Source organism: Wenzhouxiangella sediminis (genome assembly GCF_003410055.1).
In the GTDB taxonomy this organism is placed as follows: domain Bacteria; phylum Pseudomonadota; class Gammaproteobacteria; order Xanthomonadales; family Wenzhouxiangellaceae; genus Wenzhouxiangella; species Wenzhouxiangella sediminis.
In genome coordinates, this window is record NZ_QUZK01000042.1 from 1 (window position 1) to 115343 (window position 115343).

The window sequence follows — 115343 nt, forward strand, 5'->3', positions numbered from 1 at the left end:
CTCAAGAACGTTCCGGCCCTTCGGGCTTCACCGGACGCGGCTAAACCCGCGCGGCTTAGCTCAAACGTTAGCTGTACTGGGAGATCAAATTGTACGAGGGAGTGAAAAACGGTTGGGGGCTTATTAAGGAGTCTTTGAGTGCGCTCGGTCGATATCCGAGGATGCTGCTGCCCCTTCTTATGTGCTGGATGGTCTATGCCCCGTTGCTCATCGTCCTCAAGTTCTATATTCCCTGGGAGCAGTATGATTTTGCCGAGAGTTCGGTCATCGTTTTCTGCGCGATTCTCGTTCTTTCAATAATTTTTTCCTGGTCTGCATTTGTTCTGCTGGAGTTGATTCGGCAGATCGAGAGTGGCGAGCGGCCTCGAATCGCCCTAGCAATCGCCAAGAGTATCAAGAATACGATACTGGCCCTACCGATTGCCGTAGCATGGGCCGTCATCTGGTTTCTGCTCAGTCTTCTGGAAGCCCTGTTCAGCCGTGCTAGTCATGATGAGGGTGAAGAGCTCACTGCGGAGAGTGCAGCAAGAACCGTAGCTGGGTATGAGTCGTTTTCCTTGTCCGGCGCTTTCTTCCAAGCGCTCAAAAAAGGCGTTCGGATGGCGGCCTTTTTGATTTACCCTGCCGTTGCATGGGAGGGGCTGGGTACGTCGAAGTCGATCAAGAAGGGCCTGGGCGTCGCAAAGACGCACAAAGCGGAATTTGCGACGGGCTTTGTGTTGACCGAACTGGCAGCGCTGGTCGTCTTCCTGCCTCCGGCGGTACTGTTTTTGCTGTCAGGCAAGTTCGGTATCAGCTTTCCGGACTGGGTCTGGTTTTCCACCATGGTCTACTGCGCCTTCGCGTGGAGCTTTTCGCTTTTCCTGGAGCAGATGTTCGTCGCGGAACTGTATCTATGGCACATGATCTGGGAGAAGGAATCGTGCCTGGCCAAGCGTGAGGGCAGGCCGGAGCCCGCGCTTGGGGATGTGAAGCGCCCATCCGTAAGAGATGACGTGGACGATTTGTTGCTTGCCGGATCCTCAAATTCAGCTGACAAGCCCGGCAAAAAGTGACGCATCCCAGGCCGCGCTCCTGCCCGTCGCGTCATTGAGTCAAGGAGAAAAGTAATCGGCGTCGGCGTAGTGCTCGAAGGGCTCGTCTGGTTCCGTCTTTTTCGGAAAAGCTCGACTAGCCAGGGTCAACCAGCTGAGATCGACACCTTTGAAGTGCTTAATCTGAAACGGCTTGATGTTCTCGACATCGGGTGCATCATCGACTTTGGCTAGTGGTTGCGTCGTTGCGCGCCGAAGCCCCACCTCTCAAAACTCCGGCATATGCAGGCGCGCGGGCCGCTGGTCGGGGTCGGCTGCTTCCACTAGTGCATTGGTCACTGCCCTGATCGCCGCCAGGCGGGCGTATCGCTTTTCGTTGGCATTGATGATGCTCCATGGGCCGTGGTTCGTGTCGGTTTGTTCGAACATGTCTTCGGCGGCCTGGATGTAGTCGTCCCAGCGTGATCGGTTGCGCCAGTCTTCGTCGGTCATCTTCCAGGCCTTGAAGGGGTCGGCGAGGCGGCTTTCAAAGCGGCGGAGCTGTTCGTCCGGGTTGATGTGGAACCACAGCGATTTCAGGATCACGCCGTCGTCGACGAGCATGCGTTCGAATTCGTTGATTTCGCGGTAGGCGCGCTGCCATTCCTCTTTGCTGGCGAAGCCCTCGACGCGCTCGACCAGGACGCGTCCGTACCAGGAGCGGTCGAAGATGACCAACTCGCCCGGGCGCGGCAGGCGCGTCCAGAATCGGTAGAGGTAGTGACGCTCGTCTTCCCAGGGCTCGGGGGCGCCGATGCGGTAGACCTTGTAGCCCCTCGGGTCCAGGCGGGCCACCATGCGCCGGATGGCGCCGCCCTTGCCGGCGGCGTCCATGCCCTCGATGTTGACGATCATGCGCGCGCCGGCGCGCAGGGCGGTCTGCTGCAGGCTCAGCAGGTCGTGCTGCCATTGGCGCAGGAGCTGCTTGTACTCGGCGTGTTCGAGCTTCGGGGCGGGCTCGAGGTCCTGGAGTCTTGGCATGATGTCGTCCTGCGCTCCTGTTGCCGCGCCCGCCGGGGTCGCGTCAGAGCTCGCGGGGCGATGCCTCGCGGTCGAACAGCCAGTGCTTGGCCGCGGCCAGGATGTGGAGGCCGACCAGGATGGGCAGCAGATACTGCCCCGAGAATTTGTGGACCGTCTCCGCGGCCTCGTGCACGCCTTCGCCGAGCGGGGCCGGGATGTAGAACGTGAACCAGCCGAAGACGTTCATGCCCTCGCCCTCGGTGAAGAGATAGAGCGGGCCGGTCAGCACCATGGCCAGCAGCACCAGGAGCATCAGGCGGTGCACGAGGCTGGCGGCCATGCTCTCGAACCGGTTGGCCGCGGCCGGCTCCGGAAAGCCCTCGTAGAGCCGGAAGCCGATCCGCCAGAGGACGAATAGCAGGACGAAGAAACCCAGCCCGATGTGGATGGACATGATGTAGCCCTCCGCCGCCTCGGGCGCGCTGCCGCCGGCCAGGCCCAGCGTCCACATCACGAAGGCGAGGATGGCGGTGATCCAGTGGTTCAGGGTCGAAATTCCGGAATAGCGGGCGGATTCACTCATGGCTGTACTCCTTGCGTGCTTGAAAGGCGGGATTTTGCCTTCCGGTTTCGGTACGCTCAATTGCATTCTACAACGAGATCAGTTGGCCGTATCCTGACGGGGCTGGACGTCGGGGAAAACGGTTGGAAAGGTATTTGCCGTGGCACTGGATACAGTTGCGGGTCATCGAGTCGAAAATCGTGCGTTGTCATTGGGAGTCTTTATTTCGCCCAGCCCAGATCCTCGAGAATGGCATAGAGTGCCGGCAGCGCGAGCAGGATTACAAACGTGGATACGATCAGTCCGAAGACCACTGAGATGACCAGGGGGATGACCGCCATGGCCTGGGTGCTCGTTTCGGTAAGCAGGGGCAGCAGGCCGGCTACCGTGGTGCTGGTTGTGATGAGGATGGCGCGAAAGCGTGCTCGGCTGGCCGCGCCGGCGGCTTCCTGCGCATTCATGCCCTGTTCCCGATAGTGCTTGATGAACTGCACCAGCAAGATGGCGTTATTGACCACGATGCCGGCCAGTGATGCGGCGCCGATCAAGGACGGCATGGACAGGTTGTAGCCCATCAGCAGGTGCCCCCAGACGGCGCCCATGAAGGCCACCGGGATGGACAGCATGACAATGGTTGGTTCCAGGTAGCTGCGGAACTGGAAAGACAGGATGAGGAAGATCCCGAGCAGGCCGATCAGCAATCCCCGGGCGATGGACTGGCCGGTTTCCCGCGATCGTGCGGTCTGGCCTTCCACCTGGATGTCGATGTCGGGCCATTGTTCGCGCAGTTCGGGAAAGACGCGTTTCGCGACGTCCGCGACGATGGCGTCGGCGTTGGCTTTCCGTGTGTCGACGTCGGCCGAGACGGTGACCGTGCGGCGGCCGTCGATGCGCGTGACCTGGGCCCACTGCCGGTCCTCAATGATGGAGGCGACTTCGCCCAGGGGGACCATCTGGCCGTTGGCCGTAGTGATGACGGTGTCTTCCAGAAACTGGCGCGTGTTGCGTTCTGCGCTGGACTGCCGCACCAGGATTTCGATGTGCTGGTCGCCGATCTGTACGGTGTCCACGATATCGCCGAGCAAGCCGCTGCGGATCTGGCTGGCCACTTCCGCGGCGTTCAGGCCCAGGGACAGGGCGCTTTCCTGCAGTGCGAGTATTCGCTGGGGCTTGCCGGGGCGAAGGTCATCGAGGACGTTGAAGGTGCCGTCGTATTCGGAGATTGCTTCGCCGAGATAGCGTGAAGCGGCTTTCAGTTCGTCCAGATCCGAGCCCTGGAGTCGGGTTTCGATGGGGATGCCGGCCGGGCCGAAGCCCGGCTCCTGAATGTTGAGGGCGATCAGGCCGGGAATCTCGCCGACTTCCTCGTACCAGCGATGGGTGAGCGTGGTCAGGTCCACCGTTCGCGTCTCGGCCGTCAGCAGGTCCGTTTTCACCGTCGCGACATGGGCCCCTTTCTCGCCGGCCCCGGCGTGTTCGTTAAAGCGGGTCTGGATGTTTCGCACCAGGGCTTGCCGGCCCGGCTGTCGCGGGCTGTATTCCTCGTCGAGCCGGTGCATGGCGTCTATTATGCGCTCGGTGATGGCTTGCGTTTGATGCAGCGGCGTGCCCTGCGGCATCAATAGCCGGGCTTCCAGCACGTCGCCCTCGATTTCCGGCATGGCCTCCATGCGCACATAACCACCGGCCATCAGGCCCACGGAACCGAGAATGACTAGCAGCATGGCCGCTAATACCCCGTAGCGCAGGCGGATGGCATAGTCGGCCACTTGCCCGGCTTTCTCCCGGGCTTTCTCGAAGCCGTTGTTGAAGGCGGTGCGAAAGCGCGATGCTGGCTCTTGTTGCTTGTCTGCGAGGCCGCTCTTGAGGTGGTGCGGCAGTATCCAGAACGCTTCGATGAGCGAAGCGGCCAGCGCGGCAATCAATACCACCGGCAGCACTTCCAGTACCGAGCCGAGCTCGCCCGAAAGGAAGGCCAGGGGAATGAACACCGAGACCGTGGTCAGGAACGACGAGAGAACGCCCGGAAGGATCTGCCTGGTTCCCTCGGTTGCGGCCTCCAGCGGACTGCAGCCCTCGGATGCCCGCTTTGCGATGTTGTCGGTGATCACCACGGAGTCGTCCATGACGATGCCGATGGCCATCAGCAGGGCCACCAGGGTGATCATGTTCAGCGAAAGGCCGGTCAGGGCCATCATCACGAACGCACCGGCAAAAGCGGCCGGCAGGCCGAACAGTGCCCAGAAGGCGAGCCTCGGGCGAAAGAACAGGGACATGACCAGCCCCACCAGAATCAGCCCGGTAATCCCGTTGCCTACCAGCATTTGCAGGCGGTCCTCGACGATGGAGGTCATGTCCTGGGTGATTCTCAGTTCGACGGTGTCGTTCTGGCGGGCTTTCTCCTCCTCGACGAAGGCCTGTAGCGCGTCCATGACCCGCAGGGCATCGTCGTGGCGGTTCTTGTGCACCTGGAGAACGACGGCGCGATGGCCGTTGAAATCGACGCGTTCTTCTTCCCGTTCATGAATTCGGGTCAGGGTGGCGATATCGCCCAGTTTCAGTACGGTGCCGCTTTGCGTTCCGAGCACCGGCAGGTCGGCCACGGCCTGCAGCGATCGTCTTTCGTCGACAAAGCGCAGCTGGATGTCGCGACTGTCGGTCTCCAGGGTGCCCAGCGGCATGTCGACGTTCTGGCCGGTGATGGCGCGTGCGATGTCCTGGACGCCGAGGCCGTACTGACGCAGCCGATCGCGGGATGCCTCGACTTGCCACTGGCGCTGCGACAGGCCGTCGACGATGACATTGGCGACGCCTTCCAGGGCAAAGAGGCGGTCTTCCAGTTCGTTGGCATAGCTTTCCAGGTGACCGAAGCTCATTGGGCCGTACGCGGCGACGGCGGCGACCAGGTCGGTCCGGTAAAGCTCCCGGATGATCGGATCTTCGGCGCTTTCGGGTAGGTCGGTCAGGGCTTCGATTTCGGTGCGGATGTCATCGAGAAACCGGCCGATGTCACCCTCGGGGGCCATGCTCGCTATGGTCTGGGCCTGATTGTCCCGGGCGGTGCAGGAGATTTCTTCCATGTAGTCCACGCGCTGCAGGGCTTCGCCGAGGCGCTGGCAGATGGCTTCCTCCACGTCGGCGGCGGTGGCACCGCGGTATTCCATGGTGATGCTGACTTCCGGCGGCAGGTAGTCCGGGAAGGTTTCCCTCGTAAGGTTGGGCGCGGCAAACAGGCCCGCGGCCAGAATGAGTATGAGCAGCAGGTTGCCTGCGGTGGGGTGACCGGCAAACCAGCGGATCATCGGCTTTCTCCGGCGGTCATGGTTCGCAGCTTGTTCATGGCTTCATCATCGCGCCGCGGGCTCAGGGGCATGCCTTCGATGGCGGGCACCAGGTCGTCGAGTATCACGCGATCACCCGCTTGCAGGCCCGAGTCGATCACGGCCAGTTCGCCCTGCTGCCAGGCCACTGTTACCGGCTGGCGCTTGAGGCGGTCATCGGCATCGACTAGATAAGTTGTTCCCTGATGAACGGCGCTGGCGGGTATGGCGATGACCGGATCCGGTGTGGGGGCGCTGATGCTGGCCTGAACGAACATGTTGCGAACCAGGGGAGGCCGGGCCGGCGGGTTGGCCCGGCGGTAAGGCTCTTCAACGGTGACGACCGCTTGGACGGTGCGCGTGGCCGGGTCGAGGCTGCTGGTGATCCGGGTCAGCTTGCCGGGCCATCGACTGTCGGGCGCACTGGTCGCTTCTACCCATGCCGTCAGCAACTCGAGCGGCAGTTGCTCGTGAAGGTCGGTAAATCCCTGGGGGTTCTCGACGCTGTTTGTCGAGTCGGGATTGGCCGATATCTGCGCAAGGACCTTTCGAAGCTCCGAAACCTGCAGCTGGATTGTGGCTTCTGCCGCGGCAATGTCGTCTGCGACGAACAGCGTCTGGCGGGGACTGACTTGCTGCCCGGTTTCGATTTCGGACTGGTGAACCCGCAGGTCCCAAGGCGCTTCGAAGTGTGTGTCGGCGAGATCCTCCCGGGCACCGGCCAGGGCAGACTGGCTCCGGGCGAGTCGGGCATCGAGCGCCTCGCGCCTTGCCGGAATCAGGTTGAGTTGATTCTTCAGCGACTGCACTGCCTGCTCTTGCTGCAAGGTGGCCCGCTGTTGTTCATCGCGTCGAGTCTCTGATAGGGAACCGCGATCTGCCAGGGTTTGCGCCCGCTCCAGTTCCCGCTGAGCCAGGGTCAGGCGACGTTCCTCGAGTTCCAGTAGCGCTCGGGTGTTCTGCGCTTCCTGATCCAGGCGTCGCAGCTCGGCCTCCAGGCCCGCGATATCGGCATTGGCCGAGGCTTCCGCCAGTTCGTAGCGGGTTGGATCAATCTGCAGCAGGCGGGTGCCTTTCGGGATCAGGTTGCCGCTTTCCAGGTCCGGATGCCGCCAGACGATCCGGCCGCCCACATTGGCCACGGCTTCCCAGCTTCGTGAGGGCAGCACCTGACCAAAGCCCCGTGCTTCAGTGCGAACGGTAAGCGAGGTCACTTCGATGAATCTGGCGGGGGGTGCGGCGGTTTGTCCGGCCTCGCGCTCGGGCGGCTGCTTCAGTGCCACCATCAGCAGCACGAAGGCGATGCCGGCAACCAGCGTCAGAAGGAGGACGAGTCTATTCTTACGAGTCATTGGGGGGCTCCTGGAAACTGGCGCTGAACAGGCGGAATATGCGGGGGGCGGCTTTTTCGAGGGCCTTGATGTCACCGTCCACCAAGCCCTGAACCACCAGGCCCTGAATGGCCCCCAGGTAGAGAATGGCGGCGGCCTGCGTATCGATGGTCGGCGTAATGACCTGCTGTTCGATGCCGCGATCGAGCAAGGCCACGACCTTCTTTCGGTAGGTCGCCAGGGTCCGGCGAACAATGCGTTTTGCCGGCTGGTTGCCGGGCTTCTGGAGCTCGCCCAGCATCAGTCGTGGAATGCCCGGACGGCGGGCAATGAACCCGACGTGCGCCAGGAACATGGCTTCCAGCGCCTGATCGGCGCGCTCATGTTGATCGGCGGCACTGAATACTTTTCGAGTCAGCTGTTCCGCCACCCAGCCGGCCACCGACTCCCACAGGCTGCTCTTGTTGGGAAAGTGCTTGAACAGGGCACCCTGGGACAGCCCGATTTCCTCGGCGATGCGAGCCGTGGTCAGGGTAGAAGGGTCCTGCTCGCCGCACAGGTGGACCACGGCTTCAACGGTGGCGGACTGGCGTTGCTCGGTGCTTTGATAGCTGCGCTTGGCGGGAGATCGGTTGGTTGGCATGGCCGCACGAAAGAAAGTGAGCAATTACTTTATTCTGGGCCATGTTCTTCTAATGTGCAAGCCCGGAGTCAGTCATGCGGGTGGCTGTCCCCGCCCGTGCAACAGCCTGAGAGATGGTTGCTAACGAGAGACCGGGGAGCGCTTTATGACGCCATCAAAACGCTCGCGCAGCGTTTCGAGCTCCTCGCTGCCGGCCTGGAGCCAGCTTTCGATGTTTCGGGCAAGCATCTCGGCTTGCTGGGTCTCGCCCTTCTCGCGATACAGTTCGAGCAGCCGGATGGCTGACTCCACGCCGTCTGAACCGGGTGCGTCATCCATCTGGACGAGTTGGTCGACTTCTTCTTGTCGATGGGCCGCTTCGGCTTGCCGGTTACCGGCCTGTTGGTGGATGTCGGCGGCGAGGCGCAACGTTTCCAGCCACGCGGGATCATTCGGTTCGAGGCTGTCGCGGCGGATGTCGAGCGCTGGCTGGAGAAGTTCCAGGGCCTTGTCGGGCTGGTCGGCTGCCAGGGCGGCCTCGGCGGCCATGTAGCGGGCGTTGAGTACGTCGCCGTGTTCCTCGCCGAGCAGGCGTTCGCGCCAGACGACGACCGGCTCCAGTTGCTCGAGCGCCTGTTGCGGCCGGTCGGTGCGCAGGTACAGGTCGGCCAGGTTCTGCATGGAGCTCAGGGTGAGCGGGCTGTGCGGTCCCCAGGCCTCGCGGGTGAAGCGCAGGATGTCTTGCATCATGGCGGTGGCTTCGTCGAAGCGTTCGACGTCCATGAGCGTGACGGCCATGTTGTTCATGACCTTGAGCGTTGAATCGTGGCGGCGGCCGTAGTGGCCGGCGAGGATGTCGTAGACCTCGCGCTGGACTTCCAGGGCTTCTTCCGAGCGGCCCAGGTAGCTCAGCGCCGCGCCGACGTTGAGCTGGGCGCTGTAGTAGGAGTCTTCCCAGGGTTCGAAGTGGCCGCGGGCGCGTTCGACGGCGGCGCGGAAGTGGGGCAGGGATTCCTCGATGCGCCCGGACAGGGCGTGGACGTAGCCCAGGGTGTTGATGGCGCGCACGGTGTCGGCGTGGTGCGGGCCCAGTTCTTCTTCGGCGCGCTCGATGTTCTCTTGCGCGATTTCGAGTGCGCGCTCGTTCTCGCCGGTTCGCACCAGGTGGTTGGCCAGGCTGTCGAAGGCGGCGTGGCGTACGCGCAGCTGGTCGGGGTTGTCGGGGTCGAGGTTGTCCAGGATGGCGTCGAGCTGGGCGCGGGCGGCCTCGTTTTCGGCCTGGCGCGAGAGCAGGCGGTAGTACTGGCGGCGTGCTTCCAGCGTGTCGGTGGCGCCGGGGCCCAAGGCCTCGACGCGCAGGTCGACGACGCGCTCGGCCAGGGGCAGGGCGTTTTCGACCATGCCGGCGTTGAAGTAGATGTCGCGCAGGGTCTCGAACAGGGCGGCCTGCAGGCGCGGCTCGTCGGCAAAGTCGGCTTCGATGTTGTCGATGGCGCGCTGCATCATGAATTCGTCGAGCAGGTCCTGCGCCAGGTCGGTGGGGTTGATCTGGCCGACGGCGACTTCGAAGGCCTCGATACCGGCTTCGACCGTTGCCTCGTCGGCATCGTGGGCGAAGGACTGCGCGTGCTGCTCCCGCAGGCGGTCGACGAAGCTCTGGCCGAGCTCGCGCGGCTGCAGGTCGCCGAGCATGGATTGCTGGAAATCGACCATACGTTCGAGTTGGGCCGACCGGGCCTCGGCAATCTGTTGTTGTTCGCGCGCTTCAGTCATGCCCCGGATGGCCAGGGTGAGCCCGGCGGCCAGGGAGACGGCGACCAGGCTGGCGGCGGTGACCGTCAGGGCGTTGCGCTGGACGAAACGGTGCGCAAAGTACCAACGCCCGCCTTCGACCGCGCGCACCGGCTGGCGGTCGAGATGGCGACGCACGTCGTCGGCCAGTTCCGGCACGCTCGCGTAGCGCTGGTCGGGATCATGGGCCACGGCCCGGGCCGTGATGGCATCGAGGTCGCCCTTGAGCCGGCGCAGCAGCTGTGCCGGGGTGGTGCGGCGTCGCTCGGCCGCGCGCTCGAGATCGGCCCGGTCGGACTCGAGCAGCCGCGAGGGGACGGGCGCGGGGTGCAATTGAGCCAGCTGCTCGCGGATGACGCGGGTGTCGGTCTTGTCGAACAGGCGCGATGGATAGGGCCGGCAGTCGGTGAGCAGTTCGCACAGGATCACGCCCAGGGAGTAGACGTCAGCGCGCATGTCGATGCCGGCGGTCTCGTCGAACAGCTCGGGGCTCATGTAGTGCGGCGTGCCGGTGGTGCCCTGGTGGCGGCGCTCGCTGGCCGAGCTCTCGGTCACTGCAATACCGAAATCGATGATTTTCGGCCGCGGCACGTCGTCGACCAGCGAGACGAGGATGTTGGCCGGTTTGAGGTCGCGGTGGACCAGGCCCTTCTGATGGGCGTGCGACACGCCCCGGCAGATGCGCACGAACAGTTCGAGGCGTTCGCGCAGGTCCAGGCGGTGCTTGGTGCAGAACTCGGTCAGCGTTTCCCCGGGCACGTACTCCATGGCGAAGTAGGGATAGCCGTCGGGGTTGGTGCCGGCCTCGAAGATCTGCGCGATGGCGGGGTGGTTCATCTGCGCCATGGCCTGGCGCTCGACCAGGAAGCGGACCTCGCTCGTCGCGCTGCGGATCTTCTGCTGGATCAGCTTGACGGCGACCATTCGCTCGACCGGCTCGAGCTGCTGGGCGAGGAAGACCTGGCCCATGCCGCCGCTGCCGAGTTTCTCGACCACGCGATAGCCGGGCAGCTTCAGTTCGTCGTCGGGGGCGACGGATCGGGACGAGTGGGGTGACTTCTCGTCGAGGGCGCGCGTGGCGTCGTCGTCGACCCGGGTACGATCATCGTTGCGTCGATCTTCGCTCATCGCGATGCCTTGTTCGGGGCGCTGTCGGTCGTCGTGCGTGCGACCATTATGCAACAGCGGCTTGCCACGGCCGAAGCCCCGAGAATCCCGCGACGCCGGGTTCGACGCGGCCACTGTCGCATTGCTGTCTGGTGCCAGGATTGCGTCATGGCGGCTTTCTGACGTCGCGGGAGCGCCTGCGCGGCGTTTCAATGGGCCTCGTTGTCAATCATGGAATGAGAGGCAGAACATGAGCCAGCAAGACACCGACACCGACGCGCCCAACGGCGGCGAGCGAATCGAGACCGGATTGCGCAAGGGCATCCGCGCGTACTTCGATGTCGACGACATCACGATCGGCTTCTGGGGCTCGACCTGGAGCGGCCGGGAAATCGTCACGGTCGAAGACCGCGAGGTCTCGCGCAGTCGCAACATGCGCTTCGTGTCCGAACACGAATTCAGCCATGCGGGCGTCGATTACCGAATCGTCTTTCGCGTGCTGTCGTTGTGGCGCGGGGAAGTGCGCATCGAGCTCTACCGCAACGGTGAGCTGATCGACAGCGACCAGGCCAGCAACAGCCAGCTGGGCATCGACCCGAAGACGGGGGAGTTCAGCTGGCGGCGCCTGGCGTGGAAGCTCGCGCCCTTCTTCTTGGTTGGTATGGTCGCCGGTGCGGCGGGCGCCTTCCTGATCGACCTGCTCACGGGGGGCTGAGATGGAGATCAACGCCGATACCGTCCGCCACGAGCGCCAGCGGCGCGGCTGGACCCAGCAGCACCTGGCCGACGCGGCCGGCTGCAGCCTGCGCACGGTGCAGCGCATTGAAAAGCAGGGCCTGGCGTCGAACGAAAGCGTCAGCGCCCTGTGCGCGGTCTTCGAGATCGAGCGCGAGCGCTTGCTGGCCGGCGCCGGTCGGTCTTCGTCGAGCGGCGGCGAGCGCCGGGTGGGCCCGCTGATCGCCGCGGCGGCCGCCGCCGGCGCCGGGATCGGCGCGGCGATCACCTGGCTGGCCATGAGCCTGGGCGGTGCCGCATGATGGGTCCGGACAACGGAGTTGTATCGGGAGGTATTCGAATGGTAGCCATTCATCGCGCTTTGGGCATCGGATTGATCGGCTGCGCCCTGGTCGTGGGCCTGCTGGCCGCCCCGGCCGTGCTGGGCCACGAATCCGGGCCGGAGTTCATCGACTCGTTCGACACGACGCTCGAGGTTCGCGAGGGCGGCGCGCTGGCGGTGAACCATGTCATCGACGTGCATCCGCACGGCGAGGAGATTCGCCGCGGCGTGTTCTTCGAGTTGCCGGAGGATGTCGGCCCCCTGACGGAGTTTTCGGCGACGCTCGGCGGCGAGCCCATCGAGCTCGAGTTCGACGACGGCGCGGTCATCGTGGCTGCCGCCGAGCCGCTGGCGACCCATCAATCCCATCGCTTCGTGCTGCGCTACCGGGCCGACGCGCCCTGGTGGCGCCAATCCTCCGGCACGGCGCGTTTGCGCTGGGAGCCGGTGATCGAGCAGTTCGAGCTGGCCTGGCGCGATGCGGAGGTGCGCATCGCATGGGCCGAGAGCCTCGGCGAGCCGCAGTGGCCGGCCGGCGGTGCGGTCGACGGCGGGACCTGGACGCGCACGCTGCGCGGCCCGCTCCACGGCGAAGACGCCGATGCCGCCATCGAGCGCATCGAGCTGCGCGCACAGGCTTCTGAGATTGAGTCCGGGGCGCTGCGCTACTACGGCACGGACTGGCCCTGGCGGCTGCTGCTGGCGGTCGGCATCCTGGGCCTGCTGGGCTTCCTGCACACGGCCTGGCGGGCGGTCGGCCGCGATCCCGATCTGGGCACGATCGCCTCGCGCAACGCCGCGCCGGAAGGCCTTTCGCCGGCGGCGGCGCGCTTCGTCGAGCGCATGGGTTTCGACGAAACAAATTTCGTCGCCGCGCTGGTTTCCCTGCGCGTCAAGCAGGCGGTCGAGCTGACCGTCGACGAGGACAACGATCGCCTGCTGCTGGACAAGCGGCCCCGTCCTGCTTCCGATCTGTCGCCCGGCGAGCGCGCCATGATGGCGGCCTTGTTCGAGGGCGAGGAGCACGTCGAATTCGGCCCCGGCGACAAGCGCGCCATGCAGGCCTCGTCCGCCCTGAAGAAGACCCTGGGCGAGGAGCATCGCGGCCGGCACTTCGTGACCAACGCTTCCCAGCGGGCCTGGGGCATCGCGCTGGGGGTGATGCTGCTCTGCTTCGCCGTCGTGGCGGTCGTGGTTCAGGCAAGCGACGCGATCACGCCCGATCCCTGGGTGATTGCCCTGGGCATTGCCGCGGCGGCGGCCGGCCTGTTTGCGCCGCTGATCTACTTCGAGCTGTTCAAGGCACCGACGAGAGCGGGCGCCGAGGCCAAGCGCCAGATCGCCGGTCTCAAGCGCTATTTCGAAGACGACCGCGCGCCGGTGAGCGACGCCAGGCATTTCATTGCCTTGTTGCCCTACGCCGTCGCCCTCGACTGCGAGGAAGCCTGGCGCGATCGCTTCGAAGGCGAGGACGAGTCCGGCCTGGATGCCGACACCGCCGAGGTGCTGGCCTGGTACCGCGAGTTCCAGCGCCGCCACGAGCAGATCGGCGCCATCATTCCGATCATCGCCGGGGCGACGGCGGCCAACACGGCCGCCACCGCGAGTGCCGGCGGGGCCTCGGCCGGCGGCGTCTGATCGCTGCGCTCAGTCGCGGCTTTCCGGTCGCCTGGGATCGGGAATCACGGCGAGCATCAGCGCCATCGCGAGGATGGCGAAAACCAGCACGGCTCTGCCGACGGCGTTCATGGTGGGCACGGCAACCGGCGAGACGCTGCCGCGAATGCAGGCCGCGGCGCTGGCTGCCTGATCCAGGAAACCCGTAAAGTCCACCGATCCCGCGCCGCCGTTGGCCGAGTCGATCACCGCATCGCCGGTTCCGCCGCTGTTGCCGGGATGCGTCGGGCCGGAGGCATCGCCCCAGTAATTGTTCCGGGCCGACAGGGCCGTGCCCTGCGCGAGCTCCGCACCGGTCGTGGTGTTGCCGGTGAAGTCGGAGCAGGTCAGTCGCGCCTGCGCGCCGCTTTCGACGATGAATCGCGCTCCGGTGCCGTTGCCGTCGAACCGGGCGGTCTCGACCACGAGCTGGTTGACGACCGTGGGCGCCAGGCCGACCGGGCTGCCGCTGACTTCCAGGTCCCGAAACGTGCCGAAGCCGAGCTGCGGCAGCGCGAGCCCGGTGCCGGTGTTGTTGGTCACGAAGGCTTCGTTGATGTCCAGGTCGACCGGGCTGGCGGCGTCGATGCGGATGCCGTCGAGGTTGCCGTCGAACTGGCTGCCGATCAGCTCATACTGGCTGGCGCCGCCGTTCTGAGCGTTGGTCAGCAGCAGCCCCGCCGCCGGATTGTCGTCGGCCTGCAGGTCGTCGAGCACGGCCGCGTTGGCGCTTACCAGGATGCCCGAGCCCTGCAGGGGAGGATTCGGCGGAATGGGCAGGCTCTGGCTTCCGACCACGCGTTGCAGGTCGGCGGTATCGGCGATGACGATCACCCCGTTGAGGTTGTCGAGGGCCTCGGCGTCGTCGAGATCGACGGAGACGGCCTGGAGCACGATGCCGGGGCCGGCGTTGTCGTAGGCGTTCACGCCGTCGAGCTGCGCACTGCCGGTCGACGAGGCAACGCCGATACCGGCCAGGCCGTTGTTGATGGCCTCGAGATTCTGCGCGAACAGCGTCCCGACGGCGCCGCCTCGCGGCGAGGGCGGCGGGAGTTCTTCGAACGGTGAGGTCGCCTGCCATGCCAGTCCTTCGAGCCCGAACCGGCGGGTGACCAGCATGCAGTCGTCGGGGCCGAAAAAGATCGTCAGGCCGTTGGAGAAATTGTTGACGGCGGATGCATTGCGAACGTCGGCGTGGGTGCAGGCGTAGAGCTGCGCGCCGGTGTCGTTGTTCGGTGCCGACAGGCCGTCGAGCGTCAGCTCACCGGTGACGTAGAGTGCGACGCCGACGTCGTTGTTTCGGAGTCCGGTCAGGTCGATCCCCACGAGGTTGCCGTCCACGGCCAGCGAGATCCCCGAGGCGTCGTTGGTGACCGCCTCGACGCGCGCCAGGTCGGCATCGCCCGTCACTTGCCCGACCAGGCCAGACGAGGCCGCGCCGCTCGCCCTGATGTCCTCGGTAATGAGGTCTCCGACGATCGACACGCCGACGGCGGCGCTGTCGGGGGACGTGACGGTCAGGCCGCGCAGCGCCACGTCGCCGGTGAACGGACCCATCAGGCCGCTGTTGATTCCCGTGCCGGTGCCCGGGCCGCCGGATGCGGCCGGGTCGATGTTCACGCCCGAAGTGGCCGGCTGGCCCGCCGCGTCGACGGCCTGCAGCGCGATGTCGCCCGGACTGCCGGCGATGGCCGAGCCCATGGTGCCCAGGGTGACGCTTTCGGCATACAGGCCCGGGAAGATCAGCACCTCGGCGGGTGCCGGACCGGCGTTGTCGACGGCTTCCTGGATGGTGGCGAAGCAGGGCGAGTTGCCGGCGCAGTTGAGGTTGGGGTCGGCGTGGACGGGGCTTGCCGCGAGGCTGCTCGCCGCCGGCCAGGCCGAAAGAACCAGCATGGCGGCGGCGGAAATCGAGCGAATACGGGGCATGAGTTCGGGCATGATGGCAGGCAATCGTGTGTCGACTACTGCATCAATGCCGAAGGACGGCACGAGCGCACACTGCAGCGGGATCGCCCGCGGCGATGTCTCGATTCCGGCCCGAAACACGTTAGATCAACAGAAAAACCTGCCGAGTATCCACGCAACCCGACTACGGAGCTGACATGTCGTTTTCAATTCGCAACAAGGGCTGGCTCGCCGGCCTGTTCGCGCTGGCCGGTCTGTGCTCGAACGCGAGCGCCGACACGGTCATCGTCTACGACGCCTCGAACTCGATGTGGGGCCAGATCGAGGGTGAGGCCAAGGTCACCATCGCGCGGCGGGTGCTGGGCGACCTGGTGCGCGACTGGGACGAGTCCGAGCCGCTGGGCCTGGTTGCCTACGGGCATCGGCGCGAGGGCGACTGCAACGACATCGAGACGGTCGTCGCCCCGGGGCCGATCGACCGCGATGCGCTGCTCGCGCAGATCGAGGCTATCTCGCCCAAGGGCAAGACGCCGTTGACCGCCGCCGTTCGCCACGCCGCCGAAGAACTGAAGTACCGCGACGCGCCGGCCAACGTGATCCTGATTTCCGACGGCATCGAGACCTGCAACGCCGATCCCTGCGCGGCGGCCAGCGAACTCAGCGAGGCGGGCATCAATTTCACCGCGCACGTCATCGGCTTCGACGTGGGCGACGCCGACCAGGCGCAGCTGGCCTGCATCGCCGAGAACACCGGCGGGCAGTTCTTCGCCGCGCGCGATGCCGAAGGACTCCAGGCCGCACTGGACGAGGCCAGCCAGATGGCCACCGAGGAGGTACCCGAGCCCGAGGTGACGATCACTGCGCCCGAAACGGCGGTGGCGGGCTCGAACGTCGAAGTCAGCTGGCAGGGCGAGAAGATCCAGCCGCGCGACCTGGTCACGATCGTGCCCGCCGACGCCGAGCCGGACGCGCGCGGCCACTACCAGCGCGTGGGCGAGGAAAGCTCGGCGGTGCTGCGGGCGCCGGGCGAGCCGGGTCCGTACGAGGCGCGCTACGTCGCCAGCGCGACGGGCCAGGCGGTGGCCCGCGCACCGATCGAACTGACCGAGCCGCAGGTCACCGTCACGGCGCCGGAGACGGCGGCCGCCGGATCGGATTTCGACGTCGAGTGGACGGGTACCGTGCATCCGCGAGACAAGGTCACCATCGTCAAGGCCGACGCAGCCGACGACGCCTACGGTGACTACCTGCGCACCGGAAATGCCGAGTCGGGCACCCTGCAGGCGCCTTCCGACCCGGGTGCCTACGAGGTGCGCTACCTGCTCGAGACCGACGGTCTGGCCGTGGCTCGCACGCCGATCGAGATCGTCGAGAAGGCGGTGAGCGTGTCGGGGCCGGAGTCGGTGACGGCCGGCTCGGATTTCTCGGTGGAATGGAGCGACGTAGTCCATCCGCGCGACAAGGTCACCATCGTCGCGGCCGGTTCGGCCGAGGACGCCTACGGCGAGTATCTCCGGGTGGGTGAGGCGCGTAGCGGCACCCTGCAGGCGCCTTCCGAAGCCGGCGATTACGAGATCAGATACCTGCTGGAAGAAAACGGCCGATCGGTTGCTGCCGCGCCGGTGACGGTCACCGGGGCGGAAACCAGCGTTTCGGGGCCCGAGTCGGTAGTGGCCGGCAGCAATTTCACGGTCGAGTGGACGAACACGATCCATCCGCGCGACAAGGTCACCGTCGTCGGCGCCGGGGCGCCGGGCGACGCCTACGGCGAATACCTGCGCACCGGCAACGCGGCCTCGGGCAGCCTGCAGGCGCCGTCCGAGGCGGGTGACTACGAGATCCGCTACCTGCTCGAGGAAGACGGGCGCGCCATCGCCTCGGCGCCGCTGACCGTGACCGCCGCCGAGACGAGCGTTTCGGGCCCCGACAGCGCGGTCGCCGGCAGCACCGTGACCGTGTCGTGGACGAACACCATCCACCCCCGCGACAAGGTCACCATCGTGCGAGCAGGTGCTCCGGCGGATAACTACGGCGAGTACCTGCGCACCGGCAACGCTTCGGAAGGCAGGCTGCAGGTGCCGGCCGAACCGGGCGATTACGAAGTGCGCTACCTGCTGGAGAAGGACGGCCGGTCGATCGCTTCGGCGCCGATCGCGATCACGGCGCCGGAAACGAGCGTGTCCGGGCCGCAGAGTGCCGTGGCCGGCAGCAAGGTTTCGGTTTCCTGGACCGAGACCATTCATTCGCGCGACAAGGTCACCATCGTTGCCGCCGGTGCGCCAGCCGACAGCTATTCGGATTACCTGCGAACCGGCGGCGGCAGCTCGGGCACGCTGGACACGCCGGCCGAACCCGGCGAGTACGAGATCCGCTACCTGCTGGAGGCCAACGGCCGCTCGATCGCCAGCGCGCCGATCACCCTGACCGAGCCGGACGTCACGGTCTCGGCGCCGGAGTCCGTTGCGGCGGGCACGCGCTTCGAAGTGAGCTGGACCAACACGGTGCACCCGCGCGACAAGGTGGCCATCGTGCCGGCCGACGCGCCGGCGGATGCCGACGACGAGTACACCCGAACGGGCAATGCCACCTCGGGCACGCTGGATGCGCCCGACTCGCCCGGCGACTACGAAGTGCGCTACCTGCTCAATGCCAGCGGCCGCGCGATCGCGAGTTCGCCGATCCGGGTCGAATGAGGGAGGGAATCGAACCTGCCCGGCGGTGCCGGGCAGGCTCGATGACAAGCGGTCTTACTTGAAGACCGTCAGTTCGAAGTCGCCCGTGCTGTCGCCCAGGGCGGTGACGTAGATCGTGTAGGTGCCGGTTTCCGGCAAGGTGGTCACGGCCATGCTGTTGGTGCCGTCGCCGCCGTCGTCGTCGCTGACCAGGTTGCTGCCGTCGGGGTTGGAGACGTGCAGCATCGCATCGAATGCGCTGGAGTTGAGCTGGATGGTCAGCGTCTCGCCGGCCTGTCCCTCGATTTCGAAGCTTTCATAGCGCTTGCCGTTGTAGGCGCGCGGCGAGTCGCTGCCCACGCTGCCGCTGTGCTGGGCGGCCGCTTCGCTCGACAGTTCGGTGACGCTCAGCTCGTAGCGGCCGGTGCTCGACGACAGGCTGCTCGCCGTGATGGTCACCGTCTCGCCGTCTTCCCCGAACTGGTGGTACATGCGGCTGTTGAAGCCCTGGTCGCCGCCGTCGTCGTCGGTCTTTTCGTTGCCGTCGGCATCGACCAGGGTCAGGAAGGCGTCGAAGTCGTAGGACTTCAGGTCGATGACCACGCGCTGGTCCGCCGAGCCGGTCAGCTGGTAGCGGTCGCCGGCGCTGGAACCATCGGAAATCTGTCCCTCGACGGTCTGGCCGATTTCGATGCCGTCGGGCGAGGGCAGGCTGCGCGCGACCACGCGGTAGGTGCCGGAGCCGCCCATCAGCGGCGAGGCCACGACTTCCAGGTTGCCGCCCTGGTCGAGCGTGCGCACGAAACCGGCGTTGATTTCCTGGTAGTCGTCGTTGGTGATCGTCTCGCCGCCGGGCAGCGTGGCGTTGACGACGGTATCCACGCCCTCGCCGATGATGATCACCTCGACCGTCATGCCGGCCTCGACCGGGATCGTGTGACGGTTGGCAGACGGGTCACCGCCTTCGGTGAACTCGCCCGACTCGGAGAAGATTTCTTCCTGGGCGGCCAGCCCGCTGCTCAGCAGCAGGGCGGAAACCAGGGTGATTGCCTTGTTCATGATTGGGGATCCCTCTGAAATGTGAAGACCGACCGATTATACGGCGACGGTCAAACCACATTGGACTGTTTCCGGACGTGGCTGGGGAAGCCAGGCTCGGCCCAGGCTCCAGTCAATGGCTGCTTGCATTCGCGCTGTCTCGTCAATCAGGATGATTCAGCGCAACTTTCATGCGCTTGCAGCCAGGTTCTTGCCGCATCCAGCGCGGTGTCGGCCGGGACCTCCTCGTCGGGCTGAACGCCCGGGAAGTGAACCTGGCCATGGCGGTCGGCCATGTAGCCGATGGGGAGCACGATGCGCGTGCCATCCGACAGCGCATAGCCGTTGTTGGCGGTGGCGAGGCCACCGGTTTCCGATCCGAACAGGCGGGTGTTGTCGCGACCGATGAACGCGATGGCGGTCGCCTCGCCGGAGCTCGACGTGTTTGTGGAGATCAGCACGGCCACGGGCAGGTCGGGATTCGTCGGACGGAACGGCTCGACGGACACTGCGATGCGCTCGGATTTGTCCGAGTCGCCCGAAACCCATGCCGCACCCTCGCGGTATCCCCAATCGGTGACTTCGCCACCTTCGGGGCCGACGAACCGGCCGAGGATGCCGGGGCCGGCGATGGGTCCGATTGCCGCGAGCATCGGCCACATATTGCCGCCGGTGTTGTCGCGCAAGTCGACGACCCAGCCGCACAGGTCGGGTGAGTCGATCGATTTCATTGTCCGGTGCGCGTTCTCCGCGAACTTCACTTGCGCTTGTTCTGGTGTGCCGCCCGATACTCGGGGAACCCGGATGAGCCCGATTCGCCCACCGATTAGCTCGGCAGACAAGGGCTCGGCGGATAAGGGTTCGGCAGACTCGGCTTCTTGTTGATTCGAAGGCTCGGCTTCGCGAGGCATGGCCAGCATGGTGTGCGGGTCGTCCAGCTGTTGGACCATCATGGAGACCGCCGCACGAGCCTGTTCCCGGGTGGCCCCGTCCGGCAGCGCCGCAAGACCCGCCTGCCGGACTGCTTCCCAGTCAACGTCGTCGGCGTGCAGGTAGTTTGCGCGCAGAATCGAAATTGCTTCGAGCAGGTAAGCACGGGCATCCGGATCTGCCGCCTGTTTGGCATCGTCAATCAACGCCAGGTCGTCGAACCAGGCCGTTCCGGAGCCGATGACGAGGGCGCCAACCGTCAGTTTTCGGGCCTCGCTCGAGGGCGGAATGTGGATACGGTATTCCTGCCATTCGGAATCGCCGCTGACGACGCGATCGCGCATGTCGTCCATGAAGATCCGGCCGTCTGGTCCCTCGAGGATGGCCACCAGGGTGGCGCTTGGCGATACATCCCGAGTGCGGATCCTCCCGCGCAAGGTTGCACCCGGGAAGCCAGACTTACCGAGCTCGATTTCCTGTGTGACGAGTGCCGATCCACCGGATGCGGAATCGGAGATTCTCAACGCTCGGGAGCCGCCAACGCTTGCCGAATCGTCGAGATCGACGGTGAGCCCACGGACCTGCAACAGCCAGGACTGCGGGTCGCCCTCCGCGTTGCTTCGCTCGAATGAACCGTTGTCGACTTGCTGTGCCGCAATCGAATGGCTGGCCGCGACTGCAGCGAGAAGCACCAACGCCAGAATGAATCGCGGGCCGACCAACTCTGGTCGGCTCCGCTTTCCCGAAAGAAGCATTGCAAACCCCGTTCTCGATATCAGCCAGACTCGAGTCTAAGCGAAGGGCTGCCCGGGCTTCCAGGGCTGGCTCATTCGTTTCAGGGTTTGGCTACCAGGCGATGCCGTAGTCTTCGCCGTAGTCGCTGGCGCCGCCCTGCATGGTGCCGTTTTCCCAGTCGAACCAGATGGCCTGGGTGGGGTTGTAGACGCGGTCGACGAGATCGACGTCGTAGCCCATCTCGCGCAGCTGGTCGACGGTGTAGGGCGACAGCGAGCGCGGCACCTCGATGCGGCCGGGTTCGGCCTGGTGGGCGCCGAAGCTGCTCTGCATCTGGTAGCTCATGATGTTGTGCCGGCCTTCGGCGGCCTGCTGCACGTTCATGCCCCACTCGACCATGCCCAGGAAGAATTGCAGCAGGTTCTGGTCCTGCGTGTCGCCGCCCTGCACCGAGAAGGCCATCAGCGGCTTGCCGTCCTTCAGCGCCATCGACGGCGTGAGGGTCACGCGCGGGCGCTTGCCGGGGGCGACCACGTTGTAGGGATTGAGCGCTTCGTCGAGCACGAAGCTTTGCATGCGCTGGCTCAGGCCGATGCCGGTATTGCCCGCGATGAAGGCCGGCACCCACCCGCCCGAGGGCGTGACCGAGACCACCCAGCCGTCGGCGTCGGCGGCCTGGATAGCGGTGGTGCCGGCGCGGAAGCCTTCCTCGAAGGACATGAGGTTGGCCTGCTGGAAGCCTTCCTCGCCTTCGGCCTCGGCCTCGGGCGGGACGAGCTGCCAGCTTTGCCGCAGCTCTTCGAAGGGATTGTCGCCGGCCTGGAACTCGTACGGGTCGCCGGGCAGGTAGTCGGTCAGGTTGCGGTCCGGGTCGATGAGCTTGCGGCGCTCGGCCGCGTACTCCTTCGAAAGCAGGCCTTCGACGGGTTCTTCCGGCGGCGTGTAGGGGTCGCCGTAGTAGAAGTCGCGGTCGGCGTAGGCCAGGTTCATGGCCTGGTAGAGCGTGTGGATGTAGCGCTGCGAGTTGTAGCCCATGGCCTTGAGGTCGAAGCCCTCGAGGATATTGAGTGCCTGCAGCATCACCGGTCCCTGCGTCCAGGTGGTGAGCTTGTGGACGTCGATGCCGCGGTAGTTGGTGGTCACCGGCTCTTCGAGCTTGACCTCCCATTCGGCCAGGTCGTCCATGGTGAACAGGCCGCCGGCCTCGCGCGTGGCGCGCACGATCTCCTCGGCGATGTCGCCGCTGTAGAAGCGGTCGTAGGCGGCGTAGATGGCTTCCTTGCGGCTCTTGCCCTCGTCCAGCGCCTGTCGCTCGGTTTCCACCAGCTTCTTGAGCGTATTGGCCAGGTCTTCCTGCACGAAGACCTCGCCGCCGCGCGGGGCAGCGCGCTTGTCCGGGTCATCCGGGTCGTAGTGCGGCAGGAAGACATCGCGCGAAGACGGCCACCGCTCGATGACCTCGCGGCGGCGCTCCATGTTGTCGGCCTGGGCGGCTTCGATGGGGTAGCCCTCGGCCATTTCGATGGCCGGCGCGAGCACCTCGGCCAGGCTCAGCTCGCCGTACTCGGCCACCATCGTCATGAGCGAACCCGGGGTGCCCGGGGTGACGGCGGCCAGCGGGCCGTATTCGGGCGGGTACATCATGCCCCGCTCGCGGAAGAACTCCGGCGTGGCGCCGGAGGGGGCGACGCCCACGCCGTTGACGCCGATGACCTCGCCGGTGTTCGGGTTGTAGATCAGCGCCTGGGTCTCGCCGCCCCAGCCGAGGGTGTCCCACATGGTGGCCGTGGCCGCCAGCATGGCCGCGGCGGCGTCGACGGCGTTGCCGCCGCGCTCGAACATCTTCGCCCCGGCGGTCGCGCCCAGGGGCTTGCCGGTGATCGCCACCCAGTGCTTGCCGTGCAGGATGGGCTTGGCCGTGTCCTGGGCCAGGGCGGCCGGGGCGCTTGCGCCGAGCACCAGCGCGGCCGCCAGCAGTTTGCGAATCGGGCTTGCGAACTTCGAGGACATGGTCGTCTCCGCTGGAAGAATCGACCCGGATGATAGCAAGGGGGCCGAGCGAGGGCCTCGACGCTACTCGCGGCAGTCCTGAAGACGCCTTTCGAGATAGCGTCTTTCGGCGCCGTTCCTGGCCGCCTGGAGCGCCGAACGGTAGCTGGTGGCAGCCTCTTTGCCCCGGCCGAGCCGCCGGAGCAGGTCGGCGCGCGCGGCGTGCAGCAGGTGGTGATGGCCCAGGGCGCCGCCGGACTCGATCTCGTCCAGCCAGGCCAGCCCGGCTTCGGGGCCGTCGATCATCGCGCGGGCGACGGCGGCATTCAGGGCCACGACCGGGCTGGGCTGCATGGAAAGCAGCCGCCGGTAGAGCAGCAGGATCTGTCGCCAGTCGGTTTCCTGCGCCGACCGGGCCTGGCCGTGCAGGGCCGCGATGGCAGCTTGCACCTGATAAGGGCCGGGCGCGCGAAAGGCCATGGCGCGGTCGAGCAGGGCGTTGCCCTCATCAATCAGATCCCGGTTCCAGCGGCGCCGATCCTGCTTCTCCAGCGGGACCAGGGCGCCGGTGGCGTCGACACGGGCAGGCCGCCGCGCCTCGGTCAGCAGCAGGAGCGCCAGCAGGCCGAGCGCCTCGGTGCGGTCGGGCATCAGTTCCGCCGCCAGTCGCGCCAGCCGAATGGCCTCCGCGCAGAGGTCGTCCCGCGTGAGGGTCTCTGCTTCGGTCGCTGCGTAGCCTTCGTTGAACACCAGGTAGATGACCGACAGCACGGCGCCGAGCCGTTCGGGCAGCATTTCCTGCCGCGGTAGCTCGAAAGCAATGCCGGCCGTCCGGATCTTGCGTTTGGCCCGCACGATGCGCTGCGCCACGGCCGATTCCTTCACCACGAAGGCGCGCGCGATCTCTCGCGTGGTCAGGCCGCACAAGCTGCGAAGGGCCAGCGGCACGCTGTGTTCGGGCGCGATGGCCGGGTGGCAGCAGGTGAACAGCAGCCGCAGGCGATCGTCTTCGACCGCGGCGGATTCCTCGTCGATGCCGCGATCCGATTCCGGCTCGAAGCCTGGGGGAAACGAGCAGTGGCGGTTGCGGCGCATTCCATCGAGCGCGATCCGGCGCGACACGGTGTTGAGCCAGGCGCCGGCGTTGGCGGGCAGGCCGTCGCGCGGCCAGGCGACGAGAGCCCTGGCGCAGGCTTCCTGCAGGGCATCCTCGGCTGCATCGAAATCGCCCGTCAGCCGGATCAGGCCGGCGCGCAGCCCCGCGCCGTCGCGGCGAAGCGTCGTGGCCAGGATTCGGCCCAGGGGCATGGCTGGCTTGTCGAGGGACATCGCACGTCACCGGGCACGGTGCGGCACGGGCCGTGCCGCACCCGCCGGACTCAGGTCTCGCCCATTCCCAGGGGTCGGATTTCGACGGCGCCGCTGGTCATGGCGGGCATGCGCCGGGCCCATTCCAGCGCCTCGTCCAGGTCGGCCACGTCGATCAGGTAGAAGCCGCCGAGCTGTTCCCGGGTTTCGGCGAAGGGGCCGTCGCTGAGGCTGTGCTTGCCGTTGGCGAATCGCACGGTCGTGGCCTGGTCCGATGGCGCCAGTTCCGAGCCCCCGCACAGGGCGCCGGCCTCGGTAAGCGCCTTGCCGAAGGCCTCGTGTTCGGCGTAGACGCGGCGCATGTCCGCTTCGGACATTTCCGCCCAGGTGGATTCCTCGCCGTAGATCAGCAGTGCATATTTCATGTCGGTTTCTCCGTAGTTGGATTGTTGTCGCCGCAGTGGGCAAGGGACCGACGCCGCAGGCGGTCGGATTTCGACAGCGATTCGGTAGGTCGATTATCCACCCCGTGGCCGTAAAGATCGCATTCGGCGCGTATCGGGCGTCGTTTCCTCACGACCGACGTGGTAGCTTTTGCATCATGCAGATGATCGCCAAGTACGCCACGCGCTCGGAAGCCGAGGAGCGTGCCGCTTTCCTGCGTTCGCGCGGGATTGCCGTTCACGTCTCGGACATGACCTCGCTGCGCCTGAACCTGGCCCACCAGGGTCGGTTCCGGGCGGCGCTGTGGGCCGTGCTGCCCGAGCAGGCCGAAGACGCCGTCGCGCTGCTCGAGGATCCGGATCACCGCGCCGCCACGGCGCTCAACGAGCACGAGTTCCAGCGCCTGGAAGGCGAGGGCGCCGACGCCGCCCGGCGCACCATGATCCGCTGGCTGACGATCACCGCGCTGGTCCTGGCCGGACTGGCTGCCCTGATTGCGGCGCTGGGCCTGTAGCGCCATGCCCGAAGGGCCGGAGATGTACCGAACCGCCCGGCAGGTGGCCGGTGCCCTCGGCGATCGGCCGCTGGCTGAAGTCTGGTTCGCATTCGATCACCTGCAAGCCTGGTCGAGGTGCCTGTCCGGCCAGACGCTCGAGCGCGTCGAGACGCTGGGCAAGGCCCTGCTGCTGCGATTTGCCGATGGCACGACGATCTACACCCACAACCAGCTCTACGGGCGCTGGATGTTCGCCGAGGCGGGCCGGCGGCCCGACACCAACCGGCAACCGCGACTGGCGCTGTCCACCGACGAGCGCTCGGCGCTGCTCTACAGCGCGTCCGAAATCCAGGTGATCGAGCCTGGCAAGCTGGATGAACACCCGTTCATCGCACGCGCGGGCCTGGACATTCTCTCCAGCGGCGCCGACGTCGACCGGATCACCGATTGGATTCGGCTCGAGCGGTTCGCCCGCAAGCGTCTCGGCCACCTCTTGCTGGACCAGGGCTTCCTGGCCGGCGTGGGCAACTACCTGCGCTCGGAAATCCTGCACGTCTCGGGCCTGCACTGGCAGCTTCGACCCGGCGACCTGGATGACGATACGATCCGGCGGCTGGCCTGCACGGCCCACACCGTGATGTGGCGCTCGGCCGAGACCGGCGGGCTGACCAACGACCCCGACCGGGTGGTCGAACTCAAGCGCGCCGGCTGGCCTCGCCGTGACTACAGGCACTATGTCTTCGGCCGCGACGGCCAGGTCTGCCACGCCTGCGATACGCCGATCGAGCGGACGACCGTCAGCGGCCGGCGTCTGTACCACTGTCCGAGTTGCCAGGCTCGGTAGGAATCGGCGACCCGCTTCGCCAGCTTTCAGCCAGGCGAAGCGCGTGCGGGATGTCGCGGCAGTAGGCGAGCCGGCCACTGGCCCGGCGGATCCCCACGCGTCTGAGTTTGACCACGATGCGGGGCTCGGCGTTGACGACGATGAGTCCGACGCCGCTGCGGTGGAGTTGCTCGAGCATGGACTGGAAGACCACGATCGCCGACATGTCCATGCTGGGCACTTCGCCCATGTCGAGGATCACGATCTTCACGTCAGGCTCCAGGCGATGCAGCGTGGCCAGGGCGCGTTCGGCCGCGCCGAAGAACATCGGCCCGCGGAGGCGGAAGGCCGCGATGTCGGTGGGCAGGTCACGGGGCAGACCGGCTTCCCTGCCGGATATCGGTTGCGAGGAGGTCACGTCGGCCATGCGCTGGATGAAGAGCATCGCCGCCAGCCCCACGCCGACGGCCACCGCGACGACCATGTCGAACACCACCGTCAGGCCGAAACAGGTCAACAAGACCGCCACGTCACCGCGCGGCGCGGATTTGAGGATGCGGATGAAGTGCCCGGCTTCGCTCATGTTCCAGGCGACGACCAGCAGCAGGGCGGCCAGCGCCGCCATGGGCAGTTGCGACAAGGCGCCGGCCATGAAAAGCATGGCCAGCAGGACGACGAGCGCGTGGACCATGCTCGCAACCGGCGAAGCTGCCCCGAAGCGGACACTGGTGGCGGTTCGTGCGATAGCGGCGGTTGCCGTAATGCCGCCGAAGAACGGGGCGACCACGTTGCCGATGCCCTGGCCGACCAGCTCGGAATTGGGCCGGTGTCGCGTGCCGGTCATGCCGTCGGCGATGACGCCGCACAGCAGGGACTCGATCGCGCCCAGCATGGCGATGGCCATGGCCGGCCCGAGCAGATCGCGCAGCAGCCCGAAACTCAGTTGCAGTGGTGCGCCGTCGGGTCCGGGAAGATGCCACGGCAGGCTGAACTGCGGCAGGCCGGGTGGAATGCCCTGACCGGCCACGCCGTCGAGTTCGTAACTGAAGCGGCTGGCGATGGTGGCCACCTCGAAGCCCGGCCAGAAGCGGGCCGCCAGCCAGGCGCCCAGGCCGGCCACCAACAGCGCGATCAGCGGGGCGGGGATGGCGCTCTTCAGGCGTGGCCAGGCCAGCAGGATGCCCAGGGTCAATAGTCCGACCGACAGGTCTTGCCAGTTGGTGCTCGGTAACGCCATGACAATGCCGTGGAGCTGTTCCAGGAAGTGCCCGCCCGATCCGGCGGAAGCCAGCCCGAGGAGATCGCGAATCTGCAGCGTCGCGATGACCACCGCGATCCCGGCGGTGAATCCCACGACGACGGGATAGGGGATGAACCGGATGAGCCGGCCCAGCCCGGTCAAACCCATCAGCACGAGCAGCAACCCGGCCATGACCGTGGCCAGCAGCAGCCCGCCGATACCGTGTTCGGCGACGACCGGCATCAGGACCACGACGAAGGCGGCGGTCGGCCCGGAAACATTGAAGCGCGATCCGCCCGACAGGGCGATGATGAACCCCGCCACGATCGAGGTGTAGAGACCGTGCTGGGGCGGCACGCCGACGGCGATTGCCAGGGCCATGCCCAGGGGGATGGCCACGACGCCAACCGTCAGTCCGGCCAGGATGTCGCGCTTGAACTCGCTTGGGCCGTAGCCGGCGCGCAGGGTGTCGACCAGGGCCGAAAAGGGCAACCGGTCGCTCGGGGAGGGCATTGCGCGCATCCATGGATTATAGCGCCGGAGCGGGGCAATCCCCAGTATCGGAGGGTGTTTCTCCGTACGGCGACGTACAGGATTTCCCGACTTGCCGCGGTCGGGTCCCTCCAGTAAAGTGCCTCGGGCTGATCCCGGTCCGATAACGACGACAGAATCCCTTGACCGCCCAATTGTTCGCACGCTTTTTTGCCGCCGACCGCAAGGATCGGGAGATTCCCGAAGCGGCGCTGCAGCGAACCCTTCGGCGCGAACACGGGCTGGTCGAGGACTTCGCGAGACGCATTCCCCACATCCCGTTGGTGCAGCACCGCACCGGTGAGGACGACTCGGCCCTGGGAACGGTACGGTTCGCCGACCTGGAAGCGCGACCCCGGCGGATCTTCGCCACCGATGATCCGGCGGTCGTCTACGTCGAGGTCGTGTTTCGCTATACCTCGCGCGAGCACGTCGTTCACGAGGCGAACCTCGGTGACACGCGTGTGTATGTGCGCATCGAGGATCCGCTGTACCTGGAAGGCCGGGCCCACACCGTCGAGCAGGTGCGCGGCCGCAGGAAGCTGCGCGAGGCGTACTTCCGGCGGGTCTTCTCGCTGATGGCGGTGCAGAGTGACTGCAATGCCTCGCTCGGGGAGTGGATGAAGGGCCTGCTGTTTCCCGACACCGGGGCCAGCGAGCTCGACCTGCTCGCCACCATCCAGAACTTCAATCACAACATCGTCACGCGGCCGCGACCGCAGGGTGCCGGGCGCGACGCTTTCCGCGGGGCCATGCAGGATATCGATTTCGCCACCCTGGCGCCGGCGGAAGGACCGGTTTCGGTGCGGCTCTCGGTGCGGCCGCACCGTCGCGCGGACGGGAGCTATTCGCAGTCGGTGACCGGCGTGTTCCTGGGCAACGCCCGCGGCCTCGCTTTCCGGAGGCCCAACGGCAAGCTGGAGTTCCTGACCCCGGGCAGCGCTTTCGAACGGCGCTTCCGGGCCTTCGTGGAGGCGCGTGCGGGCGATCGCCTGAAAAGCCTCGATCGCAACTCCTGGCGTCGCAACGCCGAGGAGCGCATCTGGGGCGGGCCGGGCGAGTGCGAGGCCTATTTCCACAACCACGAGCGCTTCGTGATGCAGGGCCTGGAGTGGACCCTCGAGCGCGACGACAACGATGTGCCGCGCGTGATGGGCAGCCACTGCAACGTGGCCGCTTACCGTAGCGGCCCTCGCCGCGTGGCCGTCAAGGCCGTCCCCTTTGAGTCCGTGGGCGACCTCGTCCGGCTGATGCAGGCTCACCAGTACGTGCATGGCGTGCAGGCGCCGGCGCTGGTCGCCCAGGCCAGTGCCTACCCCGCCCTCGCTGCAAGGATCATCACCGCCGTCACCAGCCTGCTGAGCGATCGGGACGAAGCGGATCAAGACACGCAGCAAGCGCCGGAAACGTTCTTCGAGCGGGACTGGAGCAGCCTGTTCAGCCGCAATATCGGCCCACTCCTGCACCAGGTGACCGTCGACTACGAACACAAGCTGCTGCTCGCGGTGCTGGACTGGAGCGCGGAGGGCATGCTGTCGGATTTCGGCGCCCGCAAACGGCTGATGGAGGATTGCTCGCTCAGCCATCGCCTCCGCATGGCGGCCAATCTGTTCCGCAATGGCCACCAGATGCTCGAAGACGATGTCACGCACACCGATCTCAAGCCCGAGAACATCCTGAACAAGCCCGGTGCCGCCTTCAGTGCCTTGCAGAAAGCTCGCAGGGAGGGCTGGGACAGCCTGGACGACCGCGAGCTCGAGCGCCTCGTCGCCGGTGAGTCGACCTTCGAGGGCGACTTCTCCGGCATTCACTTCGGGCGGGAGGGCGCCGTCGACAACCTGGCGCACGGCGAGGGGCTGCCGACCTCGATTCGCTACTCGAGCTGGAAATTCACCAGCCTGGGACTGAGCGAAGGCACCCAGCCGACGGTGTTGAGAAAGCAGGGCGGGGAATTGCCCCGCATCGATGCGCTGCTGCTCGAGCAGGACATCGCCAACCGTGGCACCACGGCCTGGGAAATCGTCTACGGCTCCCTCGTCGACTGCATTCCGCCCGCCGAGGAAGCCCGACGGCTGGCGGGTCGCAAGCTGGCCCAGGAGCGCGTTGGCAAGCACCTGGCCGAAGCCATTCGACGCAAGCGCGAGGGCAAGCCGGAGGACCCGCGCGTCATGCGGGAGTTGGAGTCGGCCATGCAGCAATGCGACAGCCGGCTGCTGGACGTGGTCAGCCTGCGCTCGGAGACAATCGAAAACAAGACGCGTCTGACGCCCCTTTTCCAGCACCCCGGGGATAACGCCGGCGGCCTGGCCGCGTGGCTCGATCCGCGCGTTATCGAAATGCTCGACCACCTGGCCTGCGATTTTCGGCGCCAGGACATCACGCGTCACCAGGTGGCCAAGCTCTACCGCACGGCCGAGGCCTTGTTGCGGGCCGAGGCGACTCGGCTCGAAGGCGCGGACCGGCGCACTGTCCACAACCGCCGCCAGCGCATGGTGACCTACATGCACGCCAACGGTCTGCACTTCAATCCGGACTGCGGCCTGCTGGGCCTGGCTGAGCTGCCGCGGCAGCTGGAGGAATTCGCCGAGTTGGTGGAACGTCTACCCGATCCTCGCAGGGCGCTGGCCGAGTTCACCACCACCTGGTCCAACCTGCGGCTGTGGGGCGCAAGCGTCCTCGATGCGCTGGGTGACCTCCAGTCGTCGGGCCAGGCGCCCACCCAAGCCAGCGACAAGGGCAGGGAAGAGCTGTACCAGTTGGTGCGCTCGACCTTGCTGAAGGAACACGAGAGCCTTGCCCGGGAAGAATCGCGGGCGAACGAGGAGCGGATGCAGCCGCCCTTCCTGGGCCTTTTCGAGCGGCGCAGGGTGCGTGTCTACCGCGAAAACGGCGGGTTGCGGTTCAGCCACACGGTGGAGACCTGACGGCTACCAGCCTTCGGGAAGTTCTCCCTGGCGCCGCACCTCGCCGCGTTCGGCGAGGAAGCCGCTGACAAAGCGCATGGCCACGGCATTGCCGTGCTCGTCGGTCTCGAACTCCACGACCAGGGGCTCGGCGCCCGGGTTGGTCCACTGCTGCTCGAAGCGATGTTCGCCGACGGACTTCATGTACCACGGCGCGACATCACCCCACATGGCCCCGATCATCAGGTAGCCCGGCGGGATTTCGCGGCCTTCCATCGCGCGGTTTTGCGCCTGCGTGACGAAGAAATTGCGGTTTGGTTCGTCCGGGCTGCCGTAGACGCCGTGGAATCGCTCGAGGTCCTGTCGTGGTTCGCCGAGCGCGAAAGGCGTTCGTTCCGAACCGGGCACTCGCTCCTCGCGTTGGGGTGTGCCGGGTCGATCCTGACTCGCGACCGGCCCGCGTTTGCCGCGTTGGGGCGTCTGGCATTGGCTCCATGCCATGGCGCATTCACCGGCGCAGGCGGCCAGCCTGCTGACTGCCGCCGTAGGCATGGCCGGCTCGCCGTCCTCGCCGCGTTCCTGCATCTCCTGCATTGCCGCCTGCAATCGATTGTAGGCCTGGCAGCTGCAGTCGCATTGGGCGTCTTCCCGGGCATGCGTGCTCACGGAAAGGGAAAGCGACAGCAGGATGGCGACACCCGAAAGAACATGGGCGCGAATCATGGGATGGATCGAACAAGGCATGGCAATCTCCGGCTATATGAGCCTGTCTTAATGTACGTAAACGGAGACCGATTCGTGTCAGGTATCTGCAGGTAAGATACGGTTTCGCCAGTGCCATGCGGAGAGTCGAAGAATGAAGCTCTACACCTTCCCCGAAGCGCCGAGCCCACGGCGGGTTCACCTGTTCCTGGCCGAGAAGGGCTTGTCGCCCGAACAGGTATTCGTGGACATGCGCAAGGGTGAACATCTCACTGATGACTTCGCCGCAATCCACGCCGACTGTACCTTGCCCGTCCTGGAGCTCGACGACGGCACACGCCTGAGTTCCTGCGCCGCCATCTGCCGTCACCTCGAAAGCGTCCAGCCCGAGCCGGCGCTGCTGGGAGCGACGCCGGAGGCGCGAGCCCGCATCGACGACCGCGATCGCTGGGTGGAGATGAACGGCATGCTCGCGGTCATGGAAGGGTTTCGTAATTCGCTAAAGGGCTTCAAGGACCACGCATTGCCCGGTCGCCGCCCGGTGGCGCAGATTCCGGAACTGGCCGAGCGCGGTCGGCGCCGGTTCGACTGGTTCATGCAGGATCTCGACGGTATGTTGGCCGATCACGACCATGTCGCCGGTGACGGTTTCAGCGTGGCCGACATTACCGCTCTTGTGACCATCGATTTCGGTCTGCGCGGCATGAAGATGCAGATGCCGGACAACGCGGGCGCGCTCCGGGCCTGGCACGAGCGCGTCAGCACGCGGCCTTCAGTCCGCCAGGGCTAAACTCGACAACATACTGAACCCACGCGGAGACCCGTTCATGCCCGACACCCGCCAGCGCGACGAAGCGCTTCTGACCATTGCCCTCTTTGCTGCCTTCGCCGACGGTTCCAAGCACGAGGACGAGCGCGAGGAAATCCGCAACATTGCTGAATCACTCTCGGGCGATGGCGGCCCGGACCTGCGGACGCTTTACCAGGATGTGCTGCTCAAGCGCGTGTCGCTGGCCGATGCCGCCGGCAGGCTCCAGGACGCGGGCGAGAAGCACCTGGCCTATGAAATGGCGGTGGGCGTGTGCGACGCCGACGGCCGCATGACCGAGGAGGAACGGCGCTTCCTGGACGAGCTGCGCGGACTGCTGGACATGGGCAGCGACGAATCGGGCGAGATCGAGCAGGAGGCCGAACAGGTCGTGGCCATGGCCGAGGCCGCCGCTCCGTCGATGGTTTCGAAGGCGGATGCCACCCAGCCGCCGATCGGTAGCGCAACGGCCGTCGACGAAGTGGCCATGGACAAGACCATCCTCAACTACTCGATTCTCAACGGTGCGCTTGAATTGCTGCCGCAGTCCTGGGCGTCGATGGCCATCATTCCCCTGCAGATCCGCATGGTCTACGGCATCGGCAAGGAATACGGCGTCGAGCTCGACCGGGGCCACATCAAGGAATTCCTGGCGACGCTCGGCGTGGGCATGACCTCGCAGTACCTGGAGCAGTTCGGCCGCAAGCTCATCGGCGGCCTGCTGGGTGGTATGGCCGGCCGCGGCGTCGGCCGCGTGGGCCGTGCCGCAACCGGCATGGCGTTTTCGTTCGCCACGACCTATGCCCTGGGCCACGTGGCCCGGCGCTACTACGCCGGCGGCCGCCAGATGAGCACCGAGCTGCTCAAGTCGACCTTCAACGAGATGCTGGGCTCGGCCAAGCAGAAGCAGGGCGAGTTCATGCCGCAGATCGAACAGAAGGCACAGAACCTCGACATGAGCCAGGTGATGGGCCTGGTCAAGGGCGGCGGCCGGGTCTGAGGGTCCTCCCTACTCGTCTGCCGGCATCGCCGCCGGCTCGGGTAGCAGCAGGTCCTCGAGGAAGAAGGCCGAAAGTTCCGAGCGGCCGGACAGGCCAGCCTTGCGATAGACAGCGCGGGCCTGTTCGCGCACCGTCCGCTCGCCGGTTTCCCGAACACCCGCGATCTCCTTCAGGCTCAATCCCTTGAGCAGCAGCAGGGCGATTTCCGCCTCTGCCTTGCTGAGTTGCCAGGTTTCGAACTGCTCCTGGATGGCGGCGCCGAGGCCTCGGATCGTGGACTGATAGCGCTCCCGCCACTGTCTCGATTCCGCCCGGGCGGAGTGCAGGCGCGAGTGCATCTGCCTGAGCTGGCGTCTGCCGCGGATGACCTGCGTGAGCACGTAGCCGAACATGGCCGCCGCGGTCATCAGCAAGGCGAGCTCCACGACTACGTGCAGCGGTTCGACGCCCTCGGCGTAGTCGGACATCAGGTCCCAGCCGATCAGGATGGCGATGATGCCGAAGGTCACCAGCAGTATGGGATTGCCGGGTGTGCGGGCTCGGTTATTCGACATAGTCAGGGGGTTTCCGGGGAACAGGTCATATGCCGGATTCTACCCAATGGCGCTCTCGCGCATGCTTGGCCCCAGCTTCGAACAGGAACATCGACATGAGCGCTGAACGCAACATGACATCGGTCAAGGTCTGGGATCCCATTGTCCGCTTCGGCCATTGGCTGCTGGTCGCCGGGTTCTTCACCAACTACATCATGGAAGACGAGGTGATGACCCTGCACGTGTGGATCGGCTACACCCTGCTGGCCATCGTGCTGTTCCGGGTGCTGTGGGGTTTCGTCGGAACCGAGCACGCCCGCTTCGGCGATTTCGTCCGATCCCCTGCGGCAGTCGTTTACTACCTGCGCAATCTCTTCACCGGGCTTGCGAAGCACTACCTGGGTCACAATCCCGCCGGCGGCATCATGATCCTGCTGCTGATTGCCTGCATGATCGCGCTGGCCTTCAGCGGGCTGGTGCTCTATGCGGTGGAAGAGAATGCAGGCCCGCTGGCCGGCTGGGTGGTCGAGGCCGGGGAGGGTGTCTCCGGAGCTTTGTGGGCGGCCGACGAGCATTTCTGGGAAGAAACCCACGAAGTGCTGGTCAACGTGATGCTCGGCCTGGTCATCATCCACGTTCTGGGCGTGGTGGTCTCCAGCCGCCTGCACCGCGAGAACCTGGTGCGGGCCATGGTGACCGGTCGCAAGCCTCTGAAGGACTGAGCTCTTCGGCAGCAATCTGCACCGGCACCCTGAAGCAGGCCGGGTCGGAAACCAATCCGCCCGGCCTGTTTTGCTTGACGATATTAATTAAATAGTTTATTAATATTGCCCATGAGCAAGAAAACGAGGAGAACCAGACAGGTCGAACGGACGCCGGGCCGCCCCTCGGGCGACTCGGATATCCGCGATCGTCTTCTGGAAATCGCCCTGCGGGAGTTTTCGACCCACGGCTTCCGCGGGGTGTCAGTGACGACCATCGCGAAGGAGGCCGGAGCCACGCCGGCCATGATCCACTATTACTTCGCCAACAAGCAGGGCCTTTACGAGGCCGTCCTGCAGCACGCCCTGGGACCGATCCTGTCCAGGCTGGAGGCCGTGAGGTCCGCGCCGCCGGAGGGCGAGGATCTGTTGCCCCGGTTCGTGCGGGGCTACATGCAACTGCTGGCCGAGAACCCCGCCGTTCCCTCGTTGATCGTGCGCGACGTGCTCTCGCCCGGCGGGCAGATGCGCGAGACCTTCCTGAACGGCTTCGCCAGCCGCGGCGGCAGCGGCGTGCGCGACCTGGTCAAGCGGGCCCAGGCGCTCGGCAGGCTCCGCGATGACCTCGATCCCGATCTCGCCGCGCTGTCGCTGCTGAGCATGGCCGTGTTTCCCTTCGTCGGCCGTCCGGTGGCGGGGCAGGTGCTCGACTACAGCCTGGCGCCGGAACACATCGACGTGCTGGCCGAACACACCCTCAACCTTTTCTACAACGGAGCGAGCGCGTCATGATCTTTCGAAACTGCGCACAGGCTGTGCTGACGCTGCTGGTGCTGGCCGGCTGCAACGGCGATCCCGAGTATCCCGTGGTCGGCACGCTCGAGCGCGACCGCATCGCGCTGGCCGCGGAAATGGCCGAGCCGGTCGTGGAAATCCACGTGCGCGAGGGACAGCAGGTGGCGGCCGGCGCCGTCCTGGTCGAGCTCGATACCCGAAGAGCCGAAGCCGACCTGGACCGAGTGGAGGCCGTGGCCGACCGGGCGCGCCGCCGGCTCGATGAATTGCTTCGTGGTCCCCGGCAGGAGGCCATCGACGAGGCCCGAGCCCGCCTGGCCGCCGCCGAGTCCGGCCTGGCAACCGCCCGACACGAACTGCAGCGCGTCGAGCGCCTCGAGCAGCGCAACCTGGCCAGCGAGAGCCAGCTCGACAATTCGGCCAACGCCCGCGACCAGGCGCTGGGTGAATACGACGCTGCCCGCGCCGCGCTGGCGGCCCTGGTCGAGGGCACGACCGTCGAGGAACTCGACCAGGCACGTGCGGCCGTGCGCGAGGCCGAGGCGGCGGTCCGGCGCCAGCAGCTCAGCCTGGAGCGCTTGACCGTGACGGCGCCGCGCGCCGCCCGCGTGGAGGACCTGCCTTTCGAGCTGGGCGAAACCCCGCGCGTGGGCGAATCCCTGGCTTTGCTGCGTGCCGTCGACCAGCCACCGTACGCGCGAGTGTACGTTCCCGCCGAACTTCATGGCCGGTTTCGGGCGGGCGAGACCGTGCGGGTCCTTATTGACGGCCACGGCCACCGGACCGGCCGGGTTCGCTACGTCGCCACGGATGCGGCCTACACCCCGTACTACGCCCTGACCGAGCACGATGCCGGCCGGCTGAGCTATCTGGCCGAAATCGACCTGGAGAATGCGGCCGACCTGCCCAGTGGCGTCCCGGTGCGCGCCGTGGCGCCGACCGGTCCCTCCGGAGGCGACGATGAATGACGCCATTGCCATCGACGCAAAGGGTCTGACCAAGCGCTTCGGTTCGCTGACCGCGGTCGACGACGTCAAGCTGCAGATTCCAGAGGCCGCCATCTACGGCTTTCTCGGGCCCAACGGCTCGGGCAAGTCCACGACCATCCGCATGCTCTGCGGCCTGCTCACGCCCAGCGCCGGCGAAGTCGAGGTGCTGGGTTTTCGCGTGCCCGGCCAGGCCGAGGAAGTGAAGCTGCACATCGGTTACATGACGCAGAAGTTCTCGCTCTACGAAGACCTCACCGTCGAGGAGAACCTCCGCTTCCTCGCTGCCGTTTACGACCTGCCGCGAAGCGATCTCAAGCAGCGCATCGACCGGGCCCTGGAACAGTACTGGTTGACCGAGCAGCGCAAGCAGTTCGCCGGCACCATGAGCGGCGGGCAGAAGCAGCGCCTGGCGCTGGCGGGCGCCACCCTGCACCGTCCGCGCTTGCTCATCCTTGACGAACCGACCTCGGCCGTCGACCCGCAGAGCCGTCGGGATTTCTGGGACATCCTGTTCGAACTGGTCGAGCAGGGGACGACGGTGCTGGTGTCCACGCACTACATGGACGAGGCCGAGCGTTGCCACAATCTGGCCATTCTCGATCGCGGTCGGCTGGTGGCGGAGGGCCGGCCGCGCGACCTGGTGCGCGACATCGCCGCCGGCGTCGTGGAAATCGAGACCGACTCGCCCAAGCAGGCCCGGGAACGCCTGGAAGCCACCGAAGGCGTCCACAGCGTCGCCCAACTGGGCACGCGCCTGCATGCGCTCACCGACAAGACAATCGCCGACCCCGCCGAGCTGATCCGGCAAGCCTTGAAGGACGCAGACATCGACAGCGAGGTGGAAAACGTCGTGGCCAATCTCGAGGACGTCTTCGTCGCCGCCACGCGTCTCAATGATCAAGAAGGGAGCCGGGCCGATGCTGCGTAGGCTGCTCGCCATCGCCGGCAAGGAAGTGCGCCAGCTCAAGCGCGACCGACTGACCTTCGGCATGATCATCGGTGTCCCCTTGCTGCAGATCCTGTTGTTCGGCTACGCCATCGACCTGGACGTGCGCAACGTCAACGCGGCCGTGGCCGACCACGCCAACACCAGCTTGTCCCGGCAGGTCGTTGCGGCTGCCGAGGCCAGCCAGATCGTGACCGTCACGCGATCGGCGGCCGGACCGGAAGCGCTGGAAGCCCTGCTCGATGCCGGCGAAATCGACGCCGGCATCTATATCCCCCACGACTTTGAAAGACGGCTGATCGACGCCGATCGACCGGCCGGGCAGCTGTTGATCAACGGCTCCGACCCCACGGTCGAGGGCATTGTGCGCCGCCTGTCCAGCATGCCCTTGCCAGGGCAGCAACAACCATCCAAGCTGTTCGAGGCGCGGACCTACTACAATCCCGAAGGCCGCTCTCCGGTCAACATCGTGCCGGCCCTGATCGGCGTGATCCTTCACCTGACGATGGTGTTGTTCACCGCGATTGCCATCGTGCGCGAGCGCGAGCGCGGCAACCTGGAGCTGCTCATCACCACGCCTGTGAAATCGGCCGAACTGATGCTCGGCAAGATCATCCCCTACGTGCTGATCGGCCTTATCCAGGTTTCGCTGATCCTGTGGGTCAGCCAGGCCCTGTTTCAGGTTCCGATACGCGGCAACATCATCGACCTCTACCTGGCTTCGGTTGTATTCATACTGGCCGCGCTGGCTCTGGGGCTGCTTGTTTCCACCCTGGCGAAGACCCAGTTCCAGGCCACGCAGTTGACGATCTTCACCTTTTTGCCGTCGATTCTGTTGTCGGGCTTCATGTTCCCCTTCGAAGGCATGCCGCGTATCGCGCAGTGGATCGGCGAGATCATTCCCCTGACGCACTTTGTTCGCCTGTCTCGGGGCATCCTGGTGCGGGGCGCCGACTTGGGCGAATTGCACACGGAAGTCTGGCCGCTGCTGGCCTTCTTCGGGGTGTTCCTGGTGCTGGCGACGCTTCGCTTCAACAAGCGGCTGGATTAGTGGCGCGCTAGTTTGACGGCCAGTAGTGGCTATCCGGCAGCTCTCTCGGCCCGAATATGGCCTGGCCGATGCGCACGATGGTCGCGCCTTCGATCACTGCCAGTTCGTAGTCGCCGGACATGCCCATCGAGAGTTCTTCGAAACGCATGCCCTGCGGCCCGTCCTGACGCATTCGTTCGCGCAGCCGGACCATCCGGCGGAAGCAGTCACGAACCCGAGCCTGGTCGGCGGTGAACTCGGCCAGGGTCATCAGGCCGCGTACGTTCAGCGCGGGATAGGCCGTCAACTTGCGCGCGAAGTCCGGTACCTGCTCGGGTTCCAGCCCGTACTTGCTCGCTTCTCCCGAGCTGTTGACCTGGATGAACACATCCAGGCTGCGGCCTTCGATGTTGAGTCGCCGATCCAGTATGGCCGCGGTCTTGATTCGGTCGAGCGCCTGGAACTCGTCGGCGAAGCGCGCCACGTACTTGGCCTTGTTGGTTTGCAGATGACCGATGATCGACCAGCGAATATCCAGGTCGGACAGGCTTTCGACCTTGCCCCGGGCTTCCTGGACCTTGTTTTCTCCGAAGCTCGTGCAGCCGGCCTGCCAGGCCAGCCGCATTCGCTGCTCATCGACCGTCTTGCTCACCGGGAGCAGGGTCACTTCGGCCAGGTTTCGACCGGCGATTTCGCAGGCCGATGCAATGCGGCTTTTCACGAACGCCAGGTTTCGGGCGAGGTCCGCAGCGGTTCTGGGTATCGACACCGGTGGTGCCGCGCGTTCTACGCCCTCGCTCATGGGATCTCCGGGAACAACGTCTCGAGCCAGGTTTGTATGACGCGCCGGGCCTTGTCGGCGAGTTCATCACTCAGGCGTCCGGCCTGTGATCGAATTCGGCCCACGTCGATCCCCTCGGCAGCGAGTTCCGCGGCGTGACCGATCAGCCATTGCTCGATATGCCGGGCGTCGGTCTCCGGATGAAACTGAAACCCGATGGCGGTCGTTCCAAGCTGGAAGGCCTGGTTTTCGCAATGCTGGCTGAAGGCCAGGCGTGTGGCGCCCGCGGGGAGGTCGAAGGTGTCGCCGTGCCAGTGGAGCGTCATGGGCAAGTCGCGGAACGGGGCCAGGCAGGAGGCCTTGCCGGCCTGCGTCAGCTCGATGGGCGCGAAACCGATCTCCTTGTACTTGCCCGGGTAGACTCGCGCCCCGGCTGCTCGTGCGAGCAACTGTGCACCAAGGCAGATGCCCAGCGTGGGTCGCCCGTGTTCGAGGCGGCGCTCCATTGCGCGTCGTTCGTGTTTAAGGAACGGGTAGGCCTGCTCGTCCCCGGCACTGATCGGTCCACCGAGTACGACGAACAGGTCGGGCGCCAAAGGATCCAGCGCCGCCAGATTGGCGACGCCGGCATCCACGGTGACGGTCTCGAATCCGGCCGTCTCGAGGACCGGCGCGAATGCGCCGAGATCCTCGAAGGCGACGTGCCGGATGGCAAGACAAGTCCTCATACCTGTTGGGCTATTGGTTGGTTCGCGCCGGCAGGCTGAGATCGCCGGAGGCGATGTCGAAGACATCCACCACGCACAGCAGCGGCGCGTGCACGCTTGCGTTCACGCGCAGCCCGGCGGTGACGCCGTCGAAGCTGGCCTCGTCGACCACGGCGATGTCGTCGAACGGCACCCGGACCTCGACCGTATCGTCGCCGATCGACGGATCCCAGCCGGGGCTGTCGATCAGGATGGGCAGGCCGGGCCAGGTCTTGGGCAAGCGGGGCTTGCTGCCTTCCGGAATGTCGATCACCTTCAGGGCGCCTTCACCGCAGGCGTCGTCCGGGCCCAGCACCACCCAGTGGCTGTGCCAGACGTTGCCGTCGTTGTCGAACGTGCCGTCGCCGTTTTCGTCGTACAGCGGCGTGTCGTCGAAGTCCGGATGGGCGGTCACGGCCAGCGCCAGAATCCCGGCCCCGTGTTCGAAGCCGACCTCGTAGGGATCGACCGACGTCGGCCACACGTAGGAAAACACGTCGCTTCCGGCGAGCTTGCCCGACGGGGCGGGGCGGTTGCTGCCCGCCTCGCCCGAAACGCCCATGTGGAAAGTGGCCACGTTGCCTTCGGTGGCGATCTTCGCGTGCACGATGTCGAACGTCGCGGTCACCGACTCCGAGGCTTCCGCCTGGATGCCCCCTTCGTGTCCGTTATGGGCGCGGGCCGGGTCGGCTGAGTGAAGGCCGGCGAGGGCCAGGGCGACGGCAGCCCAAAGGGTGTGCCGCGAGGGTTGGTATGTCATCATTGTGTTGTCTCCTGTCTTTGCTGAGGCGGGTTGACATGTGGTCCGGCACCCAAGGGTTCCGGGTCATCAGGACGCCTCATCCGTTGCCGCGGATGGGGCGTCCGTCTCGTTGGCACTCCCGGCATCCACGAACCGCCGCCAGGTGGCGACGGCCCGCTCGTCCGGGAGTGCTTCGTGATCGCCGCAGTCGAGACGCAGTTTCGCGTCCCCGAATGCGGCGTCGACGAAGGCGCAGTGATGGGGGGCATCGGCGTCGTCGTGGACGTTCGGCCGAAAATGCACGCAGGTCGCGCACATGCGTTGTACGGGAATCGCGCGCTGGCGCTGCAGCGAGCGGATCATCTTGGTCAGGCTGCGAAGAAAGGCGGCCCGCTCGCTCTCGTCGAGCTCGTCCACTGCTGCCAGCAAGGCTTCCGGCACGCCCTCGAAGGCCTGCGCCTTGCGCCGCCCGGCGCGAGTGAGGTGGAGCAGCGAAGCGCGCGCATCGGCCGGATCGGCGCGCTTCTCGACCAGACCTTTCCGCACTAGCGCACCAACGGCAGTCGTGGCCGTCGGCTGCGCCACGCCCAGCGCTTCCGCGATCGCACCGACGCGCGCCGGGCCGCGGGTGTGCAGCTGCGACAGGATCTGGCCCTGCGTGGCCGTCAGGTCCGCACGCTCGGCCTTCTGCCAGTCCTGCGAGCGCAGCAAGATACTGATTCGGTTCAATCCGGATATGAGTTGCTCGGAATTCATTTCGTTGGGAAGCGCGCCATTAGTATAGTATTACTATATATTAAGCTCTTGCGGGATTGCAAGTGAACTTCACTTGGCCAGCTTCGAGAATTCGAGGCGTCGGTACGCTCGAAGAAGGCTCTTGGCGAAGGAACTCGAATCCGCTGGGTCTATGCGGGCAGGGGGCCGCCCATACCCCGAAGCTTGGTCGCGTCCACCCGCGTGGCAATAGCATGGCGCGCCATCAGCGACATGCTTGACGCCCAGCGCGGCCTGATGTCGATTCAGCGCTACGGCGACGCCGAAGACGTGGCCAGCCTGGTGACCTGGCTGGCCGGGCCGAGTGCAAGCACCGTGACCGGTGCGGAGTTCACCATCGATAGCGGGACGAATGCTTGAATTCCTCGGCAACCCCGTGCCAGGAATGGGGATATATTGCTGACAGGCTTCAAAGGAGGGGTGCACAGTGAACCTTCGTATCAACGACGTGGGTTTCTGGTCGGGGGTTGCCGCCGCGGCGGCAACCCTGGCCTTTCTTTTCGTCCAAATCCTGCAGTTGATGGGGATGACCGGATTTCCACTGGACGCCGTTCTCATCTACGCCACCTCGTTGTGCATCACGGTGCCGTTCTTGCTCATGATGCTGGCGCTGCACCACCTGACCGAACCGGGCAGGCGATTCTGGACGCATGCCGCCGTGGTCTTCAGCGTCATCTACGCAATATTCGTGATCGCCAACTACGTGGTGCAGCTGGCGACCGTGATTCCGGCTCAGGTGGCAGGCGACGCCTCGGCGATCCGGTTGCTGGAGCAGTATCCGCACTCGATGTTCTGGAATTACGATGCCGTGGGCTATATCGCCATGGGGCTGGCCGCGCTACTGGCGATTCCCGCGTTCGAAAGCGCCGGCATCGAGCGCTGGGCGCGAGTGGCATTGATTGCGCACTTTCTGACCACACCGCTGATCGGCATTGTTTACTTCTATCCCGTCTATTCGCACACCCTGTTGGTGCTGGGTTATCCGTGGGGAGTTACGGCGCCGTCGTTCATGATTCTAGTCGCGTTATCTCTGCGAAGCCGGGTGTCGCCAACAAGTAATGCTAGGGAACCTCAATCAGGCAACGCTGCCGGTCGAAAAAATGGAACGGGCACTGGCTGCTGATTCCTCTCAGGGGTTTCAGCCGAGGTAATCGTTGAGAAGAGCTTCCAGCTTGGCGACGGTCTGGGCAAAATCTTCTTCACGGAGCGCGTCCACGTGACGATCGCCGCGTTCGTCGAGAGCAGTGACGGTCTGGCGCCAGGTCAGGCGTGACGCGTCTTCGCCCAGTGGCTCCAGTTCGATCTCGTAGAGCATGACGCGTAACTTGTTGACTCGCACGAAGGCGATGGCCCGGTTCGGCTCGTGTCGGCTGATCACCCAGGTGTCGATTCCGTCGTCGGCCTCACGGTCCGTCTGGAAGATGCAACCCGACTCGGCGATTCCCGATTTCGTATAGACCAGTCGGCATTCCCATTCGGGGATCCAGTCGTATTCACGCACCGGGCACAGCAGGGGAAAAACTGCCGCCGGTGCGGCCCGGATTCGCTGTTCGCGTTCGAAGTGTCGACGGCTGCGTTCGGTCGTTGGCTGCTTGCTGGGCATCGATGGCGTCCTCAGTGGGATTGGAGACAAGCCTGATCGAAACTACCACCGTTTTGTGCTTCAGTTGACCAGGCCGTATTCGAAATTCCGCCCGAGGGTCCGGGCATCCCGATGAAAGCGTGTTGGGGCTGAGCCGAAACGCGACGACCGAAAAATCCGACTCGACTCCCTCGCGAAATGAGTCGACAAGATTCGAGATAGGCAAGCCACTGAGCAGCCGACCTCATGAGTTGCAGTATGGGCCGCTGGGCACAATGACTTCCGGCACGCGCGGAATAGGGACCGTTTGACCTAGCATGCCGAACCAGTGGTTCCAACCAGGGAGAAAACGGAATGAATCGGATTGCCGCAGGCATTCTTGCCGTTGCTTTCATTGCTGTACCGTGCCTGGCTCAGGCCAGCGAGGGCTTCGCCGACCGGGCGCGCGAGATGCTCGAGTCGATCTATACCGACCGGACGCCCGGTGCGGTGGCGGTCGTCAGCAGAGACGGAGAGGTCGTGTTCAACGAGGCTTTCGGAATGGCCAGCCTGGAGCTGGGTGTGCCGATGGACACGGATCACATCCTGCGCCTGGCATCGGTGACGAAACAGTACACGGCTGCCGCGATCCTGGCTCTGGTGCAGGACGGCAAGCTTGCCCTCGACGACCCCCTGTCGAAGTTCCTGCCGGACTTTCCAGTCGGCGACGTGACCGTTCACCAGTTGCTCAACCACACCTCGGGCATCAAGAGCTACACCAGCATCGAAGGCTACATGACCGACGAGCGGATTCGCCGTGACCTCAGCACCGAGGAGTTGGTCGCGGTGTTTGCCGATGAGCCCGTCGATTTTGCGCCCGGCGAGAGCTGGTCCTACAACAACTCCGGCTATGTGCTGCTCGGGGCCATCATCGAGCAGGTCACGGACAAGCCCTGGAACGAGTTCATTCGCGAACGACTGCTGGCCCCGCTGGGCATCGATTCGACCGATGCCTACGCCGACACGACCGTGCTTCCGGGGCGCGTGCCCGGCTACGCGGGGACGGCGGAGGAGCCCGAAAACGCCGGCTTCCTGTCGATGACGCAGCCGCACGCAGCCGGGTCGTTGATGTCGACCGCCATCGACGTCGATCGCTGGCAGCGTGCCCTGCACGGCGGTGAAGTGCTGGATGAGGAACTCTACGAGCGCATGATCAGCGCCGATGAGGTGGCCGCCGACGTGCGCAACGGCCAGAGCTACGGCTACGGCCTGATGATGGCCGACTGGATGGGGCATCCGGTAATCCACCACGGCGGCGGTATCAACGGCTTCACGACCTTTGCTTTCTGGTTGCCCGAGGAGGAACTCTCGATCGTCCTTCTGACCAATCGCGCCGGTCCGGGTTGGTCGACGCAGGATGTCACGCTGCGCCTGGCCGGCCTGGCCATGGACAAGGCCTATCCGGGCGAGCTGCCCGAGCTGGATCTGTCGGAGAAAGCGCTCCGGGAATTCCAGGGCACCTACCGAATCGACGACGAGACGGTTCGCACGCTGCGCGTGGACGACGGCAAGCTGATCAGCCGGCGGCAGGGCGGCGGCGAGTTTCGGGTGATTCCGGTCGAGGGTGACCGGCTCGTGTTCGACCAGTCGCTGAGCTGGTTCTCCGTCGAGCGCGACGAGGACGGCTCGATTGCGGCCGTGGCCCTGCACCAGGGCTGGGGCGGCGAACCCGAGCGTGCCGTGCGCGAAAGCGACGAGGTCTGGGAGCGTGAAACCTCCGAGGTCTCAGAGGAACACCTCCAGCGCCTGACCGGGCGCTACGAGCTGATGCCCAACTTCATCCTCGCGGTGCGCGTGGTCGACGGCGGCATGGAAATCCAGGCCACCGGCCAACCGGCCGTGTCGATGGAAGCCGAGTCGCCGGTCAAGTTCTTCAACGACGAGATCGGCGCCGACATCGTCTTCGACCTGCCCGAGTCCGGCCACGCGACCGGCCTGACGCTATACCAGGGTGGCCAGGAGCTGCCCGCACCGAGAATCGGGGAAGAAGAGGGCGACTGATTCCCGCTGTGCGGGACGTTGGGATGATTCCTCGATCGGTTGCCAGGCAGGCCCGGGTCGCCGGAAAATGCGACCCGGGCCGTTACTTTCCGACAGGTGGATCATGAACCGCACCGTTTGCACCGTCGCGCTGATCTCGCTCGCCTTTTGCTGCCTGGCGCTGGCTGGCCCGTCGACGGATGGGGAGTCCACGCCGCTCGCTCGCCTTTTCGGCATGGGCCCGGCCGAGAACTTCACCATTCGCTCCGAGACCCTCGAGCGTGATTTCCATGTCTACATTCGGCTGCCTCGGGAATACGCCGAATCGGAATGCGACTGGCCGGTGGTCTATATGCTCGACGGGGGCATCCTGTTTCCGATGCTGGCGCCGCTGCATCTGATGATGGAAATCGACGATTTGGCGCCTCCCGCGGTACTGGTCGGCATTTCCTACGGCGGCCTCGGCTATGCCAATGGCAACATGCGCTCCACCGACTACACGGCTCCGGCGCCCGAGCCGGACTACTACGGCGGGGCCGACGCCTACCAGCGTTTCCTTTCCGAGGAACTGATCCCGAAGATCAACCGCGACTACCGCGTAGACCACGATCGTAGCCTGGTGCTCGGCCAGTCCCTCGGTGGGCAATTCACCCTGTACACCGCCCTGACGCGGCCCGACCTGTTCGGTGCCTACCTGTCGATCAATCCGGCACTGCATCGCAATGTCGAGTTCTTCATCGAACTGGAGCCTGCCGCTCGACAGGATCCGACGCCGCTGTTGATCACCCGAGCGAGCGAGGACAGGGAACCGTTCCGCAACGCCCTGGATCAGTGGCTGGAGCATTGGCGGGGGCGGGAAGCCGGTTCGCTTGCATTGTCGGTGCAGGGCCTGGAGGACGAGCATCACGCGTCGTCGGCGCCGGCCGCCTATCGCCAAGCGATGGCGTGGTGGGCCGCGGCCGGCGGGGACACTTGCAGCGGCTCGCTGGGTTCGGACTAGGGGGCCATGCGGCTCAGCGTTGCCTGATTGGCCGCACGGCCCACTAGATGGTGCCGTCGTCGTCCTGATCTTCCGGCGCGGGCCTTTCGATGCGGCCGGGCGCGAAATCCTCGATCCAGGATTGACCACGGTCTTCGGAAACCATCAGGCGGCCATCGTCGCAGCGAGCAAAGACGCGCTCCGCCGTCGAAATCTGGGGGAGCATGCGTGAGCACTGTTCCTCGATTTCGACACCCCACTCGAGGATGTTCCCGTCCGGGCCCGAGACTCTCAGGCGCGGGTTGTCCTCGTACTTCCAGCGCTTCAGGAAGTCGTTGTATTCGCCCTTGTGGCTGAACGCCATGGTCTTGCCGTCGGGCAGAACGAGCACCATGGCGCCCTTGTCGAAACGATCCGATTCTCTTGGCCAGTCGTCGGGAGCTTCTTTCCAGCTCGCGCCGACGTCGTGACTGTAGAGTTGGTCGCCAACGCCCGACCAGGCGCTGCCGGGAAGGGCGAGCGTCACCCCATCGGGTTGCGTTACCAGGAAGAAGATGTGCCGGTCTTCCTGGTCCTCGAGAATGCCGCCGGAGTCATCGAGTACCAGCCTGCGGCCGTCGGCGAACGTAACGAGGCGGTCGTCCGCAAGCTTCCGGGCATGCACCTCTCCGCGCCCGGTGAAGAAGATTCCCTGTTCGTAGTGAAAGTCCAGGACGGGTTCCCACTGACGGCTTTCCGCCTCGACGTGGAAGAGCGTGGTCGTGTCGCCGGCCTGAGCGATGGCGTAGAGCGACCCGTTCTCCATGGTGCCGATCCATTCGATGGCAGCCTGGTTGCCGGGGCCGGGCGCTGCGGACCATTCTCCGTCGAGGAAATCGGCCTGCAAGACCAGGCCGCGTTCTCCGGCGGCGATGTAACCGTGTCCGGTGTCCACAAGGGTTGACAGCTGCTGGGTGAAGCCGGTGTCTATGCGGCGCCAGTCCGACAATCCCTCCCGCACGAGGATGGAGCCCATCGGACCGGTCATGGCGACGCGACCGTCATCGAGCCAGTGGTGCGAGGTGCCGACCGCGAACTCCTCGATTCGCTCGGCGAGCTCGGCCCTCTGCCCCGAATTGCTGTCGAACTCCCAGCCGTGAACGCCCTCGTCCAGATCTCCAATGAGTTCCGGCGTGGCGGTCTCGACGAAGCCGAGCAGGTCTTCCTGCTCGTCGAGGCGCGCGAAGACGTGGGCGGTACGTGATTCGCCATCGGCCTCGAACTCGCCCAGGGGCTGGAACACCACGGTGCCCAGGCTGGTCAGGTGATTGGCCTCGATCCGGAAGGTTCCGAGGCTTCTGGGAATCGGGCCGTGCATCCACACGCTGACGTCGCCCAAGACCGCTGAACTGTACATGTTGTACATGCGGTAGTGGCCGGGCGGAAGGGCGCCGACGAATACTCGGCTGCCGAGCAGGCCGGTGCCGGCCGGTTCGAGGCGAAACCTGTTTTCCGTGTTGTCCAGGTCGACGACGTGGGCGGCCGTCCATGTATCGAGGGTCGGGCTCAGGCGCTCTGCGTTGTTCGTGACCTGCACGGCGACGACGCCATAGTCCTGCGGCAGTGCAGCGAGATCGTCAGGGCGAGTGTCGATGAACGGATCGGTCACGCAGGCCGTCAGAAGCGACAGCAGGCAAGCAAGCCAGGCTGCGCGGAGCAGGGCAGTCTTGAAATTCATTGGTAGCCTTGTCGGTAATGATGTCCCCGGGAGCATTGTTGTTCAGCGCGACCGTGGTTTGCAACACAGGTTCATGCGTCTCGTCGGCGACTTCTGAGCAAGAGGGAAGCAAGGGAAACGCCGACCAGGCCGATGATCGATCCCGGAACCGCCCCCAGTGCCAGCGCGCTCATCAGTCCCGCCAGCAGGGCAGCGCCCCCGGCCAGGACGGCGGGAGCTGAATCGGTGTGCGGGACACTCGCCCGCCTTCGTGTTTCTATCCAGGCCACGACGGCCAGTACCGGCACGACCATCAGCAGGCAGAGGCCGAGCCACCACAGGCGGCCGCTCCAGAAGCCCGGATCGCCGGGTGTGCCCGCGTCGATGGGTGCGCCGATGATCTCGCCCAGCCAGGCGGCTGGCAGTTCGGCCAGCTTGTGCCACAGATACAGCGGCATGCCGAAGGCGCCTAGGAAGGCGACGATTCCGGCCAGGCGTTCGCGGTCGAGCAGCCATCTCGCCGGGCGTTCGCACAGCAGCACGAGCCCGACCTGCAGCCACATCACGCCGATCAGGGCCAGGGTCGGCGGCAACATGTTGCTGTTGCCCTCGAGGTCCTGGCCGATCATGCCGACGGGATAACCGCTCAGCATCGAGCCCAGCAGCCAGCCGGCACCCAGCATGAACAGCAGCAGGCCGGTGATTGCGCCCCGGAAGCGCCCGCGTTGCCAGGCGATGCCGAGCTGCTGCGGCAGCAACCAGACGACGAAGGCGTTGAGCCAGCCGATGCCGCCTTCCGAGCCGGTTACCCTTGCGCCCAGGGCGAGCCACTGCGTGGGCCAGAGTGCGCCCGCGCGGAAGATATCGACCAGGGCGGCCAGCACGATCAGGCCGAGCACGGCGCCCAGCCCGAACCGGCGGTCGGCCTCGACGCTCAGCGGCAGCAGGGCCTGGACGGACAGCAGCATGACCAGGAACCACAGGTGGATGGTCAGTGAGCCTTCGAAGGTGCCCAGAAACCTTCCGCCGGTGAACTGGGCGATGCCGACCAGCAAGGTCAGCGCCGCCATGTAGGTCACCGTGGGCCGTGCCAGTCGAAGCGCCCGTCCGCCCCACCATCGGAGTTGGGAGTGGCCCTGGTGTGCCCGGCGGGCGACGCCGCGGGTGCTGACCGCGGCGGAAACGAAGACGAACAGGGGAACGACCTGGACAGCCCAGGTCAGGAAGGCTGCCGGAATCCAGACGTCGAGCAGGTGGTCGGTGGCCGCCAGGCGCCCGGCCTCCAGCCGGGGCAGGGTGGCGAACCAATGGCCGAAGACCACGACCAACAGCGCCAGCGCGCGCAGGGCATCGGGATAGAGATCGCGTTGGTCGTGCTGCGGATGGCGCAAAGCGTGCTCCGGGTCAACCTGTCGACGAGTATACGGGCCGGCCTGCGATACCGGAAACGCTTGCCATCGTGGCGAGAAGTCGCTAGAAATGAGCCTGAAACAGTGGATGGCTCACAGGTGGGGAAACGGGTCGTGAATGACGTCTCTTCTCTGGCGGGTCGGGAACACCCGCTGCTCGGGCGGCTGGAGTTGGCGTTCGATCCCCAGTCGCGCACCCTCGCACGCGGCGGCCGCAGGCGTCATCTCGCGCCGCGCGAATCCGAAGTGCTGGCCGCCCTTCTCCGGGCCGAGGCGGGCCGGGTCATTGCAAGAAACGACTTGCTCGATGCCGTCTGGGGGCCGGGCGACGTCTGCGAAGACGCCCTGACCGTGATCATCTCGAGATTGCGTCGTCACTTCCAGCGTCTGGGAATCGACGAACCCGTGATCGAGACCGTGCCGCGACGCGGCTATCGCATGGGGGAGTGTGAAAATGCTGCCGGCGGCTGGCGCGAGGCGCGCCGCGACGGACGACTGGGGCGCACGCTCGGTCTCGCGTCGCTCGTGTTGTCGGCCCTGGCGGTGAGCGTGTCCTGCCTTGCGCTGCTGGTGGCGATGGGCTGACCGGCCCCGGGCCCCCTGCAAAAAAAGCCCGCCGACCCCCAAAAGGGGCCGACGGGCAAACCGGCTTGGGACGAATCGATTTACGTCAGGGCGCGACGGGTCGTCCTTTTCTTATGACTGCGGCCAGTCCGACTCGCCTCCGGACTTGCTGCAGTGCTGCTGAACCGCCGAGCCGTACTCGCTGCGGCTCAGGCCCTTCTCGCTCTGCTTGTCGATCTGGTCGAACGCATCCGACAGGCAGGGCAAGGCCCGTGCTTCGGTCTTGCTGATGTAGCCGTCGCCGTCACCGTCGAGTTCCTCGAAACGAGGGTTCTGAGCGATGGCGGCGGAAGCCGCGAACAGCAGGGCGATGGTCAGGGCCGGAATGGTTTGTTTGCTGAGGTTCATCATGGTCGACTCCTTTTTCGGGTTGTCTCCAGTGGTGAGCCTTTCCGGGCTCGCCCTGAATAAAGCAGATCCCGTGCCAGGAGTATCGAATGCCTTGAAAATCAGAGATTTGGCGTCTGTCGGCCTTTCCGCTCCCCCCCCCCGGGGGTGTCGCCTGCAGGCGACGCTTTGGGGTCGAGAAGGCGCGAGAGCCCGCGAAACCAGGGCTTCGGGCTGTTGCCGTCAGGCGACAGGCCGCCTCAACTCACTGAAAGTGTGATGAAAACCGGGCTAATCCTTGAAGTCGCCCGGCTCGAGCTGGTGGCGGCCGAGCAGTCGGTAGAACTCGGTTCGGTTGCGTCCCGCCAGGCGTGCCGCCTCGCTGACGTTGCCGCCGGCCATGCGCATGATGCGAACGAGATAGTCCCGTTCGAAGGCGTCGCGAGCCTCCGCCAGCGGCTGGACGCCGGTCGGGTCGCGGCGCAGGGCGCGCTGGACCAGGTTGGCCGGCACGGGACCCTTGCGGCAGAGCACGCAGGCTTGCTCCACCACATTGGCCAGCTGTCGGACGTTGCCGGGCCAGTCGTGGCCCAGCAGGACGCGCAGGGCGTCGCGAGAAAACCCCTGGATGCGGTCGGCTTTCAGGCGATCCTTCTGGATGTCGGCCAGGAAATGCTCGGCCAGGGGCACGATGTCTTCCGGCCGGTCGCGCAGGGCGGGGACATCGAACTGCACGACGTTGAGCCGATAGAAGAGATCCTCACGAAAGTCGCCATCGCGAATGGCGCGCTCCAGGTCGCGGTGCGTGGCCGAAACGACGCGCACATCGGTGGCGACTTCCTCGGCCGCCCCGACCGGGCGTACGCGCTTTTCCTGCAGGGCGCGGAGCAGCTTGGCCTGGAAAGCGGCCGGCATGTCGCCGATTTCGTCGAGCAGCAGGGTGCCGCCGGCGGCCGTTACGAACAGCCCGTCGCGGTCGCTGTCCGCGCCGGTGAAGGCGCCCTTGCGATAGCCGAAAAGCTCCGACTCGAGCAGCTCGGCGGGAACGGAGGCGCAGTTGATGGCCACGAAGGGGCCGTTGCGGCGCGGGCTGGCATCGTGGATGGCGCGCGCGATGACCTCCTTGCCGGTGCCGCTCTCGCCGATCAGCAGGACGCTCGCATCGCTTTCGGCCACCATTTCCAGTTCCGACAACAGCGTTTCCATGGCATGGCTGCGCGTGACGATGCTTTCGCGCCAGCTTGCGCTGCGGCCGGCTCCGGCGCGGTTGCGGCCGGTGGCTTCGGCGATCGTCTCCAGCAACTCGGCGCTGTCGAACGGTTTGGTGAGGAATCCGAACGCGCCTTCACGGGTGGCCGCCACGGCATCGGGAATCGTGCCGTGGGCGGTCAGGATGACAACCGGCAACGCGGGGTCGCGTTCGCGCAGTTGTCGGAACAGGGCCATGCCGTCCATGCCCTCCATGCGCAGGTCGGTGATCACCGCATCGGGCGCTTGCGCGGCCACGCGTCCCAGGGCGGCTTCGCCGCTTTCGGCCGTGTCGACGAGATACCCGTTCGACTCCAGCCTCAGGCTGATCAGGCGCAGAAGGCCCGGGTCGTCGTCGACCAGGAGGATGCGACAGCCGTTCCGCTCCGCTTCGTCGGCTTCGAGTCGTTCCGTCATGTCATTCTCCTCCGTTGTCCTCGCGCTCGTCGAGCTGGTGGTCGATCTCGCGCAGGGCCTCGAGCTTGTCGAGAGTCCGGCGGTGAGCCTCGCGCTCGTGCTCCAGGGCCGAGGCTGCGCGGTCGCTTTCGCGTTGCGCGGACACCGCTCGGCGAATCAGTTCGATCACGACCGACAGGGTTTCGCGCGCTTCCTGGTCGACGTGTACCCCTTGGGGCCGCTCTTCCAGCAGACGCTCGAGGGCCTGCATGCCGGCCTGTGTGTCTTGCATGGCGGGCGGACCCAGCGTCTGCAGGAGGGCGCGTTCGAGCCGCGCCGGCCAGGTGTCGAGGTTCGCGACGCCCGCATGCCAGGTCTCCGCGGTATCGGCACTGACGCGCATGACCCGGTCGACGCGATCGATGATGTCGGCGCCCCCGATCTCGTCGGTTTCAGCCTGCAGGCAGCTGGCGGCGAGGAAGAGCGCAAAGGCGGCAAGGATTCTGGTCAGGCGCAACATGAAAAAGGATCTCCGGGGAAGGCTAGTGGGTCCCAAGGGGCAACTCGATGACGAAGACAGCGGACCAGCCGGCTTGTTCGACCAGGTCGACGTCGCCGCGGTGAGCCCGCACGAGGTCGCGGCAGATGGCAAGCCCGAGCCCGCTGCCGGGGCGCGTTCTGTTGCTCGGGCTGCTGCCGCGGTAGAAGGGTTCGAACAGTCGGCTTCGATCCTGGGCCGGCACGCCGGGACCCCGATCGGCGACCCGGATCAGCGCTCGGTCGCCGTGGCGTTCGACTTCGACCGCCACGGTGCTGCCCGGGGGCGAGAACTTCAGCGCGTTGGTCACCAGGTTGTCGACGGCGGTACTGAGCATGTCCGGATCGACGCTCAGCCCGACCCCGGACGGCTGTCCCCGCCGGATCCGGATTCGATTGGCCTCGATGCTGAGCCGATGGCTTTCGATCACCTGGCTGACGAGTTCATCCAGCGAGACATTGTCCCGGCGCATGGGCTCGGGCCGTGCCTGCAGCCGATTGAAGCGAAGCAGGTTCTCGATCTGTTCCTGGAGACGCGTGATGTTGGACTGGATGATGCCGACGACTTCCCGTTGCTGATTGCCCAGGCGCCCGAAGCTCTGGTCGGCGAGCAGGCTGGTGCCCTCGCGGATGGCGCTCAGGGGCGTCTTCAGCTCGTGCGACACCTGGCCGACGAGCTGTCGCCGCTCGCGTTCGGTTCGAACCAGGCGTCGACGGACCCACTCCAGTCGGGTCGACAGTGCTCGCAGGTCGCGGGGGCTGGTCACTTGTTCGATGCGTGCGCGCTCGGGCTGGGCCAGCGCCCGCATGCCCCGGTCCAGACGGCGGATGCGCCGGTTGAGGAAGCTGGCCATCAGCAGGGCCAGCAGGATCGCGACCGGCACGGTCGAAACGAGACTCAGGAGGGAAACGTTCCGGGCCGATTCTCCCATGGCTTCCAGCCGCCGCAGCTCGCGCTCCGAAGCGTTCTCGGTCGCTACCAGCAACCGGTTCGCATCCGCGGCGAGCTCCTCGAAGGGCCCGGAAAGACGAGGCGGCCATTCGGCACCGTCGCCGAGGTCCGCGGCCAGCCGATGCAGATTCCGACTCTGTTTCTTCATGCCGTCGATTCGCTCGCGCAGGGCATCGCGCTCGACCAGCCGGGCAAAGGCGGCCAGTTCGTCGGTCAGGACCCGGCGGCGCTCGGAGAGGTTGGACCGTGCATCCGCATCCTGCAGAATCCGGAACTGCCTGGCCGCCCGCTCGAACGCAATGACCCGGTCACCGATCTGCCGGGCCGACTGCGTGGCCGAGATCGTGCGCTCGAGCAGCTGCTCGCTCTGGCGGGTGACCCGGTCGATCTGTTGGCTCGAGACGATCAGCCCGACCAGCAGCGGAAAAGCGACCAGCGCAAAGCCGGCCAGTTGGAGCGTCAGTACCGATTGCGTGCGCAGACGTCGCCGCAAGCGGCGCCACGCGCCGCTCCGGCCTCTTCTCTCCCCCCTTGTTTCCGTCCGTGCACCATGGTCGCTCAAGGGGCGATTGCGCCTCTCTGGTTCCTGGTCGACAGCGACAGTATCGATGTGGGGGGTGGTCGCTTACAAGCTAGCTCGTCGCCCGATCGAGCCTGTCGCGTATGGCCGACCAGGCCGATTCTTCGGGGAGCCGCTGTACGAGAATCCGCCTGGCGCCCCGGTGGTCGAGTTGTCGCAAGGCCGCGTAAAGGCCTCGGGCATAGAGTTTCGGATCTTCGGGCAGCGACTGCCAGGCCCTGAAGCCGCCCGGATCGGGCGTGTCCCCCAGTGCGAGGACGGCTGCGTCGGGGTCGGGTCGAACAAGGACTTCGGCATCGACGAGCTCGACTTTCGTTTCGGGAGCGTAGTGCGACGGCAGTCGGCCCGAGGCCCTCGGGCCTTCCGACTCGCCGGCCAGGTTCGGTGTGTCACCCAGCACGCCTGCAAGCTGTTCGATGCTGATCATGCCGGGGCGAAGGACCCGGGGGTAGGGGCCGCTGCAATCGACGATGGTCGATTCGACGCCGACATTGCAGGGGCCGCCGTCGATCACGGCGGCGACGCTGTCGCGGCCCTCGAATTCGCTGACGACATGATCGGCGGCGGTCGGGCTGATGCGGCCGAAGCGGTTGGCCGAGGGGGCGGCGACGGCGCGGTCGAGGATCTTCAGCAGCCTGAGGGTGACGGGGTGGCCGGGTACGCGCAGGCCGACGGTCTGCTGTCCGCCCGTCACGATGTCGCTTACCCGATCGGCCTTGGGCAGGATGAGGGTGAGCGGGCCGGGCCAGAAGGCGCGGGCGAGCTTGCGCGCGGTTTCGGGTACTTCGGCGGCCCAGTCGTCCATGGCCTCGATGCCCGGCAGGTGGACGATCAGCGGATGGTCGGCCGGCCGCCCCTTGGCGGCGAAGATGGCGCGCACGGCTTCGGGTTCGTCGGCGACGCCTGCCAGCCCGTAGACGGTTTCGGTGGGTACGGCGACGAGTTCTCCGCGGCGCAGCAGGTCCGCGGCGCGTTGCAGATCCTCTTCGCTGTCGCCGAGGCGGATCACGGCTGGAATTTCTCCGGGCGAAGCACTTCCACGTCGGACAGCGTGAGGATCATGGCGTAGTTGTCGTAGTAGTGCTGTTTGAGGTGCCGTGCGATCCTCAGCGCCGTCTCGTCGTCGCAGATGACTTCCACGCGGATGTTGCTGTCGGCTTCCCAGCCGGCGTCGCGCACACCGCGCTGGCCGCGTCCGCGGGCGTTGGTGATCGTGTAGCCGGGCGCGCCGAGCTTGTCGAGGTCGCGCGTGAGGTGGGTCTCCAGCGCGGCTTCGGTGATGACCGTCAGGAGCTTTCGCCGGTAGTCTTCCTGGATGGGCATGGCGTTCGTCTCCTCTTGCCTATAGGGTCCGGTGGATGAATTCCGACAGCTGCCAGTACAGGGGAATGCCGACCAGCACGTTGAACGGGAAGGTGATGCCCAGCGAGGCCGTCAGCGACAGCGTCGGGTTCGCTTCCGGCACCGAGATGCGCATGGCCGCGGGCACCGCGATGTAGGAGGCGCTCGCGGCCAGTACGGCCATCAGCATGGTGCCGCCTTCCGACATGCCCAGCAACCAGCCGGTGGTGGCGCCGACGACCGAGCCGAAAAGCGGCATGGCGACGCCGAATGCGATGAGGAACAATCCGTAGCGTTTCAGGCTGCCTGCGCGCGAGGCGGCGATCAGGCCCATCTCGAGCAGGAAGATCGCCAGAATGCCCTTGAACAGGTCCATGAACAGCGGCTCGATGGCCTTCAGGCCTTCCGGATCGGACAACCAGCCGATTAACAGGCCGCCGATGAGCAGCACGATGCCCTTGCCGAGGAAGACTTCGTGGGCGACGTCGCCCCACTTGGTGTCGCTGGACAACCCGCGGGCGAGCACGATGCCGACCAGGATGGCCGGAATCTCGAGGACGACCAGCAGCAGCGGCAGGTGGGGTTCGTAGCCGATCTCGCGGGTGGCCAGCCAGGCGACCGCGACCGCGTAGGTGCCGACGCTCACCGAACCGTAGTGGGCCGCGATCGAGGCGGCGTCCGCGCGCGCGAAACGGCCCAGCTTGTGCAGCAGCGGGAAGGCGACCAGCGGCATCAGCAGGCCGATCATCAGCGTGGCCAGAACCGACGGCGCCAGGTCGAGGAAGGGCTGCTTCTGCAGCTCGATGCCGCCCTTCAGGCCGATCGACAACAGCAGCAGGATCGAGACGAAGTCGTAGACAGCCTGCGGCAGCCTCAACTCCGATTTCAGCAGCCCGGCAGCGAGGCCGAGCAGGAAAAACAGGATGATCGGGTCCATGCGTGCTCGTCAGTCCTTGACCTGCCAGCCGATGCTCGCGCCGGCGCGCAGGGGGACGATGGTTTCGCCACCTGCGGCCAGTTCGGCATCCAGGGTCCACTCCCGCTTTTCCAGCGCGATGCGATCTTCGTGATGCGGCAGTCCGTAGAAGTCCGGTCCGTGCAGGCTGGCGAAGCTCTCGAGCTTGTCGAGCGCGCCGGCGGCTTCGAAGATCTCGGCATACAGTTCGATCGCCGCCGGCGCCGAGTAGATGCCGGCGCAGCCGCAGTCGGATTCCTTGGCATGCCTGGGGTGCGGGGCGCTGTCGGTGCCCAGGAAGAATCGCTCGTTGCCGCCGGTGGCCGCCGCGACCAGCGCCTGACGGTGCCGTTCGCGCTTGATCAGCGGCAGGCAGTAGTGGTGCGGCCGCAGGCCCCCTTCGAACAGGGCATTGCGGTTGTACATCAGGTGGTGGACGGTGATGGTCGCCGCGATCGGGCCCGGCGCGGATTTCACATAGTCGATCGCGTCCGCCGTGGTCGCGTGCTCGAGCACCATCTTCAGTTCGGGAAATCGCGGGCGCAGCTTCTCGAGATGACGCTCGATGAAGACCGCCTCGCGGTCGAAGACGTCGATGTCGCCGTCGGTGACCTCGCCGTGCATCAAAAGCGGCACGCCGTGCCTTTCCATGGCCTCGAGCACCGGGTAGACGCGCTCGAGATCGCGCACGCCGGAGTCGGAGTTGGTGGTCGCGCCGGCCGGGTAGTACTTGACCGCGTGCACGAAGTCGCTTTCGGCCGCCTCGCGAATGTCTTCGGGCGTGGTGGTCTCGGTGAGATACAGGGTCATGAGCGGCTCGAAGCTGCTGCCTTCGGGCAGCGCGGCCAGGATGCGGTCGCGATAGGCGCGAGCATCTTCGAGGCTTCGCACCGGCGGCTTGAGGTTGGGCATGACGATGGCTCGGCCGAACACGCGCGCGGTAGCCGGGACCACGGCGGCCAGCATGTCGCCGTCTCTCAGGTGCAGGTGCCAGTCGTCGGGGCGTCGAATCTCGATGCGGTTCACTGCGGTGTCGTCAAATGGGTTCAGGGGCATTTTAGTCGCTCGATCCGGTCTGCGCTGAGCGACGCATTTCCGCTATTGACCGGATCCGCGCGGCTGAGGATAATGAAAAGATATAACATTACATAAGCATCCCTTTAGCGGAACTCATGGAGACCCCAATGATTCGATCGATCCTTCTCGCGGCCGGCCTGCTGCCCGTGGCCGCGCTGGCGCAGGAAGCGAACCAGGAACCCGAATCCCACACCGAGCGCGGCGAGCTCGAAAAAATGGTGGTCAGTGCGCTGCCGATCGCGCGCAGCAAGCTGGATTCCGCCCAGCCCATCGATGTGCTTTTCGGTGAAGAACTCGACGACCGACGCGGCATGACCCTGGGAGAGACCCTCATGCAGCAGCCCGGCGTGCATTCGACCAGTTACGGCCCCGGTGCCGGCCGCCCCGTGATTCGCGGCCTGGGCGGCGGTCGCGTGCAGGTGCTCGAAGACAGCCTGCCGGCGGTCGACGTGTCGGCTCAGTCCGACGATCATGCGGTGAGCGTCGAACCGATGCTGATCGACCGCGTGGAGATCCTGCGCGGCCCGGCCACGCTGTTGTTCGGTTCCGGGGCCGTCGGTGGGGTGGTCAACGTGATCAACGGACGCATTCCCGATTCCGTTCCCGATCGCGCCCTGGAAGGTCGCTTCGAACTGCGTGGCAATACGGTTGCCGACGAACGCACCGGGGTGCTCCGCCTGGACGGCGGTTCGGGCAACTGGGCCTGGAATGTTTCGGGCTCCTGGCGCGATGCCGACGACTACGAGATTCCCGGGGTGGCCGAGGCTGGTCATTCCGAAGACGACGGGCATGATCACGAGGACGATTCCGGCATCCTGCCCAACAGCTTCGTCGAGTCGCGGTCGGGCTCGGCCGGGTTGAGCTGGTTCGGGTCGCGTGGCTTCTTCGGCGTTTCCCTCAAGCAGTACGAGACCGAATACGGGATTCCCGCGCCCCATGCAGCTCACGGGGAAGAGGAGGAAGAGCACGGCCACGACGATCACGGTCTCGATGCCTTCCGATATGTGTTGCTGTCCGAGGACGATCACGGTGAAGAAGATCACGAAGGTGAGGACGTCTACATCGATCTCGAGCAGACGCGCTGGGATGCGAAGGGCGCGTTGAACGAGCCCCTGCCGGGCTTCACCCGTGCGACCCTGCGCGCTAGCTACAGCGAATACACGCACGCGGAGCGGGCGGTTGAATCCGGTCACTCGGAAGAGGAGCCGGATCACGCGGACGAGCATGCCCACACCGTCTTCGATGTCGAAGCCTGGAATGCCCGCCTCGAACTCGAGCACAGGCCCGTTGCGGGCTGGCGCGGCGCGCTGGGATTCCAGTTCGAGGACGAAACCCTGGCGGCGATGGGTGATGAAGCCTACGTGCCGGACGGGGAGTCGCTGTCCTGGGCCCTGTTCGCCCTGGAGGAAAGGGACACCGGCCCGCTCACCTGGACGCTGGGCGCGCGCCTGGAACGCAACGAGATCGAAGTCGACGAGCTGATCGAGAGTCACGGGCACGAAGACGAGCACGGGGACGAGCATGGGGAAGACCATGACGTCCCGCTGCGGCGCACATTCACCACGGTATCGGGAAGCGCAGGTGTGCTCTGGCGGATGAACGAGCGCTGGCAGTCTTCTCTGAACTATGCCTACGCCCAGCGCGCGCCCTCCCAGGCCGACCTGTACGCCAACGGTCCGCACGCGGCCACGTTTACCTTCGAGCGCGGCGATGCCGACCTGGACGAGGAAGTGACCAACGGTATGGACTTCATCGTCCACCGGCACGGCGAAGACTTCGACCTGGAAGTCAGCCTGTTCTACAACGCCATCGACGATTTCATCTATCTGGACGAGACCGGCGAGGAAATCGACGGCCTGCCGCTTCGACAAACGCGCCAGGAAGACGCGACCTTCTACGGCGGTGAGCTGCTGGCCGTCTGGCATCTGCCGCGAACGAGTCTGGGGCATTTCGACCTGCGCGCCGGCTACGACTGGGTGCGCGCTGAGCTCGACTCGGGCGAGAACCTGCCGCGAATCTCGCCGGCCCGCTACATTGCCGGAATCGACTGGCACGGCGGCGACTTCCGCGGCAGCCTGAACTATCAGCACGTGACCGAGGCCGATGAGCTGGCGCCCAACGAGACGCCGACCGACGGTTACGACATGCTCGATCTCAATCTCAGCTACTTCTTCAACCTGGGCGGCGCCGACCTGGAAGCCTTCGCCAAGCTCTCCAACCTGCTTGACGAGGAAGCCCGGGTGCACACCTCCTACCTGAAGAACTTCGCGCCGCTGCCGGGGCGCAACGTCGGGTTCGGTTTGCGCGGCCGGTTCTGAATCGGAACGCGGCGACTCAGTCGGCCGGCCAGCTCATGCCGGCCGACTGCAGTCGTTCGACCAGGCCGGCGTCGAGCGGCGGCATGGCGCGGCGCAGATGGCTGCGGAAGGCTTCGGCCGCCGGCGTCATGATCCGCGTGGACTTCTGCAGGAGGTACCAGTACACCGGCGCGGGGAAATGCGGAACGTCGAGCATGACCAGCTTGCCGGCATCCAGCTCCAGCTTGACGGCGTGCAGGGAAATAACGGCCAGACCATAGCCGCCGCGCACGGCCTGCTTGATGGCCTCGTTGCTGCCGAGTTCGAGCTTGGGCCGAAGTTCGGCGCCGAAACGGCCCAGCCAGTCGGCGGTCCATGAACGCGTGCCCGATCCCTGTTCCCGGACCACGAAGCGCGTCTTCGCCACCTGCCGGAAACGAAGCTCCCTGGATTCCGTCCAGGGGTGGTCGGGCGCGGCGATCATCACCAGGGGGTTGATGCCGACTTGCTCGCGCTCCAGCGCTCGCCTGTCCGGCGGGCGGGTCATCAGATACCAGTCGTCGAGGCCTTCGTCGAGTCGCTCGACCAGGGCCGAGCGCGGCATGATCCGAAGGCTCAGTTCGATGCCGGGGTGTTCGCGCTGGAAGCTGCCCAGGAGCCGCGGCATGAAGTACTCGGCCGTCGATACCGCCGCGATGCTCAAATGGCCGCGCTCGACGCCCTTGCGGGCGGCGAGCTGCTGCTCGAGACGCTGCAGGGGCTCGCGCACGTCGCGCGCGGCCTGCAAGACGTCGCGGCCGGCTTCGGTAAGGCGCAGTTGCCGCCCGACCACTTCGTAGAGCGGCATGCCGGCCGATTCGCTCAACTGCTTGAGCTGGATGGAGAGGGTCGGTGCGGTGAGATGCAGCTGCTCGGCCGCGCGCGCGATCGAGCCCGCCTCGGCCACGGTGCGGAAAATGAGCAACTGGTGCAGCGTCAAGTGCATGGGTAAAGAATAGATAAAAATCTATGCAAACGCCAATAAAAATTAACTTTTATTAATTGGAATGCCTTTCTAGACTGCTCGCCATGTTCAAGCGAGGAGGTCATTGCATGTCAGCAGTCATCGAGTCCGGTGAACTGGATCGGCCGCGAGCCGAAACCGCCACCGTGGTGCTGGCCCCCGGCGACGGCATCGGCCCGGAGATCACCCTGGCGACCTGTCAGATCCTGGAGGCCGCGGGTGCGGCCGTGCGATTCGAGCCGATCGAGGTGGGCGAGGCCTGCTACCGGCAGGGAGTGAGCTCGGGCATTCCCGAAGACGCCTGGTCGGCCATCCGGCAGCGGCGCGTTTTGCTCAAGGGGCCGATCACCACACCCCAGGGCGGCGGCTACAAGAGCCTCAACGTGACCCTGCGCAAGTCGCTGGGTCTGTTCGCCAACGTGCGGCCTTGCCGGTCCTGGCATCCGGTGCTGCCGTCGAGGCACCCGGAGATGGACCTGGTGGTCGTGCGGGAGAACGAGGAAGACACCTACGCCGGAATCGAACACCGGCAGACCGCGGAAGTGACGCAGTGCCTGAAGCTGATCTCGCGCCCGGCCAGCGAACGGATCGTGCGCTACGCCTTCGAGCTGGCCCGCGCCCAGGGCCGCCCGAAGGTGACCTGCATGACCAAGGACAACATCATGAAGGTCACCGACGGGCTGTTCCACCGGGTCTTCGACGAGATTGCCGGCGATTACCCGGAGATCGCTGCCGATCACCGCATCATCGACATCGGAACCGCCCTGCTCGCCGACCGGCCCGAGCAGTTCGACGTGGTGGTCACACCCAATCTCTACGGCGACATCATCTCGGACGTGGCCGCGCAGATCACCGGCTCGGTCGGCCTGGGTGGCTCGGCCAACATCGGTGACGGATTCGCCATGTTCGAGGCGGTGCACGGCTCGGCGCCGGATATCGCCGGGCAGGATATCGCCAACCCTTCGGGAATGCTGCTGGCCGCCTGCGAAATGCTGCGCTACCTCGACGACGGGGCGACGGCCGACCGGATCGAGTGCGCCTGGATGCGCACGCTCGAGGAAGGTGCCCACACCGCCGACATCTTCCGGGCCGGGCACAGCCGCGAGCGGCTGGGCACGCGCAGCTTCGCCGAGCGCGTGTGCCGGAATCTCGACACGGCGCCGCAGACGCTTGCGCCGTCCCGTGGCGGCGGGCTGCCGCGCTTTGACGGCTCCTGGAAGGCGGCTGCCGAAAAACCGCGCAAGAGCCTCGTCGGCGTCGATGTCTTCCTCGACTGGGACGAGGAAGGGCGCGATCCGGGACGCCTCGGAGACAGGCTCGTGGCGGCCGCCGGCGAGGGGTCGCTGTCGCTTCGCATGGTGACCAACCGTGGCGTCAAGGTCTGGCCCGACGGCCTGCCCGAAACCCGCTGCACCGACCACTGGCGTTGCCGCTTCCGGGTGGAAGCCGAAAGCGAGTGCTCGCATGCGGACGTGATCGGGCTGCTGCAGCGCTTGGAGGAAGCGGGCTTCGACTTCGTCAAGACCGAGCACCTGTGCCACTTCGACGGCCAGCCGGGTTTCTCGCTGGGGCAGGGCGAGTGAGGCGGAAGCAAACACTGTAAACTTTTCATATCGTCATAAGGTAGACTGTCGCGCTTTTCGTTCACCCGCAAAAAGTAAGGAGAGAAAAGCGTGACGACCGCCGCCCGCATCGCGGCGGCCCTGGTGCTGGCCACCGGGGTCGCCTCCCAGCAAGCCGCCCGCGCTCAGGGCGAACCGACTGCCTCGCTCGACCCCCTGCTGGTCAGCGCCACGCCCGCCGGCGGCACGCTGTCGGAATCCTTCCAGTCGGTCACGGTCATCGACCGCCAGCAGATCGAAAGCTGGCCGGCGGCGACGCTGGCCGACCTGTTGGCCGGTGTGGCCGGGGTGGATATTCGGCGACGCGGCGAGCCGGGCGTCCAGGCCGATGTGGGTATCCGCGGCACCGGCTTCGAGCAGACCGTGATCCTGCTCGACGGCATGCCGATGGGTGATCCCCAGACCGGTCATCACAACCTCAACCTGCCCGTTCCGATCGAGCACATCGAGCGCATCGAGGTGGTCAAGGGACCGGGCGCCATGGCCTACGGCGGCAAGGCGACCGGCGGGGTGATCAATATCGTCACGCGGAAGGGCGGAGATACCTCCCTGGCCGCGCAAGCCAGAGTCGGCAGCCACGACACCCGCTCGGGCATGCTGGCCGGCGCCGCCGCCTGGGGGCGCAGCGATCACCGCCTGAGCCTCGATCACCTGCAGACCGACGGTCACCTGCCCGAGCGGCGGGCGGACGCCGAACTCACGCGCGGCCTCTACACCGGCGGGGCGGATTTCGGCCGCACGGACCTGCGCTGGGGCCTGGGCGCCGAAAACCGCGACTTCGGCGCCTGGAAGTTCTACACCGCCGACTATCCGGACCAGCGCGAGCGCACCCGGACCCGAACCGCCTGGCTGGCCGCCGACACCCGCGCCGGCGAGTGGACGCTGAGCCCGCAGGCCTGGCGGCGCGAGCACGACGACCGGTTCCGGACCATCGTCTTCGGTACCGCCTACATCAATCGCCACGAGACGCGGGTGCAGGGATTGCGCCTGGCCGGACGCCGTTCCTGGGGCGGGGGCGTCACGGCGCTCGGGGTATCGCACGCAAGCGAGCGCATCGACTCCAACGCGCTCGATCGCCACGACCGCGACGAGTCCCAGGCCTGGCTGGTGCACCGCCAGCCCCTGGGCCAGCGCACGGCGCTGGAGGCCGGCCTCACCCTGGTCGACTACAGCGACTACGGCAGCTACGGCCTGCCGAGCATTGCCGTCCGGCACCGCATCGGCGAGCACTGGACGGCTTTCGCTTCGGTGGCGCGATCGGCCCGTGTGCCGTCCTACACCGAACTGTTCCTGCAGACCTCGGGTAATCTGGGCAACCCGGATCTCGAGCCCGAGCGGTCCGACTACGCCGAAGCGGGCCTGCGTTTTCGCGCCGGTGCGCACCGGCTGAACCTCGCGCTGTTCGAGCGCCGTACCGATCGGTTGATCGACTGGGCCCGCTCGCCGGGCGAAGTCCAGTGGCAGGCCGACCAGTTCGAGGGGCACCGCAGTCAGGGCGGCGAGGTCGAGTGGCGGTGGTTTCCCGCTCACCGTTGGCTGGAGCGCGTCGACCTGGCCGCCACCGTGCTCGACACCGAGCTCGACGATCGCGGTCTCGAAATCAAGTACGCGCTGGATCATGTCGAGCTGGGTCTGACCGGGGGTGCCGTCTGGCGTCTGGCTGAGGCGCTGCGATTGACGACGCGTGCGCGCTACACCGACCGCAGTTCCGGCGAGTCCGGGACGCTGCTGGACCTGCGGTTGGGCTGGCAACTGTCCGGTGTCGAGCTCTTCGTCGAGGGCAACAACCTGCTCGACGAGCGCCTGGTCGAGGCGGGCTTCGCGCCGCTACCGGGGCGCTGGCTCTACGCGGGTATTCGGGCCGACTACTGAGCGTCGTCCCTCGATCGTTGCAGCCAGTCGTCGAAGCGTTCGCGGATTCGATCGATGGTGTGCGAGTACCAGTCGATGTCCTTGGCGATGGCGTTGGCGCTGTTGTAGGCGTGGGTCGGAATGTGCGGGCGCATGTCGATCCCCGCTTCGGGGTGGCGGCGCACCTGCGCTTCGGCGGAGTGCCGGGCCGGCCCGTAGGCCAGCCGCTCGGCCAGTTCGGTCAGCGGGCCGGTGCGCGTGGCGAAGCGGATGAAGGCCCGCGCGGCCTCCGGCCGGCCGGCGCCGGCCGGGACGACCCAGGTCTGGTACTCCTGGATCTGGCCGTCCCAGATGATTTCGATGCTGCTTTCGGGGTCCAGGCGCGCGTTGAAGAAGCGGCCGTTGTAGCCCGAGGCCATGACCGCCCGGCCGGACTTGAGCAGGCGAACCGGTTCGTCCCCGGCTTCCCACCAGATGATCGAATCGCGGATCGCGCCGAGGCGCCGGAAGGCCAGTTCCAGGCCGCGCGGCGTCGACAGCAGGTCGTAGAGCTCCTGTCGGGGGACGCCGCTGGCCAGCAGCGCCCATTCCATGTTGTCCGCCGGCGTCTTGCGAAGCGCGCGCTTGCCGGGGAAGCTCTCGGTGTCGAACAGGTCGGCGACGCGATTGGGGCGCTGTCCGGAAAAGGCGCGGGCGTCGTAGGCGATGACCGTGGCGTAGACGGTATGGGTGAGCGCGCAGCGATGGCGGGCACCGCCGATGAAGTCCCGTTTCGCCGGCGTGCCGTCGCTGCCGGGCGGCAGCGCCAGGTCATCGATCGACTGCAGCCGGTCTGCCGCGCAGGCCGCCAGGGATTCGCTCATCGCCATGTCGACGAGATCCGGAGGCGGGTCGCGGTCGAGGATGGCGGTGCCGCCGTTGTAGGCGACCGTCTCGACGGGGATGCCGGTTCGCTCGGTGAAGGGCGCGAACAGGACTTCGCGCTGGACTGCTTCGTAGGCCCCGCCCCAGGTCGCCACCACGAGGGGATCCTTCCCGTCGGCCATCGCCGAGCCGAAGAACAGGGCCGAGACGAGAATCAGGACGGGCTCAAGCCGTGGCATGTTCTTCCTTGCGCATCTGTTCGAGCAACTCCAGGTAGGCGTTGATCAGGTCGGACTCGTAGACCGTGCCGACCAGGCGGCCGTCGGCGTCGAGGACGGCCACGCCCTCACCGACGAAGTGTCGCATGGCGTTCATCGCCTCCCAGACGGTTTCGTCCTCTCGCATGCTAAGAGCGTTGGCGTCGCACCAGCGCTGCGCCGGCTCACGCTCGCCGGCGGCGAACAGTTCGTGCAGGTGCACGGTGCCCGCGTAGTAGCCGCGCGCATCCACCAGGTAGGCCTCGGACGAGCCGGCCTCGACGATGGCATCGCGTGCCTGACGCACTGTCGCGTCGCTCTCCACGGTGACGTAGTCCTCGGAAAGAAGTTCGCTGATGGCGTGCGTCCGGAGGATCGCCCGGCTTCTGCCGCCGGAGAGATCGTGCCCGCGCTCGGTCAATTGCCGGTCGAACAGCGAGCGGCCGAAGTATCGGGATGCGACCAGGTTGGCCAGGGCGACGCTGGCCAGGGCCGCGATGGTCAGCGGGTAGCTGGCGGTCAGCTCGAAGACGATGATGACGGTCGTCAGGGGGGCCCCGATAACCGGCGCGGTGACGGCCACCATGCCGCACACCGAATAGACCACCAGGGCCGACAGGTCCAGCCCCAGCAGCGACCCGACCAGGCTGCCGAACAGCGCGCCGAACAGGCTGCCGATGACCAGTGCCGGGCTGAACACCCCGCCGGCAAAGCCCATGCCCAGGCACCAGGCCGTGGCCAGCAGCTTGAGCGTGAGCACCAGCAAGAGCTCCCAGTGGCTGAAAGCGCCCTCGATGAAGGCCAGGCGCAGGGTCTCCGAGCCCATGCCCAGGATATCGGGCATCCACAGCGCGGCCAGACCGAGGCCGAGGCCCGCCATTGCCGGGCGCAGCACGGCCGGCACTTTCATCCGACCGGCCAGGCGCGCCATGCGCAACAGCGCCGACATGTAGGCGACCGCCACCCCGGCGCTGGCCACGCCCAGGACGACGAAGAGCCCGAACTCCCAGAGATGCGCCACTTCGGCCTCGGCCACCTGGAACAGCGGCGGCTGGGGCCAGATCAACTGGGCGGTGACGTGGCCGAGCACGGAAGCGAAGGCGACCGGCGCGAAGGCGCGCAGGGCGAAATGACGGAGCACCACCTCGTGCGCGAAGAGGATGCCGGCGATGGGTGCATGAAATACCGTCGAGATGGCCGCGGCCACGCCGCAGGCGATGGCGATGTTGTCGCTGGTCGTGCCGGCGCGGAACAGGCGGGCCAGGCCCGATCCCACTGTTCCGCCCATGTGCACCAGCGGGCCGTACTGGCCCACCGAGGCCCCGGAACCCAGCGAGACCAGGCTCGACAGCCCGGTGAGAAAGCCCGTACGCAGCGGCAGGCGGCCCTCCCGGGTCTGGACCGCGGCGATCAGGTCGGCCGGGGAATGCGGGCGCCGGTCCGGGATGAAACGGTGCAGGATGCCGCCGACCAGTCCGCCGGCGGTCGGCACGGCCACGATCGCCAGCGTCACCAGCCAGGCGCGCTCCTCCATCATGCGGCTGCGCGGCGAGATCAGCAGCAGGTCGTTGAGCCAGCCGATGGCGGCTACGAAGCCGTTGGCCAGCATGGCCGACACGATGCCGGCCACGGCACCGAGCAGGACGATGACGGAGACCCGGCGAAGCAGGTCGCCGGGATCGCGTCGAGGGGGAGCCGGTTCGACTGTGTCGTTCACCGGCCCGTGGCTCAACGGACGACCGGGACGCCGAACAGGATCGGGTGCAGCCAGAACGCGAATGCGGCGTAGAGCAGCAGCCCCCCGACGATCACGATGACATCGTTGGCTTTCGAGCCGGGCAGCTGCGGAATGGCGCGCTGCGGGCGGTGCTTGAAGGAAATGCGGTCGGCTACCGCCCAGGCCAGGAAGCCGCCGAAGAGCAGCAGGTCGGCCAGGGTGCCGTTGACCAGAAGGTGGGCCAAGGCCCAGGCCTTCACCGCTGCCAGCATCGGGTGCTTGAGCACCTGCTGGATGCGGCCGGGAAAGTAAGTCGCCAGCAGTGCGGGGAACACGAAGAGCACCAGCAGCATGGCCAGGTGGCGCATGAAGGCCGGCGGCTGCCAGAGCCAGGTGGGATCCATCCGCGCCTGGCCGTAGCCGATGACGATCAGTACCAGCCCGGCAATGGCCAGCAGGCTGTAGACACCCTTGAAGGGCATCTCGCCCATCTTCGCGACCATGGCGTCACGCCAGCGCCAGGAGAAGATGCTGATCGAGTGCGTGCCCAGGAAAAGCACCAGGCCGATGACGAGTAGCGACATTGCGAATCTCCCTTGGTGGACGGCACACATTGTAAGGGTGGCGATCGCCCGTGCCACCCGAGGCGGAGAACGGGCAAGCTCCGGACGGGTCGCCGCGGGCGCGAAAGCCCGCTCCACAGGAATTGCCCCGCAGGGCTCAGGGGCGCTCGAGAATCCGCCGCCGGATGATTGCCTCTTCTTCGGGCGTGATCAATCCTTCTTCGAGCAGTTCCTGGAGGAAGCGCAGCTGTTCAAGCTTCCTCGATGCCGGAGTCTCGTCACCGCCCGGACCGGAACCCGATTCCCTCGAGGGCGGAGGGGCTGCGGCATCTGCTGCCAGTCCCCCGGCACGGTCGTCCCGGCCTTCGCTGTCCGGAGATACCTGCTCCCCGCATTCGAGTTGCAGCGACAGGCCAGTGACGATGTCGCTGTCTCCGGGGCGGATGTTCAGTTCCCGGCAGCCGGCCTTGCGCAAGGTGACGACGCCATACTGCGCCATGTCCTCCGAGGCGTAGCTGTTGGGGTAGATGTCGCGCTCGTCGAGCGTCAGCGGCGTGGTGCCGTGGTGTCCGGTGATCGTGATCACCTCGGCGCCTGCCGGGTCGGACTCGACATCGAAGGAGCGGATGCCGGCTCCGTCGATCGCCTCGGCCCGGCCGCCCGCGAGCAGCAGGGAAAGCGCCAGGAGCGACAGCGCAACGGTCGGCTTCGAAGTGCCCATCGTTCGCCCGGGTCAGTAAGCCGCGTCGAAGCCCAGCAGCAGGTAGTGCTCCTGGTCGAGGTGGCCGGTGTAGTAATTGCCCGATTGCGGATCGTCGTCGAGCAGGTCGACGTTCAGTTCCATGATGCCCTTGAGATTCCGCATGAAGTAATACGAGGCGGTGAGGGTCATGCTGTTGATGTCGATGCCCTCGTAGATGGTGTCGGTGTTGGCGAAGTCACCGGCGTCGGCGTAGTTGTAGAGCGCTGAAAAGGCCCAGCGGTCATTGGGGATGTAGTCGATGCCGGCGAAGCCGCCGTCCCAGGAGTATTCCTCATCGGGTGCGGCGTCGAGGAAGCCGTCCCACTCGTTCCACAGGTACTGGGCGTACCAGTACCAGCGCCCGCCGATCGAGCCGGACAGGTCGATGCCGGCAACGCGCTTGTCGGTATTCCTGCCGCTGGTGTCGAGCCCGGCGGGTCCGCCTGCGCCGCGCTGCTTGCCGTCGAGTCCGAACAGGCCGACGGCGACCGGCCCGAGGTCGAATCCGACACGCCCGAACACCGTCTTGGAATTGTCGCTGTCGAACAGGTTGTCGGGGCGGCTGAAGCCGGGGCTGTTGACGTCGAAGTGGGCGGAGATGCCGTTGCCGTTGACAAAGCCCAGCCCGATGTCCAGCGGGCCCACGCCCCGGTCGAACAGCACGCCGCGCTCGTAGGTGATGCCGGCCATGCGATAGGCCATGTAGTCCTGAAACGGCAGGCGGACCTCACGCGGGAACATCAGGTCCGAGACCTGGAACTGGCCGAGCATCATGCCGATACCCGAGCCGAAGATGTCGTCGTGGCGGAACCAGGCGTCCTCGACCACGACTTCGCCATTGCCGCCCTTTTCGCCGAAAATGGCGTAGAAGTAGTAGGTGATGTGCTCGCTCAAGGGTGCGCTGGAGAGCATCTTGATCAGGTAGGGTGACTGGAAATCGGTATCGGCCTGTAGCTTCTCGCCGGTGATCGGATCGATGTTGCCGCCTTCGCGGGCCTGGAAGTAGCCCTGGGCCCGGAACGCCAGTGGGGGGTAGTCGGGCAGCTTGAGGCGCTTGTCGCCGGTGTCGGTCGTGCCCGCGTCCCAGTTGTCGAGCTTGAAGTTGTTGCCGGCGAAGAACTCGCCGAACTGGTTGAGCTTGGGGTAAGCGGCGTGGCAGGCGGCACAGGTCATATCGTACTTGCGCGCAAACTCGGGCATGGCCGACAAGTGGCCCGAGGCCAGCAGGAGGCAGGCGGCTGCTGCCGCTGCGAGCAAATGGCTGGTGCTCTTGGTTCTCATGGTCCGCTCCTTACTGTCGACGATCGGGGCGCGGCATCGATGCGCCTTGTTCCCCAATCGTATTCCGGAACGTCGGTTCAAGAGTTGATCCGGATCACTCAATCGGCAGTTATTCGGCGGAAGATGCATCATGCGGCCGGGCGGGTCGCGGCTGGAGTCCCGGCGGGCCTGGGCGATATTGATCGTTAGGACTTGCCGGGCCGGGCGAAAAGCCGCGCGTTGTTCGCAATGCCGCAAGCGATGAGGGAAGTGGTCGGGGTGACTGGATTCGAACCAGCGACTCCTGCCTCCCGAAGCCAAGTGCTATGTAAGTATGTTGAAGTCTACCAGTAGGCGCTAAGTGCTGTCAAATGGCGTTTTCAGGGGTTCGTCGGCTTGAAACGCGATGTAAATTGAGGCACAGTTGTGCCCAATATGTATAGATTAAAAAGTATTTAAATTTTGACTCCTGCCCACGTTTTTTTGCTGATTCCAGGGTATTTCGGGGCAATCAGGTTCCGGAGCCCGCGTGTCTGATGCCGTAGCTCGCCTAATGGTCCTCATGGGGGCGCCGGACGGCTCTCATCCGGACTGGCCTCAGGTGCGCCGCACCATGTCCCAGATTCTCGGCGATGTCGAGACCATCACGTCCCGGGTGACGGCCGCCCACTGGGTTGTGGCTCCTCTTAGGCAGATGGAAGCTCCGGCGCCGGCCAGCACCAGCGAGTCCCTTGGCGCCATGCCTAGCCGAGGTTGCATCACCCACTATCCGGTTTTTGCCGCGTTGGCCACACAGCCGATTGTGCCGCAGGCGGATGCCGCTCGAAAATTGCAGGCGCTGTATCTGGTTTCAATTGCGTTGCGTGAGTACCACATCGTCAACGAAGGGTATGGGCCTCCGGTGGGCAGTGCCGAGCTCTCATGCAGGCGAATTGTGCGCGGCCGGTACTCGGATGAGCGTATCGGCGCGATCATCCGTCGTTCCTCGAGTCCGATCTCGTTGTGCAATCAACTGGAGAAGCTTCAGCGTTCCAAGCGCCCGCTTTCGGAATTTGACTTGAGCTTGGTAAGTGGGCTGTTACCCCTTCTGCGCGACGTTCGGGATGACCGGGACCTCCGCACAAGAAAAGGTGGTGGGCAAAGAAATCGCGAAATCGAGACTACTGTCCTGGATGCTGCCGATGATGACCCTACATCCCGAAAGCCAGCGCTGATACTAGAACGTCCGGACGAAGAAACCCGCGCCGAGCTGCAGGCGGAAGGGCTCCCTACTGAGTACGAAACGACCCGGGAGACCCTCTATGCCGAGATGCCCCCGTCACGCAACGAGAACTTCCCGGCTCGGCAGCTAAGCGAGCACCAGGCCCAGCAGCGCCTGATTCTGAGGGCTCGCGCGTACAAGACGAACCAGCAGCAAGTTCCCAATCGGCGTGAAATGCTCCACGAGCCGGCGCTGGCTCCTTTGCTGCACCCTAAGGGCCCTGTGTCGCCACCAAAGGGTTCTGACCTGGACTGGACGCTCGATACACTGCTTGGTTTCATGCTTCTGACGGGGTGCGAGGAAAAGGATCTGCACCATGTACGGGTCTGGAGCAAGCATTCACAGGTGCCGCGCCAGCCACCGGCGCTGGGGGTGGTACTGGAATATGTGGAGGAATATGCGGAGTTCATGATGCCTGTTGCACGCTTACCCGACTCCTGGCGACCCAATTCGGAGTATCGACACCATTTCAGACGGCCCGCCAATCGCTTTTATCTGAAAATTCCCACCCACCTGCCTATTGGAGAGCGGATTGTGAAGTTGGCCAGTCGGGTTCCCGAAGGCGGCCCGTTATGCGGGGACTCCCTTGGGCCGGCTGATGAACTGCCCAAGAAGCTGAAGGACCGGGTCTCCAAGCTCAACGATATCCACCACACCCATCTGACGCTCAATCGGATCAGTTTGTTCCTCTGGGGCGCGATCTACGCGCTCGATGGCGATATGGCCGAAGCGCTGCTGCTCAGCCGCCGTCATCGTCGCTCGAACGATTCGCGGCTCTATTACTACTCGACTCAGAGCGACCATCTACGAAACCAATATGCGAGAGTTTGGGGCGCCAAATCAAAACGGCCGTCGTCGAACGATAGGCGGCATGCCGTGCTGAAGGTTATAAATCCGGACATCGGTTCGGCAGCGGTTCCGTATCGCGACAGCATCAGCGACCTCGTACGGTTAATGAAGGAGCGCATTTCCGTCCTCATGGCGGGGCGCGGGCGGCGTACAGCCTCTCGCTGGATCGAAATACACAATGCGATGACTGCCTACGTCATACGCCAGATTCAGTGGATGACGGGAATTCGCGCGGTCCGCGACCCGATCGAGCTGCCGCTGTACGCCGCGCGCTCAGGATTCCTGGGCGTGATCGACAAGGATTCCAACGACGAGTACGGGGCTCGTGTCGTCTGGCTGATTGAGCCGGTCCAGCAGCAGATTGAAACCTACCTGCAATACGTCGACTCCGCGACGCGCTCTATCTTCGGGGAGGTGAATCGCGAAGCCGCATTCCGCTTCATTGGAGAGGGGCCGGCGATTCTGCAAGTCAATCAGCGGCGGCTCGAGCAGCACTTGCCCGACTACCCGTTCGCGGCGAACTCCCACCGTCACTATCTGAGAACCCGGCTTCGTGAGAAGGAAGTCGATGGCGGGGTTGTCGACGCCTGGATGGGGCATGGGGGCATTGGCGCTGAACCCTACGCCCGGCACAGTGCAATGTCACCAATGGTGATGCAGGAGGGGACCGAGGCAGCCCTCAACTCGATTTGGGAAGAACTCGGATGGGAAGTGTTGCCGGGGAGCCAGCATTGAAAAGAAGCTCTGAAGAGCGCCGGCAGTCGCGTCTACAGGACGAGCAGCGCGCCCTTTCGACAGTAGAGCATTTACTGGGGAAGGTTGCCCCGGGTCTCGTCGCCAAACGGGCAGGGGCGGGACTGTCGCGAAAGGATTCCGAATCCTTGGTGAAACAAGTCGAGCCGGCCATCGAGCCGCGGCACTGGAAGGCCGCCCGCAAGCACCTGAGAAAACGTCTTAAGGATCTTGAGGCCGCCACGGGCGGCTCAGTCTGTCTGCCGCCGCCGGCTACCTACATCAAACGCGACAAATCCCCGCTCGCGGGCGATGCAATGACCCTGGTCAGTGAGCTGGAAGTGTTGATCGAACGATTCCTGGTCGATGTGAGGGAAAACCTGGATGCGCCCATACATCCGGTGACTATCGAACGGAAGCTGACTGAAAAGGAATCCAAGAAGAAGGATAAAAAGAGAGCTAAGGAGCAAAGGAACTCTGAGGAGCAAAAGGAAGCTGAGCGGAAAAAAGCCGAGAAGCAGAAAGCCAAGAGAGAGCACAACCATCGCTTGCGTACTCTGGGGCGAATTGTATTCTCGGCGATTGTCAACGGCGGTCTCCTGAACCAGAGCCTCTACCGGAAACTCCTCCCCGAACTCTGTGATGGACTTCACGCGCATAAGGAGCTGGCCTGGGTTTCGTTTCCGCTCGATGACCGTGATCCCGATGACCATGACGATGATGACGAGGAGCCAGCCGGGGAGGGCATCGACTTTGATGCGCCGGTCCGGCGCTGGTTTCTGGACCCCGTGACGCTGGGGCTCGTCACTCGCTGGCATTCCGCATATTCCGGGGATGAGCGGCGCGAAGTCACTGCGCGCACCAAAGTACAGAACGCCCTGGGTCACTATGTGAAGTATCTCAGAACGCTCCCGATAACAGGTGCGGAACTGCGAACTGCGGCTGTAACCAACCCCAGAGAGCTCTTAAGGGCAGCCACTGCACGAACGTCGCTATATTTGCCCCCCGTGCTGGTCAATTTCCTCAGATCGACCAGCAGTGGCCAGTCCATGAGCGAGCGAACCTGGTGGCGTTACCAGTTCGATTTGATCGTCGATACGCCCGATCCATTGGAGGAAGTTTCGGACGCCACAGCCGGTTTGGCGACAACCGAACCCGAAGAGCCCGAGTTCAAGGGCGACAAGGCGGCTTTTTTCCAGCGTCAGGAAGACCTGATCAAGGTTCTGCACAAAACTCTGGGTGAGCCCGGAAACCTGAAAAAGGCGGACAAGAATGGCCCGGCCGTAAAGCGCATCGAGGCGGTGCTCGAGAAGCGGGAAGAGGATATGGCGCCCCTGCTGCACGCTTTCTACAGCTGGATCCTCTGGAAGCTGAAGCAACCATCCAAAAAGCAGGGACGCATTCGGTGCTCGTCCGCTCGCCGGTACACCAGCCGACTCGGCCAGGCGCTGATTGCCCTGGGGGCCGAATTGTCCATGGAAGGCATGGGCCCCGCGGACTGGGAGAGCTTCTATGACGAGGTTATCGAAAGCCTCGATTCCGCAATTGATCGAACCAAGGCAATTGGCAACCTGAGAGACTTTCACCGCTTCCTGATGATCACTTTCGATGCTCCGCCGGCCGCTATAGACGGCGAGGTCGATGCCGCCGCCCGCACCCGTTCTACGCTGATATCGAGGGATGACTACAGGCGGCTGATGCAGGCCCTTTCCGGGGACGGAAAGCCCGGTCACCAGACGCAAGTGCTGAGGATCATCTCCATGCTGATGTTTCGGGCTGGTCTCAGGCCCAATGAACTGATCGGGCTGGAGTATCGCCATATTCAGGGGGCGGCACGCGACCGGCTCAAGCAAGGATTAGCGGAGCCGATCCTCTGTTTGCACGCGACATCCAGCGAAGTCTTGAAAACACCCTCCGGCGTGCGCCAAATTCCCCTGTCTTGGTTTCTGACGCCCAAAGAAATGGAGGAATTTCAAGCGTTCCTCTACGCCAGGTTGTCCGTATACAGGGACTCGAACCTGCGGAGCGCCATCATTCTTACGCCCAGCCAGGGCGTCAACACGCGAATATCCTCCAGGGAGTACTTCGGAACGCTAACGGAACTGTTGCGGGAGATCACGGGTGACCCGGCGGTTGTGGCTTACACACTCCGCCACGGCTGCTTTTCGAAGATCTTCCGCAACGTGCTCGAGCCGCGTCGCAGGCACCAAAATCCGTTCTCCAGGAATGGCCTCATGCCACGAGAAGCAATTTACGCCCTGAGTACGCTCGCCGGCCACCTTGACCCGGATATTACGCTGCAGTCCTACGTCCACACCCAGGATATCGTGTGCCACCTTCATCTCCGGGAACAACTCAGAAATCTACCGCTAGGATTATGGGCCGCTCTGGAAGGACGAAAGGAAACTTCCCTGCATCAGCGGCGCGCGAGACACGCGGTCGGCGCTTCGGAAGCCAGCGAAGACGCCGAATTTGACCAGATGCACGATTCGACCAAAAGACTGATCAAGCAACTGGATCCAGCTACACCCAAGGCAAGGGCCGGGCACAAGGTGCGCTTGCCAAGGTTCCAGGTTGAAGAGCCGACCTTGTTGGATCTCGATCTGGAGACGATTCATGCGCTGCTCTTCTCGCTCCAACGGAACCACACACCGGAAGCCCGAGCGCGTCTCTTCAACTTGCCCGAAGCGCAGATCCAGAACTTCAAGGACATGTGCCTCCGTCTGGCCGGCTACCGCACCGAGTCAACGTCGGGCATAAGGAATCTCCGGAACTTGAAGCCTAATATGAAGCCAAAGCGTCTGCCTGACCTTTACCGTCGCGCCCAACCCGGCGATTTCGGACCCGCACCGCCTCATCACTCGCGAGAGGAGATGGGTGAGGCAAATCGAATCTATCGGCTGCTGGCCCGGCGGGCGCGTGAAATGAATCTGGAACATACACGAGTCATCGAGGAGATCATCAAGCCCGTCCGGGATCTCCTTCTGGCACACTCCGGCAGCGAAGCGGTCATCAGGGCAGTCAGCACCGATGGGTTCGCAGGTGCAATTCAGACGATCAGGAGTCTCCGGATCCCGCCGGAGCGAATAGAAGTTGAGATCGAGGCGCTCCCGCGCGTAGACGAACCAACACCAGGGGAGCGGAGTCAGCGGCTCAGAAGGCTAGCCAGAAGCCGAAAATTGCGCGTCAATGAGGCCAGCCACGCGGTCACTCGCCGGTCTCAGGCCTATCCCGAATTTGGCATCGTAAAAATCCGCGTCCTCGCGCTTGCGGCACTTGGAGTGGGGGAGCTGCGCCGCCCGTCACGGGCAAACGTAGCCAACCGTGCAGGTTCTGGATGGCGGGTAGGCTGCTTCTATGGCATTGCGGCTATCTCCGCACTGTTGAAGGAGAAGCGCACTGACTAGCCGCGATCAACGACCTAGCGCACTGCCTCGCCATTGAATTCAGCGGTATATCTTTGACTGCTCATATCACTTCCTCCTATGCTCAATCTGGAATTCCCCCGATCCATAGACACTCCGGGCCCTCACGATGAGGCCCGCTCAAAGGCCTCGGGGCTGATCCCGCCGAGATGGCTGTGCCGGCGGGTTCGATTGTAGAACATCTCGATGTAATCGAAGATATCGGCGCGGGCCAGATCCCGTGTCTTGTACACGCGCTTTTTGATCCGCTCTTTCTTCAGGCTACTAAAAAACGGCTCGACAACGGCGTTGTCCCAGCAGTTGCCCCGCCGGCTCATGCTGGGCTCGAGATCATGCTCCCGACAGAACCGCAGCCAGTCGTCGCTGCCGTACTGAGTGCCTTGATCAGAGTGCACCTAAAAGGGGTTGCCCGGAGAGTGCCTGCTGTATTCTTGGCTCTTCCCGACTTCGTGTGGGCTGACCGGTTCGGATAGGCTACCGGCTGGCTCCGATTCGAGCCCAGTTTCATGCGCGACTGCGAGCTCTAGCGCCAGATTCTCGGCATTCAGGCGTCCTGGGATGTATCCGAGGTGAATGCCGACCTGCCGGGCACCAGCGTGACCGTCCACGTTCGCCACTTCGGCACGGATATGGCTTGCCCGAAGTGCGGGGTGGGGTCAGGGGAAATGTTCAAATTCTGTTCTCGTTGCCGCATCCGCTCAAATGGTGGGAAACCTGGCAATGGTGGGGCGCCTTATTCAGTATCAATTCGTTCCACTGGCTTCGACGCCCCGTGTGTTGTCCCGCGCAGTAAGCCCAACGAAATGATAGATAGTACACCGCACACGATCGCGACATCGGCAAGATTGAAGGCTGGCCAATGCCAGGATCGCCAAAAGAAATCAAGATAATCGATAACATGGCCGCGGAAGATTCGGTCGACTACATTGCTGGCCGCGCCCCCAAGAACAAGACTGTAGGCGATGCTTTCTCCTCTGGATCGGGTGTCGTAAATCAGTCTGGTCAGGATGATTGAGACAGCAATTGCGACAGCGGACAGGAAGTAGCGCTGCCAGCCTCCAGCGTTCGCGAGAAGGCCGAATGCTGCGCCAGTGTTCCATGTGTGCAACCAGCCAAAAAACGGGGTCACTAGGATGGATTCGCCATAAGTCATTGACTGTTGCACCATCCATTTAACAGCTTGGTCGAATGATGCCACTACGGCTGATATCAAGAAGGCGATAAACGGGGAAAACTTCGTGTCGTGGCTGAACATGAACTAGCTCCTTATCGCAAGTATGCGCCTAGCGCCGTTGAGCACAATGACGCCCGCGATGGATCCAATAACAAGGTCTGGATAGTTCGAGCCGGTCCACGCAACGAGGGCGCCGGCTGATATCACGCCCAAATTGATCACCACGTCATTGGCCGAAAATATCCAGCTTGCTTTCATATGCGCTGGTCCTTTTCGATGCTTGAATATCATTAGCAGGCAAATTGTATTGGCAATCAGCGCGACGAACGCGATTGCCATCATCACCAGTGATTCGGGCTCACTTCCGAATACAAAGCGTCTTGCCACTTCGGCGAGGACGCCCAAAGCCAAGATCAGTTGGAGTATGCCGGCCAAACGCGCTGCCCGTAGCTGCATCATCGCGCTGTGCCCAACCGCAAAGAGCGCAAGTCCATACACCGCCGCATCGGCAAAATTGTCCAGGGATTCGCCAATGAGGCCAGTGGATTGGGCGATTAGGCCGGCAGTCATTTCCACCACGAATAGAATTGCGTTGATGCCGAGCAACCAACGCAAGGTGCCGGATTCCTGTTCTGCAGCGCGCGCCGACGACTCGGTGGCCTCGATGGTCTTGGGATCCGCAGCGACGGTATTCTGAAGCGAGGCGCCCAGCCCCAAGCTGGCCAGCTTGGCAGTGATCGGTTCCACTTCGCCTTCATGGACGACCGCTAAACAGCGTTCCGACAAATCGAAAGACAGCGTCTCGATCTGATTGAACCCGTCAAGGGCGAGACGGATCATTCGCTCCTCTGAGGGACAATCCATCTTCGGAACGGAATAGGTGCTGACCCGCTTGTTGTTAGCCCCGGTTCGGACCTGAACAGTGTCTGCAGCGTCTGCTGAATCAACGCCGTGGGCGTCCTTATGGGATTCGGTCATGATGTTCTTTGGCCAGGTTCAGTGGATTGATTAGGTTTCGGAATCAAGTGACTTGGTTTCGGACTGCTGCTCGAACCGGGGTGGTGACACGTTCTTGAGCGTGCCAGCGCAAAAGCCGATCGCCCCGGCTATAGCGGCTGTTGCGCCGAGCTCACGACCTTCGGAGTGGCTCATGCGGGGTAGCAGTGTGGTCCGCTCGATTTCCGATCCGGTGCAACTCGGGCATGTCATCATCAAGCTTCCGTTTCCAGGCCTTCGGGTTGGGTGCCAACGCGGCAACGCCCGTCTTTACGCAGACGCATGCGTTGCACGAAGCGCATTAGGTCTCTTCTGAACTGCTCATCGGGATCTGGCAACGCATTCACCGAAGCCGTTAGCTTGTCCAGATGGGCAGGCTCTTTAACTAGGCGGTGATAGACCCAGCGCCCGTCCTTGTGCGCGGACAACAGGCCTGCTAGGCGCAAGATTTTCAGATGGCGTGAGAGCTTGTAGGCCGGTTCCTGGAGGCTGTCGACCAGTTCACACAAACAGGCTTCTTCGTCCGCTGTCGCCAGCAGACGGATAACGCGCAGCCGGGTGTCGTCGGCCAGGGCCTGGAAGAGGGTGGAAGGTTCAATTTGCACCACTTGCATAGTTGCACTATAATACAAATAAAGGCCGTCCTCAACATAAAGGACTGGATGCTGCGATCCTCGAAATAGCCGGGAAAAGGGAGGCAGTTCTTGGCCTGAATCGAGTGCGGCGCCGTCATTTATGGGTGTTGATGCAATGAGCTGTCGGAGATTTACATGCTGAAACCAGAAGTCGAGGTATTCCACCACGCCGACACCGGTACGTTCAGCTACGTTGTCCACGAGCCTGACGGGCGTGCTGCTGCGATCATCGACCCGGTCTTGGACTACGACCCTGCGGCAGCAAGCACCAACACTGAATCGGCCGACCAAATCGCTGCCTTCGTGAGCGCACGGAAGCTCGACGTGCTTTGGATCCTCGAAACACACGCCCATGCGGACCACGTCACCGCGGCTCCCTATCTCCAAAAGCGCCTGGGCGGATTGATCGGAATCAGTTCTGGCATCGCCAAGGTACAAGCCAAGTTCCGAGACGAACTGAACCTTGGCGCCGCATTGCCCACCGACGGCTCGCAATTTGACCGGCTGTTTGACGCCGGCGAGACATTCGACATCGGCACTATGAAGACTCGCGTTATCCCCACGCCCGGACACACCCCTGATAGCGTGAGCTACCTTGTCGGCGACGCAGTTTTTGTCGGTGATTCGCTGTTCATGCCTGATGCCGGCACCGCCCGCTGTGACTTTCCCGGCGGCGATGCCCGCCTGCTGTGGCAATCCACGCGCCGGCTGTTCGAGCTGCCCGACGTAACGCGGATGTTTGTATGTCATGACTATGGGCCGGGCGGCCGCGAGGTGCGCTTTGAAACCACGGTAGGCGAGCAGAAGAATTTCAATATCCATGTCGGCGGTGGCCGTAGCGAGGACGAATTCGTGGCGATGCGTACCAAACGAGATGCGGGGCTCGGCATGCCAAGGCTGATCCTGCCGGCGATCCAGATCAATATCCGTGCAGGCCATCCACCTGATCCGGAAGACAACGGGGTGTCGTACCTGAAAATTCCACTGAACCGGTTATGACCAGCTCTAGAATTGACGTACATTCTTTGCCAGCCTCGGAGTAGGCTAGAAGGATCGATGGCTCTTACTCCTTTAGAGTGGTTGCATAAGGAAACCGGGGATCCACGGCGCACTTGCAACGACTGTTGAAGCAGAAATCGCGATTCGACTGACTATCAACTCCGCCAGGGCGTACTGGATCGACCCCAAGCCGGTTCAGGTGTCGCAAAACTCAGAAGATCTGTCCGCACGGCTGATTGTGCCGGCCACGGGCAGTCGGGAAAAATACACTCGAAGGCTTCGGGGCCGAATTCAATGACGTTACGACTCACGCGCATTATCGCGCTAGCCGCCTGCCTGTGGCCCGCTGTTGTCCTGTCCCAGATCAACCCCGGAGATTTATTGCCGCTCGAGGAGGCCTTTGTTCTCGAAGCGAGCGCCGAGGGCCGCGATCTGGTGCTGCACTGGGAGATCGCCGACGGCTATTATCTCTACCGCCACGCTTTCTCGGTTGATTCGGCCGACGAAAGCATGATCTTGGGCCAGCCCGTAATTCCACCGGGCAAAGAAACGGTCGACGAGTTCTTTGGCCAGACCGAAACCTTCCGCGAATCGGTGACCGTGCGAGTGCCGTTGGAGACGATTCCCGATAGCGGTTGGGTTATCTCGCGCGTTGACTTCCAGGGCTGCGCCGACCTGGGCGTGTGTTACCCACCTCATCGCAAGACGGTTCGAGTGAAGGTGGCTGCCACCGATGTCGAACGCGAAGGGCGGCCTAACGGCGAGAACATACTGGGCGTGAGCGCACCCGAGGGCAACGCCCTGAGCGAGCTGCTGGGACACCAGCGCGAAGAAGCCCTTCCGGCCGTGGAAGCTTTCCAGGTCGAGGCGATTGCCGGCGGCCCCTCGTCCATCTTGGTGCGCGCGACTGCGCGTTCGGGCTATTATCTCTATCGCGAATCATTCGATTTTCGGATCGAAACGGACGATATGCTCGTCGCCGGATTCGACTTGCCCCCCGGAGAGGAAAAGACCGACGAGTACTTCGGCCGGACCCGCGTGTTCTTCGGCGAGGTCGAGTTCCCGTTGAGCCTGCAGCGTCACGATGACGGTCGTCCTCAAGAGATCACCCTGGTCGCGGAGTTTCAGGGCTGCCTCGAAGATGGCATCTGCTATCCACCGATGGAGCGCAACTTGGTCGTGAGCCTGCCGGCCGTGCCCGGCGGAACCGCGACGGCGTCAATGGAAGCAGCGGGCTCACGCGTCGAACCAGAACGGTCACACCCGGACATGGCCAAGACCGTTCCACCGGCTGGCAAGCCGGATGGGCTCGCTCGATTTATCGAGCAACAACCCTTGCCGCTGGCTATGGGCCTGTTCGTGTTGCTGGGGATCGGGCTGGCTTTTACGCCATGCGTGTTTCCCATGATTCCGATTCTTTCGGGCATCATTGCCGGCGAGGGCGGCGAGATCACGCGTGGCCGTGCATTCGGTCTCTCGTTCATTTTCGTTCTCGCCATGTCGCTGACCTATACAGCTGTGGGTGTGATCGCGGCGCTGGCCGGTTACAACCTGCAGGCGGTTTTCCAGAATCCCTGGGTGATCGGCTCCTTCGCCGCAATTTTCGTTGTGCTGGCTATGGCCATGTTTGGCTTCTACAATCTGCAGATGCCCACCTCGTGGCAGTCGCGCCTGAGCCAGATTAGTAGTCGCCAGTCCGGCGGCAACTTCATCGGTGCGGGCATCATGGGCTTCCTGTCGGCGCTGATCGTAGGTCCCTGCGTAACCGCCCCACTGATCGGAATCCTGATTTTTATATCTCAGACTGGAGACGCCGCGCTGGGCGGCGGCGTGCTGTTTGCACTGAGCATTGGCATGGGCTTACCGTTGCTGGCTATCGGCGTAGGTCTGGGCCATTGGCTGCCACGTGCTGGGGGCTGGATGGATGCAGTCAAATCGGTTTTCGGTGTTGGACTGCTCGCGCTGGCGATCTGGATGCTTCAGCGCGTAGTGCCGGGCGCAGTGATTATGTTGCTTTGGGGCGCGCTTAGCATCGGCAGCGGGGTCTACCTGGGCGCGCTTACGCAATTGGATCCCGATCTGGGCGGCTGGCGTAAAATCCGGCAGGCTCTGGGCGTGATGCTGCTGATTATGGGCACCGCACAGTTCGTTGGCGCGCTTTCGGGCGGAAGGGACTGGATACGCCCGCTCGATCACCTCATCGATGCCGGTGGCCCTGGCGGCACGGCAGCGATAGAAGCTCCAGTATTTCACAAGGTCGACACGCTTAGCCAGCTTCGCGCGGCGATCGCGGAATCCGATCGTCCTGTCTTCCTGGACTTCTACGCCGACTGGTGCGTGGATTGTGTGCGGATGGAGCAGCGCACCTTTTCCGACCCGGCTGTTGCCGACCGCATGGCCGATTTCACGCTGCTCAAAGCCGATATCACTGACTACAATGACGAGCATCAGGCCATGCTCCGGCACTTCGAGCTGATTGGACCGCCTGCTTATCTGTTCTTCATCGGTGGCGAGGAGCTGCCCCAGTACCGGATGTTCGGATTTCTGGGGCCGGAAGAATTCCTGACCCTGCTCGACGAGGTCAAAGGTTGAGGGGGCGGCGGCTTTCGGCCGACGAGGTTTCTCCGAAGCAGACTCGAGCTGCATCCCAATGTCGCCTGCCAATCGGTCTAGGGCGCGCCGTTTGGTTTGTTCGTAAGGCATTTGGACACTGAACGTATGGTTCACAGCACCTTACTGACCCGCGGATGTGGGGCAACGATGTCTCTCAGGCGTTACTCTGGCTCGTCTCTCAGCCTCCAGGCAGGACTTATGAAATGGACTTACCTTCCCCAATAACCCTGGGCTTCCTTGGAAGCTTGGCAGCGGGCTCGCTGACCGCGATCGGCGCCTTGCCCGTGCTCTTCATGCACATCCCCTCACGAGCCACGCGCGATCTTGCACTTGGCTTCGCGGCGGGCGTGATGCTTGCAGCCTCGTTTTTCTCGTTGATCATTCCGGCACTCGATGTCGCTGAAAATTGGTTTGAGGGTGGTCCCGCCCCAGCGGCCATTGTCTGCCTTGCGATATTGCTCGGGATGGGTGCGATCGCCTTGATCAATGAGAAGCTCCCACACGAGCATTTCGACACTGGCCGCGAAGGACCGGATGTGGCTTCTTTGCGGCGTATCTGGTTATTCATTATCGCGATTGCAATCCACAACTTTCCCGAAGGACTTGCCGTAGGCGTTGGGTTCGGAGCTGACGGCCTTTCTGGCGGTCTGCCGCTGGCGATCGGTATCGGACTGCAGAACGCTCCGGAAGGTCTAGCAGTTGCGGTCTCGCTAGGAGGCGTGGGCTACTCGAAAATACGAGCTTGCTACGTCTCGGCGCTAACCGGGCTCGTGGAGCCAATTGGCGGGCTTCTCGGCGCGAGTGTCATCACTCTTTCTCAGTCGCTGCTTCCTTGGGGCCTGGCTTTCGCCGCCGGCGCCATGCTTTACGTCATCAGCCACGAAATCATCCCAGAAACCCACCGATCCGGCCATCAAAACAGGGCAACTCTCGGCCTCGCCATCGGGCTCGTGACCATGATGTTCCTCGATGTCTGGTTGGGCGGCTGATTGAGTTGCCCTGGTGAATCCGCTTGAGCGTTCGAGCCGAGCCTTCTTCGGGTCGAGCCTTTCCCGCCGCCCTCCTGGCCGCCGAATCCGGCAGGTTCGGGAGGCGGCGCCAGCGCAGGTTGATTGGACTCGAAAATGATCCGTGGCGTGAAATTGACATCGAGATCGGCCCAGAGCTCGTCCAGTGGCCGCTCCTTCGGCGCGCGCGGCAGCGCCATCCGAAACTGGTCCGGCTGCTCGAGCCAGAGGTCGACGAGCACTTGGCCGCAGTAGTAGAGTGCAGTGGCCGCCCGGTGCGGGTTATTGCTGCGATTGGCCAGTGTGATGCAGTCAAGCATGCAGGCTGACAAGTCAGCATAGGGCTTGCGGCCCTCATTGGGCTTGCGCCTGCCGATAAAGGCAAATACCCGGTCCCACAGGCCCTGAGAATCCGGGGCCCTGGCGATGCTGACCACAGCGGCAGCCAAGGCGGCCGGGTGCGCCAGCTCGACCGGCGGGTGCGGTTTGATGAGCCATTCCAGCGCGTCATTCAGGGCCTCATCGGCCAGTGGCGAGCCTTCCAGGCTCGAGGCTCGCTTGGCCAGGATCAGCACCTTCCTGAGATCGGGCTCATGAATGACCTGGGGCTTGTCCAGCACGACCCAGCGGTCGCGCGTGATCTCCGGCGGCCGAAATCCGGTCATCGAGTGGCGTGCGCCTTTCAGGCGGCGTACGGCGGCAATCATCTCCGCTGCATCCGGGGTCGGCGGGAGCTGGAGAGAGTGGTGGTCCGGGTCTTCGTGGTGCACCCACGCTTTCGCCATGGCCAGTGTCGCCTGGAACAGGAACAGCTGGTAGAACTGGTTACGGGTCAAGCGCCGGTCGTTCTGGTGGCGCTCGATCAGCTCGCGCAGGAATCCCGGTGCGTCCGAGCCGCGCTCGTCACGGAAGACCTCATTGCGAGCCAGGCGTCGCCAGAGGTCGAGTGTCTCGGGGTAGAGCGCCAGGCTGATGAGGGCCGCCCCCAGCACGCCGGAGGAGAACCACTTGGGATGAATGTTGAACTCGTCGAGCTGGCGGATCTCGGGCCCGTAGATCCGGAGTGCCCATTCGCAGTCGACGTACTGCTCGCCTCGCAGGACGTGTCGCGGCAGGCCGCGGACCGCGAAGTCGAGCATGCGCTTGAAGTTGCCGGCCCTGAACGCCTTGGAGTGGAAATGGTGCTTGCGATGATCAGTCATGGCGGATCCTCCCGGCAATGTCGATGACGTTGTTGGAATGGCTCTGGGGAGCCGGGCGTTGGGCATGGATGTCGGCGCGCTGGGCCTGCCCACTTTCTAGCGGCCCGAACAGGCGAGTGGCAACGGGACCGGGAACCGGCTGCATCTCGACCATGCCGCCGACCAGGCCGGCGTCGAACATCTGCACGAACAGATCACCTTCGATCAGGTTGACCAGGTCCTCGGGGCCCGTGATGCGGTAGCGCTCAATCGCCTCGCGTGCCCAGGCGACCAGCGCCTCGTGGTTGTCCCGGGTGTCGGGCTGGCCCAGGGCCAGGCACATGGCCTGTCCGGGCCGAATCTGGTAGCGGTGCCAGAGGTAATCCGCAAGGGCCTGCGGGCGGAGACGGGGAATGGACTCGTTCATCAGTCGTCCTCCTTTTTGTTGTTGTCGTTATGGGTGGAAGTGCCGGCCTGGGAGGCCAGCAGACGCGCCATCGCCGAGCCGTCCTGGCGGGTCAGGTTCGGGACATAGCGCGAATAAGTGGTAAAGAGCATCTGGGTCGTGGTGTGCCCGAGTACGCGAGCGACCCATTCGGGTGATTCGCCGGCTGCGAGCATCAGCGTCGCGGCCGTGTGGCGGGTCTGGTATGGCCGCCGATAGGTCAGGCCGAGATTGGCAAGCAGCGGCTTCCAGACCCGGTTGGTGAAGTTGCGATTCTCGATGGGTGCGCCGCGGCGGGTGCAGAAGGCCCACTCGACACCCTTGGGAGCGATCTCTCGCTGGGCCTCCAGCGCCTCGCGAACGGGCGGGAGCATCGGAATGTCCCGGTTGGAGTCGTAGGTCTTGGAGCCTTCCTGCAGTCGGCCCTGAACCAGGGTCTCTCGCACCAGGATCAGGTTGTTGGAGAAATCTACGTTGTGCCAGCGCAGGCCGTTGATCTCACCGCTGCGTATGCCGGTGTAGAACCGCACGGCTAGATAGTGGCGATAGTCCGGGCGGACCCGTTCCAGAATCCGGTGGACCTCTTCCAGCGAAAACGGGTGGATATCCGGCTTCCTGGAACGCAAAGATTTGATACCGCGATAGGGCGAGGGGAACTCGTAGCGGTCCGCAGCCTCATCGAGAATCTGGCGCGCGAAGCCCATGACCTTGTTGATCCGGGCGTTGCTCAGCTTCCGGCCATTCGCGCGGTGACTGCCAGCGATTTTGGCGCGGAAATCCATTAGGTCTGCACGGGTGATCGAGCCCACGCGCCGGTTGCCGAATGCGGGCAGCAGGTAGCGATTGAGCGTGACGGTGACGGTCTCCCGGTAGCTGGGCCGCCATTCCGGCCCCTTTTCCCGCATCCAGGTCTCCGAGAACTCGCGGAATCGGGGTGTGCGATCTCTCTCCCGGGCAGGTGCGGTCCAAGCGGGCACTGAGGCGCGATCGGCGGCCCCGCCAGAAGGCCTGACTCCTGAGAACTGCAGGGCGCGAGAGCTGCCGGGGAAGGTGGCGCCGTAGTCGAAGGTGCCCGCAAGAATTTCGGATTCGATCCGGTCGAGGAGCTTTTGTACCTTGCGCCGGTTGGCGGGCGTGTTTGCCAACGCCGTTTGCTCCCGGCAGCGCTCGCCCTGGTAGTAGAAATCCAGAAACAGCTTGCCGTTGTCCGAGCGGGCTCGAACCTTACCCATGGCTCACGGCCCCGTTCGCCATCGGCACCAGCGGCGCGCTGTCCATCGAGAAGTTGCTCATGTCCTCCTCGATGGCTTCCCAGATGAACAGCAGCTTCCGGCCCCCGAACGGCCTGATATAGTGAATCCCCTCCAGGAGGACGGAATCCTTGAGGCGGTTTCGGATCGTGCGCGGGTTGTAGTGGATGCGCTCTGCGAGCTGGTCGGTGGTCAGATAGGTCTTGTCCATAATGGCCTCCGTATTCTTTTGGCTCAAATGTTTCATTTTTGAAACGTTCGGGTCAAAATATAACCGATGTTTGCAGGGTGTCAAGTATTGGTGCAAAATTTTCTTTTTGTGGACGGATGGCCCAAAAGTGATACGTTTTAGGCTGAAAGAGCTAATAGCGGAGAAGGAATTTCAGGAGGGGAGGCGGGTGACCGTGCACGAAATCTCCGAAGCAACCGGAATTGCACGAACCACCTTGTCAAGAATCCTCAATCAGCCAGGATGGAGCACCCGGACCGAATATCTGGATAGGCTTTGCGCCTATTTCGACTGCCGGATCGAGGAACTGGTGGAATATGTGCCGGATACCAACAAATAGGGCGTCCTTAGCCGGAATCCTGTTGTTGGCCTGGATTGGGGATTGAGGATTCAAAGCTAGGCGCCACATGAACTCGACCCACCAGAATTGTGCTGAGGCTTCGTGGGATTTTGGCTTCCTTAGGTATCCCCACTCCATTCAATTCGAAGGCGGTAGCGTCGAGGTCGGGGAGCAGTACGCTGCGGCATGCGAAGAAATAGATAAGTATCGTCATCGCGACGGGAATCTATATCCTCCAATTCAGCGAACCGTTCCGATCGACTGGCAGACCGGAGAGCATGGAGATCCGCTGGAAAACACGGAACGCCCCGCTCGTGTCTTTCCGCCACCTTTGTCACATGAAATTTTTATTTCGAGTCGAATTGACGACGGCGATATCAGGCGCGGCGATGCCGCTCTCATCGTTCACCTGCTAGCGCTCCTATTCGATACACGGCTGCAGTTTGATGGCTGGAGGTTTGACGGCAAGGTGCCGATTCCTGATAAAAGCTCAATCCTCTTGCTTCGCGGAGCGCTTGAAGACTCCCTCAGCGCCATATATCAAAATTGGCGCCTCTGGTCAGAGTCGCACCGAAACTTCTTTGTAAAGATTCTATACATGCACGCGCGTGCCAAAAGCTGCGAATGGTCATGGTATCGGTTTCTAACGGAATACATGGTTCTGGACGCCATCCATAGATTTTCGGTGCAACGCGGGATACTGAAGAATGAGGTTAAACACAGGGACCGCATAATTCAGATGTGTGAGCAGTTTGAGGTTCCTCAGGATGCCCGCACGATCGAAAGCATCGTTAGTGTAAGAAATGAACTTATTCATGAGGCAAGCATTGAAGGTGCTCTTCCTGGCACCCGAACTGACGATACGTTTCATTTGAGCAAGTGGCTCGGCCGGCTCAATTCAAGGCTTATTTTCGCTGTCTCAGGCTACCCGAATGAGTTCGTGCGCTCGGGTTGGTGGTTTTTCGGCTGGCAGCGATTTAATAAAGCCGATCGAAATTGTCGCTGAGGGCCTTGCGGCCAAATGCGAAACGGGGAATCTGATCAAAACTAACAGGTGTTTCCGCCCGCTACGCTTGCGTCCAAGTGGCCAACTTTCAACCCGCTCGAGTCTGAATGCCTTCGTGGATGGTTTCGATCTGCTGGAAAACAGCTTCTACGACATCTTCCTTGCCAGTGAATAGCTCATCTGGGCCGGCGTGGTGAAGACGGGTAAAAGGAGGTTCGTAGAGCGCCTCCGGAGGCATTACACCGCGGGCGGTGAGTTGGTCGACGATCATCTCAACGAAGCGGATCTGGTCTGGGCTGAGGCTGCGGTCGTTCAGGAACTCGGCGAATGCTTCCTGGGCTGCAGATCGGTCCATACCGACCAGGCTTCTGACGAACCAAGCCAGTGAAGGGGCGCCGTTTCGTTCGAGCAGGTCGTTGAGCAAGCGGGGCCCGTCTTCGTCTCCGATCTCGCTCAACGTCTGTTCCAGTCCCTCTAAGTCTGTTTCGGTAAGCGGCTGGTTGGTGCGCAGGCGGTGGATGACCAGGTGGTCCTGGTGATTTTTTAGGTATTCGCGCACTTTCTTCTCGTACTGCGCCCCGGTCATCTTGGGCATGGGGACAACATCCTCGTCCCGGATGTCGCGGACCTCGTCCTGGAAGTTGGTGTAGATGACGGTGCGTTCCTTGCGCTCGAGTAGCCGCACCAGGCCGCGCAGACGCAAGCGTAGGTCTTCGAGCAGCTCCAGGTTCGTGCCTTCCCACCACTGGGCTTCCTGAACGGCCGCGCGCAGCCCGAGCTGCTCCTTGACGGCAGGCACGTTGGACTTCTCTTCCAGCAGGCCGGCCAGCTCGACGACGCGCTTTCTGTGACGCTCGAAGTCGCCGGTGTCAGCTTCGATCAGCGCCAATTGCAGGCGTAGGGCTGTCAGGTCGAACAGGCGCGATTCGATATCGTCGTTGGGTTGCTCGCTGGGCAGTCCGGCCACCTCGTCGTGCAGTACTTGCCGGTCGGTGTCGCTGATCCGCTGCCAGGCGATTTCATGAACGGAAAGACCTCGTCGCGCACGACTTCGAACAGCCGCTCCGGCGCCATTTCGCGGAAATGCGACCAGCGCAGAAGCTGCTGGTCCTCCCCGAAAAGGCGCTCCCGGGAGTATTTTCCAGTGCGGCGGGCCTTGTTTTCCTCGCGCTTCTCGATCTCGTCCAGGCGCTTGATGAACAGCAGATAGGTGAGCTGCTCGACCACCGACAGGGGGTTGGAAATCCCCCCGGCCCACATCGTGTCCCAGATCTTGTCGACCTTCGATTTGATTTCGCCGGTAATCATTTCTGCTCCTGGCCTTGTTCCCCCGAGGTTGGGACATGATTCTAGCGGCTATGCCCGGACAGGAAACAGGGGATCGGGGAGAGGAGGGTGCCGGGCACAGTTGGGCAGGAGTCGAATCCCGCCCGTGGCCTTACCTCGCTGGGGTTCTCGGTGGACGGCGGGGCGCGTCCTACAAATCGCCGTGCGCCGCCCAAAGGTGGTCAGCTAGGGGGGAGAGGGCCCTGGAATCAACTTGCCCGGCACCCACTTCAGATAAGCCACCGTGCCGAACAGCTCGACGAGCGACTGGAAGACGACGACCACCACCGCGGCCTGCCAAGGCTCGGGCAGCGCCAGGGCGATGGGCAGCACCACAAAGGAATTGCGGGTACCGAAGCTGAAGGCCAGGGTTCTGGCCGAACGCGCTGGGAGCTGGAACGCGCCGCCGAGGGCCTTGCCCAGGAACGCGGCGAAGACCAGGTAGGCGATGAAGATCAAAAGCACCTGCAGCATGACCGCGGAAAGCCCGGCCACCGTGTTCACCTGCGAAACGGCGACAACGAAGACAACCAGTGCCAGCAGCGGCGTGGGCAGCACGCCCAGGCCCTGAATCCACCGCCTGGCCTTCGGGCTGCGCTCGGCCAGGCGCTCGGTCACCCACGCCAGGGCCAGAGGCGCGAGAATCAGCCCTGCAAAGGCGCCGAGCAGGTCGGTGCTGATGGCGGCCTGAAGCCACTCCGCGCCCAGGAAGAGCCCGAGATAGACGGGCAGGACCAGCAATTGCGTGAGCAAAAGCAGGGGTGCCGCGGCAACGGCCCTTCCGGCATCGCCCTTGCCCAGCTGGGTGAAGCTGATGAACCAGTCGGTGCAGGGGGCGAGCAGCACCAGCAGCACACCGGCCTGCACGACTGGCGAGACGGGCAGCAGCGCCATCATCCCGCCCAGGACCAGGGGAATGACCAGGAAATTGAGAGCAGCAGGGCCGCCAGGAAACGCCAGTCCTTGAAGCCCTGACCGATACGCGTCAGGGGAACCTGGGTAAAGGTGGCGTAGAGTAGCCCCCCAAGCAGCGGCCATAGGGCGACTTCGAGTCGTGACGTGACGTTCGGCAGGCCCAGCCCGATGGCCAGGCCCGCCAGGATCGCAATCAGCAAGATCCAGCATTGTTGGCGTTCCATCCAGTCGCGCAAGGGCAAGGATCCTTCCCGGGTTTCCAGTGACAAGCGTCTGGCATCGTAAGCCTTTTGGGTACCCACATACTGCTAGCGTGCAGAGTTGTTCAGAGGTTCCTTAAGCAGTGCGGCTGCAGGGCCGGGCTGTTTTTAATCCGCCGATTCTTTCATGTTAACCTCAGTGCCATGCAGCAAGCGATCTGCAAAATAGTGGCTTTAAGCATCCTTCTTGCCGGACTCGGCTGGAGTATGGACGGCCACGCGGTGTCCGCCGAATCCCATGAGGAACCGCCGAGCCTGATCAAGCACGGCGATCAGCCGGGTGGTCAGCAGGGCGGTGAGTTCTGTGATCACCACTGCCACGCCGGATCGCATCTGGTGGCCGTTCCCGTCCTGCACGGCTTGCTGCACCCGCAGAAGCGTACGGCCTCGCTGGCAGACGCGCTCCGGCTTCCGACTTCCAACGGTCGAGACTCCCCCTTCAGACCCCCTATTTCCTGAGTTCCGTACCAAGCACCGTGCGATGGCGGCCCGATCCCGGTCGTCGTTGATCGCAACCGTACGCTGAACGAAAGGAAATCGTATCCATGCAATCTGCGAATCGTGCCCGCATGAGCGGGCGTGCGGCAGTGGCTGCAATGACTGTAGCCATTGCCCTGATGGTGCCGCTGTGGGTGGCGGCCCAATCCGGGCAATCTTCTCCGGAAGGCACACTGACCCTCGACGAGGCCGTTGCCACGGCCATGCAGAACAATCTCGAGCTGCACGCCGCCCGGCAGGAAATCCTGACCGCGCGCGCCCGGCTCGAACACGCCAGTCGCTGGGCGCCCTCTAATCCCCAGATCTCGGTTAGGCAGCGCCGGCGCGACCCGCCCGGACCGGGCGGGACCAGCACCGACTTCGGCGTCGAGCTCTCCCAGGAACTGTGGATCGGCGGCCAGCGTGGCCTCAATCGAAGCGGCCGCCAGTCGGAGGTCGAGAGCGCTCGGGCGATGATCCAGTTCCTCGAGCTGACGGTCGCGGCGCGAACCCGCCGGGCCTTTCTCGACCTGATCGTGGCGCGTGAGTCGGTTGAAACGGCGCAACGCGCCGTGGCCGTCACCGAAGAGATCCAGCAGTCAACGCGGTCACGCAAGGAGGCGGGCGAGGCCACGCGTATCGAGGTCAACTCCGCCGCCATCGGCGTCGGCCGCGCAAGATCGGCCCTGGCCGAGGCGCAGGCCAACGCGAACGAGGCGCGGGCGCGCCTGCGCGAGCTGATGGCCGACCAGGTGCCGGAATACATCGAGCTCTCGGGCGACTTCAATCTGCGGGCACTGGACCTGCCACCTCGGAGTGAGCTGCTCAATCGGGTCGTGGGCCATCGTGGCGACCTGGCCGCGGCAGCCGCCGATATCGCGGCGGCGGAAAGCGATCTCGCACTGTCGAAGCGCCAGTTGATCCCGAACCTGACGGTTTTCGGGTTCTACGAACAGGAGGAAGAAGAGGACATCACGGGCGTGGGCGTGTCCATGCCGCTGCCGGTGCTGCATCGCTACGGCGGTGAGCGCAAGGAGGCGCAAGCGGATCTGAGAAAGGCCCAGATCGAGCGTGACACCCTGCTGCTGGAAGTCCGTATCGGTCTCGACCGGGCCATCGAGGACTACCGGGTTGCCAAATCGAGAATCGAAGCCGTCTCCGAACAGGTGCTGGCGTCGGCCGAAGACAACGTGCGGCTGACCTACGAGGCCTTCCGCGCGGGTGAAGTCGGCATTACGGCCGTCTCCTCGGCGCAGGAAGCCCTGCTGCAGGCGCGCCGTGCCTATCTGGAGGCCCGCCGCGCCTTCATTCGGGCGGCCACCGATCTCGAGCGCACCAGCGGCGGCCTGCTCGTCGTCCACGGCCGCCCGGCCGAAGCGGAAACGAGCCGGGAAGACGAAATCAACGAGAAGGAATCCTGATCATGCGACCACTGAAGATGCTTTTGGGCCTGTTGCTCGTCGCCGCGTTGAGCGGTTGCGGCGACAGCGAAACGGGCCGGGAAGACGAACACCAGTCCCACGATGCGCCGGCTGCCGAAAGCCACGAGGGGCACGGTGATGAGACCGAAGCCCATGAAGACGAAGAATCGGGGCACGAAGACGAAGCGGCACACGGCGAGGACGAACGGTCCCGCAATCTCGAACTCACCGCTGCCCAGCAGCGTCGACTGTCGATCCAGGTTGAGGAAGCGACATCGGGATCCGCGAGCGACGCGGTTTCTGCGCCCGCCACCCTGACCTATGACAAGGATCGAATTGCGCGGGTCGGGCCGCGCCTGGACGCCAAAGTCGTGCGTGTCATTGCCGATCTCGGCGATCGTGTCGAAGCCGGCGACCCGCTGGTCGAACTCGACAGCGTGGCGCTGGGCAAGGCCAAGGCGCGGCACCTGACCACGCTCGCGCGTCTCGAGACAGTTCGTGCCCAGTACGAGCGCGAGCGCGAACTCAATGAGAAGGACATCACCAGCGACGCCGAGCTTCAGGAGGCGCGCGCGCTCCTCGCCGAGGCCCGGGCCGAGCACGATGCGGCCGACGAGGAGCTCAGGCTCTACGGCCTGTCGCCGGAGGAAATCGACTCGGTCCAGCCCGATGCCGACGTGCCGCTGTCTCGCTATGTCCTGACCAGCCCCATCGACGGAGCCGTTCAGCACCGTGACGTCGTGCCCGGTCAGACCGTCGGCGCCAATGAAACGCCGGTGACGATCGTGGACACCTCGACCATGTGGCTGATGATCGAAGCCAGCGAATCCGATGCCGGGGCGCTCCGCCCGGGTCAGCCTGTGGATCTGACGGTACGCAGCCTGCCCGCAACACGCTTCGAAGGCGAGCTGGACTGGGTTTCCAGCAGCCTGGATCGAGCATCCCGCACGCTCACCGCACGCGCCGCAATCGCCAACCCGGATGGCTTGCTGCGCGACGGCATGTTCGGCACCGCCCGCATCGAGGTCGGCGAAGCCGCCAACCGCACGCTGGTGCCGCTCGATGCGGTGCAGGAGCTCGAAGGCGAAGACATCGTTTTCGTGCCCGGCGACAAGTCCGGCCACTTTCGAGCCGTTTCCGTCTCCGTCGGTGCCGAGAACGACCGTGTCGTCGAGATCCTCGAAGGCCTTGCACCCGGTGACCCGGTCGTGGTTTCCGGCGCCTTCGATCTGAAGTCCGCGCTGACCGCTGCCACCCGCAGCGCCGCCCACTCGCACTAGGAGCGTTTCATGATCGATGCAATGACTCGAACGGCGCTGTCCAACCGCCTGCTGGTGCTGGTGTTCGCCGCGGCGGTGCTGATCGCCGGGATCTTCGCCTTTCGCAGTGTCCCGATCGATTCCTTTCCGGACGTCACGCCCACGATGGTGCAGGTCTTTACCGCCAGCCCCGGCTTGTCGCCGGAGGACGTCGAAACCCAGATCAGCTATCCGGTGTCGATTGCGATGTACGGCCTGCCTGGCCTCGAGCGCGTCCAGAGCACGTCCATCTTTGGCCTGTCGCGCGTCAATATCTACTTCGAGGACGGCACGGATATCTACTTCGCCCGCCGGCTGGTCAACGAGCGGCTGGCCCAGGCGCGCCAGGAGATTCCCGAAGGCATGGGCAATCCGCAGCTCGGGCCGCTGACCACCGGCCTGGGGCGCGTATTCATGTACACCGTCGAGAACGTCGACGGGGCCGACTACACCCCCACCGAACTGCGCGAGGCGCAGGACTGGATCGTCAAGCCCCAGCTCCGCACGGTTCCGGGCGTGACGGGTGTTCTCTCGATCGGCGGTTTCGAAAAGCAGTACCAGGTCAATCTTGACCCCAAGGCACTGGCGGCGCGCAACCTGACCGTGGGCGACATTCGCGCCGCGTTGGCCGCCAACAATCGAAACGTCGGTGCCTCCTTCATCCAGCGCAGCGGCGAGGAGTACATCGTGCGCGGCTATGGCTGGATCGATTCCGGCGAGAAGGGACTCGACGATCTGCGCAACATCATGGTCAGCGAAGCGCAGGGCACGCCCGTTTATCTCGGCGACATCGCCGAGATCGAATTCGGGCCGGCCATTCGTCGCGGCACCCTGATGAAAAACGGCGAAGAGGGCGTGGGCGGCTTTGTCCTCAAGCTGATCGGAACCAACACCCAGGATCTGTTGACGGCCATCGAGGCCAAGGTTGCGACCATCAACGACGCCTTGCCGGAGGGTATGCGGCTGGAACCCTACTACTCGCAGGCCGACCTGGTCGGCAAGGCCGTCGGCACGGTCGAGAAGGCCTTGCTGGAAGCGGCCGTGCTGGTCCTCGCCCTGCTATGGCTGTTCCTGGGCAATGTGCGATCGACCCTGATCGTGATCATCAGCCTGCCCTTGTCGGCGCTGGTGGCCTTCATCGCCATGCGATACGTCGGCATGTCGGCCAACCTGATGAGCCTGGGCGGACTGGCCATCGGGATCGGCATGATGGTGGATGGCTCCGTGGTGATGATCGAAAACATCTTCCGACACATGGAGGAGCGGCAAGACGAAGATGTGACGCTACAAAGGCTTGTGGGCGAGGCCGCCCGCGAAGTCGCCAAGCCGATCGCCTTCGCCATTGCCATCATCATCATCGTCTTTCTGCCGCTGTTCACGCTCGAGGGCGTGGAAGGCAAGATGTTCTCGCCGATGGCCTACACCATCAGCTTTGCGCTGGCCGGGTCATTGATCGTCGCGCTGGTCCTGGTTCCGGTGCTGACCACGCTGTTGTTCAAGAAGGACAGCGTGCACGGCGAGCCTCGCCTGGTCGGCTGGCTGAGAAAGGGCTATCGACCGCTCCTCGATGCGGTGGTGGCGTATCCAAAGCGCACCGTGGCCGCCGCCCTGGTGCTGTTCGCCGGCGGACTGGCCCTGTTCCCCATGCTGGGCACGGAGTTCGTCCCCACCCTGCGGGAAGGTACGTTCCTGGTGCGATCGACCCTGCCGCCCGGCGCCAATCTGGATACCGCCAACGAGTATGCCGGGCGGGTCGCCGACGTGATGCGCGAGTACCCGGAAGTCACCGGCGTCTATGCCCGCGTCGGCCGGGCCGAAGTCGGCGGCGATCCGGAGCCGGTCAACGTCGTCGCCTCACTTGTTGCACTCAAGCCGCTCGATGAGTGGAAGAGCGGCCGCGACTACGAGGAGCTGCAGACCGCCATGGCCGAGCGCCTGTCCGATGAGGTGCCGGGCCTGGCCAACAATTTCTCGCAGCCGATCCAGCTTCGTACCGACGAGCTGCTGTCGGGGATCATGGCTGAGGTCGTCATCAGCATCTATGGCGAGGACCTCGACGAACTGGCGCGCATCGGCGAGGAAGTAACCGCCATCGCCCGCGAGGTGCCTGGTTCGGCCGACGTGCGCATGCAGCAACAGGGCGGCAAGCCCCAGATCGTTGTCCGGCCCGACCGTCAGGCGCTGGCGCGCCACGGTATCTCCCTCGACGAGGTCCTGGGCGTGGTCGAGACCGGCATCGGCGGGGCAAAGGCCGGGCAGGTCTTCGAAGGCATCCGCCGCTTCGACATCTTCGTGCGCATGGAAGAGCCGGCGCGGACCAGCGTCGACGATATTCGCAGCCTCAACTTCCGCACTTCCGCCGGGGCGCTCATCCCGCTGTCGCAGATCGCCGATATCGAGGTCTACCGCGGGCCGAAGAAGATCTCGCGCTCCAAGGCGAGTCGCCGACTGTTCGTGCAGCTCAACGTGCGCGGCCGCGACATGGGCAGCGTGGTCAGCGATATCCGGCAGCGCATCGCCGAGGAGGTGGAAATGCCGGCCGGATACTTCGTCGAGTACGGCGGCCAGTTCGAGAATCAGGAGCGTGCCATGGCCCGGCTCTACGTGGTCGTGCCCATTACGCTCGGCCTGATCTTCCTGCTGCTGTTCATGGCCTTTTCCAGCGTGCGCTACGCGGCGTTGATCTTTCTCAACGTACCTTTCGCGGTTACCGGCGGCCTGTTTTCGCTGTGGATTTCCGGGCAATACCTGTCGGTTCCCGGCGCGGTCGGGTTCATCGCCGTATTCGGCGTGGCCGTGCTCAACGGCGTGGTCATGGTGTCCTACATCAATGAACTGCGCGAGCGTGGTCGCTCGCTGGAAGAAGCCGTGCGCCTGGGTGCCGAGCGGCGCCTTAGGCCCGTGCTCATGACCGCCTCTGTCGCCATTCTGGGCCTCATCCCGCTGCTACTGGCCAACGGCATCGGCGCCAATGTGCAACGCCCGCTGGCCACGGTGGTCGTCGGCGGCCTGGTCACCTCCACGGCGCTGACGCTACTGGTGCTGCCCGCGGTCTATCGCTGGTTCGCCGAACCGCGCAGCGAAGTCGACTTCAGCTGAAGGAGAGATGCAACCATGTTCGAAATCAAAGCCTACATCCGACCTGCACTGCTCGACCGAGTCATCGATGCGTTGGGTCAGATGGGCGGGCATCACGGTATTGCCGTGGTGCCCGTCCAGGAGTATGGCCATGCGGCCGACGACGGCGACGGGCTCGTCAGGGCCGAGATGATCAAGCTCGAAGTCAACGCCGAAGCCGATCGCGTCGACGCGATCGTCGAGCTGATCCTGTCTGATGCAAGAAGCTGGGAGGGTCATGTTGGCGATGGCATCGTCACGGTCAGTGAGTTGCGGTCGGCCCGAAAAATCGAGGACGGTAAGGAAATCGATTAGCCATTCGCCGAGACAATCATCGGCTGCTTCACAGGTCTCGATTCCCTCACTGCCGGAAAAAGTGCTGCGCTTCAGCAGTGCGAGTTGGCGCAGGAAGATTGCCGAGATGAGGGGTAAAACGAGTGGTTTGTCCCATCCGCCTGTTCGTTCCGGACAGACCAGCCAATATTTCATGGGCGGCCCGACTCCGGGCACGGCCGGGCAGGTGTCGAATTCGCCCCGTTGCTGTCACGAGCCGGGCACGATTTGGGCACAGAATGGGCACAAGATCGATCCGGCGCTGCAGGAAGAGGGATCCCGGTCGGCCGGGGAGGGCGCCAGGAGTTCAGGGGCTTAGGCTGTATCTTTATGATCCGGAACGAAAAACGCCGGCTCGAGGGCCGGCGTTCTTGCGGGATTCGGCTGGTCGGGGTGACTGGATTCGAACCAGCGACTCCTGCCTCCCGAAGACAGTGCTCTACCAGGCTGAGCTACACCCCGACGAAGCCGGCCATTCTAGTCGAACGCGTTCGGGGAGGCAAGGCTCGGAGGCAAAAATCGGCGCCAGCGGCGGCCGGCTCTCGAAACCACGCTGATTTCGGCGTATAGTCAGCGGCGAAATGCCTGTCGCACTCCTGCCTTGAGGGAGGTGGGGGTGGATGCAGGCCGCAATTCGAGGGGATGGTCGTGATGCGCAGAATCAAGCTCCCGCCCGGAACCGGGTTAATTCCGTTTTGCGGTTGTCGCGGTGTTGCGCAAAAGTTAAAATGTTGTAATCCCGCTGTCACCGAGGGTTTCTAGAATGCCACGCACTCGTCAAGGCAACGAGCTGCGGGCCATTCCCTGAATGTGGTTCGGTTCCTTGTATATATGTCACCCAACGGAGTAGTTGCATGAAACTTGTAGACTTTTCGCGTCTTTCGCGCGTCTGGTCGGCGTTCATGGTGCTCGGCATGCTGGCGCTCGTCAGCCTGCCGGCGGCTGATGCCAACGCCCAGGCCACGTCCGCCGATCTTCGCGGTCGCGTTATCGCCCAGGACGGCAGCGCCGTGTCCGGCGCCAACGTCCTGATTCTCCACGTGCCCTCCGGCACCGTCTCCGAAGCGGTCACCGGCGAGACCGGCGGCTTCTTCCGCGGCGGTCTCCGAGTCGGCGGTCCTTACCAGATCACCGTGACGGCCGAAGGATACGAAGCCGCCCAGGAAGGCGATATCTTCCTCGAGCCGGGCTCGCAGGATCCCCTGGTGTTCTCGCTGGGCGAGGCAGACCGCGACCTGGGCACCATCCAGGTGACCGGCACCGCCATTTCCGCGGCGACCGAGCTTAACAACGGCGTGGGCTCGACCTTCAGTGCCCGCGACATTCAGAACCAGCCCGCGGCCGACCGCGACGTGATCGCCACCATGGCGCGCGACCCGCTGGTGCAGACCGAGGAAGTCGGCATCATGTCCGTGGCCGGCGTCAACCCGCGCTTCAACGCCTTTGCCATCGACGGTTCGCTGCAGCAGGACGATTTCGGCCTGTCCGACGGCACCTACGCCACGACGCGCTCGCCGATCAACCTCGACGCCATCGAGTCGGCCACGCTGGTCGCCTCCGACTACTCCGTGACCTCCAGCGGCTTCACCGGTGGCCTGGTCAACGTCGTGACCAAGTCGGGCACGAACGAATTCGACGGCTCGCTGTACTACGCCTATCAAGACGACGGGATGATCGGCACCGACTACGACGGCGGCGAATACGATCCCGGTGATTTCGAAGAGAAGGAATACGGCTTCACCCTCGGCGGCCCGATCGTCAAGGACAAGCTGTTCTTCTTCGTCTCCTATGACGAGTACGAGAACGCCTCCCCGGCCGATTTCTCCAACTCCGACCGCTTCAACGGCGTCGATCCGCAGTTCTTCAACGCGATTCGCCAGATCATTCAGAACAACTACGGCTTCGATCCGGGCGGACGCCCGCAGGTTGTCAACGTGCCGCAGACTTCCGAGCGCACGCTGGCCAAGCTCGACTGGAACATCAACAACGATCATCGCCTGTCTCTGACCTACCAGAAGTCCGAAGAGAACGACGTCAGCGTCGATTCGACCGCGCTTGAATCGGCCTGGTACGACATTCCCCTGTCGATCGAAGCGACCACCGCTGAGCTGTTCTCTGACTGGACCTACAACTTCTCGACCAATCTGCGCGTCAACTACACCGAAAAGGTGCGCGGCCAGAACTGCCGCGCGGGCTCGCAGTACGGCCAGATCTCGCTGGACTTCTTCGATCTCGACGGCATCGCCGGCAGCCCGCTCGAGGGCCTGCTGACCGAAGGTGGTGACTTCATCGCCGGTTGCGACAACTTCCGTCACGCCAACGCCTTCGACGACGAGCGCCTGCAGGTCTTCGCCTCCGGCGAGTACTTCATGGGCGATCACCTGATCACCTTCGGTACGGAGTACCAGCAGTACGACCTGTTCAACGCCTTCATTCCGTTCTCGAACGGCGACTTCCAGTTCGACAGCTACGACGACCTGGTCAACGGCACCGCCGACGTGTTCTACAGCAACGTGTCCTCCAACAACGCCCAGCAGGGCGCCTCGCAGTGGGGCTACGACCACTGGGCCCTGTTCGTGCAGGACACCTGGTCGATCACGCCGGACTTCGAGCTGAGCTACGGCCTGCGCTACGAGCGTTTCGACCAGAGCGATGCGCCTGAATTCAGCCAGGCTGTCTACGACGAGTACGGCGTCGATACCAGCAACAACATCGACGGCAACGACCTGATCATGCCGCGCATCGGCTTCTTCTGGCGGCCGTGGAACCGCGCCAGCATCAGCGGCGGCTTCGGCCTGTTCGCCGGCGGCGATCCCAAGGTCTGGACCTCCAACGCCTTCCAGCAGGCCACCTTCGGCGCCTTCGCTTCCGACGTTCAGAACGTCGATATTACCCAGGTGCCGCAGGAGCTGCTCGACCAGGTGGCCACCGGAACGGCGACGCCGATCGACTATATCGGTGAAGACTTCGACACGCCGTCCGACTGGAAGGCCTCGCTGCGCTTCGAGCAGGCGTTCGACTTCCAGATCGGTGGCCTGGACCTGGGCGACGACTACCGCTTTACCGCCCAGTACCTCTACACCGAGGCCCGCGACGGTTTCATCTGGGAGAACGTGGCCCATACCAACGAAGCCGCGCTGCCGCTGGGCACCGCCCCGGACGGCCGTCCGATCTACGCCGATCTGGAAGACCTGGGCATTCCGAACCTGACGCGCCTGACCAACAGCAGCGGTTCGAACAGCAGCGTGCTGTCGCTTAGCCTGGCCAAGTACTTCGACAGCGGCGTGAACTTCAACTTCAGCTACGCCTACCAGGACACCGAGATCGTCTCCGAGGGCACGTCCTCGCGCGGCATCTCGAACTGGCGTTCGATCTTCGCGGTCGACAAGAACGACCCGACGCCGCGGCTGTCGCCCTGGAACATCGAGCACTCGTTCAAGCTGAACCTTGGCTACGAGCGCGCTTTCTTCGGTAGCTACGCGACTCGCGTGGACCTGTTCGGTCGCGTGTTCAAGGGCGACGTCTTCAGCACCTCCTACGACGTCGATCCGGACAACACCCTGTTCGGCCGTGCCGGCCTGGGTGAGGCCCCTTACGACAACATCCCGCTCTATATCCCGGACCTCAACGGTGATCCGCGCGTGGTCTACGGCTCGGGCTTCAACATGGACGAGTTCGCCGAATACGTCCGCAACAACGGCATTCCCACCGGTCAGATTCACGAGCCGTACTCGTCGACCTCCAACGACTGGAACAACATCTGGGATCTGCGCTTCCAGCAGGAGATCCCGAGCATTCCGGGCCTGGATCGCTTCGTCGGCGAGAACCGCTTCAAGGTCATTCTCGATATCGAGAACTTCCTGAACCTGCTCAACGACGACTGGGGTCGCTACACCAACGGGCCGTTCTTCGGACAGGCCGCCGTCATGGACGCCGACCTGGTTTCGGCTGCCGACGTGGCCGCCAACGGCATCGACGGCGCCACGGCGCTGACCGGCGACCAGCCGCGTCAGGTCTGCCAGGCCGCCAGCGACTGCCTGTACCGCTACAACGAGTTCGACGGTGATCCCACCGCGTTTACCGATCGCCAGCGTTCGGTTTACGAAATCCGCCTGACCCTGCGCTATGATTTCTGACCAGCCGGCGTAATCAGGAGGAGAGCCCGGCTGCGGCCGGGTTCTCGAAGGAAACGGCCAGCCTTCGTGCTGGCCGTTTCCGTTTCAGGCCGCCATAATGAACGGTTTGCACAAGCCACGAGAAACGATGAACGAATTCGCAACGCACAAGAACGAAGAGCTACGGGATACTGTTTCGACCAGCGTCTATCCGGCGCGCAGCCTGAAGGTGTTGTCGCGCGCGGAAGTCGCGCGCCTGTCGGACGCCACCGAAGAGGTGGGCGGCTTGCTTCGTCAGGTGGCGCTCGCGGTTCTGACCTCGGGTGAGCAGGGCGACGATGCCGAGAAGATGCTCGAGACCTACAAGGATTTCCGCATCGAGGTGCACCAGGTCACCCGCGGTATGCGCATCGACCTGGAGAACGCGCCGGGCTGCGCCTTCGTCGACGGCGAGATGATCCGCGGCATCCGCGAACTGCTTTCGGCCGTCGTGCGCGACATCGTCTACTTTCACACCGAGATCCATCCCAGCCCGTATTTCGACCTCGACAGCTCGGAGGGGATCACCAACACCGTTTTCGAGATCCTGCGCAACGCCAAGCTGCTCGACACCGACGTCGATCCGCGCATGATCGTGTGCTGGGGCGGGCATTCGATCAGCAGCGAGGAGTACGACTACACCAAGGAAACCGGCTACCAGCTGGGCCTGCGCGGCATGGATATCTGCACCGGCTGCGGGCCCGGCGCCATGAAAGGGCCGATGAAGGGCGCGACCATCGCCCACGCCAAGCAGCGCACGCTGCCCGGTCGCTACGTCGGCATTTCCGAGCCCGGCATCATCGCCGCCGAGTCGCCCAATCCGATCGTCAACGACCTGGTGATCATGCCCGACATCGAGAAGCGCCTCGAAGGCTTCGTCCGTCTCGGGCACGGCATTCTCGTATTCCCGGGCGGCGTGGGCACGGCCGAGGAAATCCTCTACCTGCTCGGCGTGCTGCTCAACCCGGACAATGCCGACATGCCGTTCCCGCTGGTGTTCACCGGGCCGGAGTCGGCGCGCGATTACTTCGAGGAAATCGATCGCTTCGTGGGCCTGACCCTCGGCGAGGCCGCCCGCGAGCGCTACCGCATCATCATCGACAACCCGGTTGCCGTGGCCCGCCACATGGCCGAAGGTATGCAGAAAGTCCGCCAGTGGCGCGTGGATACCAACGACGCCTTCTATTTCAACTGGAAGCTCACCACCGACGTCGGCTTCCAGGAGCCGTTCGAAGTCACCCACGAGAGCATGGCGAGCCTGGATATCTCGCCCGAATTGCCGGTGCACGAACTGGCCGCCAATCTGCGCCGTCTGTTCTCGGGCATCGTCACCGGCAACGTCAAGCCCAACGGCCTGCGCGCCATCCGCGAGCACGGCCCCTTCGAGATCAAGGGCGAGCCCGCCATCCTGGCCGCGCTCGACGACCTGCTCAAGCGCTTCGTCGCCCAGCACCGCATGAAACTGCCCGGCGGCAAGCCGTACGAACCATGCTATCGCATCGTAAGCTGACACCTCGCTGAGGAGCGGGCGAGGTCGGCCTGCCCGTTGCCGTGTTTCCCGTCGTTAGCTAGTTGGCTGGTTCGCAAGTTGGCTGGTTCGGCAACTTGTCGTCGTTGCTGGGCGGCTGCGCCGCGCAAGTTCTGGTGGATCCTCCGTCGGTCTGCACGCTGATTTGACAGCTCGCCAGCCACCCAGCCACCCAGCCACCCAGCCAACCAGCCAACCAGCCAACCAGCCAACCAGCCAACCAGCCCGGCGCCAACCCCCTGAAACTGCTTGACACTCCGCGGTGCGAGGGCTATGGTGGCGCGAAGTGGGAAATTGTGGGAATAAGTGGTTCCTGAGTGGAAGTGAGTGCTGAGCCGTGTTTTTTGGTGAAACCGCCATCAATCTCGACGCCAAGGGCCGCATGGCGGTCCCGACGCGTTATCGCGAGGATCTCGAGGCGGACTGCGAGAACCGGCTGGTGCTCACCTACTCGGCATTCGACGCCGGCTGCCTTTGGCTCTATCCGCACCCCGAGTGGGAGAGGATCCGTGACGAAGTAATGGGTCTGTCGACTTTCAATCCCAGCCACCGCAGCCTGCAGCGTCGGCTGGTGGGCTCCGCGACCCAGCTCGAGCTCGACTCCAATTCCCGAATTCTGTTGCCGGTCACCCTCAGGCAGGTGGCCGGTCTGGACAAGCGCGTGGTCTTCATGGGCATGGGCCAGCGCTTTGAAATCTGGAACGAGGACATCCTCAATCAACGCCGCGCCGCCGAGGAACGAGAGATCCAGGAGCAGGCGTCGGCAGAAATGGCGCAACTGGTCCTTTAGGTCATGGCCAGGGACCACGAACATGTACCGGTGCTGCACGGGCCGGCACTGGATGCGTTGAGGATTCGTGCCGATGGCGTCTACGTCGATGGCACATACGGTCGGGGAGGGCACAGCGCGGCCATGCTGGCCCGCCTCGGCGAGGAAGGGCGACTGGTGGTAACGGACCGTGATCCACAGGCGATTGCCGATGCCCGCGCGAAATATGCCGAGGACGGGCGGGTGACGATTCGCCGCGCGAATTTCGCCGAGATCGGCGCGATCATCGACGAACTCGGGCTGACCGGCCGGGTCGACGGCCTGCTGCTCGACGTCGGCGTGTCCTCACCCCAGCTCGACGACCCCCAACGCGGCTTCAGCTTCCAGCACGACGGTCCGCTGGACATGCGCATGGATCCGGAGTCCGGAGAATCCGTGGCCGACTGGCTGGCGCGCGCCGCGGAATCGGACATTGCCCGCGTCATCAAGGAATACGGCGAAGAGCGCTTCGGTAAACGCATCGCCCGCGCCATCGTCAAGGCCCGCGAGGAGGCGCCCATCGAACGGACCGCGCAGCTGGCCGCGATCGTCAGCGAAGCCGTGCCCGGCCCGCCGTCGCCCCGGCATCCGGCCACCCGGACCTTCCAGGCCCTGCGCATCTTCATCAACGACGAACTCGGCGCCCTCGAAGAAGCCCTCGACGACGGCATCGACCTGCTCGCGCCCGGCGGGCGATTCGTGGTCATCAGCTTCCACTCCCTCGAGGATCGTCTGGTCAAGCGGCGTTTCGCGAAGGCCGCCAAGCCGCCGCCTGCAAGCCGTCGGCTTCCCGCCGTGGAGACCTTCGTGCCGCGCCTGAAGCTCATCGGCGGCATGGTCCAGGCCTCTGAGGAGGAAATCGCGGACAACCCGCGCGCCCGCAGCGCGCGCATGCGTGTGGCCGAAAAGACGGCCGGGGAGGCGACATGATTCGCTGGCTGCTCCTGCTGGTCCTCACTGCCGCCGTGCTCGCCAGCGCCATCGGCGTGGTCGTGTTGCGCCACGAATCGCGCCAGCTCTTTGTTGCCCTCCAGGAAGCCGAGGCCGAGCGTGACGCGGCCCGCGTCGAGTGGAGCCGCCTGCAGCTTGAGCAGGCCTGGCTGGGCGATGCCGGCCGGGTCGAGCGCCAGGCGCGCGAGCAGCTGGGCATGAAATCACCCGAAGATGTCCGAATCCTGGTGACTTCGCCATGACCGAGACCAGCGGCAATCGCGCCACGATGCGCGTCTGGATCACCGCCGGCCTGATGTTGCTGGCGGCCGTGACCGTGGTCGCGCGCGCGGTCAACCTGCAGGTCATGGAAACCGAATTCCTGCAGAGCCAGGGCGAAGCCCGCTACCTGCGCGAGGTGTCCATTCCCACGGTTCGCGGCAGCATCCTCGATCGCAACGGCGAACCCCTGGCCGTCTCCACGCCGGTGGAATCGGTCTGGGCGCACCCCGGCGAGCTGCTTCAGGCAGCCGACCACATCCCGATGCTCGCCGGCCTGCTCGAGGCGGATGCCGAGGACATGGAGCGCCGGCTGACGCAGCGCGCCAATCGCGAGTTCGTCTGGCTGCGCCGGCAGATCAATCCGGACCTGGCCGAGCGGATCCGGGAGCTCGAGATTCCCGGTGTGTTCCTGCAGCGCGAGTACCGCCGGTTCTACCCCACCGGCGAGGTCAGCGCGCAGGTCCTGGGCTTTACCAACATCGACGATGTCGGCCAGGAGGGTCTCGAGCTCGCCTACAACGACTGGCTGCAGGGCCAGCCCGGCGCCAAGCGCGTGATCAAGGACCGCTTCGGCCGCGTCGTCCAGAACGTCGAGCTGATCCGCGAGGCCAGCCCCGGCCGCGACCTGCAGCTGACCATCGACCGGCGGCTTCAGTACCTGGCTTTCCGGGACCTCAAGGCCACCGTGATGGAGTACGGTGCCCGCTCGGGCTCGGTCGTGGTGCTCGACGTCGACTCCGGCGAAATCCTCGCCATGGTCAACTACCCCTCCTACAACCCCAATGCCAACACGCGCATTCCCTCCGACGGCCTGCGCAACCGGGCGTTGACGGACGTGCTCGAGCCGGGCTCCGTCATGAAGCCCTTCGCCGTGGCCGCGGCGATGGAAGCGGGCATCGCGCATCGCGACATGGTGCTCGACACCTCGCCCGGCGTGCTTCACGTATCGGGCCATGACATTCGCGACGTGCGCGACTACGGCGAACTCACGGTCGAGCAGGTCCTGACCAAGTCTTCCAACGTCGGCGTGGTGCAGCTGGCGCTGTCCATGGATGCGCGCCACCTGTGGAGCATGTACTCGCGGTTCGGTTTCGGTTCGGTCTCCGGCACCGGTTTCCCGGGCGAGTCGGCCGGGGTACTGCGCGACTACGAACGCTGGCGCAAGCTCGAACAGGCCACGCTCGCCTACGGTTACGGCCTGTCGGTCACGCCCCTGCAGCTGGCCCGCGCGATGGCCGCGATCGCCGATGAAGGACGCCTGCGTCAGCCGACCTTCATCGCCGATGCGAACAACCCGCCGCATTCGGTTCTCGACCCCAACCTGGCCAACCAGCTGGCGGGCATGCTCGAAACGGTTACCGGGCCGGAAGGCACGGGGCAGGGCGCCCGAGTCGAGGGTTACCGGGTGGCCGGCAAGACCGGCACCTCGCGCAAGGCCACGGCCGGCGGCTACGGCGACCGATACGTCGCCAGCTTTGCCGGTTTCGCCCCGGTTTCCGATCCCGAGCTCGTCGCCGCTGTGGTGATCAACGATCCCTCCGGCGAGGCGTACTACGGCGGCCAGGTCGCCGCGCCGCTGTTTTCCGACGTGATGGCCGCCGGGCTGCGTTTGTTCAACGTGCCGCCCGACGACCCGGGCATGCTGCTGGCGCGAGTGGAGGGGTCCCATGACTGAACGTGGGCTCACCATGCAAGCGCTCTTCGACGGAATGGTCGAACTGTCGGCCGGAGACTGGCCGCAAGCGACCGGGCTAAGCCTGGATTCCCGACTCGTTCGCCCCGGCGATGTGTTCGTGGCGCTGTCCGGCGCCAACGGGCACGGCATGCGCTTCGTCTACCAGGCGCGCGACCGCGGCGCCGTGGCGGTCGTCCATGACGGGCGCTTGACTCCGCCCGAAGATCTCGGGCTGCCCGAACTGGCGGTTCCGGACATCGCCGACCGGCTGCCGACCCTGGCTCGCCGTTTCTGGGGAGAGGCCGTCGACGGCCTGGACCTGGTGGCCGTGACCGGCACGAACGGCAAGAGCTCGATTGCCTGGCTGCTCGCGCAGGCGCTCGGCGGTGCGATGGTCGGGACGCTGGGCTGGGGGCGGCCCGGGCACCACCAGTCGGGCTCGCTGACCACACCGGACATATTCAGCGTCTACCGCCACCTGGCCGATCTGGCCGGGCAGGGCGTCGGCAGCGTCGTGCTCGAGGCCTCGTCCCATGCGCTGGAGCAGGGGCGGCTCGCCGGGCTGGCGTTCAGCAGCACGATCTTCACCACGCTCGGGCACGACCATCTCGACTATCACGACGATCGCGCGGCATACGGCGCCGCGAAGGCCAGGCTGTTCACCGAGTTCCGCAGCGACCGTCATCTGATCAACCTCGACGACGATTTCGGGGCCGAGCTGGCCGCACGGCTGTCCGCGAGTGGCCGCCTGGTGGGCTACTCGCTGGCCGGTCATCCAAAGGCAGGTGCGAGAGCGACGCTGCTGGGCGCGGACATGAGCGGTCTGCGCGCCGAATTCGAACTGCCCTGCGGGCGCTTCGAGGCGCGCTCGAAGCTGATCGGGCGAATCAACCTCTGGAATCTGCTGATCGTGGCGGCCGAGCTCGCCGAACGCGGCAGGGATCCGCAATCCATCACCGAGACGCTGGCCGCGCTGCAGCCCGTTCCCGGGCGCATGGAGCCCATCGGCCGCGAGGGCGCGCCCCTGGCGATCATCGACTACGCGCACACCCCCGACGCGCTCGAGAACGCCCTGACCAGCGCGCGCGAACTCAGTGACGGGACGCTGTGGTGCGTGTTCGGATGCGGCGGCGACCGCGATCGTGAAAAAAGGCCGCGCATGGGTCGCGTCGCCGAGCGACTGGCCGACCGTATCGTGCTCACCGACGACAACCCGCGCGGCGAGGACGGGCTGGCCATCATTCGTGCGATCCAGGCGGGCATGGAAAAGCCGCAGCGCTCGATCGTCATCCGCGACCGAGCCCGTGCGATTGCCCACGCGCTGAGCGGCGGCGAGCCGGGCGATATCGTCCTGGTGGCCGGCAAGGGTCACGAGACCGACCAGGTCATCGGCGACGAGCGTCTGCCCTGCGACGACCACGTCAGCGTCCGCGAAGCGCTGGGGGTGGCGGCATGATGCGTTTCAGCCTTTCGCGGATGGCGGAAGCGACCGGCGGTCGCATGGTCGGCGACGATGTCGAGGTTCTCGGCATGATCCACGATGCGCGCCGCGTGCAGCCCGGCAACGTTTTCTGCGCCTTGCCCGGAGAGCGCCACGACGGCCACGAATTCCTGGAACAGGCCCGGGGCAATGGCGCCGCGGCGGCGCTGGTTGCCCGCGAAGTCGACGATGTCCTGCCGCAGCTGGTGGTCGAGGACGTGCGCGAGGCCATGGGCCGCCTCGCACGGGCCTGGCGCGACACGCTTGATGTGGCCGTCGTCGGCATCACCGGCAGCAACGGCAAGACCACGGTCAAGGAAATGACCGCGGCGATCCTGTCCACGCAGGGCGCGACGCTGGCCACCGAGGGCAACTACAACAACGAACTCGGCGTGCCCCTGACCCTGGCCCGGCTGGATGCTTCGCATCGTTTCGCCGTCATCGAGATGGGCTGCAATCGCCCCGGCGACATCGCCTATCTGGCCGGGATCGCCCGCCCGGACGTCGGCGTCGTGACCAACGCAGGTCCCGCCCATCTCGAGCGCCTCGGCAGCGTCGAGGGCGTGGCCCGGACGAAGGGCGAGATGTTCTCCGGCCTGCCGGACGAGGGCACGGCAGTGATCAACGCCGACGACGACTACGCGCCGATGTGGCGAGAGATGGCCGGCGACCGTCGCATCATCAGCTTCGGAATGACGGGCTCGGCCAACGTCTCGGGCGTGCTGGCCAGCGGGCTCGGCCACATCAATACGCCCGCCGGCGATTTCGAGTTCGCGCCCGTGCTACCGGGGCGCCACAACTTCTACAACGCGCTGGCCGCCACCGCCGCTGCCGTCGCGCTCGAGGTGCCGCTCGACGACATCGCCGACGCCCTGGCGCGGATGAAGAGCCTGCCCGGGCGCCTGCAGTTTCGTCGTCATCCCGACGGCTGGCAGATCCTCGACGATACCTACAACGCCAACCCCGCCTCGCTGTATGCGGCCCTGCAGGTCATGTCCGAGATGGGCGGGGATGCGCACTGGCTGGTCCTGGGCGACATGGGCGAGCTCGGTCCCGACGGCGAGCGCCTGCACGCCGAGATGGGCCAGGCGGCCCGCGACCTCGGCGTGAGCCGCCTGTTCACCATCGGCGAGCTGGCGCGCGCCAGCTCCGATGCCTTCGACGGCGACGCCCGTCACTTCGCCAGCCGACAGGCCCTGATCGACACGTTGGCCGCCGAGCTGCATGCCGGCGTGACCTGCCTGGTCAAGGGATCGCGCTCGATGGGCATGGAGCGCGTGGTCGCCGGCGTCATGGGGGAGAAGCAAACATGCTGACCTGGTTGCTCGATCACGTGCTCATGGCCGACGTTGCGCTGTTCGGCTACATCACCTTCCGGACGGTAATGGCCGCCCTGACGGCGATGATCGTCTCGCTGATCGTCGGCCCGCTGTTCATCCGCCACATGACCGAGCGCCAGATCGGCCAGCCGATCCGCGAGTTGGGCCCCGAGTCGCACCTGACCAAGGCCGGAACGCCGACCATGGGCGGGACGCTGATCCTGATCGCGCTGATGATCTCGACCCTGCTGTGGGCGGACCTTGCCAACCGCTACGTGTGGACGGTCCTTTTCGTGACCGCGGCCTTCGGCGCCATCGGCTTCGTCGACGACTGGCGCAAGCTCAAGTACAAGAACAGCGAGGGCCTTTCGGCGCGCTGGAAATACGGCTTGCAGTCACTGGCCGCGCTGATCGTGGCGGTGTTCCTCTACCAGACCGCCGACGTGCCGGCCAACACCCAGCTCTTCTTCCCCTTCTTCAAGGACATCGCCCTGCCGCTGGGCCTGGGCTTCGTGGTGCTGACCTATTTCGTGGTGGTCGGTTCGTCCAACGCGGTCAACCTGACCGACGGGCTCGACGGCCTGGCCATCATGCCGGCGGTCTTCGTGGCGGCGGGGTTGGGCATCTTCGCTTACGCCACCGGCCACACCGTCTTTGCCGGCTACCTCGCCATGCCCTACATCCCCGGCGTGGGCGAGCTGGCCATCTTCTGCGCGGCCCTGGCCGGCGGAGGCCTGGGTTTCCTGTGGTTCAACACCTACCCGGCGCAGGTGTTCATGGGTGACGTGGGCGCCCTGGCCGTCGGTGCCGCTCTGGGCGTGGTGGCCGTCGCCGTCCGCCAGGAAATCGTGTTCATGGTGATGGCCGGCATATTCGTCATCGAAACCCTCTCGGTCATCCTGCAGGTGGCCTCCTACAAGCTGACCGGGCGCCGCATTTTCCGCATGGCGCCGATCCACCACCACTTCGAACTCAAGGGCTGGCCGGAGCCGAAGGTGATCGTGCGTTTCTGGATCATCTCCGTGATGCTGGTGCTCGCCGGCCTCGCCACGATGAAGATCAGGTGACCGCCATGGCACAGGTGAGACAGGCCTATCGCGCAAGAGACGCCGCACCCTCGGCGGGGCTGGACCAGGTCGTGATCCTGGCCACGCTCGGCCTGCTGGTGATCGGCGTCGTCATGGTGGCGTCGACCTCGATCGCGGTCGCCGAGGGCTATGCCGTGTCGGTGTGGCATTTCCTCGCCAAGCACCTGGTCTACATCGGCCTGGGCGTCGCCCTGGCCGCGTCGCTGAGTTTCATCGGTACCAAGCAGATGCAGTGGCTCGCGCCGATCGCCTTTCCGCTTTCTGTGCTCGTGTTGCTGCTGCCCTTCGTCCCGGGCCTGGGTCATGAGGTCAACGGTTCGACGCGCTGGATCGACCTGGGGGTGGCCAAGTTCCAGGTGGTCGAGGCGGTCAAGCTGTTGATGATCGTGTTCGTCGCCGGCTATCTGGCCAAGCGGCCGCAACTGGGCCGCGCGAGATTCCTCGAGACCCTCAAGCCCCTGCTGCTGGTGGGATTGCTCGCCGGTATCCTGCTCAAGCAGCCCGACATGGGCTCGGCGGTGGTGCTCGGTGCCATCGTCGGCGGCATGATCTGGCTTGCCGGGGCGGCCTGGAAGCACCTGTTCGTGCTGGGGCTGAGCAGTCTGCCCCTGCTGACATTCGCCGCGCTCGAGCCCTACCGCCTGCAGCGCGTGATGACCTTCGTCGATCCCTGGGCCGACCCCTTCAACAGCGGCTTCCAGCTCACCCAGGCCCTGATCGCCGTCGGTCGCGGCCAGGTGGACGGCGTCGGACTGGGCGCCAGCGTGCAGAAGCTCTATTACCTGCCCGAGGCGCACACCGATTTCATCTTCGCCGTGTTGGCCGAGGAACTCGGCCTGCTGGGCATCGTCTTCGTGCTCGTGCTGTTTTCCCTGCTGGTCGGCCGGATCTTCCTGATCGGCGTTCAGGCGCATCGCCAGGAACGGCCGTTTTCGGCCTTCATGGTCTGGGGTATCGGCCTGTGGATCGGCATGCAGGCCCTGGTGAGTATGGGCGTCAACCTGGGCATGTTGCCGACCAAGGGCCTCACCCTGCCGCTCATTTCAGCCGGCGGCAGCAGCCTGATCATGACCCTGCTGGCCATCGGCGTCGTGTTGCGCGTGCAGTGGGAACTGAGCATGGAGGCGCGCCAGCAACCGCGTCGACGAAGGAGCTGGCAGGTATGAGGCGGCTGCGCGTCATGATCATGGCCGCCGGAACCGGCGGACACATCTTTCCCGGCCTGGCCGTTGCTTCGGTGCTGCGCCAGCGCGGGGCGACGGTGAGCTGGCTGGGTACGCCCACGGGCCTGGAGAACCGGCTCGTCCCGGCTGCCGACATCGAACTCGACTGCATCACCATATCCGGCTTGCGCGGGAGAGGGCTCCTGGGCTGGCTGGCCGCGCCCTGGCGCGTGCTCAGGGCGGTGAGCCAGGCCAGGAAGCTGATTCGCGAGCATCGCCCGGACTGCGTGCTCAGCATGGGCGGCTATGTCGCGGGTCCCGGCGGGCTCGCGGCACGCCTGTCCGGCGTGCCCCTGGTCATCCACGAGCAAAACGCCGTCGCCGGACTGACCAACCGCTGGCTTCGTCCGATCGCCCGCCGGGTCATGACCGGATTTCCCCGCACCCTGGCCGGCGGCGAACATGTCGGCAATCCGGTGCGCGCCGACATCGCCGCGATTCCCGAACCCGACCGCCGCTTCGAGGGGCGCCAGGGGCCCCTGCGCCTGTTGGTCATCGGCGGCAGCCTGGGCGCGCGCGCCTTCGCCGACGCGGTGCCGGAAGCGATCGCGCGCCTGCCTGAATCGAGACGGCCGCGTGTCCTCCACCAGGCCGGACGCCAGCTGGATGCGACGCAGGCCGCCTACCAGCGCGCCGGCGTCGAGGGCGAGGTGGTGGACTTCATCGACGACATGGCCGCCGCCTGGGCCGAAGCCGATGTGGCCGTCTGCCGCGCGGGCGCCCTGACGGTGGCCGAACTGGCCGCCGCGGGCCTGGCGGCCGTACTCGTGCCGTTTCCCCACGCCGTGGACGATCACCAGTTCGCCAATGCGCGCTACCTGTCCGACGGCAACGCGGCATGGCTGGTTCGAGAGGCCGACTTCGACGCAAGATGGCTGGCCGAGCACCTGACCGCCATGTCGCGTCCGCAGCTGCTCGCCATGGCCCGGAGCGCTCGCGCCCTGGCCCGTGACGGCGCGGCCCAGGCCGTGGCCGACGCCTGCATGGAGGTGGCGGCATGATCGAGCGCACGCAGACGCCCAACCTGATGCACCGAACCCGCTGCATCCATCTGGTGGGCATCGGCGGCGCCGGCATGTGCGGCATCGCCGAGGTGCTGCTCAACCTCGGGTTCGAGGTGACCGGCTCGGACCTGCAGGCCTCGACGACCGTTTCGCGCCTGCAGGAGCAGGGTGCCGAAATCCGCATCGGCCACGCCACGGAGAATCTCGGCGACGCCGACGTTGTCGTGGTGTCGGGTGCGGTTCCCGAGGACAATCCGGAGGTGATCGCCGCGCGCGAACGCCGCATTCCGGTCATCGCGCGCGCCGAAATGCTGGGCGAGCTGATGCGGTTCCGCCAGGGCATCGCCGTGGCCGGTACCCACGGCAAGACCACGACCACTTCGCTGGTGGCGACCCTGCTGGCCGAGGGCGGCCTGGATCCGACTTTCATCGTCGGCGGCCTGGTCAATGCCTTCGGTACGGGCGCCCGCCTCGGCGAAGGGCGATATATCGTCGCCGAAGCCGACGAGTCCGACGGCTCCTTCCTCAAGCTGCAGCCGGTGATCTCGGTGATCACCAACATCGACCGCGATCATCTCGACGCCTACCAGGGCAGCTTCGACCAGCTGCAGCGCGCCTTCCTGGAATTCCTGCATCACCTGCCGTTCTTCGGCGTTGCAGTGCTGTGCATCGACGATGCCCACGTGGCCGAACTCATCCCGGATGTCGGGCGGGCGGTCGTGACCTACGGGCTCGACGAGCAGGCCGACGTTCGCGCCACCAACCTGCGGCAGGAAGGGCGGCGAATGCACTTCGATCTCTGCCTGCCGGGCGAGGAACGGCCGCGCGCCGTCAGCCTTGCCCAGCCGGGCCGTCACAACGTGCTCAACGCCCTGGGAGCAGCGGCCGTGGCCAGCGAGATCGGCATCCCGGCCGACGCGATCGTGCGCGGGTTGGCGGGCTTCGGCGGTATCGGCCGACGCTTCGCCGAGATCGGTCCGCTCGACGTCGCCGGCAACGCGGTGCTGGCATTCGAGGACTATGGTCACCACCCGACCGAACTCGAGGCCGTCGTCCAGGCCGCCCGCGAGGGCTGGCCCGACCGCCGCCTGGTGCTCTTCTTCCAGCCGCATCGTTACACGCGAACGCGCGACCAGTTCGACGATTTTGCCCGCGTCCTGGCCGACGCCGATGCGCTGATCCTCGCCGACATCTATCCCGCCGGCGAGAAGCCGCTGTCCGGCATCGATTCCGACGCCCTCGCCAAGGCCGTCGGTCGCCGACGCGAATTGCCGCTGCGGCGTATCGGCGCCGTTGACGAGGTCGTCGAGATCCTGCCCGAGCTGGTCGGTGATGGCGACTTGCTGCTTGTGATGGGCGCCGGCGACGTCGGGCGCCTGGGTGCCCTCCTGAAAAAGCGCTACGCAGGGGAGGCGGCATGACTTTCGGTGATCCGCGCAGGTTCGGCCAGGTCGCCCTCGTCGTGGGCGGAGACAGCGGCGAGCGGGAAGTTTCCCTGAAGGGTGGGCGCGCCGTGGCCGCCGCCATGGAGGCGCTCGGCATCCAGTTCAGCGTCGTCGACGGGCCACGCCGCCTGCTCGAGCACGTCGCCGCCGGTCACTACGACCGGGTGTTCAACCTCCTTCACGGCCGCGGCGGAGAAGACGGCACGCTCCAGGGCGCGCTGAGTATCTACGGCGTGCCGGTGACGGGTTCCGGCGTGCTGGCATCGGCGCTGACGATGGACAAGCTCCAGAGCAAGCGTGTTTTTCGCGCCTGCGGTCTGCCGACGCCCGAATGGGCCGTGGCGCACGAGGTGAGCGATTTCGAGAGCATCCTGAAGTCGATGGCGCCGCCGCTGTTCGTCAAGCCCGCACGCGAGGGCTCGAGCCTGGGCATGAGCCGTGTGACCCGCGCTGAAGATCTCGAACCGGCGCTGGCCAAGGCGCTCGCGCGCGACGAGACGGTCCTGGTCGAGCGAATGATCCAGGGTCGGGAGTACACCGCGGCGGTCCTGGGCGATCGCGTCCTGCCGCTGATCCGTCTCGAGACGCCCCGGGAGTTCTATGACTACGAGGCGAAATACGAGTCGGGCGACACGCAGTACCGCTGCCCCTGCGGCCTGGACGAAGGCACCGAAGCGAACCTGGCCGGGCTCTGCCTGGAGGCCTTCCGGGTACTGGGCGCATCTGGTTGGGGCCGCGTGGACCTGATGGTGGACGAAGACGGGCAGCCCTGGCTGCTGGAGGTGAACACGACGCCGGGCATGACCGATCACTCGCTGATGCCCATGGCCGCGAAGGCGGCCGGAATCGAATTCGAGGAACTGGTATGGCGGATTCTGGAAACCAGCCTGAACGCGCAATAAGGCCGGCCTGGCTGGCCACCGCGGTCCTCGGCGGCGCCTTGCTGCTGCTGGCGCTGTGGTTGCGCTCGGGCCTGATCGGCGGCGAGCAGTGGCCGATTCGTTGGCTCGACGTCGCCGGCGACCTCAAGCGCACGAGCGCCAGCCAGGTGCGCGGCGCCGTCGCCGACGAAGCCTCGCGCGGCTTCTTCGCCGCCGACCTCCAGAGCGTGCGCGAACGCGTCGAGGCGCTGCCCTGGGTGGCGAGCGCGGAGGTCAGCCGTGAATGGCCCGACGCCCTGCTCATCGACATCACCGAGCACCGCCCGGTGGCGCGCTGGAACGAAGATCGCCTGTTCAGCGACCGCGGCGAGGTCTTCAGCGTGAGCGGAAGCGAAGGCATGCAGGGGCTGGCGAGGCTGCGGGGGCCGGAGTCAAGAGGCAGCGACGTGCTCGAGCGCTGGCAGGCCGTCAGGCGCCGGCTCGGCAGCGTCGGGCGCGACGTGGTCGAGCTCGCCGTCGACGAGCGAGGCGCCTGGCGCGTCGTGCTCGACAACGACGTCACGCTGGTGCTCGGCCGCGAGCAGGTCGACAGGCGGCTCGACCGCTATATCGGCGCGCAGGCGGCGCTCAGCGACCTCGATCGGCCCATTCGCCTGATCGACATGCGCTACACCAACGGTCTGGCCGTGCGCTGGGCCGATACCGGGAGCGCGGACAACAACGACGAAACGACAACGACAACCACAACGACAACGGGAGAGCGAGCGAGTCATGGCTAAACGACCGGACAAGTCACTGGTCGTCGGACTGGATATCGGCACCAGCAAGATCGTCGCCATCGTCGGCGAGGTCCAGCCGGACGGACAGGTCGAGGTGGTCAGCCTGGGATCGCATCCCTCGCGCGGTCTCAAGCGCGGCGTGGTGGTCGACATCGAGTCGACCGAACAGTCGATCCAGCGCGCCATCGAGGAAGCCGAACTGATGGCGGACTGCCAGATCCATTCGGTGTTCGCGGGCATCGCGGGCAGCCACATCAGCTCGCTGAACTCGCACGGTGCCGTGGCGATTCGCGACAAGGAGGTCACCGACGGAGACGTCGAGCGCGTGCTCGAGTCTGCCCGCGCGGTCGCCATTCCGGCCGATCAGCGCATTCTGCACGTGCTCCCACAGGAATACGTCATCGACTCGACCGATGGCATCCGCCAGCCGGTGGGGATGTCGGGCGTGCGTCTGGAAGCGCGCGTTCACCTGGTGACCGCGGCGGTGAGTGCCGTCCAGAACGTGACCAAGTG

The 115343-nt window shown here is 64.9% G+C and carries 94 protein-coding genes, 1 tRNA gene and 3 pseudogenes (1 of these 98 running past the window's edge); 50 read left to right on the forward strand and 48 right to left on the reverse strand.

Annotation, left to right across the window (positions count from 1 at the left end):
• Positions 1-161 precede the first annotated feature (161 nt).
• Positions 162-1055: a hypothetical protein gene (locus tag DZC52_RS11115; RefSeq protein WP_116651223.1), complete on the forward strand. Its 894-nt coding sequence runs from the start codon at positions 162-164 to the stop codon at positions 1053-1055.
• Between the two features lie 246 nt (positions 1056-1301).
• On the opposite strand, the gene DZC52_RS11120 is transcribed toward DZC52_RS11115, so the two are convergent.
• The 6 genes from DZC52_RS11120 to DZC52_RS11145 form a co-directional block, all read right to left on the reverse strand.
• The gene (locus DZC52_RS11120; protein ID WP_116651224.1) at positions 1302-2054 is read right to left on the reverse strand and encodes a polyphosphate kinase 2 family protein; all 753 of its coding nucleotides are present in this window, start codon (positions 2052-2054) and stop codon (positions 1302-1304) included.
• 43 nt (positions 2055-2097) lie between these two features.
• Positions 2098-2619, reverse strand: coding sequence for a cytochrome b (locus tag DZC52_RS11125; RefSeq protein ID WP_181918916.1), 522 nt, complete (start codon positions 2617-2619; stop codon positions 2098-2100).
• A gap of 200 nt (positions 2620-2819) precedes the next feature.
• Complete coding sequence (locus DZC52_RS11130; RefSeq protein ID WP_116651226.1) at positions 2820-5900, reverse strand: efflux RND transporter permease subunit; 3081 nt, start codon at positions 5898-5900, stop codon at positions 2820-2822.
• Positions 5897-7270 (reverse strand): efflux RND transporter periplasmic adaptor subunit, encoded by a 1374-nt coding sequence (locus DZC52_RS11135; RefSeq protein ID WP_116651227.1) that lies wholly within the window; start codon positions 7268-7270, stop codon positions 5897-5899. Before DZC52_RS11135 ends, DZC52_RS11130 begins: the two co-directional genes overlap by 4 nt.
• A complete protein-coding gene (locus DZC52_RS11140; RefSeq protein ID WP_116651228.1) occupies positions 7260-7892 on the reverse strand; it encodes a TetR/AcrR family transcriptional regulator in 633 nt (210 codons plus the stop codon). The genes DZC52_RS11135 and DZC52_RS11140 overlap by 11 nt, the downstream gene beginning before the upstream one ends.
• Positions 7893-8012: 120 nt before the next feature.
• Complete coding sequence (locus DZC52_RS11145; protein WP_147307673.1) at positions 8013-10790, reverse strand: serine/threonine-protein kinase; 2778 nt, start codon at positions 10788-10790, stop codon at positions 8013-8015.
• A 229-nt stretch (positions 10791-11019) separates the two neighbouring features.
• Between DZC52_RS11145 and DZC52_RS11150 the strand changes: the two genes are divergently transcribed.
• Genes DZC52_RS11150 through DZC52_RS11160 form a run of 3 tightly spaced genes read left to right on the forward strand, consistent with a single transcriptional unit; the run spans position 11020 to position 13464 of the window.
• Positions 11020-11484, forward strand: coding sequence for a hypothetical protein (locus tag DZC52_RS11150; RefSeq protein ID WP_116651230.1), 465 nt, complete (start codon positions 11020-11022; stop codon positions 11482-11484).
• Between the two features lies 1 nt (position 11485).
• The gene (locus DZC52_RS11155; RefSeq protein WP_116651231.1) at positions 11486-11806 is read left to right on the forward strand and encodes a helix-turn-helix domain-containing protein; all 321 of its coding nucleotides are present in this window, start codon (positions 11486-11488) and stop codon (positions 11804-11806) included.
• 38 nt (positions 11807-11844) lie between these two features.
• Positions 11845-13464 (forward strand): DUF2207 family protein, encoded by a 1620-nt coding sequence (locus tag DZC52_RS11160; protein WP_181918917.1) that lies wholly within the window; start codon positions 11845-11847, stop codon positions 13462-13464.
• Positions 13465-13473: 9 nt separating this feature from the next.
• Here the strand turns inward: DZC52_RS11160 and DZC52_RS11165 are convergent, their stop codons facing one another.
• Positions 13474-15423, reverse strand: coding sequence for a hypothetical protein (locus DZC52_RS11165; protein ID WP_116651233.1), 1950 nt, complete (start codon positions 15421-15423; stop codon positions 13474-13476).
• 164 nt (positions 15424-15587) lie between these two features.
• On the opposite strand from DZC52_RS11165, the pseudogene DZC52_RS15960 reads away from it, so the two are divergent.
• Positions 15588-16175 (forward strand): annotated as a pseudogene (locus DZC52_RS15960) (vWA domain-containing protein); the annotation flags it as partial.
• A 1962-nt stretch (positions 16176-18137) separates the two neighbouring features.
• On the opposite strand, the gene DZC52_RS11175 reads toward DZC52_RS15960, so the two are convergent.
• The 5 genes from DZC52_RS11175 to DZC52_RS11195 all read right to left on the reverse strand — a co-directional run bounded on the left by DZC52_RS11175 (position 18138) and on the right by DZC52_RS11195 (position 24487).
• Complete coding sequence (locus tag DZC52_RS11175; protein WP_116651235.1) at positions 18138-19121, reverse strand: PPC domain-containing protein; 984 nt, start codon at positions 19119-19121, stop codon at positions 18138-18140.
• Between the two features lie 146 nt (positions 19122-19267).
• Entirely contained in the window at positions 19268-20752 is a 1485-nt protein-coding gene (locus DZC52_RS11180; RefSeq protein ID WP_181918918.1) for a S41 family peptidase, read from the reverse strand.
• Between the two features lie 124 nt (positions 20753-20876).
• Entirely contained in the window at positions 20877-22775 is a 1899-nt protein-coding gene (locus DZC52_RS11185; RefSeq protein ID WP_116651237.1) for a gamma-glutamyltransferase family protein, read from the reverse strand.
• A gap of 63 nt (positions 22776-22838) precedes the next feature.
• Positions 22839-24083, reverse strand: coding sequence for an RNA polymerase sigma factor (locus tag DZC52_RS11190; protein WP_220338341.1), 1245 nt, complete (start codon positions 24081-24083; stop codon positions 22839-22841).
• A gap of 50 nt (positions 24084-24133) precedes the next feature.
• The gene (locus DZC52_RS11195) at positions 24134-24487 is read right to left on the reverse strand and encodes a YciI family protein (RefSeq protein ID WP_116651239.1); all 354 of its coding nucleotides are present in this window, start codon (positions 24485-24487) and stop codon (positions 24134-24136) included.
• A 176-nt stretch (positions 24488-24663) separates the two neighbouring features.
• Here DZC52_RS11195 and DZC52_RS11200 point away from each other — a divergent pair, with 176 nt between their 5' ends.
• Entirely contained in the window at positions 24664-25020 is a 357-nt protein-coding gene (locus tag DZC52_RS11200) for a hypothetical protein (RefSeq protein WP_116651240.1), read from the forward strand.
• Between the two features lie 4 nt (positions 25021-25024).
• Entirely contained in the window at positions 25025-25846 is an 822-nt protein-coding gene (gene nei / locus DZC52_RS11205; protein ID WP_116651241.1) for an endonuclease VIII, read from the forward strand.
• Here the strand turns inward: nei and dauA are convergent.
• Positions 25800-27578, reverse strand: a complete 1779-nt coding sequence (gene dauA / locus DZC52_RS11210) for a C4-dicarboxylic acid transporter DauA (RefSeq protein ID WP_116651242.1) — start codon at positions 27576-27578, stop codon at positions 25800-25802. The two genes, nei and dauA, sit on opposite strands and share 47 nt — an antisense overlap.
• Positions 27579-27739: 161 nt before the next feature.
• Here dauA and DZC52_RS11215 point away from each other — a divergent pair, with 161 nt between their 5' ends.
• Positions 27740-30520 carry a hypothetical protein gene (locus DZC52_RS11215; RefSeq protein WP_147307674.1) on the forward strand — a complete coding sequence of 927 codons (2781 nt, stop codon included), beginning with the start codon at positions 27740-27742 and terminating at the stop codon, positions 30518-30520.
• Between the two features lie 3 nt (positions 30521-30523).
• On the opposite strand, the gene DZC52_RS11220 is transcribed toward DZC52_RS11215, so the two are convergent.
• A complete protein-coding gene (locus DZC52_RS11220; RefSeq protein ID WP_147307675.1) occupies positions 30524-31243 on the reverse strand; it encodes a hypothetical protein in 720 nt (239 codons plus the stop codon).
• A gap of 112 nt (positions 31244-31355) precedes the next feature.
• Here DZC52_RS11220 and DZC52_RS11225 point away from each other — a divergent pair, with 112 nt between their 5' ends.
• Positions 31356-31991 carry a glutathione S-transferase family protein gene (locus tag DZC52_RS11225; protein ID WP_116651245.1) on the forward strand — a complete coding sequence of 212 codons (636 nt, stop codon included), beginning with the start codon at positions 31356-31358 and terminating at the stop codon, positions 31989-31991.
• 37 nt (positions 31992-32028) lie between these two features.
• Entirely contained in the window at positions 32029-33009 is a 981-nt protein-coding gene (locus tag DZC52_RS11230) for a YcjF family protein (RefSeq protein ID WP_116651246.1), read from the forward strand.
• A 9-nt stretch (positions 33010-33018) separates the two neighbouring features.
• Here DZC52_RS11230 and DZC52_RS11235 read toward each other — a convergent pair whose 3' ends face one another.
• Positions 33019-33564, reverse strand: a complete 546-nt coding sequence (locus DZC52_RS11235; protein WP_220338343.1) for a helix-turn-helix transcriptional regulator — start codon at positions 33562-33564, stop codon at positions 33019-33021.
• A gap of 95 nt (positions 33565-33659) precedes the next feature.
• On the opposite strand from DZC52_RS11235, the gene DZC52_RS11240 reads away from it, so the two are divergent.
• The 5 genes from DZC52_RS11240 to DZC52_RS11260 all read left to right on the forward strand — a co-directional run bounded on the left by DZC52_RS11240 (position 33660) and on the right by DZC52_RS11260 (position 38025).
• Positions 33660-34265 carry a cytochrome b/b6 domain-containing protein gene (locus tag DZC52_RS11240; RefSeq protein WP_181918919.1) on the forward strand — a complete coding sequence of 202 codons (606 nt, stop codon included), beginning with the start codon at positions 33660-33662 and terminating at the stop codon, positions 34263-34265.
• A gap of 111 nt (positions 34266-34376) precedes the next feature.
• Positions 34377-35036, forward strand: a complete 660-nt coding sequence (locus DZC52_RS11245; RefSeq protein ID WP_116651247.1) for a TetR/AcrR family transcriptional regulator — start codon at positions 34377-34379, stop codon at positions 35034-35036.
• Positions 35033-36007: an HlyD family secretion protein gene (locus DZC52_RS11250; protein ID WP_116651248.1), complete on the forward strand. Its 975-nt coding sequence runs from the start codon at positions 35033-35035 to the stop codon at positions 36005-36007. Before DZC52_RS11245 ends, DZC52_RS11250 begins: the two co-directional genes overlap by 4 nt.
• Positions 36000-36956, forward strand: a complete 957-nt coding sequence (locus tag DZC52_RS11255) for an ABC transporter ATP-binding protein (protein WP_220338344.1) — start codon at positions 36000-36002, stop codon at positions 36954-36956. The genes DZC52_RS11250 and DZC52_RS11255 overlap by 8 nt, the downstream gene beginning before the upstream one ends.
• Positions 36946-38025 carry an ABC transporter permease gene (locus DZC52_RS11260; RefSeq protein WP_116651355.1) on the forward strand — a complete coding sequence of 360 codons (1080 nt, stop codon included), beginning with the start codon at positions 36946-36948 and terminating at the stop codon, positions 38023-38025. The genes DZC52_RS11255 and DZC52_RS11260 overlap by 11 nt, the downstream gene beginning before the upstream one ends.
• 7 nt (positions 38026-38032) lie before the next feature.
• On the opposite strand, the gene DZC52_RS11265 is transcribed toward DZC52_RS11260, so the two are convergent.
• From DZC52_RS11265 to DZC52_RS11280, 4 genes are all read right to left on the reverse strand, one after another.
• The gene (locus DZC52_RS11265; protein ID WP_116651249.1) at positions 38033-38806 is read right to left on the reverse strand and encodes a YggS family pyridoxal phosphate-dependent enzyme; all 774 of its coding nucleotides are present in this window, start codon (positions 38804-38806) and stop codon (positions 38033-38035) included.
• Complete coding sequence (locus DZC52_RS11270) at positions 38803-39513, reverse strand: glutamine amidotransferase (RefSeq protein WP_116651250.1); 711 nt, start codon at positions 39511-39513, stop codon at positions 38803-38805. The genes DZC52_RS11265 and DZC52_RS11270 overlap by 4 nt, the downstream gene beginning before the upstream one ends.
• A gap of 10 nt (positions 39514-39523) precedes the next feature.
• On the reverse strand, positions 39524-40294 hold the full coding sequence (locus tag DZC52_RS11275) for a hypothetical protein (RefSeq protein ID WP_220338345.1): 771 nt from the start codon (positions 40292-40294) through the stop codon (positions 39524-39526).
• 66 nt (positions 40295-40360) lie between these two features.
• On the reverse strand, positions 40361-40984 hold the full coding sequence (locus DZC52_RS11280) for a MarR family winged helix-turn-helix transcriptional regulator (protein ID WP_220338346.1): 624 nt from the start codon (positions 40982-40984) through the stop codon (positions 40361-40363).
• Positions 40985-41230: 246 nt separating this feature from the next.
• On the opposite strand from DZC52_RS11280, the gene DZC52_RS11285 reads away from it, so the two are divergent.
• Complete coding sequence (locus DZC52_RS11285; RefSeq protein ID WP_220338347.1) at positions 41231-41407, forward strand: SDR family oxidoreductase; 177 nt, start codon at positions 41231-41233, stop codon at positions 41405-41407.
• 67 nt (positions 41408-41474) lie between these two features.
• Positions 41475-42170 carry a hypothetical protein gene (locus tag DZC52_RS11290; RefSeq protein WP_181918920.1) on the forward strand — a complete coding sequence of 232 codons (696 nt, stop codon included), beginning with the start codon at positions 41475-41477 and terminating at the stop codon, positions 42168-42170.
• Between the two features lie 15 nt (positions 42171-42185).
• Here the strand turns inward: DZC52_RS11290 and DZC52_RS11295 are convergent, their stop codons facing one another.
• Positions 42186-42650 (reverse strand): SRPBCC family protein, encoded by a 465-nt coding sequence (locus DZC52_RS11295; protein ID WP_116651254.1) that lies wholly within the window; start codon positions 42648-42650, stop codon positions 42186-42188.
• 333 nt (positions 42651-42983) lie between these two features.
• Between DZC52_RS11295 and DZC52_RS11300 the strand changes: the two genes are divergently transcribed.
• Complete coding sequence (locus DZC52_RS11300) at positions 42984-44669, forward strand: serine hydrolase (RefSeq protein WP_116651255.1); 1686 nt, start codon at positions 42984-42986, stop codon at positions 44667-44669.
• Positions 44670-44772: 103 nt separating this feature from the next.
• Positions 44773-45648 carry an alpha/beta hydrolase gene (locus DZC52_RS11305; RefSeq protein ID WP_181918921.1) on the forward strand — a complete coding sequence of 292 codons (876 nt, stop codon included), beginning with the start codon at positions 44773-44775 and terminating at the stop codon, positions 45646-45648.
• Positions 45649-45691: 43 nt separating this feature from the next.
• On the opposite strand, the gene DZC52_RS11310 is transcribed toward DZC52_RS11305, so the two are convergent.
• Together DZC52_RS11310 and DZC52_RS11315 are read right to left on the reverse strand one after the other, a co-directional pair.
• Positions 45692-47344 (reverse strand): hypothetical protein, encoded by a 1653-nt coding sequence (locus DZC52_RS11310; RefSeq protein WP_116651257.1) that lies wholly within the window; start codon positions 47342-47344, stop codon positions 45692-45694.
• A 71-nt stretch (positions 47345-47415) separates the two neighbouring features.
• Complete coding sequence (locus DZC52_RS11315) at positions 47416-48714, reverse strand: acyltransferase family protein (protein WP_181918922.1); 1299 nt, start codon at positions 48712-48714, stop codon at positions 47416-47418.
• Positions 48715-48846: 132 nt separating this feature from the next.
• Here DZC52_RS11315 and DZC52_RS11320 point away from each other — a divergent pair, with 132 nt between their 5' ends.
• Entirely contained in the window at positions 48847-49317 is a 471-nt protein-coding gene (locus tag DZC52_RS11320) for a winged helix-turn-helix domain-containing protein (protein ID WP_181918923.1), read from the forward strand.
• Between the two features lie 111 nt (positions 49318-49428).
• On the opposite strand, the gene DZC52_RS11325 is transcribed toward DZC52_RS11320, so the two are convergent.
• The 8 genes from DZC52_RS11325 to pyrC form a co-directional block, all read right to left on the reverse strand.
• On the reverse strand, positions 49429-49704 hold the full coding sequence (locus DZC52_RS11325) for an EF-hand domain-containing protein (RefSeq protein ID WP_181918924.1): 276 nt from the start codon (positions 49702-49704) through the stop codon (positions 49429-49431).
• 270 nt (positions 49705-49974) lie between these two features.
• Entirely contained in the window at positions 49975-51348 is a 1374-nt protein-coding gene (locus tag DZC52_RS11330; RefSeq protein ID WP_116651260.1) for a sigma 54-interacting transcriptional regulator, read from the reverse strand.
• A gap of 1 nt (position 51349) precedes the next feature.
• The gene (locus tag DZC52_RS11335) at positions 51350-51847 is read right to left on the reverse strand and encodes a hypothetical protein (protein ID WP_116651261.1); all 498 of its coding nucleotides are present in this window, start codon (positions 51845-51847) and stop codon (positions 51350-51352) included.
• Between the two features lie 22 nt (positions 51848-51869).
• Positions 51870-53309 (reverse strand): sensor histidine kinase, encoded by a 1440-nt coding sequence (locus tag DZC52_RS11340; RefSeq protein ID WP_116651262.1) that lies wholly within the window; start codon positions 53307-53309, stop codon positions 51870-51872.
• 139 nt (positions 53310-53448) lie between these two features.
• Positions 53449-54405 (reverse strand): L-threonylcarbamoyladenylate synthase, encoded by a 957-nt coding sequence (locus tag DZC52_RS11345; RefSeq protein ID WP_116651263.1) that lies wholly within the window; start codon positions 54403-54405, stop codon positions 53449-53451.
• On the reverse strand, positions 54402-54719 hold the full coding sequence (locus DZC52_RS11350) for a P-II family nitrogen regulator (protein WP_116651264.1): 318 nt from the start codon (positions 54717-54719) through the stop codon (positions 54402-54404). Before DZC52_RS11350 ends, DZC52_RS11345 begins: the two co-directional genes overlap by 4 nt.
• Before the next feature lie 19 nt (positions 54720-54738).
• Positions 54739-55674, reverse strand: a complete 936-nt coding sequence (locus tag DZC52_RS11355) for a sodium-dependent bicarbonate transport family permease (RefSeq protein WP_116651265.1) — start codon at positions 55672-55674, stop codon at positions 54739-54741.
• A gap of 9 nt (positions 55675-55683) precedes the next feature.
• Positions 55684-56718, reverse strand: a complete 1035-nt coding sequence (gene pyrC / locus DZC52_RS11360) for a dihydroorotase (protein ID WP_116651358.1) — start codon at positions 56716-56718, stop codon at positions 55684-55686.
• Between the two features lie 158 nt (positions 56719-56876).
• Between pyrC and DZC52_RS11365 the strand changes: the two genes are divergently transcribed.
• Complete coding sequence (locus DZC52_RS11365) at positions 56877-59087, forward strand: TonB-dependent receptor (protein ID WP_181918925.1); 2211 nt, start codon at positions 56877-56879, stop codon at positions 59085-59087.
• 16 nt (positions 59088-59103) lie between these two features.
• Here DZC52_RS11365 and DZC52_RS11370 read toward each other — a convergent pair whose 3' ends face one another.
• Positions 59104-60051, reverse strand: coding sequence for a LysR family transcriptional regulator (locus DZC52_RS11370; protein WP_116651267.1), 948 nt, complete (start codon positions 60049-60051; stop codon positions 59104-59106).
• Between the two features lie 107 nt (positions 60052-60158).
• Between DZC52_RS11370 and DZC52_RS11375 the strand changes: the two genes are divergently transcribed.
• Together DZC52_RS11375 and DZC52_RS11380 are read left to right on the forward strand one after the other, a co-directional pair.
• A complete protein-coding gene (locus DZC52_RS11375; RefSeq protein WP_116651268.1) occupies positions 60159-61652 on the forward strand; it encodes an NADP-dependent isocitrate dehydrogenase in 1494 nt (497 codons plus the stop codon).
• A gap of 90 nt (positions 61653-61742) precedes the next feature.
• On the forward strand, positions 61743-63563 hold the full coding sequence (locus tag DZC52_RS11380; RefSeq protein ID WP_116651269.1) for a TonB-dependent receptor plug domain-containing protein: 1821 nt from the start codon (positions 61743-61745) through the stop codon (positions 63561-63563).
• On the opposite strand, the gene DZC52_RS11385 is transcribed toward DZC52_RS11380, so the two are convergent.
• From DZC52_RS11385 to DZC52_RS11405, 5 genes are all read right to left on the reverse strand, one after another.
• Positions 63557-64645: an extracellular solute-binding protein gene (locus DZC52_RS11385; RefSeq protein WP_116651270.1), complete on the reverse strand. Its 1089-nt coding sequence runs from the start codon at positions 64643-64645 to the stop codon at positions 63557-63559. The genes DZC52_RS11380 and DZC52_RS11385 overlap by 7 nt on opposite strands.
• Positions 64632-66380, reverse strand: a complete 1749-nt coding sequence (locus DZC52_RS11390; RefSeq protein ID WP_245960812.1) for a chloride channel protein — start codon at positions 66378-66380, stop codon at positions 64632-64634. Before DZC52_RS11390 ends, DZC52_RS11385 begins: the two co-directional genes overlap by 14 nt.
• An 11-nt stretch (positions 66381-66391) precedes the next feature.
• Entirely contained in the window at positions 66392-66964 is a 573-nt protein-coding gene (locus tag DZC52_RS11395) for an NnrU family protein (RefSeq protein ID WP_116651271.1), read from the reverse strand.
• A gap of 136 nt (positions 66965-67100) precedes the next feature.
• Entirely contained in the window at positions 67101-67664 is a 564-nt protein-coding gene (locus DZC52_RS11400) for a hypothetical protein (RefSeq protein ID WP_220338348.1), read from the reverse strand.
• Between the two features lie 12 nt (positions 67665-67676).
• Positions 67677-68966 carry a porin family protein gene (locus tag DZC52_RS11405; RefSeq protein WP_220338349.1) on the reverse strand — a complete coding sequence of 430 codons (1290 nt, stop codon included), beginning with the start codon at positions 68964-68966 and terminating at the stop codon, positions 67677-67679.
• Between the two features lie 592 nt (positions 68967-69558).
• Here DZC52_RS11405 and DZC52_RS11410 point away from each other — a divergent pair.
• A complete protein-coding gene (locus tag DZC52_RS11410; protein ID WP_147307676.1) occupies positions 69559-71790 on the forward strand; it encodes a hypothetical protein in 2232 nt (743 codons plus the stop codon).
• A 149-nt stretch (positions 71791-71939) separates the two neighbouring features.
• Positions 71940-75194, forward strand: coding sequence for a site-specific integrase (locus DZC52_RS11420; protein ID WP_147307677.1), 3255 nt, complete (start codon positions 71940-71942; stop codon positions 75192-75194).
• Between the two features lie 122 nt (positions 75195-75316).
• Here the strand turns inward: DZC52_RS11420 and DZC52_RS11425 are convergent.
• The 4 genes and pseudogenes from DZC52_RS11425 to DZC52_RS11440 all read right to left on the reverse strand — a co-directional run.
• Positions 75317-75607 (reverse strand): annotated as a pseudogene (locus DZC52_RS11425) (IS3 family transposase); the annotation flags it as partial.
• A 338-nt stretch (positions 75608-75945) separates the two neighbouring features.
• Positions 75946-76467 (reverse strand): signal peptidase II, encoded by a 522-nt coding sequence (lspA, locus tag DZC52_RS11430; protein WP_116651275.1) that lies wholly within the window; start codon positions 76465-76467, stop codon positions 75946-75948.
• Between the two features lie 3 nt (positions 76468-76470).
• Positions 76471-77364 carry a cation efflux transmembrane domain-containing protein gene (locus DZC52_RS11435; RefSeq protein WP_116651276.1) on the reverse strand — a complete coding sequence of 298 codons (894 nt, stop codon included), beginning with the start codon at positions 77362-77364 and terminating at the stop codon, positions 76471-76473.
• Positions 77365-77597: 233 nt separating this feature from the next.
• Entirely contained in the window at positions 77598-78182 is a 585-nt protein-coding gene (locus tag DZC52_RS11440; RefSeq protein WP_220338350.1) for an ArsR/SmtB family transcription factor, read from the reverse strand.
• Between DZC52_RS11440 and DZC52_RS11445 the strand changes: the two genes are divergently transcribed.
• The 3 genes from DZC52_RS11445 to DZC52_RS11455 all read left to right on the forward strand — a co-directional run bounded on the left by DZC52_RS11445 (position 78153) and on the right by DZC52_RS11455 (position 82618).
• Complete coding sequence (locus tag DZC52_RS11445) at positions 78153-79016, forward strand: MBL fold metallo-hydrolase (protein WP_116651278.1); 864 nt, start codon at positions 78153-78155, stop codon at positions 79014-79016. The genes DZC52_RS11440 and DZC52_RS11445 overlap by 30 nt on opposite strands.
• Before the next feature lie 294 nt (positions 79017-79310).
• Positions 79311-81608 (forward strand): protein-disulfide reductase DsbD, encoded by a 2298-nt coding sequence (locus DZC52_RS11450; protein ID WP_116651279.1) that lies wholly within the window; start codon positions 79311-79313, stop codon positions 81606-81608.
• 224 nt (positions 81609-81832) lie between these two features.
• Entirely contained in the window at positions 81833-82618 is a 786-nt protein-coding gene (locus tag DZC52_RS11455; protein ID WP_116651362.1) for a ZIP family metal transporter, read from the forward strand.
• On the opposite strand, the gene DZC52_RS11460 is transcribed toward DZC52_RS11455, so the two are convergent.
• Genes DZC52_RS11460 through DZC52_RS11475 form a run of 4 tightly spaced genes read right to left on the reverse strand, consistent with a single transcriptional unit; the run spans position 82543 to position 85723 of the window.
• Positions 82543-83838 carry a hypothetical protein gene (locus DZC52_RS11460; protein WP_116651280.1) on the reverse strand — a complete coding sequence of 432 codons (1296 nt, stop codon included), beginning with the start codon at positions 83836-83838 and terminating at the stop codon, positions 82543-82545. The genes DZC52_RS11455 and DZC52_RS11460 overlap by 76 nt on opposite strands.
• Positions 83831-84244, reverse strand: a complete 414-nt coding sequence (locus tag DZC52_RS11465; protein WP_116651281.1) for a hypothetical protein — start codon at positions 84242-84244, stop codon at positions 83831-83833. The genes DZC52_RS11460 and DZC52_RS11465 overlap by 8 nt, the downstream gene beginning before the upstream one ends.
• Positions 84244-85494 carry a site-specific integrase gene (locus tag DZC52_RS11470; protein WP_116651282.1) on the reverse strand — a complete coding sequence of 417 codons (1251 nt, stop codon included), beginning with the start codon at positions 85492-85494 and terminating at the stop codon, positions 84244-84246. The genes DZC52_RS11465 and DZC52_RS11470 overlap by 1 nt, the downstream gene beginning before the upstream one ends.
• Positions 85487-85723, reverse strand: coding sequence for a hypothetical protein (locus tag DZC52_RS11475; protein ID WP_116651283.1), 237 nt, complete (start codon positions 85721-85723; stop codon positions 85487-85489). The genes DZC52_RS11470 and DZC52_RS11475 overlap by 8 nt, the downstream gene beginning before the upstream one ends.
• Positions 85724-85850: 127 nt before the next feature.
• Here DZC52_RS11475 and DZC52_RS15760 point away from each other — a divergent pair, with 127 nt between their 5' ends.
• Together DZC52_RS15760 and DZC52_RS11485 are read left to right on the forward strand one after the other, a co-directional pair.
• Positions 85851-86081 carry a helix-turn-helix domain-containing protein gene (locus DZC52_RS15760; protein ID WP_116651363.1) on the forward strand — a complete coding sequence of 77 codons (231 nt, stop codon included), beginning with the start codon at positions 85851-85853 and terminating at the stop codon, positions 86079-86081.
• Positions 86082-86148: 67 nt separating this feature from the next.
• Complete coding sequence (locus DZC52_RS11485) at positions 86149-87087, forward strand: hypothetical protein (protein WP_116651284.1); 939 nt, start codon at positions 86149-86151, stop codon at positions 87085-87087.
• Between the two features lie 88 nt (positions 87088-87175).
• Here the strand turns inward: DZC52_RS11485 and DZC52_RS11490 are convergent, their stop codons facing one another.
• From DZC52_RS11490 to DZC52_RS11500, 3 genes and pseudogenes are all read right to left on the reverse strand, one after another.
• Positions 87176-88054, reverse strand: coding sequence for a type I restriction-modification enzyme R subunit C-terminal domain-containing protein (locus tag DZC52_RS11490; protein WP_245960813.1), 879 nt, complete (start codon positions 88052-88054; stop codon positions 87176-87178).
• The gene (locus tag DZC52_RS15765; RefSeq protein ID WP_116651364.1) at positions 87994-88395 is read right to left on the reverse strand and encodes a type I restriction-modification system subunit M N-terminal domain-containing protein; all 402 of its coding nucleotides are present in this window, start codon (positions 88393-88395) and stop codon (positions 87994-87996) included. The genes DZC52_RS11490 and DZC52_RS15765 overlap by 61 nt, the downstream gene beginning before the upstream one ends.
• 204 nt (positions 88396-88599) lie before the next feature.
• Positions 88600-89564, reverse strand: a pseudogene (locus DZC52_RS11500) (arsenic resistance protein).
• A 168-nt stretch (positions 89565-89732) separates the two neighbouring features.
• Here DZC52_RS11500 and DZC52_RS15395 point away from each other — a divergent pair.
• From DZC52_RS15395 to DZC52_RS11525, 5 genes are all read left to right on the forward strand, one after another.
• Positions 89733-90047 carry a hypothetical protein gene (locus tag DZC52_RS15395; RefSeq protein ID WP_147307678.1) on the forward strand — a complete coding sequence of 105 codons (315 nt, stop codon included), beginning with the start codon at positions 89733-89735 and terminating at the stop codon, positions 90045-90047.
• A gap of 86 nt (positions 90048-90133) precedes the next feature.
• Positions 90134-91486 carry a TolC family protein gene (locus DZC52_RS11510; protein WP_116651286.1) on the forward strand — a complete coding sequence of 451 codons (1353 nt, stop codon included), beginning with the start codon at positions 90134-90136 and terminating at the stop codon, positions 91484-91486.
• A gap of 2 nt (positions 91487-91488) precedes the next feature.
• Entirely contained in the window at positions 91489-92766 is a 1278-nt protein-coding gene (locus DZC52_RS11515; protein WP_116651287.1) for an efflux RND transporter periplasmic adaptor subunit, read from the forward strand.
• 9 nt (positions 92767-92775) lie between these two features.
• Entirely contained in the window at positions 92776-95883 is a 3108-nt protein-coding gene (locus DZC52_RS11520; RefSeq protein ID WP_116651288.1) for an efflux RND transporter permease subunit, read from the forward strand.
• A 15-nt stretch (positions 95884-95898) separates the two neighbouring features.
• Positions 95899-96216: a P-II family nitrogen regulator gene (locus tag DZC52_RS11525; protein ID WP_116651289.1), complete on the forward strand. Its 318-nt coding sequence runs from the start codon at positions 95899-95901 to the stop codon at positions 96214-96216.
• A 403-nt stretch (positions 96217-96619) separates the two neighbouring features.
• Here DZC52_RS11525 and DZC52_RS11530 read toward each other — a convergent pair.
• A tRNA-Pro gene (locus tag DZC52_RS11530) sits at positions 96620-96696 on the reverse strand.
• 392 nt (positions 96697-97088) lie between these two features.
• Here DZC52_RS11530 and DZC52_RS11535 point away from each other — a divergent pair.
• The 15 genes from DZC52_RS11535 to ftsA form a co-directional block, all read left to right on the forward strand.
• The gene (locus tag DZC52_RS11535) at positions 97089-100370 is read left to right on the forward strand and encodes a TonB-dependent receptor (RefSeq protein ID WP_220338354.1); all 3282 of its coding nucleotides are present in this window, start codon (positions 97089-97091) and stop codon (positions 100368-100370) included.
• A 127-nt stretch (positions 100371-100497) separates the two neighbouring features.
• On the forward strand, positions 100498-101898 hold the full coding sequence (gene ppnN, locus DZC52_RS11540; RefSeq protein WP_116651291.1) for a nucleotide 5'-monophosphate nucleosidase PpnN: 1401 nt from the start codon (positions 100498-100500) through the stop codon (positions 101896-101898).
• Between the two features lie 355 nt (positions 101899-102253).
• The gene (gene mraZ, locus DZC52_RS11545; RefSeq protein ID WP_116651292.1) at positions 102254-102706 is read left to right on the forward strand and encodes a division/cell wall cluster transcriptional repressor MraZ; all 453 of its coding nucleotides are present in this window, start codon (positions 102254-102256) and stop codon (positions 102704-102706) included.
• Positions 102707-102709: 3 nt separating this feature from the next.
• Positions 102710-103654: a 16S rRNA (cytosine(1402)-N(4))-methyltransferase RsmH gene (gene rsmH / locus DZC52_RS11550; protein WP_116651293.1), complete on the forward strand. Its 945-nt coding sequence runs from the start codon at positions 102710-102712 to the stop codon at positions 103652-103654.
• Positions 103651-103917 (forward strand): cell division protein FtsL, encoded by a 267-nt coding sequence (gene ftsL / locus DZC52_RS11555; RefSeq protein WP_220338355.1) that lies wholly within the window; start codon positions 103651-103653, stop codon positions 103915-103917. The genes rsmH and ftsL overlap by 4 nt, the downstream gene beginning before the upstream one ends.
• Positions 103914-105611 (forward strand): peptidoglycan D,D-transpeptidase FtsI family protein, encoded by a 1698-nt coding sequence (locus DZC52_RS11560; protein ID WP_116651294.1) that lies wholly within the window; start codon positions 103914-103916, stop codon positions 105609-105611. The genes ftsL and DZC52_RS11560 overlap by 4 nt, the downstream gene beginning before the upstream one ends.
• Positions 105604-107067, forward strand: a complete 1464-nt coding sequence (locus DZC52_RS11565; protein WP_116651295.1) for a UDP-N-acetylmuramoyl-L-alanyl-D-glutamate--2,6-diaminopimelate ligase — start codon at positions 105604-105606, stop codon at positions 107065-107067. The genes DZC52_RS11560 and DZC52_RS11565 overlap by 8 nt, the downstream gene beginning before the upstream one ends.
• Positions 107064-108407 carry a UDP-N-acetylmuramoyl-tripeptide--D-alanyl-D-alanine ligase gene (locus tag DZC52_RS11570; RefSeq protein WP_116651296.1) on the forward strand — a complete coding sequence of 448 codons (1344 nt, stop codon included), beginning with the start codon at positions 107064-107066 and terminating at the stop codon, positions 108405-108407. Before DZC52_RS11565 ends, DZC52_RS11570 begins: the two co-directional genes overlap by 4 nt.
• Positions 108401-109477, forward strand: a complete 1077-nt coding sequence (gene mraY / locus DZC52_RS11575) for a phospho-N-acetylmuramoyl-pentapeptide-transferase (protein WP_116651297.1) — start codon at positions 108401-108403, stop codon at positions 109475-109477. The genes DZC52_RS11570 and mraY overlap by 7 nt, the downstream gene beginning before the upstream one ends.
• A gap of 5 nt (positions 109478-109482) precedes the next feature.
• Positions 109483-110664, forward strand: coding sequence for a putative lipid II flippase FtsW (gene ftsW / locus DZC52_RS11580; RefSeq protein WP_116651298.1), 1182 nt, complete (start codon positions 109483-109485; stop codon positions 110662-110664).
• Entirely contained in the window at positions 110661-111722 is a 1062-nt protein-coding gene (murG, locus tag DZC52_RS11585; protein WP_116651299.1) for an undecaprenyldiphospho-muramoylpentapeptide beta-N-acetylglucosaminyltransferase, read from the forward strand. The genes ftsW and murG overlap by 4 nt, the downstream gene beginning before the upstream one ends.
• Positions 111719-113146, forward strand: a complete 1428-nt coding sequence (murC, locus tag DZC52_RS11590; RefSeq protein ID WP_245960814.1) for a UDP-N-acetylmuramate--L-alanine ligase — start codon at positions 111719-111721, stop codon at positions 113144-113146. The genes murG and murC overlap by 4 nt, the downstream gene beginning before the upstream one ends.
• Positions 113143-114072, forward strand: coding sequence for a D-alanine--D-alanine ligase (locus DZC52_RS11595; RefSeq protein WP_116651300.1), 930 nt, complete (start codon positions 113143-113145; stop codon positions 114070-114072). Before murC ends, DZC52_RS11595 begins: the two co-directional genes overlap by 4 nt.
• Complete coding sequence (locus DZC52_RS11600; protein WP_116651301.1) at positions 114036-114830, forward strand: cell division protein FtsQ/DivIB; 795 nt, start codon at positions 114036-114038, stop codon at positions 114828-114830. Before DZC52_RS11595 ends, DZC52_RS11600 begins: the two co-directional genes overlap by 37 nt.
• A protein-coding gene (gene ftsA, locus DZC52_RS11605) for a cell division protein FtsA (protein WP_116651302.1) crosses the window boundary here: on the forward strand, positions 114823-115343 show its 5' portion. The gene runs 709 nt beyond the window's last position; the window shows 521 of its 1230 coding nt (coding positions 1-521); it begins with the start codon at positions 114823-114825; its stop codon lies beyond the right edge, outside the window. Before DZC52_RS11600 ends, ftsA begins: the two co-directional genes overlap by 8 nt.

Coding starts and splice junctions, on each gene's coding strand:
- DZC52_RS11305 (WP_181918921.1), top strand. CDS start 44,773: ATGAACCGCACCGTTTGCACCGTCGCGCTGATCTCGCTCGCCTTTTGC.
- DZC52_RS11460 (WP_116651280.1), bottom strand. CDS start 83,838: ATGACTGATCATCGCAAGCACCATTTCCACTCCAAGGCGTTCAGGGCC.
- DZC52_RS11485 (WP_116651284.1), top strand. CDS start 86,149: ATGAACTCGACCCACCAGAATTGTGCTGAGGCTTCGTGGGATTTTGGC.
- DZC52_RS11310 (WP_116651257.1), bottom strand. CDS start 47,344: ATGAATTTCAAGACTGCCCTGCTCCGCGCAGCCTGGCTTGCTTGCCTG.
- DZC52_RS11235 (WP_220338343.1), bottom strand. CDS start 33,564: ATGTCGAATAACCGAGCCCGCACACCCGGCAATCCCATACTGCTGGTG.
- DZC52_RS11155 (WP_116651231.1), top strand. CDS start 11,486: ATGGAGATCAACGCCGATACCGTCCGCCACGAGCGCCAGCGGCGCGGC.
- DZC52_RS11355 (WP_116651265.1), bottom strand. CDS start 55,674: ATGGACCCGATCATCCTGTTTTTCCTGCTCGGCCTCGCTGCCGGGCTG.
- DZC52_RS11475 (WP_116651283.1), bottom strand. CDS start 85,723: ATGGACAAGACCTATCTGACCACCGACCAGCTCGCAGAGCGCATCCAC.
- rsmH (WP_116651293.1), top strand. CDS start 102,710: ATGGCCAGGGACCACGAACATGTACCGGTGCTGCACGGGCCGGCACTG.
- DZC52_RS11395 (WP_116651271.1), bottom strand. CDS start 66,964: ATGTCGCTACTCGTCATCGGCCTGGTGCTTTTCCTGGGCACGCACTCG.
- DZC52_RS11295 (WP_116651254.1), bottom strand. CDS start 42,650: ATGCCCAGCAAGCAGCCAACGACCGAACGCAGCCGTCGACACTTCGAA.
- DZC52_RS11570 (WP_116651296.1), top strand. CDS start 107,064: ATGATGCGTTTCAGCCTTTCGCGGATGGCGGAAGCGACCGGCGGTCGC.
- DZC52_RS11270 (WP_116651250.1), bottom strand. CDS start 39,513: ATGAGGACTTGTCTTGCCATCCGGCACGTCGCCTTCGAGGATCTCGGC.
- DZC52_RS11275 (WP_220338345.1), bottom strand. CDS start 40,294: ATGATGACATACCAACCCTCGCGGCACACCCTTTGGGCTGCCGTCGCC.
- DZC52_RS11240 (WP_181918919.1), top strand. CDS start 33,660: ATGAGCGCTGAACGCAACATGACATCGGTCAAGGTCTGGGATCCCATT.
- DZC52_RS11140 (WP_116651228.1), bottom strand. CDS start 7,892: ATGCCAACCAACCGATCTCCCGCCAAGCGCAGCTATCAAAGCACCGAG.
- DZC52_RS11525 (WP_116651289.1), top strand. CDS start 95,899: ATGTTCGAAATCAAAGCCTACATCCGACCTGCACTGCTCGACCGAGTC.
- DZC52_RS11125 (WP_181918916.1), bottom strand. CDS start 2,619: ATGAGTGAATCCGCCCGCTATTCCGGAATTTCGACCCTGAACCACTGG.
- DZC52_RS11335 (WP_116651261.1), bottom strand. CDS start 51,847: ATGTTGCGCCTGACCAGAATCCTTGCCGCCTTTGCGCTCTTCCTCGCC.
- DZC52_RS11190 (WP_220338341.1), bottom strand. CDS start 24,083: ATGTCCCTCGACAAGCCAGCCATGCCCCTGGGCCGAATCCTGGCCACG.
- murG (WP_116651299.1), top strand. CDS start 110,661: ATGAGGCGGCTGCGCGTCATGATCATGGCCGCCGGAACCGGCGGACAC.
- DZC52_RS11385 (WP_116651270.1), bottom strand. CDS start 64,645: ATGCCACGGCTTGAGCCCGTCCTGATTCTCGTCTCGGCCCTGTTCTTC.
- DZC52_RS11435 (WP_116651276.1), bottom strand. CDS start 77,364: ATGACCGAATCCCATAAGGACGCCCACGGCGTTGATTCAGCAGACGCT.
- DZC52_RS11600 (WP_116651301.1), top strand. CDS start 114,036: ATGGCGGATTCTGGAAACCAGCCTGAACGCGCAATAAGGCCGGCCTGG.
- mraY (WP_116651297.1), top strand. CDS start 108,401: ATGCTGACCTGGTTGCTCGATCACGTGCTCATGGCCGACGTTGCGCTG.
- DZC52_RS11510 (WP_116651286.1), top strand. CDS start 90,134: ATGCAATCTGCGAATCGTGCCCGCATGAGCGGGCGTGCGGCAGTGGCT.
- DZC52_RS11595 (WP_116651300.1), top strand. CDS start 113,143: ATGACTTTCGGTGATCCGCGCAGGTTCGGCCAGGTCGCCCTCGTCGTG.
- DZC52_RS11160 (WP_181918917.1), top strand. CDS start 11,845: ATGGTAGCCATTCATCGCGCTTTGGGCATCGGATTGATCGGCTGCGCC.
- dauA (WP_116651242.1), bottom strand. CDS start 27,578: ATGCCCTCCCCGAGCGACCGGTTGCCCTTTTCGGCCCTGGTCGACACC.
- murC (WP_245960814.1), top strand. CDS start 111,719: ATGATCGAGCGCACGCAGACGCCCAACCTGATGCACCGAACCCGCTGC.
- DZC52_RS11150 (WP_116651230.1), top strand. CDS start 11,020: ATGAGCCAGCAAGACACCGACACCGACGCGCCCAACGGCGGCGAGCGA.
- DZC52_RS11465 (WP_116651281.1), bottom strand. CDS start 84,244: ATGAACGAGTCCATTCCCCGTCTCCGCCCGCAGGCCCTTGCGGATTAC.
- lspA (WP_116651275.1), bottom strand. CDS start 76,467: ATGTTCAGCCACGACACGAAGTTTTCCCCGTTTATCGCCTTCTTGATA.
- DZC52_RS11220 (WP_147307675.1), bottom strand. CDS start 31,243: ATGCCTTGTTCGATCCATCCCATGATTCGCGCCCATGTTCTTTCGGGT.
- ftsW (WP_116651298.1), top strand. CDS start 109,483: ATGGCACAGGTGAGACAGGCCTATCGCGCAAGAGACGCCGCACCCTCG.
- DZC52_RS11470 (WP_116651282.1), bottom strand. CDS start 85,494: ATGGGTAAGGTTCGAGCCCGCTCGGACAACGGCAAGCTGTTTCTGGAT.
- DZC52_RS11250 (WP_116651248.1), top strand. CDS start 35,033: ATGATCTTTCGAAACTGCGCACAGGCTGTGCTGACGCTGCTGGTGCTG.
- DZC52_RS11175 (WP_116651235.1), bottom strand. CDS start 19,121: ATGAACAAGGCAATCACCCTGGTTTCCGCCCTGCTGCTGAGCAGCGGG.
- DZC52_RS11455 (WP_116651362.1), top strand. CDS start 81,833: ATGGACTTACCTTCCCCAATAACCCTGGGCTTCCTTGGAAGCTTGGCA.
- DZC52_RS11370 (WP_116651267.1), bottom strand. CDS start 60,051: ATGCACTTGACGCTGCACCAGTTGCTCATTTTCCGCACCGTGGCCGAG.
- DZC52_RS11130 (WP_116651226.1), bottom strand. CDS start 5,900: ATGATCCGCTGGTTTGCCGGTCACCCCACCGCAGGCAACCTGCTGCTC.
- DZC52_RS11245 (WP_116651247.1), top strand. CDS start 34,377: ATGAGCAAGAAAACGAGGAGAACCAGACAGGTCGAACGGACGCCGGGC.
- DZC52_RS11330 (WP_116651260.1), bottom strand. CDS start 51,348: ATGACGGAACGACTCGAAGCCGACGAAGCGGAGCGGAACGGCTGTCGC.
- DZC52_RS11535 (WP_220338354.1), top strand. CDS start 97,089: ATGAAACTTGTAGACTTTTCGCGTCTTTCGCGCGTCTGGTCGGCGTTC.
- DZC52_RS11135 (WP_116651227.1), bottom strand. CDS start 7,270: ATGACTCGTAAGAATAGACTCGTCCTCCTTCTGACGCTGGTTGCCGGC.
- ppnN (WP_116651291.1), top strand. CDS start 100,498: ATGAACGAATTCGCAACGCACAAGAACGAAGAGCTACGGGATACTGTT.
- DZC52_RS11375 (WP_116651268.1), top strand. CDS start 60,159: ATGTCAGCAGTCATCGAGTCCGGTGAACTGGATCGGCCGCGAGCCGAA.
- DZC52_RS11225 (WP_116651245.1), top strand. CDS start 31,356: ATGAAGCTCTACACCTTCCCCGAAGCGCCGAGCCCACGGCGGGTTCAC.
- ftsL (WP_220338355.1), top strand. CDS start 103,651: ATGATTCGCTGGCTGCTCCTGCTGGTCCTCACTGCCGCCGTGCTCGCC.
- DZC52_RS11185 (WP_116651237.1), bottom strand. CDS start 22,775: ATGTCCTCGAAGTTCGCAAGCCCGATTCGCAAACTGCTGGCGGCCGCG.
- DZC52_RS11515 (WP_116651287.1), top strand. CDS start 91,489: ATGCGACCACTGAAGATGCTTTTGGGCCTGTTGCTCGTCGCCGCGTTG.
- DZC52_RS11145 (WP_147307673.1), bottom strand. CDS start 10,790: ATGAGCGAAGATCGACGCAACGATGATCGTACCCGGGTCGACGACGAC.
- DZC52_RS11560 (WP_116651294.1), top strand. CDS start 103,914: ATGACCGAGACCAGCGGCAATCGCGCCACGATGCGCGTCTGGATCACC.
- DZC52_RS11115 (WP_116651223.1), top strand. CDS start 162: ATGCTGCTGCCCCTTCTTATGTGCTGGATGGTCTATGCCCCGTTGCTC.
- DZC52_RS11405 (WP_220338349.1), bottom strand. CDS start 68,966: ATGAGAACCAAGAGCACCAGCCATTTGCTCGCAGCGGCAGCAGCCGCC.
- DZC52_RS11260 (WP_116651355.1), top strand. CDS start 36,946: ATGCTGCGTAGGCTGCTCGCCATCGCCGGCAAGGAAGTGCGCCAGCTC.
- DZC52_RS11200 (WP_116651240.1), top strand. CDS start 24,664: ATGCAGATGATCGCCAAGTACGCCACGCGCTCGGAAGCCGAGGAGCGT.
- DZC52_RS11410 (WP_147307676.1), top strand. CDS start 69,559: ATGTCCCAGATTCTCGGCGATGTCGAGACCATCACGTCCCGGGTGACG.
- DZC52_RS11350 (WP_116651264.1), bottom strand. CDS start 54,719: ATGCCCATCCAGGAAGACTACCGGCGAAAGCTCCTGACGGTCATCACC.
- DZC52_RS11265 (WP_116651249.1), bottom strand. CDS start 38,806: ATGAGCGAGGGCGTAGAACGCGCGGCACCACCGGTGTCGATACCCAGA.
- nei (WP_116651241.1), top strand. CDS start 25,025: ATGCCCGAAGGGCCGGAGATGTACCGAACCGCCCGGCAGGTGGCCGGT.
- DZC52_RS11230 (WP_116651246.1), top strand. CDS start 32,029: ATGCCCGACACCCGCCAGCGCGACGAAGCGCTTCTGACCATTGCCCTC.
- DZC52_RS11120 (WP_116651224.1), bottom strand. CDS start 2,054: ATGCCAAGACTCCAGGACCTCGAGCCCGCCCCGAAGCTCGAACACGCC.
- DZC52_RS11325 (WP_181918924.1), bottom strand. CDS start 49,704: ATGAACCTCAGCAAACAAACCATTCCGGCCCTGACCATCGCCCTGCTG.
- DZC52_RS11565 (WP_116651295.1), top strand. CDS start 105,604: ATGACTGAACGTGGGCTCACCATGCAAGCGCTCTTCGACGGAATGGTC.
- DZC52_RS11300 (WP_116651255.1), top strand. CDS start 42,984: ATGAATCGGATTGCCGCAGGCATTCTTGCCGTTGCTTTCATTGCTGTA.
- DZC52_RS11165 (WP_116651233.1), bottom strand. CDS start 15,423: ATGCCCGAACTCATGCCCCGTATTCGCTCGATTTCCGCCGCCGCCATG.
- DZC52_RS11365 (WP_181918925.1), top strand. CDS start 56,877: ATGATTCGATCGATCCTTCTCGCGGCCGGCCTGCTGCCCGTGGCCGCG.
- DZC52_RS15395 (WP_147307678.1), top strand. CDS start 89,733: ATGCAGCAAGCGATCTGCAAAATAGTGGCTTTAAGCATCCTTCTTGCC.
- DZC52_RS11445 (WP_116651278.1), top strand. CDS start 78,153: ATGCTGAAACCAGAAGTCGAGGTATTCCACCACGCCGACACCGGTACG.
- DZC52_RS11255 (WP_220338344.1), top strand. CDS start 36,000: ATGAATGACGCCATTGCCATCGACGCAAAGGGTCTGACCAAGCGCTTC.
- DZC52_RS11195 (WP_116651239.1), bottom strand. CDS start 24,487: ATGAAATATGCACTGCTGATCTACGGCGAGGAATCCACCTGGGCGGAA.
- DZC52_RS15765 (WP_116651364.1), bottom strand. CDS start 88,395: ATGATTACCGGCGAAATCAAATCGAAGGTCGACAAGATCTGGGACACG.
- DZC52_RS11450 (WP_116651279.1), top strand. CDS start 79,311: ATGACGTTACGACTCACGCGCATTATCGCGCTAGCCGCCTGCCTGTGG.
- DZC52_RS11520 (WP_116651288.1), top strand. CDS start 92,776: ATGATCGATGCAATGACTCGAACGGCGCTGTCCAACCGCCTGCTGGTG.
- DZC52_RS11400 (WP_220338348.1), bottom strand. CDS start 67,664: ATGGGCACTTCGAAGCCGACCGTTGCGCTGTCGCTCCTGGCGCTTTCC.